This window comes from Sulfitobacter profundi (assembly GCF_042661425.1).
Lineage (GTDB): Bacteria > Pseudomonadota > Alphaproteobacteria > Rhodobacterales > Rhodobacteraceae > Sulfitobacter > Sulfitobacter profundi.
Window position 1 is genome coordinate 352501 of record NZ_JBHSWA010000001.1, and the last position, 111884, is coordinate 464384.

The 111884-nt window shown below is 62.6% G+C and carries 99 protein-coding genes, 1 tRNA gene, 24 pseudogenes and 1 riboswitch (1 of these 125 running past the window's edge); of the genes and pseudogenes, 59 read left to right on the forward strand and 65 right to left on the reverse strand.

What is annotated here, in order from left to right:
• Nucleotides 1-112: 112 nt before the first annotated feature.
• On the forward strand, nt 113-271 hold the full coding sequence (locus ACFQAU_RS01860) for a YqaE/Pmp3 family membrane protein (RefSeq protein WP_120350618.1): 159 nt from the start codon (nt 113-115) through the stop codon (nt 269-271).
• 63 nt (nt 272-334) lie between these two features.
• Here the strand turns inward: ACFQAU_RS01860 and ACFQAU_RS01865 are convergent, their stop codons facing one another.
• From ACFQAU_RS01865 to ACFQAU_RS01895, 7 genes and pseudogenes are all read right to left on the reverse strand, one after another.
• Nucleotides 335-508 (reverse strand): CsbD family protein, encoded by a 174-nt coding sequence (locus ACFQAU_RS01865; protein WP_082849461.1) that lies wholly within the window; start codon nt 506-508, stop codon nt 335-337.
• 122 nt (nt 509-630) lie between these two features.
• Nucleotides 631-705 (reverse strand) — tRNA-Phe (locus tag ACFQAU_RS01870).
• 115 nt (nt 706-820) lie between these two features.
• The gene (locus ACFQAU_RS01875; protein WP_067625290.1) at nt 821-1012 is read right to left on the reverse strand and encodes a DNA gyrase inhibitor YacG; all 192 of its coding nucleotides are present in this window, start codon (nt 1010-1012) and stop codon (nt 821-823) included.
• Nucleotides 1009-2041: pseudogene (locus ACFQAU_RS01880) on the reverse strand (ribonuclease E/G). Before ACFQAU_RS01880 ends, ACFQAU_RS01875 begins: the two are co-directional and overlap by 4 nt.
• A pseudogene (locus ACFQAU_RS01885) lies at nt 2038-2615 on the reverse strand (Maf family protein). Before ACFQAU_RS01885 ends, ACFQAU_RS01880 begins: the two co-directional pseudogenes overlap by 4 nt.
• 89 nt (nt 2616-2704) lie before the next feature.
• Entirely contained in the window at nt 2705-2923 is a 219-nt protein-coding gene (gene infA, locus ACFQAU_RS01890; protein ID WP_005978431.1) for a translation initiation factor IF-1, read from the reverse strand.
• An 80-nt stretch (nt 2924-3003) separates the two neighbouring features.
• Nucleotides 3004-3878 (reverse strand): annotated as a pseudogene (locus ACFQAU_RS01895) (carbon-nitrogen hydrolase family protein).
• A gap of 191 nt (nt 3879-4069) precedes the next feature.
• On the opposite strand from ACFQAU_RS01895, the pseudogene ACFQAU_RS01900 reads away from it, so the two are divergent.
• Nucleotides 4070-5064, forward strand: a pseudogene (locus ACFQAU_RS01900) (LysR family transcriptional regulator).
• A gap of 6 nt (nt 5065-5070) precedes the next feature.
• Nucleotides 5071-5769, forward strand: a complete 699-nt coding sequence (locus ACFQAU_RS01905; protein ID WP_132445836.1) for an NAD-dependent deacylase — start codon at nt 5071-5073, stop codon at nt 5767-5769.
• Between the two features lie 21 nt (nt 5770-5790).
• Here ACFQAU_RS01905 and ACFQAU_RS01910 read toward each other — a convergent pair.
• Nucleotides 5791-7442, reverse strand: a pseudogene (locus ACFQAU_RS01910) (BCCT family transporter).
• A gap of 256 nt (nt 7443-7698) precedes the next feature.
• Nucleotides 7699-7998, reverse strand: a complete 300-nt coding sequence (gene rpmB / locus ACFQAU_RS01915) for a 50S ribosomal protein L28 (RefSeq protein WP_067625199.1) — start codon at nt 7996-7998, stop codon at nt 7699-7701.
• A gap of 267 nt (nt 7999-8265) precedes the next feature.
• On the opposite strand from rpmB, the gene ACFQAU_RS01920 reads away from it, so the two are divergent.
• Nucleotides 8266-8961: a CDP-alcohol phosphatidyltransferase family protein gene (locus ACFQAU_RS01920; RefSeq protein WP_120350612.1), complete on the forward strand. Its 696-nt coding sequence runs from the start codon at nt 8266-8268 to the stop codon at nt 8959-8961.
• A gap of 15 nt (nt 8962-8976) precedes the next feature.
• On the opposite strand, the gene ACFQAU_RS01925 is transcribed toward ACFQAU_RS01920, so the two are convergent.
• Entirely contained in the window at nt 8977-9456 is a 480-nt protein-coding gene (locus ACFQAU_RS01925; protein ID WP_386280139.1) for a methylated-DNA--[protein]-cysteine S-methyltransferase, read from the reverse strand.
• Nucleotides 9457-9677: 221 nt separating this feature from the next.
• Nucleotides 9678-12599: an isoleucine--tRNA ligase gene (gene ileS, locus ACFQAU_RS01930; protein ID WP_132445833.1), complete on the reverse strand. Its 2922-nt coding sequence runs from the start codon at nt 12597-12599 to the stop codon at nt 9678-9680.
• 370 nt (nt 12600-12969) lie between these two features.
• Between ileS and ACFQAU_RS01935 the strand changes: the two genes are divergently transcribed.
• The gene (locus ACFQAU_RS01935) at nt 12970-13719 is read left to right on the forward strand and encodes a Crp/Fnr family transcriptional regulator (RefSeq protein WP_132445830.1); all 750 of its coding nucleotides are present in this window, start codon (nt 12970-12972) and stop codon (nt 13717-13719) included.
• Here the strand turns inward: ACFQAU_RS01935 and ACFQAU_RS01940 are convergent.
• Genes ACFQAU_RS01940 through ACFQAU_RS01960 form a run of 5 tightly spaced genes read right to left on the reverse strand, consistent with a single transcriptional unit; the run spans nt 13716 to nt 18927 of the window.
• Nucleotides 13716-14873, reverse strand: coding sequence for a glycosyltransferase (locus ACFQAU_RS01940; protein WP_132445827.1), 1158 nt, complete (start codon nt 14871-14873; stop codon nt 13716-13718). The two genes, ACFQAU_RS01935 and ACFQAU_RS01940, sit on opposite strands and share 4 nt — an antisense overlap.
• Nucleotides 14870-15814 carry a glycosyltransferase family 2 protein gene (locus ACFQAU_RS01945; RefSeq protein WP_132445824.1) on the reverse strand — a complete coding sequence of 315 codons (945 nt, stop codon included), beginning with the start codon at nt 15812-15814 and terminating at the stop codon, nt 14870-14872. The genes ACFQAU_RS01940 and ACFQAU_RS01945 overlap by 4 nt, the downstream gene beginning before the upstream one ends.
• A complete protein-coding gene (locus ACFQAU_RS01950) occupies nt 15786-16943 on the reverse strand; it encodes a glycosyltransferase (protein ID WP_132445821.1) in 1158 nt (385 codons plus the stop codon). The genes ACFQAU_RS01945 and ACFQAU_RS01950 overlap by 29 nt, the downstream gene beginning before the upstream one ends.
• The gene (locus ACFQAU_RS01955; protein WP_386280148.1) at nt 16940-17848 is read right to left on the reverse strand and encodes an HAD-IIB family hydrolase; all 909 of its coding nucleotides are present in this window, start codon (nt 17846-17848) and stop codon (nt 16940-16942) included. The genes ACFQAU_RS01950 and ACFQAU_RS01955 overlap by 4 nt, the downstream gene beginning before the upstream one ends.
• Nucleotides 17849-17859: 11 nt before the next feature.
• On the reverse strand, nt 17860-18927 hold the full coding sequence (locus ACFQAU_RS01960; RefSeq protein WP_386280151.1) for a glycosyltransferase: 1068 nt from the start codon (nt 18925-18927) through the stop codon (nt 17860-17862).
• A 205-nt stretch (nt 18928-19132) separates the two neighbouring features.
• On the opposite strand from ACFQAU_RS01960, the gene ACFQAU_RS01965 reads away from it, so the two are divergent.
• Together ACFQAU_RS01965 and ACFQAU_RS01970 are read left to right on the forward strand one after the other, a co-directional pair.
• Nucleotides 19133-19789 (forward strand): sulfotransferase, encoded by a 657-nt coding sequence (locus tag ACFQAU_RS01965; protein ID WP_386280154.1) that lies wholly within the window; start codon nt 19133-19135, stop codon nt 19787-19789.
• A complete protein-coding gene (locus ACFQAU_RS01970) occupies nt 19786-19911 on the forward strand; it encodes a hypothetical protein (protein WP_386280157.1) in 126 nt (41 codons plus the stop codon). Before ACFQAU_RS01965 ends, ACFQAU_RS01970 begins: the two co-directional genes overlap by 4 nt.
• 4 nt (nt 19912-19915) lie before the next feature.
• On the opposite strand, the pseudogene ACFQAU_RS01975 reads toward ACFQAU_RS01970, so the two are convergent.
• From ACFQAU_RS01975 to ACFQAU_RS01985, 3 genes and pseudogenes are all read right to left on the reverse strand, one after another.
• Nucleotides 19916-20919: pseudogene (locus tag ACFQAU_RS01975) on the reverse strand (YcjF family protein).
• On the reverse strand, nt 20919-21383 hold the full coding sequence (locus tag ACFQAU_RS01980) for a GNAT family N-acetyltransferase (protein ID WP_132445809.1): 465 nt from the start codon (nt 21381-21383) through the stop codon (nt 20919-20921). The pseudogene ACFQAU_RS01975 and the gene ACFQAU_RS01980 overlap by 1 nt, the downstream one beginning before the upstream one ends.
• Nucleotides 21380-22807 (reverse strand): YcjX family GTP-binding protein, encoded by a 1428-nt coding sequence (locus tag ACFQAU_RS01985; protein ID WP_132445806.1) that lies wholly within the window; start codon nt 22805-22807, stop codon nt 21380-21382. Before ACFQAU_RS01985 ends, ACFQAU_RS01980 begins: the two co-directional genes overlap by 4 nt.
• An 89-nt stretch (nt 22808-22896) precedes the next feature.
• Here ACFQAU_RS01985 and truA point away from each other — a divergent pair, with 89 nt between their 5' ends.
• Entirely contained in the window at nt 22897-23670 is a 774-nt protein-coding gene (gene truA / locus ACFQAU_RS01990) for a tRNA pseudouridine(38-40) synthase TruA (protein ID WP_132445803.1), read from the forward strand.
• A gap of 175 nt (nt 23671-23845) precedes the next feature.
• Here truA and gndA read toward each other — a convergent pair.
• Nucleotides 23846-25215: pseudogene (gene gndA / locus ACFQAU_RS01995) on the reverse strand (NADP-dependent phosphogluconate dehydrogenase).
• A 246-nt stretch (nt 25216-25461) separates the two neighbouring features.
• Here gndA and ACFQAU_RS02000 point away from each other — a divergent pair.
• Nucleotides 25462-25890 carry an NUDIX hydrolase gene (locus ACFQAU_RS02000; protein ID WP_348408396.1) on the forward strand — a complete coding sequence of 143 codons (429 nt, stop codon included), beginning with the start codon at nt 25462-25464 and terminating at the stop codon, nt 25888-25890.
• Nucleotides 25891-26054: 164 nt separating this feature from the next.
• Nucleotides 26055-27535 (forward strand): annotated as a pseudogene (locus tag ACFQAU_RS02005) (inorganic phosphate transporter).
• Nucleotides 27536-27646: 111 nt separating this feature from the next.
• Here the strand turns inward: ACFQAU_RS02005 and ACFQAU_RS02010 are convergent.
• The 3 genes and pseudogenes from ACFQAU_RS02010 to ACFQAU_RS02020 form a co-directional block, all read right to left on the reverse strand.
• Nucleotides 27647-28588 (reverse strand): annotated as a pseudogene (locus ACFQAU_RS02010) (2-dehydropantoate 2-reductase); the annotation flags it as partial.
• Nucleotides 28585-29490 carry an ornithine carbamoyltransferase gene (gene argF / locus ACFQAU_RS02015; protein ID WP_132445797.1) on the reverse strand — a complete coding sequence of 302 codons (906 nt, stop codon included), beginning with the start codon at nt 29488-29490 and terminating at the stop codon, nt 28585-28587. The gene argF and the pseudogene ACFQAU_RS02010, both read right to left, overlap by 4 nt.
• 71 nt (nt 29491-29561) lie before the next feature.
• Nucleotides 29562-30737, reverse strand: coding sequence for an aspartate aminotransferase family protein (locus tag ACFQAU_RS02020; protein ID WP_120350596.1), 1176 nt, complete (start codon nt 30735-30737; stop codon nt 29562-29564).
• 363 nt (nt 30738-31100) lie between these two features.
• Here ACFQAU_RS02020 and ACFQAU_RS02025 point away from each other — a divergent pair, with 363 nt between their 5' ends.
• The gene (locus ACFQAU_RS02025) at nt 31101-31715 is read left to right on the forward strand and encodes a GcrA family cell cycle regulator (protein WP_132445794.1); all 615 of its coding nucleotides are present in this window, start codon (nt 31101-31103) and stop codon (nt 31713-31715) included.
• 74 nt (nt 31716-31789) lie between these two features.
• Here the strand turns inward: ACFQAU_RS02025 and ACFQAU_RS02030 are convergent, their stop codons facing one another.
• Both ACFQAU_RS02030 and ACFQAU_RS02035 read right to left on the reverse strand, forming a co-directional pair.
• Nucleotides 31790-32572 carry an SseB family protein gene (locus tag ACFQAU_RS02030; protein ID WP_132445859.1) on the reverse strand — a complete coding sequence of 261 codons (783 nt, stop codon included), beginning with the start codon at nt 32570-32572 and terminating at the stop codon, nt 31790-31792.
• Between the two features lie 28 nt (nt 32573-32600).
• Nucleotides 32601-33200: a uracil-DNA glycosylase family protein gene (locus ACFQAU_RS02035; RefSeq protein WP_132445791.1), complete on the reverse strand. Its 600-nt coding sequence runs from the start codon at nt 33198-33200 to the stop codon at nt 32601-32603.
• Between the two features lie 109 nt (nt 33201-33309).
• Here ACFQAU_RS02035 and ACFQAU_RS02040 point away from each other — a divergent pair, with 109 nt between their 5' ends.
• The 3 genes and pseudogenes from ACFQAU_RS02040 to ACFQAU_RS02050 all read left to right on the forward strand — a co-directional run bounded on the left by ACFQAU_RS02040 (nt 33310) and on the right by ACFQAU_RS02050 (nt 34814).
• Nucleotides 33310-33651: an ArsR/SmtB family transcription factor gene (locus ACFQAU_RS02040; RefSeq protein ID WP_120350593.1), complete on the forward strand. Its 342-nt coding sequence runs from the start codon at nt 33310-33312 to the stop codon at nt 33649-33651.
• Nucleotides 33644-34674 (forward strand): annotated as a pseudogene (locus tag ACFQAU_RS02045) (permease). The gene ACFQAU_RS02040 and the pseudogene ACFQAU_RS02045 overlap by 8 nt, the downstream one beginning before the upstream one ends.
• The gene (locus ACFQAU_RS02050) at nt 34674-34814 is read left to right on the forward strand and encodes a hypothetical protein (protein ID WP_165935589.1); all 141 of its coding nucleotides are present in this window, start codon (nt 34674-34676) and stop codon (nt 34812-34814) included. Before ACFQAU_RS02045 ends, ACFQAU_RS02050 begins: the two are co-directional and overlap by 1 nt.
• 23 nt (nt 34815-34837) lie before the next feature.
• On the opposite strand, the gene ACFQAU_RS02055 is transcribed toward ACFQAU_RS02050, so the two are convergent.
• Nucleotides 34838-36241, reverse strand: coding sequence for a sensor histidine kinase (locus ACFQAU_RS02055; protein ID WP_240791632.1), 1404 nt, complete (start codon nt 36239-36241; stop codon nt 34838-34840).
• 495 nt (nt 36242-36736) lie between these two features.
• Here ACFQAU_RS02055 and ACFQAU_RS02060 point away from each other — a divergent pair, with 495 nt between their 5' ends.
• The 5 genes from ACFQAU_RS02060 (at nt 36737) to ACFQAU_RS02080 (ending at nt 42302) form a co-directional block, all read left to right on the forward strand.
• Complete coding sequence (locus ACFQAU_RS02060; RefSeq protein ID WP_317391119.1) at nt 36737-37330, forward strand: acyl-homoserine-lactone synthase; 594 nt, start codon at nt 36737-36739, stop codon at nt 37328-37330.
• A gap of 244 nt (nt 37331-37574) precedes the next feature.
• Nucleotides 37575-38234 (forward strand): ABC transporter ATP-binding protein, encoded by a 660-nt coding sequence (locus ACFQAU_RS02065; RefSeq protein ID WP_067628983.1) that lies wholly within the window; start codon nt 37575-37577, stop codon nt 38232-38234.
• On the forward strand, nt 38212-39948 hold the full coding sequence (locus tag ACFQAU_RS02070) for a KpsE/RkpR family capsule polysaccharide export protein (RefSeq protein ID WP_132445782.1): 1737 nt from the start codon (nt 38212-38214) through the stop codon (nt 39946-39948). Before ACFQAU_RS02065 ends, ACFQAU_RS02070 begins: the two co-directional genes overlap by 23 nt.
• A complete protein-coding gene (kdsA, locus tag ACFQAU_RS02075) occupies nt 39945-40778 on the forward strand; it encodes a 3-deoxy-8-phosphooctulonate synthase (protein WP_067942157.1) in 834 nt (277 codons plus the stop codon). Before ACFQAU_RS02070 ends, kdsA begins: the two co-directional genes overlap by 4 nt.
• A gap of 27 nt (nt 40779-40805) precedes the next feature.
• Nucleotides 40806-42302: a phosphomannomutase/phosphoglucomutase gene (locus ACFQAU_RS02080; RefSeq protein WP_132445779.1), complete on the forward strand. Its 1497-nt coding sequence runs from the start codon at nt 40806-40808 to the stop codon at nt 42300-42302.
• 76 nt (nt 42303-42378) lie between these two features.
• Here the strand turns inward: ACFQAU_RS02080 and ACFQAU_RS02085 are convergent, their stop codons facing one another.
• From ACFQAU_RS02085 to ACFQAU_RS02105, 5 genes are all read right to left on the reverse strand, one after another.
• Entirely contained in the window at nt 42379-43026 is a 648-nt protein-coding gene (locus ACFQAU_RS02085; protein ID WP_120350586.1) for a phosphoribosylanthranilate isomerase, read from the reverse strand.
• A 9-nt stretch (nt 43027-43035) separates the two neighbouring features.
• A complete protein-coding gene (locus ACFQAU_RS02090) occupies nt 43036-43386 on the reverse strand; it encodes a lipopolysaccharide assembly protein LapA domain-containing protein (protein WP_067626059.1) in 351 nt (116 codons plus the stop codon).
• On the reverse strand, nt 43386-43670 hold the full coding sequence (gene ihfB, locus ACFQAU_RS02095; protein WP_067626061.1) for an integration host factor subunit beta: 285 nt from the start codon (nt 43668-43670) through the stop codon (nt 43386-43388). The genes ACFQAU_RS02090 and ihfB overlap by 1 nt, the downstream gene beginning before the upstream one ends.
• Before the next feature lie 283 nt (nt 43671-43953).
• Nucleotides 43954-45897, reverse strand: coding sequence for a 30S ribosomal protein S1 (gene rpsA, locus ACFQAU_RS02100; RefSeq protein WP_260012292.1), 1944 nt, complete (start codon nt 45895-45897; stop codon nt 43954-43956).
• Between the two features lie 180 nt (nt 45898-46077).
• Nucleotides 46078-46839, reverse strand: a complete 762-nt coding sequence (locus ACFQAU_RS02105; protein WP_132445776.1) for a response regulator — start codon at nt 46837-46839, stop codon at nt 46078-46080.
• A 130-nt stretch (nt 46840-46969) separates the two neighbouring features.
• On the opposite strand from ACFQAU_RS02105, the gene trmB reads away from it, so the two are divergent.
• The 4 genes and pseudogenes from trmB (at nt 46970) to ACFQAU_RS02125 (ending at nt 50261) form a co-directional block, all read left to right on the forward strand.
• Nucleotides 46970-47671: a tRNA (guanine(46)-N(7))-methyltransferase TrmB gene (trmB, locus tag ACFQAU_RS02110; RefSeq protein ID WP_132445773.1), complete on the forward strand. Its 702-nt coding sequence runs from the start codon at nt 46970-46972 to the stop codon at nt 47669-47671.
• A gap of 106 nt (nt 47672-47777) precedes the next feature.
• Nucleotides 47778-49129, forward strand: a pseudogene (gene aroA / locus ACFQAU_RS02115) (3-phosphoshikimate 1-carboxyvinyltransferase).
• Nucleotides 49126-49629 (forward strand): hypothetical protein, encoded by a 504-nt coding sequence (locus ACFQAU_RS02120; protein WP_132445767.1) that lies wholly within the window; start codon nt 49126-49128, stop codon nt 49627-49629. Before aroA ends, ACFQAU_RS02120 begins: the two are co-directional and overlap by 4 nt.
• Entirely contained in the window at nt 49626-50261 is a 636-nt protein-coding gene (locus ACFQAU_RS02125; RefSeq protein ID WP_132445764.1) for a (d)CMP kinase, read from the forward strand. The genes ACFQAU_RS02120 and ACFQAU_RS02125 overlap by 4 nt, the downstream gene beginning before the upstream one ends.
• 46 nt (nt 50262-50307) lie before the next feature.
• Here ACFQAU_RS02125 and metK read toward each other — a convergent pair whose 3' ends face one another.
• The 7 genes and pseudogenes from metK to ACFQAU_RS02160 all read right to left on the reverse strand — a co-directional run bounded on the left by metK (nt 50308) and on the right by ACFQAU_RS02160 (nt 56535).
• The gene (metK, locus tag ACFQAU_RS02130; protein ID WP_132445761.1) at nt 50308-51489 is read right to left on the reverse strand and encodes a methionine adenosyltransferase; all 1182 of its coding nucleotides are present in this window, start codon (nt 51487-51489) and stop codon (nt 50308-50310) included.
• A 4-nt stretch (nt 51490-51493) separates the two neighbouring features.
• Nucleotides 51494-51542, reverse strand: a riboswitch (SAM-SAH riboswitch).
• A 31-nt stretch (nt 51543-51573) separates the two neighbouring features.
• Nucleotides 51574-53073: an apolipoprotein N-acyltransferase gene (gene lnt, locus ACFQAU_RS02135; protein WP_132445758.1), complete on the reverse strand. Its 1500-nt coding sequence runs from the start codon at nt 53071-53073 to the stop codon at nt 51574-51576.
• Complete coding sequence (locus tag ACFQAU_RS02140) at nt 53070-53972, reverse strand: hemolysin family protein (RefSeq protein ID WP_007120802.1); 903 nt, start codon at nt 53970-53972, stop codon at nt 53070-53072. Before ACFQAU_RS02140 ends, lnt begins: the two co-directional genes overlap by 4 nt.
• A 27-nt stretch (nt 53973-53999) precedes the next feature.
• Nucleotides 54000-54545, reverse strand: a complete 546-nt coding sequence (gene ybeY / locus ACFQAU_RS02145) for an rRNA maturation RNase YbeY (RefSeq protein WP_132445756.1) — start codon at nt 54543-54545, stop codon at nt 54000-54002.
• Nucleotides 54520-55508: pseudogene (locus ACFQAU_RS02150) on the reverse strand (PhoH family protein). Before ACFQAU_RS02150 ends, ybeY begins: the two are co-directional and overlap by 26 nt.
• A gap of 147 nt (nt 55509-55655) precedes the next feature.
• Nucleotides 55656-55958, reverse strand: coding sequence for a hypothetical protein (locus ACFQAU_RS02155; RefSeq protein WP_386283760.1), 303 nt, complete (start codon nt 55956-55958; stop codon nt 55656-55658).
• 34 nt (nt 55959-55992) lie between these two features.
• A complete protein-coding gene (locus tag ACFQAU_RS02160) occupies nt 55993-56535 on the reverse strand; it encodes an OmpA family protein (RefSeq protein ID WP_386283763.1) in 543 nt (180 codons plus the stop codon).
• Nucleotides 56536-57057: 522 nt separating this feature from the next.
• On the opposite strand from ACFQAU_RS02160, the gene ACFQAU_RS02165 reads away from it, so the two are divergent.
• Nucleotides 57058-57336: a hypothetical protein gene (locus tag ACFQAU_RS02165; protein WP_386280185.1), complete on the forward strand. Its 279-nt coding sequence runs from the start codon at nt 57058-57060 to the stop codon at nt 57334-57336.
• A gap of 53 nt (nt 57337-57389) precedes the next feature.
• On the opposite strand, the pseudogene miaB reads toward ACFQAU_RS02165, so the two are convergent.
• A pseudogene (gene miaB / locus ACFQAU_RS02170) lies at nt 57390-58693 on the reverse strand (tRNA (N6-isopentenyl adenosine(37)-C2)-methylthiotransferase MiaB).
• Nucleotides 58694-58815: 122 nt separating this feature from the next.
• Between miaB and ACFQAU_RS02175 the strand changes: the two are divergent.
• The 4 genes and pseudogenes from ACFQAU_RS02175 (at nt 58816) to ACFQAU_RS02190 (ending at nt 62057) form a co-directional block, all read left to right on the forward strand.
• Nucleotides 58816-59684, forward strand: a pseudogene (locus ACFQAU_RS02175) (hypothetical protein).
• A gap of 272 nt (nt 59685-59956) precedes the next feature.
• Nucleotides 59957-60649: a phosphatidylserine decarboxylase gene (locus ACFQAU_RS02180; protein WP_120350577.1), complete on the forward strand. Its 693-nt coding sequence runs from the start codon at nt 59957-59959 to the stop codon at nt 60647-60649.
• Between the two features lie 9 nt (nt 60650-60658).
• Nucleotides 60659-61438 carry a CDP-alcohol phosphatidyltransferase family protein gene (locus ACFQAU_RS02185; protein WP_386280189.1) on the forward strand — a complete coding sequence of 260 codons (780 nt, stop codon included), beginning with the start codon at nt 60659-60661 and terminating at the stop codon, nt 61436-61438.
• Between the two features lies 1 nt (nt 61439).
• Complete coding sequence (locus ACFQAU_RS02190; protein ID WP_132445747.1) at nt 61440-62057, forward strand: class I SAM-dependent methyltransferase; 618 nt, start codon at nt 61440-61442, stop codon at nt 62055-62057.
• A 31-nt stretch (nt 62058-62088) separates the two neighbouring features.
• On the opposite strand, the gene irrA is transcribed toward ACFQAU_RS02190, so the two are convergent.
• A complete protein-coding gene (irrA, locus tag ACFQAU_RS02195) occupies nt 62089-62508 on the reverse strand; it encodes an iron response transcriptional regulator IrrA (protein ID WP_120350574.1) in 420 nt (139 codons plus the stop codon).
• 163 nt (nt 62509-62671) lie between these two features.
• Here irrA and fabA point away from each other — a divergent pair, with 163 nt between their 5' ends.
• Complete coding sequence (gene fabA / locus ACFQAU_RS02200) at nt 62672-63181, forward strand: bifunctional 3-hydroxydecanoyl-ACP dehydratase/trans-2-decenoyl-ACP isomerase (protein WP_120350573.1); 510 nt, start codon at nt 62672-62674, stop codon at nt 63179-63181.
• Between the two features lie 67 nt (nt 63182-63248).
• Here the strand turns inward: fabA and ACFQAU_RS02205 are convergent, their stop codons facing one another.
• Together ACFQAU_RS02205 and ACFQAU_RS02210 are read right to left on the reverse strand one after the other, a co-directional pair.
• The gene (locus tag ACFQAU_RS02205; protein ID WP_386280195.1) at nt 63249-63851 is read right to left on the reverse strand and encodes an SDR family oxidoreductase; all 603 of its coding nucleotides are present in this window, start codon (nt 63849-63851) and stop codon (nt 63249-63251) included.
• Between the two features lie 67 nt (nt 63852-63918).
• Complete coding sequence (locus tag ACFQAU_RS02210; protein ID WP_132445744.1) at nt 63919-65298, reverse strand: NAD-dependent succinate-semialdehyde dehydrogenase; 1380 nt, start codon at nt 65296-65298, stop codon at nt 63919-63921.
• A gap of 163 nt (nt 65299-65461) precedes the next feature.
• Here ACFQAU_RS02210 and fabB point away from each other — a divergent pair, with 163 nt between their 5' ends.
• Nucleotides 65462-66691, forward strand: a complete 1230-nt coding sequence (gene fabB, locus ACFQAU_RS02215; protein ID WP_132445741.1) for a beta-ketoacyl-ACP synthase I — start codon at nt 65462-65464, stop codon at nt 66689-66691.
• Between the two features lie 9 nt (nt 66692-66700).
• Nucleotides 66701-67492, forward strand: a complete 792-nt coding sequence (locus ACFQAU_RS02220) for an enoyl-ACP reductase FabI (protein ID WP_132445738.1) — start codon at nt 66701-66703, stop codon at nt 67490-67492.
• Between the two features lie 186 nt (nt 67493-67678).
• Here the strand turns inward: ACFQAU_RS02220 and ACFQAU_RS02225 are convergent, their stop codons facing one another.
• Nucleotides 67679-68794 carry a THUMP domain-containing class I SAM-dependent RNA methyltransferase gene (locus ACFQAU_RS02225; protein WP_132445735.1) on the reverse strand — a complete coding sequence of 372 codons (1116 nt, stop codon included), beginning with the start codon at nt 68792-68794 and terminating at the stop codon, nt 67679-67681.
• 107 nt (nt 68795-68901) lie between these two features.
• Complete coding sequence (locus tag ACFQAU_RS02230) at nt 68902-69330, reverse strand: FKBP-type peptidyl-prolyl cis-trans isomerase (protein WP_132445732.1); 429 nt, start codon at nt 69328-69330, stop codon at nt 68902-68904.
• 193 nt (nt 69331-69523) lie between these two features.
• Between ACFQAU_RS02230 and ACFQAU_RS02235 the strand changes: the two genes are divergently transcribed.
• From ACFQAU_RS02235 to ACFQAU_RS02265, 7 genes and pseudogenes are all read left to right on the forward strand, one after another.
• Nucleotides 69524-70210 (forward strand): haloacid dehalogenase type II, encoded by a 687-nt coding sequence (locus ACFQAU_RS02235; RefSeq protein WP_132445729.1) that lies wholly within the window; start codon nt 69524-69526, stop codon nt 70208-70210.
• A pseudogene (locus ACFQAU_RS02240) lies at nt 70210-71030 on the forward strand (alpha/beta fold hydrolase). The gene ACFQAU_RS02235 and the pseudogene ACFQAU_RS02240 overlap by 1 nt, the downstream one beginning before the upstream one ends.
• The gene (locus tag ACFQAU_RS02245; RefSeq protein ID WP_132445726.1) at nt 71027-71998 is read left to right on the forward strand and encodes a threonine ammonia-lyase; all 972 of its coding nucleotides are present in this window, start codon (nt 71027-71029) and stop codon (nt 71996-71998) included. Before ACFQAU_RS02240 ends, ACFQAU_RS02245 begins: the two are co-directional and overlap by 4 nt.
• A gap of 110 nt (nt 71999-72108) precedes the next feature.
• A complete protein-coding gene (gene pcaD / locus ACFQAU_RS02250) occupies nt 72109-72912 on the forward strand; it encodes a 3-oxoadipate enol-lactonase (RefSeq protein ID WP_132445723.1) in 804 nt (267 codons plus the stop codon).
• A gap of 2 nt (nt 72913-72914) precedes the next feature.
• On the forward strand, nt 72915-73067 hold the full coding sequence (locus tag ACFQAU_RS02255; RefSeq protein ID WP_260012257.1) for a hypothetical protein: 153 nt from the start codon (nt 72915-72917) through the stop codon (nt 73065-73067).
• 4 nt (nt 73068-73071) lie between these two features.
• Nucleotides 73072-74291, forward strand: a pseudogene (locus ACFQAU_RS02260) (TCR/Tet family MFS transporter).
• Between the two features lie 72 nt (nt 74292-74363).
• On the forward strand, nt 74364-75452 hold the full coding sequence (locus ACFQAU_RS02265; protein ID WP_132445720.1) for a Zn-dependent alcohol dehydrogenase: 1089 nt from the start codon (nt 74364-74366) through the stop codon (nt 75450-75452).
• A gap of 17 nt (nt 75453-75469) precedes the next feature.
• Here the strand turns inward: ACFQAU_RS02265 and ACFQAU_RS02270 are convergent.
• From ACFQAU_RS02270 to ACFQAU_RS02290, 5 genes and pseudogenes are all read right to left on the reverse strand, one after another.
• Nucleotides 75470-76745: pseudogene (locus tag ACFQAU_RS02270) on the reverse strand (glycerate kinase type-2 family protein).
• Nucleotides 76746-76792: 47 nt separating this feature from the next.
• A complete protein-coding gene (locus tag ACFQAU_RS02275; protein ID WP_386280208.1) occupies nt 76793-77062 on the reverse strand; it encodes a glucokinase in 270 nt (89 codons plus the stop codon).
• Nucleotides 77053-77781, reverse strand: coding sequence for a glucokinase (locus tag ACFQAU_RS02280; protein WP_386280211.1), 729 nt, complete (start codon nt 77779-77781; stop codon nt 77053-77055). The genes ACFQAU_RS02275 and ACFQAU_RS02280 overlap by 10 nt, the downstream gene beginning before the upstream one ends.
• A gap of 122 nt (nt 77782-77903) precedes the next feature.
• Nucleotides 77904-78122, reverse strand: coding sequence for a hypothetical protein (locus ACFQAU_RS02285; RefSeq protein WP_067935872.1), 219 nt, complete (start codon nt 78120-78122; stop codon nt 77904-77906).
• 115 nt (nt 78123-78237) lie between these two features.
• A pseudogene (locus ACFQAU_RS02290) lies at nt 78238-79594 on the reverse strand (formimidoylglutamate deiminase).
• Between the two features lie 86 nt (nt 79595-79680).
• Here ACFQAU_RS02290 and hutI point away from each other — a divergent pair.
• Genes hutI through hutU form a run of 4 tightly spaced genes read left to right on the forward strand, consistent with a single transcriptional unit; the run spans nt 79681 to nt 84885 of the window.
• On the forward strand, nt 79681-80889 hold the full coding sequence (gene hutI, locus ACFQAU_RS02295) for an imidazolonepropionase (RefSeq protein WP_132445711.1): 1209 nt from the start codon (nt 79681-79683) through the stop codon (nt 80887-80889).
• Nucleotides 80886-82424 (forward strand): histidine ammonia-lyase, encoded by a 1539-nt coding sequence (hutH, locus tag ACFQAU_RS02300; RefSeq protein ID WP_132445708.1) that lies wholly within the window; start codon nt 80886-80888, stop codon nt 82422-82424. Before hutI ends, hutH begins: the two co-directional genes overlap by 4 nt.
• Nucleotides 82421-83221, forward strand: a complete 801-nt coding sequence (hutG, locus tag ACFQAU_RS02305) for an N-formylglutamate deformylase (RefSeq protein ID WP_120350555.1) — start codon at nt 82421-82423, stop codon at nt 83219-83221. The genes hutH and hutG overlap by 4 nt, the downstream gene beginning before the upstream one ends.
• Nucleotides 83218-84885, forward strand: coding sequence for a urocanate hydratase (gene hutU / locus ACFQAU_RS02310; RefSeq protein WP_132445705.1), 1668 nt, complete (start codon nt 83218-83220; stop codon nt 84883-84885). The genes hutG and hutU overlap by 4 nt, the downstream gene beginning before the upstream one ends.
• Nucleotides 84886-84919: 34 nt before the next feature.
• Here hutU and ACFQAU_RS02315 read toward each other — a convergent pair whose 3' ends face one another.
• Entirely contained in the window at nt 84920-85609 is a 690-nt protein-coding gene (locus ACFQAU_RS02315) for a UTRA domain-containing protein (protein WP_132445702.1), read from the reverse strand.
• 184 nt (nt 85610-85793) lie between these two features.
• Between ACFQAU_RS02315 and ACFQAU_RS02320 the strand changes: the two genes are divergently transcribed.
• Complete coding sequence (locus ACFQAU_RS02320) at nt 85794-86315, forward strand: cell wall hydrolase (protein WP_240791631.1); 522 nt, start codon at nt 85794-85796, stop codon at nt 86313-86315.
• 3 nt (nt 86316-86318) lie between these two features.
• Here the strand turns inward: ACFQAU_RS02320 and ACFQAU_RS02325 are convergent, their stop codons facing one another.
• The 6 genes and pseudogenes from ACFQAU_RS02325 to ACFQAU_RS02350 form a co-directional block, all read right to left on the reverse strand.
• Nucleotides 86319-86822: a YqaA family protein gene (locus tag ACFQAU_RS02325; RefSeq protein WP_430981518.1), complete on the reverse strand. Its 504-nt coding sequence runs from the start codon at nt 86820-86822 to the stop codon at nt 86319-86321.
• A 51-nt stretch (nt 86823-86873) separates the two neighbouring features.
• Nucleotides 86874-87038, reverse strand: a complete 165-nt coding sequence (locus tag ACFQAU_RS02330) for a hemin uptake protein HemP (protein WP_082849466.1) — start codon at nt 87036-87038, stop codon at nt 86874-86876.
• 5 nt (nt 87039-87043) lie between these two features.
• Nucleotides 87044-87220, reverse strand: coding sequence for a hypothetical protein (locus ACFQAU_RS02335; protein ID WP_161487453.1), 177 nt, complete (start codon nt 87218-87220; stop codon nt 87044-87046).
• A 162-nt stretch (nt 87221-87382) separates the two neighbouring features.
• Nucleotides 87383-87700: a heme-degrading protein HmuQ gene (hmuQ, locus tag ACFQAU_RS02340; protein WP_120350552.1), complete on the reverse strand. Its 318-nt coding sequence runs from the start codon at nt 87698-87700 to the stop codon at nt 87383-87385.
• An 11-nt stretch (nt 87701-87711) separates the two neighbouring features.
• Nucleotides 87712-88472: pseudogene (locus ACFQAU_RS02345) on the reverse strand (ChaN family lipoprotein).
• Nucleotides 88469-88723 carry a hypothetical protein gene (locus tag ACFQAU_RS02350; RefSeq protein ID WP_067935896.1) on the reverse strand — a complete coding sequence of 85 codons (255 nt, stop codon included), beginning with the start codon at nt 88721-88723 and terminating at the stop codon, nt 88469-88471. Before ACFQAU_RS02350 ends, ACFQAU_RS02345 begins: the two are co-directional and overlap by 4 nt.
• 433 nt (nt 88724-89156) lie before the next feature.
• Between ACFQAU_RS02350 and phnC the strand changes: the two genes are divergently transcribed.
• From phnC to phnE (ACFQAU_RS02370), 4 genes and pseudogenes are all read left to right on the forward strand, one after another.
• On the forward strand, nt 89157-89951 hold the full coding sequence (gene phnC / locus ACFQAU_RS02355; protein ID WP_132445696.1) for a phosphonate ABC transporter ATP-binding protein: 795 nt from the start codon (nt 89157-89159) through the stop codon (nt 89949-89951).
• 45 nt (nt 89952-89996) lie between these two features.
• Entirely contained in the window at nt 89997-90905 is a 909-nt protein-coding gene (gene phnD / locus ACFQAU_RS02360) for a phosphonate ABC transporter substrate-binding protein (RefSeq protein WP_132445693.1), read from the forward strand.
• A gap of 73 nt (nt 90906-90978) precedes the next feature.
• Nucleotides 90979-91857, forward strand: a complete 879-nt coding sequence (gene phnE / locus ACFQAU_RS02365) for a phosphonate ABC transporter, permease protein PhnE (protein ID WP_132445690.1) — start codon at nt 90979-90981, stop codon at nt 91855-91857.
• Nucleotides 91858-91922: 65 nt separating this feature from the next.
• Nucleotides 91923-93157 (forward strand): annotated as a pseudogene (gene phnE, locus ACFQAU_RS02370) (phosphonate ABC transporter, permease protein PhnE).
• Between the two features lie 9 nt (nt 93158-93166).
• Here phnE (ACFQAU_RS02370) and phnF read toward each other — a convergent pair.
• Nucleotides 93167-93879: pseudogene (gene phnF / locus ACFQAU_RS02375) on the reverse strand (phosphonate metabolism transcriptional regulator PhnF).
• A 101-nt stretch (nt 93880-93980) separates the two neighbouring features.
• On the opposite strand from phnF, the gene phnG reads away from it, so the two are divergent.
• The 7 genes and pseudogenes from phnG to phnN all read left to right on the forward strand — a co-directional run bounded on the left by phnG (nt 93981) and on the right by phnN (nt 99081).
• On the forward strand, nt 93981-94439 hold the full coding sequence (gene phnG / locus ACFQAU_RS02380) for a phosphonate C-P lyase system protein PhnG (protein ID WP_132445681.1): 459 nt from the start codon (nt 93981-93983) through the stop codon (nt 94437-94439).
• Nucleotides 94439-94998 (forward strand): annotated as a pseudogene (gene phnH / locus ACFQAU_RS02385) (phosphonate C-P lyase system protein PhnH). The gene phnG and the pseudogene phnH overlap by 1 nt, the downstream one beginning before the upstream one ends.
• On the forward strand, nt 94998-96098 hold the full coding sequence (locus tag ACFQAU_RS02390; protein WP_132445675.1) for a carbon-phosphorus lyase complex subunit: 1101 nt from the start codon (nt 94998-95000) through the stop codon (nt 96096-96098). The pseudogene phnH and the gene ACFQAU_RS02390 overlap by 1 nt, the downstream one beginning before the upstream one ends.
• 47 nt (nt 96099-96145) lie before the next feature.
• Entirely contained in the window at nt 96146-97015 is an 870-nt protein-coding gene (locus ACFQAU_RS02395) for an alpha-D-ribose 1-methylphosphonate 5-phosphate C-P-lyase PhnJ (protein WP_132445850.1), read from the forward strand.
• Complete coding sequence (gene phnK, locus ACFQAU_RS02400) at nt 97012-97782, forward strand: phosphonate C-P lyase system protein PhnK (protein WP_007117460.1); 771 nt, start codon at nt 97012-97014, stop codon at nt 97780-97782. Before ACFQAU_RS02395 ends, phnK begins: the two co-directional genes overlap by 4 nt.
• A gap of 71 nt (nt 97783-97853) precedes the next feature.
• Nucleotides 97854-98522 (forward strand): annotated as a pseudogene (gene phnL / locus ACFQAU_RS02405) (phosphonate C-P lyase system protein PhnL); the annotation flags it as partial.
• 10 nt (nt 98523-98532) lie between these two features.
• Nucleotides 98533-99081, forward strand: coding sequence for a phosphonate metabolism protein/1,5-bisphosphokinase (PRPP-forming) PhnN (gene phnN, locus ACFQAU_RS02410; protein WP_132445669.1), 549 nt, complete (start codon nt 98533-98535; stop codon nt 99079-99081).
• Here the strand turns inward: phnN and ACFQAU_RS02415 are convergent.
• Nucleotides 99057-99733: pseudogene (locus ACFQAU_RS02415) on the reverse strand (DUF1045 domain-containing protein). The gene phnN and the pseudogene ACFQAU_RS02415 sit on opposite strands and share 25 nt — an antisense overlap.
• Nucleotides 99734-99780: 47 nt before the next feature.
• On the opposite strand from ACFQAU_RS02415, the gene ACFQAU_RS02420 reads away from it, so the two are divergent.
• The 5 genes from ACFQAU_RS02420 to ACFQAU_RS02440 all read left to right on the forward strand — a co-directional run bounded on the left by ACFQAU_RS02420 (nt 99781) and on the right by ACFQAU_RS02440 (nt 105635).
• Nucleotides 99781-100929 carry an alpha-D-ribose 1-methylphosphonate 5-triphosphate diphosphatase gene (locus ACFQAU_RS02420; protein WP_132445663.1) on the forward strand — a complete coding sequence of 383 codons (1149 nt, stop codon included), beginning with the start codon at nt 99781-99783 and terminating at the stop codon, nt 100927-100929.
• A gap of 209 nt (nt 100930-101138) precedes the next feature.
• On the forward strand, nt 101139-103538 hold the full coding sequence (locus ACFQAU_RS02425; RefSeq protein ID WP_240791630.1) for a PAS domain S-box protein: 2400 nt from the start codon (nt 101139-101141) through the stop codon (nt 103536-103538).
• Nucleotides 103539-103599: 61 nt separating this feature from the next.
• On the forward strand, nt 103600-103887 hold the full coding sequence (locus tag ACFQAU_RS02430; protein WP_120350536.1) for an SH3 domain-containing protein: 288 nt from the start codon (nt 103600-103602) through the stop codon (nt 103885-103887).
• Nucleotides 103888-104127: 240 nt separating this feature from the next.
• Nucleotides 104128-104958, forward strand: a complete 831-nt coding sequence (locus ACFQAU_RS02435; RefSeq protein ID WP_386280253.1) for a class II glutamine amidotransferase — start codon at nt 104128-104130, stop codon at nt 104956-104958.
• A gap of 146 nt (nt 104959-105104) precedes the next feature.
• Complete coding sequence (locus tag ACFQAU_RS02440) at nt 105105-105635, forward strand: poly-gamma-glutamate hydrolase family protein (RefSeq protein ID WP_386280256.1); 531 nt, start codon at nt 105105-105107, stop codon at nt 105633-105635.
• Between the two features lie 72 nt (nt 105636-105707).
• On the opposite strand, the gene ACFQAU_RS02445 is transcribed toward ACFQAU_RS02440, so the two are convergent.
• The 7 genes from ACFQAU_RS02445 to ACFQAU_RS02475 all read right to left on the reverse strand — a co-directional run.
• Nucleotides 105708-106559: an ABC transporter permease gene (locus tag ACFQAU_RS02445; protein WP_132445651.1), complete on the reverse strand. Its 852-nt coding sequence runs from the start codon at nt 106557-106559 to the stop codon at nt 105708-105710.
• Between the two features lie 4 nt (nt 106560-106563).
• Nucleotides 106564-107421 (reverse strand): ABC transporter permease, encoded by an 858-nt coding sequence (locus ACFQAU_RS02450; RefSeq protein ID WP_132445648.1) that lies wholly within the window; start codon nt 107419-107421, stop codon nt 106564-106566.
• Complete coding sequence (locus ACFQAU_RS02455) at nt 107421-108506, reverse strand: ABC transporter ATP-binding protein (protein ID WP_132445645.1); 1086 nt, start codon at nt 108504-108506, stop codon at nt 107421-107423. The genes ACFQAU_RS02450 and ACFQAU_RS02455 overlap by 1 nt, the downstream gene beginning before the upstream one ends.
• A 59-nt stretch (nt 108507-108565) precedes the next feature.
• Nucleotides 108566-109627: an extracellular solute-binding protein gene (locus ACFQAU_RS02460; protein WP_132445642.1), complete on the reverse strand. Its 1062-nt coding sequence runs from the start codon at nt 109625-109627 to the stop codon at nt 108566-108568.
• Nucleotides 109628-110032: 405 nt separating this feature from the next.
• Nucleotides 110033-111313, reverse strand: a complete 1281-nt coding sequence (locus ACFQAU_RS02465; protein WP_132445639.1) for a TRAP transporter large permease — start codon at nt 111311-111313, stop codon at nt 110033-110035.
• On the reverse strand, nt 111310-111873 hold the full coding sequence (locus tag ACFQAU_RS02470) for a TRAP transporter small permease (protein WP_120350529.1): 564 nt from the start codon (nt 111871-111873) through the stop codon (nt 111310-111312). The genes ACFQAU_RS02465 and ACFQAU_RS02470 overlap by 4 nt, the downstream gene beginning before the upstream one ends.
• Nucleotides 111863-111884, reverse strand: the end of a protein-coding gene (locus tag ACFQAU_RS02475; RefSeq protein ID WP_386280277.1) for a TRAP transporter substrate-binding protein. The gene runs 1028 nt beyond the window's last position; the window shows 22 of its 1050 coding nt (coding positions 1029-1050); its start codon lies beyond the right edge, outside the window; the stop codon is at nt 111863-111865. The genes ACFQAU_RS02470 and ACFQAU_RS02475 overlap by 11 nt, the downstream gene beginning before the upstream one ends.

The following is a 111884-nucleotide window of genomic DNA, read 5'->3' on the forward strand; positions in this document are numbered from 1 at the left end:
TGTAAATTGCCCGCGCCTGTCACGGCATCCCTGGCCGCTTGGCTGATGAGGGCTAGCTTAGACCAGCCACTAACCCACCTAGAAAGGAGCCCGGCGGCCCCGGCGTGACACTATGGACATCATTCGCATTATCATCGCTATTCTATTGCCCCCTCTGGGGGTGTTCTTGCAGGAAGGTCTAGGAAAGCACTTCTGGATTAATATCATCCTAACGCTACTGGGCTACATCCCCGGGATCGTCCATGCGATCTATATCATTATCAAGAAGTGAGCGCGCCTAGCCTTGCGGCTCAGACAGAAAAGCGCGCCTCCGGTCAGAGGCGCGCTTTTGCGATTAGTCTGATAGCTTATCTTTGGCGTCGCCGACGCCCTTTTGCACCTTGCCTTCAGCCTGATCGGCCTGACCTTCGTGCTTGAGGTCGTCGTTGCCTGTGGCATCGCCAGCTTCTTCTTTCAGCTTGCCACCGATGTCTTTCGCCTTGCCTTTAGCTTGGTCGTCATTCGCCATGGTTGCTCTCCTCTATATGGGTAGAGGGACAACGTCAGAAAGCTGGCGGAGGTTCCGGGCCGGGTGCGGAAGTCGCGCGCGCGGCAGGGGCGGAGGGTGCGATTTGTTTGGTTTGGTACAAATGGTGCCCGGGGGCGGAATCGAACCACCGACACGAGGATTTTCAATCCACTGCTCTACCCCTGAGCTACCCGGGCACGGGTCACCTCTTTCGAGGTCGGGTGAGCGGGTTCTAGGACCTGTAGCGCGGGGTGTCCAGCCCCATTTTGCCCCGAAACCCACTTCTTTTCACGAAACGCAAATTATCCTGTCTTAATGGGGCTTTGCGGGGCGGTCTTGTGCTGCTTCGGCGGCTTCGATGGCTGCTTCAACGTCTTCAGGATCGCGCGAGGGGACGGCGTAGCTTCCGCTGAACCAGCGGCCCAGATCGATGTCGGCGCAGCGGCGCGAGCAGAAGGGGCGGTGTGCCTTGATGGTTTCGGCTTTGCAGATCGGGCAGCTCATTGCCCTGCCCCCGCAAGCACCTCCGCCAGCACCGGACGGGCGCGTTTACGCTGCAATTCGTAGTGACCCAAAGGCGTCCAACCGACCAGCGTCGTGTCCACGTCATCGGCGCGGAAGGCCGCTCGCAGCGCGCTTTCGAAGGTGCGGCGGTCTTTCTTGGGCATGGGGGCCAGATCGAGCGTGATCTGCCCGCCCAGCCCGCGCAGACGCAACGCGCGGGGCAGCGCCTTGGCGCAGGCCATATTGGCTTTCACCCCAGCCGCGAGCGAGGCGTCACTGCCCGTGTTCACATCCACGGCCACCAACGCGCGGGTCGGCTCGACAAAGATCGACGCCCCGCCACCAAGCGACACTTGGGAGGAGGACACGCGGTCAAGCTCTTCCAATACCCCATGATCGGCAAAGCCCCCGGCTTCGGTCACCACCTCGGCGGGCGCGGTCCAATCGCGCCATGCGAGCAGATGCGGCCCATCGCCTTCGCTCAGCACCTCCATCTCCTGCGCGTCGTCATTGGCCACAGTATCCGCAAGCGCCAACATATTCGCGATATCCTCGGCAATATCCTCGCCATCGGCCCCGGCGCAGGAGGACCGCAGAATCAGACCCAGATCAGCACCGCCTGCGGCCTCATGAGCGATTTCAAGCAGCCGGTCACGTTCTTCTTCGTCCTTGATAGAGCGCGAGATGTTCAGCCCCGGCGCATCTGGCGTCACGATGGCGAAGCGCGATTTGAACAGAAGCTTATTGGTCACCGGAATCGCCTTGCCCGGCTCAGCATGGCCCGAGACCTGCACAAGGATCGTCTGGCCGGGAGCCAACCCTTTGATCTGACGCAGAAACGCTGCCCCATCGGGGGTCTTTAGGAACATCCCCCTGCCCCTTTACCGGGCGGTCGGCAATCGCGCGATATACTGTGCCAACGCGCGGCGCGTCGCTGTCGACCAGAAAATCGTCCAGCTTGCCATCCACCATGAGTGCTGCAGCTTCAACATCGCCAAGATGGTCAAGAATGATCGTACGGCCCTTCATGCGGCACCTCCGTCAAATGGGTAGCCTGCCGCTTGCAGCAGGTTCGCAGCCTCGGCCAATGGCAGGCCGACGATTGCGGTGAATGAGCCGCTGATCCATGGGATCAGCGCGCCGGCGGGGCCTTGGATGCCATATCCACCCGCCTTGCCGCGCCAATCGCCGGTGGCAAGGTAGCGGCGATCTCAGGCTCGGATAAAGATTTCATCTTCACGTTGCTTTGCACATCGCGCTGCCAAAGCTTGTCGCCCCGCTTCACGGCAACGGCAGTGACCACCCTATGCCGACGGCCCGACATCAACCGCAGGAAAGCTTCGGCTTCAGCCTCATCCTCGGGCTTGCCGAGGATGCGCCGCCCGAGCGCCACAGTGGTGTCCGCGCAGAGCACGATGTCATCCGCCCCAGCGGGCACAGCCGCCACCTTTTCACGCGCCATGCGGGCGCAATAGGGGCGCGGTAGTTCGACCTTATGGGGTGTCTCGTCAATGTCGGGGTCGCGGATGGCATCGGGGACCACGCCGATCTGGGCCAAAAGCTCCAACCGGCGCGGTGATCCTGATCCGAGAATGAACTGCATCTTATGGGCCTCTTTGCCTGAGGCCGGCAGCCCGGTCGGGGCCGCGCACGGCCCCGCCTGCGCCGCGCAACGCGCGAACGCGGTGCCGCTTACTTGAAGCGATAGTTGATCCGACCTTTGGTCAAATCATAGGGTGTCATTTCCACCTGAACTTTGTCGCCAGCCAGAACACGGATGCGGTTTTTCCGCATCTTGCCTGCCGTATGCGCGATGATCTCATGGCCGTTTTCCAGCTCGACCCGAAACGTCGCGTTAGGCAGGAGTTCCTTCACGACACCGGGAAATTCGAGCGTATCTTCCTTGGCCATGGTCTCTCCTTGAGCACAAAACCCTCCAATTTGAGGGCGCAGGCTTAAATGGGCGCATTTTTGCGCTTTTTCAAGGGGATTCAGCGCAAAGCGACGTTTATCGCCTTTCCGTCACGGCCAATCTGATCTTGCCAGTCTCTTCGGTTGAGTACGATGCCATCTGCGCGCACCTCTCCGACCTGCGCCAAATCGGCTTCGGCCACGGTCCAGCCGGGGGCATTAACCTCTCGCACCCCCAAAATGCCCGTCGGCGGGAAGCCGCGATCCGGCGGGCAGAAAATCCCCCCGCGCCAAAAGACTGCCCCAAAGCCTCGGACCAATCCGCCGCGCCCACCACCGAAGACATCGCCGTGATGCACTGATTCTCCAACGCGCGGGCCATGGATCCGATGCGCACCCGCCAATAGCCCGCCAGCGTTTCGGTGACACTGGGCACGCAGATCACATCGCAATCGCTCAGCGCCCGGCCCAGCAGGGGAAACTCACTGTCATAACAGATCAAAATCCCGATCTTGCCAATCGCGGTCTCGAAAACCTGAAGCGCATTGCCTCCGATCACGCCCCACTCTTCACGCTCGAAACGGGTCATGATCTGCTTGTCCTGCACCCCCACCTGCCCCGTAGGCGTGATCAGCCGCGCGCGGTTGACCGGACGGCTCTCGGTCGCCGCGGGGCCAGAGCCTGCTACGATATGCACATTGTGCTCGGTGGCGAGCTTCACGTGCAGCCGGTCGGCTTCCTCAAGCTTGTCCGAGACCGAGAAAAGCGAGCGCTCCAGATCGGCGGCCACTTCGGCCCCATCCAGCGTGGCCAATTCCATCGCGGCATATTCGGGAAAAACCAGCAGTTCCGCCCCCTGCACCGCGGCCTCGGCGACCCAATGGGCCAGTTTGTCTTCGTACTGCGCCCATGAGGTCAAAACATCGAGCGGATAGGCAGCTGTGGCGATTTTCATTCGGAGAGGCTCCTGAGGGCTGTTTGCCCGCAGTCTGCGCAGCTTTGGCGGCGGCTTCAAGGGGGCGGCCCGTGGGCCCGAAGCGCCTCCCGTCGCTTTCCCGAAATCAACAGATATGCTGCCACTTCGATGGGCAAATGCTTGACCTGAGCCGCCCATGGTTTCACAAGATCCGAAAGAGTTGGGACCACATGCTGAACAAAGGCATCACCCTTCGGGGCATCGAAGTGTTTGAGGCGCTCGCGCGCAGCGGATCGGTGGCGCAGGCAGCAGAGGCCACGGGGCTCAGCCAGCCCGCCGTCAGCCAGCAGATGCGCAACCTCGAAGCCGCCATCGGGGCGGAACTGGTCGATCACACCCGCCGCCCCATGCGATTGACCCAAGCCGGGCAGATGTTTCTGCGCCGGGCCGAACAGGCGCTCAGCGAATTGCGCCAAGCGCAGAGCGAAGTCACGGTGATGGATCTGGCCCATCTGGAGGCGCTGAACCTCGGTGTGATTGATGATTTCGACGATGACCTGACCCCGCGCCTTGCCACAATCCTTGGCGACAGCCTGACCGGGTGCCGCTTTCGCATGATCACCGCAGGCAGCAACGAACTGGCCCAGGCGCTCCGCGATCAAAGCCTGCATATGGCGCTTTCGGCGCAGATCGACGGACCGATTGACGGGGTTTTGGAATACCCGCTGGCCCGCGACCCCTTCATCCTCGTTACCCCTGCGGGCGCGCCCTATGCCCCCGAGGCCCTGCTGCGCGGCAGCACCGACCTACCCTTTTTGCGCTACGCCGCCGACCAGTTGATCGCGCGACAGATCGAGGCACATCTTACCGCTCAGGGCCACAACCTGCGCGCACGGTTCGAGATCGGCAGCCATCTGGCACTAATGGCCATGGTGGCACGGGGCATTGGCTGGGCGATAACGACGCCCTTGGGCTACATGCGCGCCGCCCGTTTCCACGACCGGCTGGCCGCGCATCCCCTGCCCGCCCCCTGAACACCCCGCTGCCCGCCCGGACGATTTCGCTCTTCGCCGGGGCCGAATGGTCTGGCCCGGTGCCGCGCGACATTGCCCAGACCATGCGGCAGTTGATGCAGACGCATATGATCGCCCCTGCCATCGCGCAGCTGCCGTGGTTGGCGGATGGGTTTCACCTGCTTGAAGCCGAAAACCCGATCGGAGAATAATAGCCCATGACCAAGATCGTGATCCTTACTGGCGCGGGCATTTCTGCCGAAAGCGGGCTTGAAACCTTCCGCGCCTCCGATGGCCTTTGGGCGCAGCACCGCGTCGAAGACGTGGCCACCCCCGAAGGCTTCGCCCGTAATCCAAAACTGGTGGTCGATTTCTACAACGCCCGCCGCGCACAGGCGGCCGAGGTGTCGCCCAACGCCGCACATCGCGCCCTCGCCCGGCTAGAGGCCGAGCTTGACGGCGAGGTGGTCGTCATCACCCAGAATGTCGATGATCTGCACGAACAGGGCGGCTCGCGACAGGTGATGCACATGCATGGCGCCCTCAAAGGCGCGCTCTGCGCCGCCTGCGATTACCGCTGGCCTGCGCCCATGGTCATGGCACCGGGGGATCCCTGCCCCGCCTGCAACGCCCCCGCCGCGCGGCCCGATATCGTCTGGTTTGGCGAGATGCCCTATGAGATGGACGCACTTTTTGATCATCTGGCCGAGGCGGATGTCTTTGCCGCGATTGGCACCTCCGGCAACGTCTACCCCGCCGCCGGCTTCGTCGCCGAGGCCCGCCGCGCCGGGGCGCATACGATTGAATTCAATCTCGAACGCTCTGCCGTGGGCAATCAGTTCGCGGAGCATCGCATCGGGCCAGCCAGCCAGACGGTCCCCGAATGGGTGGCAGAGGTTTTGGCGGCGCGCCGCTAAGTTACGGCGCGCCAGATAGTCTCAGCGCGGTTCGCTGCGCAGACCCTTGTAGACCGTATAGCACATCACCAGCATCAAGATTGCAAAGGGCACACCCGTCGCCGTGACCCCGGCCTGCAGGGCCGAGAGCCCGCCGCCGATCAACAGCACGATGGCGATCAACCCTTCGACGATGCACCAAAAGATACGCTGCGGGACCGGCGCGTCGATTTTGCCCCCGCGGTGATCGTATCGACAACCAGCGACCCCGAATCCGACGAGGTAACAAAGAACACCAGCGCCAAGAGAATCGCGATGGTCGAGGCAACCTTGGTGAAAGGCAGTTCATTCAACATCCCGAAAAGCGACAGTTCCGGCGAATAGCTGTCGATCACATTGGCCTTCACCAACGATGTTTCGGGGCTGGTCAGGATTTGATCAATCGCAATACCGCCAAAGACGCCCATCCAGATAAAGATGATGAGGGAGGGGATCAGCAGCACGCAGATGATAAACTCCCGCACCGTGCGCCCGCGTGAGACCCGGGCGATGAACATGCCCACGAAAGGGGCCCAAGATACCCACCACGCCCAATAGAACGCCGTCCACCCTTCGCGGTAGCCGTCGTCATCGCGGCCAAAGGGGTTGGAAAGCGGAATGATCTCTTGCGTATAGGCCACCAAGCCGGTCCAAAAGCCATCAAGCCCCACCAACGTTGGGCCCACGAACAGCACAAAGAGGAAGAACAGGACCGCCACGATCATGTTCACCTCCGACAGGATCTTTACCCCGCCGTCCAACCCGCGCCAGACCGACACCAGTGCCACGGCAGTGACCAAAAGGATGATGACCACCTGCACGTTGGTCGAAATTTCAAGCCCGAAGGCAAAGTTGAACCCCGCGTTGGCCTGCTGCGCGCCCAAGCCAAGCGATGTGGCAAGACCAAAAAGCGTCGCGAAAACCGCCAAGATATCAATGATATGCCCCGGCCAGCCCCAGACACGATCACCCAGAAGCGGATAGAAACAGGACCGGATCGAGAATGGCAGCCCCTTGTTATAGGTAAACAGGGCCAAGGCCAGCGCCATGATCGCATAGACCGCCCAGCCATGCAGCCCCCAGTGGTAAAAGGTCGCCGCGAGCCCCATGGCGCGGGCGGCCTCGACATTCTCAGGTATGATCGACCCATCTTCGGCAATCGGCAGGGGCACCCCCAAGGGGCCAGAGACGTTCATATGATACACCGGCTCAAGCACGCCAAAGAACAAAAGCCCGATGCCCATGCCCGCGGCGAAAAGCATGGCGAACCAAGCAAGGTAGGAATACTCTGGCACGGCCTCTTTCCCGCCAAGCCTGACTTTGGAGATGGGCAAGAAAATCAGCACGATACAAAAGATAACGAAGATGTTCACGATGATCATGAACAGCCAGTCCAGCTTGGTGGTGGCGAAATCCCGAACAGCAAGGAAGACCACCCCGGCTTGATCCGGGAAAAGCATCGTCAGCAGCACAAAGGCCACTGCCGTCAGGCCGGACACCATGAAGACCGGGTTGTGGATGTCAAAGCCCAGCGGGCCCAATGTCCCGTCGATGTTGTCTTGGCCAACCTCGAAATCAGTCTCGATCTCATTCGTGTCGGCGGGCGTGCCCGAGGGCGGGCTAGAGTTTGGCGTGCCGGGGGTGGGGTCAGTCATGAAATCTCCGATCTTGATGCACGGTCTGAGCCCCGCTTGGCAGGTAGCATGGCCAGAACAACAAATGTCAGAGGATCAATTAGGGCGCATTTCCAAGGTTTCCCGAATAAAAACATACCCCTGCGCAACAAAACCGCCAATGGCAGCGCGGGGTGCCATCCTGATAGCCGGGAAACCCTTAAGAAAGACCTAAGCCCAAAACGAAAAAGGCCCCGATCCTTTCGGATCGAGGCCCCAATCTGGTCTGTGGTAAGCCTTAGCTCAGCACATCGGCGGTCGCGCTGGTTTTCGCGATGGCCTTTTTGATTTTCAACGCATTGTCGGACAGTTCAACGTCCTTGGCTTTCGCCAGGAACTTGTCCAGACCACCGCGGTGGTCGACGCTGCGCAGGGCTGCGGCAGAGATGCGCAGCTTGAACGCGCGGCCCAGTGCTTCGGACTGCAACGACACGTCGTTGAGGTTCGGCAAGAACCGACGGCGTGTACGGTTGTTAGCGTGGCTTACGTTGTTGCCCGTCATCGGGCCTTTTCCGGTCAATTCGCAACGGCGCGACATGGGTTCATCCTTTTGCTGTTGTGTCCTTCCAGCGATCCGGAAAAACACATAACGTGGGGGCCGCGCAGAGCCGACCCTGAATTGGTTCGCTGGCTTTAAGGGGAATCGCGGTAGCCGTCAACCCGAAGCGCGGGACTTGGGCATATTTCCTGCGCAACGCCCGGCCCCGTCAACTGCGCCCCCGCTGACCCGCCTTTGCTACGCTGGTTTTTGCCGCCCACGCCAGAGTTTCCTTTGCATCCCCCGGCGGATTTGCGATGCAGACACATGACCATACAGATGCGCGCTCTTTTCGTTCACCTTTTCACTGCCACCGGTGCGGTGCTGGCAATGCTTGCCATGCTCGCCGCCGTGGAAGAGAAATGGGACCTGATGTTCCTTTGGCTGGTGATCGCCTTCTTCGTCGATGGTATCGACGGCCCGCTGGCGCGCAAATACGATGTGAAGACCAACGCCCCCGAATTCGATGGTGTCTTGATGGACCTCATCATCGACTATCTCACTTATGTCTTCATCCCGGCCTTCGCGCTGTTCACCTCGGGCCTGATGGATGGCTGGAGCGGTTGGGCGATGATCATTATAATCACCTTTGCCAGTGTCATGTATTTTTCCGACACCCGAATGAAAACAAAGGACAATTCCTTTAAAGGTTTTCCCGGCTGCTGGAACATGTTGGTGCTGGTGCTCTTTGCGTTGCAGCCCGAATGGTGGATCAGCCTGATTGTTGTAACGATCCTTGCCGCAGCGATGTTTCTGCCGATCAAATTCGTGCACCCCGTCCGGACCGAGCGTTGGCGCCCCGTGACGCTGCCCATGGCGCTGGCATGGACCTTCTTCGCGGGCTGGTCGGCTTGGGTGAACTTTCACCCCGAAAGCTGGGCCCATTGGGGTCTGGTGATCACCTCGATCTACCTGATCTGTGCTGGTGCTGCGCAGCAGTTGATCCCCCTCGCCGAAGACTGAGCCTGCCTCGCGGGGTTAAATCAGCAGCCCCGCCGCGCCCTCATGGCGCAGCAATGCGACCTTGGTTTCAACCCCGCCCGCCCCGCTAAAGCCGGTCAGACCCTTCGCCCCCATCACTCGGTGGCATGGGATAATGACCGGGATCGGATTGCCGCCACAGGCCCCGCCGACCGCTTGCGCAGGCACGCCGAGGTCGCGGGCAATCTCTCCGTAGGTGCGGGTGTGGCCAAAGGGAATCGCAAGAATCGCGGTGCAGACCGCACGCTGGAAATCGCTCCCCATAACGCGCAACGGTAGGTCAAAGCTTTGACGCTCGCCTGTCGCGTATTCCTTGAGTTGGCGCAGCGCGGCATCAAGCAGATCCGAGCGATCCTGCCGCGCTGCCTGCCCCCACCCAAGCGCCGTGATCGCTCCGTCCTCTTCGGTCAGGGTCAGATCGCCGAAGGGCGTGGAGAGGAGGCTTGTTTCATCGCGCCACTCTGCGCCAGAAATCACATGTGCGAAAGAGCGCTAAGGGCATCGCCCTCCCTAGGGGACGTTGCTACCTTTCCGGCGGGCATGGGCGTCCAAGAGGCGCTGAAGGTGCGATCTGTGGAAACGCTGCAAAATTGCCCTCCAGCGGGTGTGCCACCGGGCAGGACATATGATCAGGGTCGCGCAAAGAAAAACGGGCGACAGATAAACCGCCGCCCGCCATTTTCAGTTCTAATGCTGGCTCAGGCGTCCGCCAAAGCCTCACGCACCGCCTCATCACAGCGCCCGCAAACGCCGGGATACTCATGGGTGCCGACATCCGGCAGCACCTTCCAGCAACGCTCGCATTTCTCGCCTTCGGCCTTTTCGAACACCACGGCGACGCCCTGCGCCTCGGGCATGCGGAAAGCCTCAGCCGGGGCCTCGTCGCCGGTTACGGTGATGTCCGAGGTAATCGCCACATCTTCGAAAGACACGCTCTCCAATGCGTCGCGCTGCGCCTCATCGGCCACATGCACCACGGGGGCTGCTTCGAGCGAGGCACCGATCACCTTCTCGGTCCGCTGCACCTCCAGCGCCGCCGTCACCACACGGCGCGCGGCACGGACCTTGGCCCATTTCGCGGCCAGTTCCGGGTTCAGCCATGCCTCGGGCGTTTCGGGCATATCCACCAGATGCACCGAAGATGCGTCACCGGGGAAGCGCTCGAGCCAGACTTCTTCCATGGTGAAGACCAATACCGGCGCCAGCCATGTCGTCAAACGGTGGAACAGGATATCCAGCACCGAGCGCGCGGCGCGGCGGCGCAGGGTATCGCCATCGCAATAAAGCGCGTCCTTGCGGATATCGAAATAGAAGGCCGAGAGATCGACCGTGGCAAAGGTAAACACCGCCTGGAACACACCTTGGAAGTCAAAGCGCGCAAAGCCGTCGCGCACCACCTTGTCGAGTTCCGCCACCCGGTGCAGCACCCACCGCTCTAGCTCCGGCATATCTGCCGGATCAACCCGGTCCGCCTCGCTGAAATCATTCAACGCGCCGAGCATATAGCGCATGGTGTTGCGCAAGCGGCGATAGCTGTCGGCCACGCCTTTGAGGATCTCATCCCCGATCCGCTGGTCGGCGGTGTAATCGGTCTGCGCCACCCAAAGCCGCAGAATATCGGCGCCATATTGCTGGACGATCTTCTCGGGCACGATGGTGTTGCCGATGGATTTGGACATCTTCATGCCCTTCGCGTCCAGCGTGAAACCGTGCGTCACCACGTTGCGGTAAGGCGCGCGGCCCGTGGTGCCCACAGACTGCAACAGCGAGGAGTGGAACCACCCGCGGTGCTGGTCGGTGCCTTCCATATAAACGTCAGCGATGCCGTCCTCGGTCCCGTCTTCACGGTCGCGCAGGGTGAAGGCATGGGTCGAGCCGCTGTCAAACCAAACGTCGAGGATGTCGGTCACCTGATCGAACTCTGCCGGATCGACGATGTTCTCAAGGAAGCGTTCTTTCGCGCCTTCCGCATACCACGCATCCGCGCCTTCGGCCTCGAAGGCCTCAACGATACGCTGATTGACCTCAGGATTGCGCAGCAGGAAATTTTCATCCGTTGGGGCGACACCCTTGCGCACGAAACAGGTTAGCGGCACGCCCCAAGCACGTTGGCGGCTCAGCACCCAGTCAGGCCGCGCCTCCATCATCGAATGCAGGCGGTTACGGCCCGATTTCGGCGTCCAGTTGACGTTGTCGATCTCGGTCAGCGCGCGCTCACGGATGGTTTTGCCATGCGTATCCAGCCCGTCGCCGACAACCTTGTCGATCGCGGCAAACCACTGCGGCGTGTTGCGGTAGATCACCGGCGCCTTGGAGCGCCAGCTGTGCGGGTAGCTGTGCTTGATCTTGCCACGCGCCAGCAGCCCGCCGACCTCAACCAGCTTGTCGATGATCGCGCTGTTGGCGTTGCCCTCTTTGCCGTTCGGCTTGAGGATTGCCTTGCCGCCAAAGAACGGCAGATCATCGCGGAAACGCCCGTCTTCCATGACGTTATAAGTGATGACCTGCGGCAGCATGCCCAGATCGCGGTAAAGCTCGTATTCCTCAAGACCGTGCGACGGCGCGCAGTGCACGAAGCCAGTCCCCTCGTCCGAAGTCACAAAATCGGCGGCACGGAAATCTCGCGGATCATCCCACTCGCCCTCCGCCCCTTCGGCGCCGGCCAGCGGGTGCAAAAGCGAAATCTTGGCCAATTCGTCATTCTCGACACCGCGCACACGGTTCCACATACCGTCTTCCAGACGGGCGCGGGCAAATACATCCGCCGCCAGATCATCGGCCAGCAGGAAACGCTCGCCCACATTGGCCCAGCATTCGTCCGGTGTGCTGGTCACTTCGTAAAGGCCATAGGAAATGCCCTCGCCGTACACCACGGCCTTGTTCGAGGGCATGGTCCAAGGCGTCGTGGTCCAGATCACCACCTGCGCGCCGTCCAGATCGCCTTCTGTGCCGACGACCTTGAACTTCACCCAAACAGTGTGGCTTTCCTTGTCGTGATACTCGACCTCAGCTTCGGCCAGCGCGGTCTTTTCGACCGGCGACCACATCACGGGCTTCGAGCCTTGATAAAGCGTGCCGTTCATCAGGAACTTCATGAATTCCTCGGCGATGACACGCTCGGCATGGAAATCCATGGTCAGATAGGGGTTTTCCCAATTGCCGGTGATGCCCAGACGCTTGAATTCCTCGCGCTGCACGTCGACCCAACCGCGGGCGAACTCGCGACATTCGGCGCGGAATTCATTAATCGGCACCTGATCCTTGTCGCGGCCCTTCTTGCGGTACTGCTCTTCGATCTTCCATTCGATCGGCAGGCCGTGGCAGTCCCAGCCAGGGATGTAGCGCGCGTCATAGCCCATCATCTGATGGCTGCGCACAATCATGTCCTTGATCGTCTTGTTCAACGCGTGACCGATGTGCAAATGCCCGTTGGCATAGGGAGGGCCGTCATGCAGCGTGAAGGGCTGACGCCCCTCTTTCTCGCGCAGGCGGTCATAGACGCCGATCTTTTCCCACCGCTCCAACCAGCCGGGCTCGCGCTTGGGCAATCCGGCGCGCATGGGGAAATCGGTCTTGGGCAGGTTCAGCGTGGCTTTGTAGTCGGGGGTCTCGGCGCACATGGGGAGCGTCCTTTAGGCATATGGGGGTTATTCAATCTCGGTCGGTGCGAATGGCTCAAGCACCTCGGCCCGGCGTCTCAATTGCTCAGAGCGCCGGGGATATAATTCGAATAATGATCGCGGTGAGGCGTGTCATAGGGGCGCTTATAAACAGCCCCCCTGCCCCGACAAGCCCCGGAAGAAGCGCAACAATCCGTGCTGAAAATCCTGCCACATGCGCCGCCCGCCAAACTTAACATTTTTTATGATCCCCGGCCTTCCCTTGAATTTTTCGGCAAAAACAGCATCATAAGCCTTTCGATAAAAGATATAGCCCGCGGACCCTGCATTTAAGGACCCGCGTCATTTTCATTGGGCGAAAGACTTACGTGTGACGATCAAAGACTCCTTTTACAACGATATGTCGGTCAAGCCCTGTGGCATGGTGGACCATCTAGACGGTGCGCAATGGGCTAGGCTTGCGCCGCTGTTGACCCAGCACAAGCAATTTACGCCGGGCGCCGTGATCAGCCGCAGGGGTGATTTCTTAGATTATAGCCTGCTGCTGCTGGATGGGCTCATCGCCCGCAGCGTGCCCCGCGGGCAGCGCGCGCGGAGCACGTTCGTCGCCCTGCAGTTCCCCGGAGAGTTTGTCGATCTGCATGCCTTCCCGCTCAAACGGCTAGACCATGACGTCATTTCGCTGACCGATACGCGGGTCGCCATGATCGCGCATGAGCCGCTGCGCGAATTGCTGAATGGCGATGTCGAAATGGCCCGGAACCTCTGGCTCATGACTTTGGTCGATGCCTCCATCCACCGCCATTGGGTGATGCGCAACAGCGCCATGCGCGCGCTCGCCCGGGTCGCGAATTTCCTGAGCGAGTTTGATGCCCGCATGTCCGCCGCCTACGGTATGGAGCGTCAAAGCCTGCCCTTCGACCTGCGCCAGACCGACATCGCCGATGCTACCGGCCTCACCTCGGTGCATGTCAGCCGGACATTGCGCGAATTGCGCGAACACGGCTGCTGTGCCGTAACGGGCGGCAAACTGCTGATCCATGACCGCGCGGGGCTGCATAAGGTCGGCCAGTTCGAGCCTGCCTACCTCTATATGCCGCAGTCCGAAGCGGCCCTTTAACCTGCCTCTGCCAGAGGCCGATCCGCACCCTCCACATGCAGGGCGATCGCCGGATATGTTCTGTGCGGCACGGCCACGTCGCCCTGCGCTAGGGCCGCGTGATAAAGCCGCTCGAACTTTGTCACCATCGCCTGCGCATCAAACAGCCGCGCCACACGGGCGCGCGGCACCTCGGCGGGGATCGCGAGCGCCTGTCGCAGTGCCTCAGCCAAGGCCACGGGGCTGTCATCCACAGCAATAACGCCCGCCTCGCCCAACACTTCTTCAACCGCCCCATGCGGCGTCGCGGCCACTGGCAGGCCCGTCGCCATCGCCTCTACCGCCGCGAGGCCAAAGGGTTCCTCCCACTGCGGGGTAAACAGCGCCACCGACGCCCTGCCATAGGCCTGCCCAAGGGCTTGTGTATTCAAATGCCCAACATAGGCCACATCGTCATAAAGATGCGGTCTTACCATATCGTTAAAGTAGTCCTGATGCTCCACCACGCCGTAGATGCGCAGCGGCACCCCGGCGATCTGCGCCGCCTCTGCCGCCAGATGGGTGCCCTTGGTCGGGGTAATGCGCCCGGCCCAGACAGCGCTTCCGTCGCCCGGCCCGCCTTGGGGCCATTCGGATAGGTCGATCCCGTTGTGCACCACATGCGCCGTTTTCGGCGCGCCCTCGGGCCACCAGATGCCGCGCTGCCGAGCCGACACGACAGAGGACAGATGCCATGGCGCCGCCCCATCCATCAGCGCGCCGCGCAGCACTTTGAAGGGCGGAATATGCAATGAAGTGACCATCGGCAGACGTTCTGCCCGCGAGAGCCGCGGCAGGTAGCGGTGCAGTGCGTTGTTGTGCACCACGTCAAAGCGCCCCTCCAGCAGCAGTCGCGCGGCGCGGGCGTAGCAGGCATCGAGGTGGTCGTTCAGCGCATCGGTGCCGTGAAACTCATGCCACGGATAGCGCGCGTCGTAATGCGCCTCGCAAATCGGCAGCAGTTTGACACCCGGCGGCAAACCCGTTGCACTATCGCCACTGGCCAACAGGGTCACGTCATGGCCCCGCTCGGCAAGCATACGGGCGAGGCTATGGGTAAAAGCCTCCATCCCGCCCTTGAACGGCGGGGCGATGGGGTGCCGAATATGGCCGACGATGGCGATGCGCAGGGTCATTCCGCCGCGATCCGCTCTTCGCCCCGCAGATAGCGGAGCACACGCGCGGTATTGGCATAGGGCTGGTCTGACTGCTGCTCACAAAGCGCAAAGTCATCTGCATCCGGTTCGCGCAGCTGCACCAGCGCATCGCCATCAGCCCCCACCAAACCCATCAGGCGAAAAGCGGTGAGCCAGTGGTTCATGGTACGGTGGCCCCATTTGTCGGCAAAGATCTCGGTATTGCGCAGGATCGATGGGATGTGGTGGATCGGCGGCATGCAATGCGGGTGATGCTGGTGAAAGACCTTCGCCCCCTTTGCCCAGTGAATCGGCACGCCGCGTTCGTCCAATTCGCGGCCAAAATCGGTATCCTCGCCCCCGTAGCCGGTGAAACGTTCGTCAAACCCGCCGGAGCGGTCCCAATCCGCGCGGTGAATGGCAAAGTTCAGCGACCAGAAGCAGCGGTAATCGTTGCAGCGCTTCAGCCCTTCTGCGGGCGGTCCTTGGCGGTCGGAATGGCGCACGGCCACGGCTTTGAGCGTGTCATAGCTCCATCCCTCGGTCGCCGTGCCCGCGGGGAGGTAATTGACCTCGCCCATGATCAGCCCGTTGCCCGGCACCGCATAGCCCATATAGTCGGCGATCAACTCTGGGGCCGGAATGCAATCCACGTCGAGAAAGACAAGGCAATCGCCCATGGCCTCTGCCGCGACGGTATTGCGCGCGCGTGACAGCGGCAGTTCGCGGCCCGTGACCTGCACCTGCCGGATCGGGAAATCGGTCTGTGGCAGATCGTCATAAAGCCTGTCTTGCATGACCCCGATCACCAGTTCATCCGGCTGCCGGGTCTGACGGGTCAGGCCAAGGATCACATTGCGCAGATGCGCCGCCCGCCCCCGCGCAAGCGTCAGCGCGCTGACTGTGGTGTTTTCAGGCACGGATGGGGTGAACGATGTCATGTAAATCTCCGGTTTCATTGGATGTTTCGGATAGCAACTGATCGGTCAGGCCGGTCAGCCAACGGGTGGTCTTAGCCGCGGCATCTTCGTCGACCAAAGCGCGTTGCAGGGCCGGGTCATGGGTATGGAACGTGCGTTGGATCGCCGCGCGCCATGCCCCGGCAGAGGACGGGAAATGCGGCAGATGATGCGCCGCCCCCGCGCGGTGCAGCGCCGCAGCCTTTTCGATCTGTTCATCGAAATAGCGCCACTCCGGCACGGCCAGCCACGGCGTCTCGGCGGCGAGGATCTGATGACAGGTGGTATTGCCTGTCGAGGCCACGACCATATCCGCCGCTGCCAGATAATCCGCCGCGTTATCGACCCAACCGTGATGGTGCAGGTTCGCAGGTTCGGTCGCATGCCAATCCTGCGCCATCCGACCGATGGTGACAAATGCCGTCTCAGGCAGCGCCCGCGCCGCGATGCCAAAGGGCGCCGAGGCAAATCCGGTGCCGCCCCCGCCTGACATGACAACCACCATGCGCTGATCCGGCGCGATGCCAAGCTGGTCGCGCAACATCGCGCGCCGCGCCGGATCGGGTCGTTTTACGTCGACCCCCAAACCCCCGGCAAAATGCGTCTTTCCCATATGCCGCGCGGGCCAATCAGGCTGCGCCAGCGCCTTTGCAGCGGGGCAAAGTAAGCCAACCGCCCCGTCATAGGCCGCCTGATGCCCCGGATCGCTGCGCTGGCCGTGTTGCAACACTTTCACATGCGGCACCGAACAAATCCGTGCCAGTTGGGCCACCTCCGCCGAGACATCGCTGATCATCAGCACCGGGTTGGCGCTGGCAAACCAAGAGGCCAGTTGCGCCATGGCCTGCCGAATGCCCGGCCAGCCGAGCGGCGCGCAATGCACCGTGTCCGGCGCGCTGGTGGTATCGTTGATGTCTTCGTATCCTGTGGGCTCAAAGAGCGACGGCAGGGCAATAAGCTCAACCTGCCGGGTGAAGGCGGGAAAGATATCGGGCTTGGCACAAAAGACAGTCACCGGCTGGCTTTTCGGCAGCGCGTTGACCACCGCGGCGCAGCGTTCCGCATGGCCCCGGCCCTGATGGTGGACGAAGTAACCGATGGGCCGCGTCATTGCGCCACCATCTTGACTGGCGGCTCCATCGCGTTGAGGGCGAAACCAAAGGTCTCAAGCCCTTCCAAGACCCCCGCCGCATGGGCCGCGCGGGCATGGTAGAGCCGCCTGCCGCTCAGACGTTCGCGCAGCCCGTCCATCGCATTGCCGACCAAAATGCCCCGGCCCGGCCCATCCTCCACGGCCTGCAACATATCGAAATCATTGCCACTGTCCCCGGCCACCACGACCCGGTCCATCGGCATGCCCAACCGCCGCGCCGCGGCACAGACCGCAGGGCCCTTGCCCGCGGCCAAGGGCAGAACATCAATCAATCGCCCATGGGAGGCTACGATCTGCGCCGCCGCCCCGCGCCGCGCCAGATGCCGCTCCAACCGGCGTGCGATGCGCATGTCGCCAAACCCGCTGAGCTTCCAGCGCCGCTGCTCAACCCGCGCTTGCCAGTTGAAGCCAAATTCCTTCAGCGCCCGTTCCACCCAGGCACGGTCCCAGCCCGCATCAAGCTTCTGAGCAAAACGCTCGTCCAGACAGAGCCGCCCTTCTGCATCGGGCAGATAAACTTCGGTCCCCACGGAGGTGATGAACACACCCGGGCTGGGCAGGTTCCACTCGCGCAGCACCCGGCGGGCTTCTGGCAGGCTGCGGCCCGTGGCCACCGCAAATACAGGGCGGTCGCGGGCGATCCATGCTTTGAACAAAGCGGCGGAAGGCGCGCAGCCGGTTAGCGTGTTGTCGATATCGCTGGCCAACATGACCGGCGCCTCTGTGAGCGGTGTAGGGTGGCAGATATCCTCACAGATAAACTGCACCTCCTCGGCCCATTTCGACCAGTCGTAGCGCCCGACATTGGCGCGCCCAGCTTCCGATGCTTCCGCCCAAAACGCAGGCTCGTCCAAAAGCTTCAACAGCGCCGCCTCTATCGCCTCCACATCGCGGGGGGCACACAGATGCCATGGCCAAGGTCCGCCACGATATCGGCAGGCCCGCCCTCTTGCGTCGCCACCACCGGCAACCCATGAGAGGCCGCCTCCAACATGGTCAGGCCAAAGGGTTCATGCAGCGCGAGGTTCACGAAAACCCCGCCCGTTTGCGCCGCGCGGTCATAAAGTGCGGCCACATCGCCCTGCGTATGACTGGGCGGCAATGCCACCTTGCCCCGCAACGCTGGCACCTCCAGCGTCTCGCGCAGGCGGGTCAGTTCCGCGCGGGCCTCTGCATTCGCCTGCAGCGCATCGCCGTGCTGCCCTGCGAGGATCACAAGGTTCGCCCGCGCCTGTAGCGCAGGGCTGTCCGCATAGACCCGCGCCAAGGTTGCAAGGTTCTTGCGGGCCACGGGGCGCGCCACGGCCAGCAGCGTAGGGCGGTCGGGATCGCTCAGCCTATCCGCCAGCAAGGCGCGGCCCGCCCCGGCCTCTGCCGGGCGGCGCAGCGACACACCCGGAGAGACACGGTGCACCCGCGCCTGCGCATCCGCCCCATAGGCGGCGACCTGCACCTCTGCCTCATCGCGCGAAGACAGCACCACCGCATCCGCCTCTAGCAGCGCGCGCCGTTCCGCCGCGACCCGGTCGGTATCTACTGCAGGCCCCGATTTGCTCAGCGCCAGCGAATGCGGGGTATAGATCACCGGGATGCCGAACCGCGCGCGCGCCTCCAGTGCCAATTGCGCCGCATCGGCAAAATGCGCGTGGATCACATCCGGCAACCGCTGCGTCTGCGCCAAATCCTCTAGAAAAGCATCCACCAGTGCGGGAATTTCCGCGGCAAGGTTTTCTTTGCTCAGATACCCCCGCTGCGCGGTCCAAAGCCGCCGGATCGACAGGCTGCGGCTGACCTGTTGTTCGGTCTGCGCGTGAACCGCCCCGAGCGTCGGCTCATCGAAAGCACGGGTCACGATCTGCACCAAATCCACATCACCCCGTGCCGCCTGCGCGCGGGCGGCCCCCAAGATATAGGCGATGTGACCGCCGGTATCTTCGGTCACGCCATAGTTGACAGACGGCGCCGTGAGGCACCCCCGAGGGCAATGTGGCAAATGAACATGAATGGGTCTCCTTATGGAGAGGTGACCCCCCTCGCGCCCTCTCCGTTCCGATAACAAATGTTAATGCATACATTTCTCGACGGCGGGCATGGCGGTCCTAGCTTCTAGCCACTGTACCCTGCCCAGCCCCAATCAGAGCCCGCCAATGCCTTCCCAGATCCCTCCGCGCTATCTGTTCATCGGCGGGCTGCACCGCTCTGGCACGTCGTTGGTCAATCGGCTGGCCAATGCCCTGCCCGGCGCGGGCGGCATCACCGGATCGGCAGCGCCCGAGAATGAAGGCGTCTATCTGCAAGGGGCCATCCCCCATACGGCGCAATCCGGGCGGCCCATGCATTTCGCCACCAATCCACAGGAACATCTGACCGAGGCCCACCCGCTCAACACTTTGGGGACAAAGACCCGGCTGACGCAGGACTGGGCGCCGTGGTTCGCCCCCGACCTGCGCTGGCGGGTTGAGAAATCGCCGGTGAACCTGACCCGCATGCGGTTGATGCAGCACCTCTTTCCGATGTCGCAATTCATCGTGGTCCTGCGCCACCCCGAAGCGGTCGCGGCCTCCGTCGCCGCATGGGTCGATGCCCCGCCACAGGCGTTGATCGATCACTGGATCGCGGCTCAAGCGCAGATGTTGGGCGACCTGCCCTATCTTCATGCGGTGATGGTGCTGCGCTACGAGGACATCGTCGCCGACGCCCCCGCGCCCTGCGCCGGATCGCGCGTTTCATCGACCTTTCCGAAGCGGCGCTGCCCGAAGGCATCGCGGATGGCAACCAAAGCTATACCGGGGTCCCGCAGATGACGGCGGAACAGGCGGAGGAAGCCGCGCGGTGGGGCTATGCCCCCGGGTTGCAGGTCTCACCTTGGCCCGGCCTGATCCAACACCCGCTGCGCGCCGTGCGGGAGGCGGTCGCAGCGGCCTGATCCGTTAGCCGTTGCCAAACACCCCGGTCAGCGCGCGTTTGACGATGCCCCGCACGCCGGGGCGTTTTTCGCGGGCAAAGGGCAGTGGGCGGCAGACCTCGATCGCGGCCACGCCCACGCGCGCGGTCAGCGCGCCGTTCACCAGCCCTTCGCCAAAACGTCGGCTCAGCTTGGCCACGATGGAGCCCCCAAAAGCGGCTCAATCAGGTCGTCGCCCACCGCCACGGCCCCGGTGGCGACCAGATGCGACAGCACTGCGCGGGTCAGCCGCCACGAGCCGAAAAAGCCCGAACGCCCGCCATAGATCTCGGCAATGCGGCGGATCATCCGCAGGTTGCTGCTGAGCGCCGCGGCCACATCAGCCAGCGCCAAGGGGACCAGCGCGGTGACGGCGGCGACCTGCCGGGCGGCGGCCTCGACCTCGCGGGTGGCGGCGCGGTCCAGTGGGGCTAGAACCTCGCTCTCGGCCAGCCCTAGCAGCGCCTCGGCATCGAATTGATCGCCGCGCAGTTCGGTCAGCCGGTCGCGGCCCCAGCGGGTGTCTTCACGGTGTTTGTAAAGCGTTTCCAGCCGATCCGTCACGCTGCGTGCGGCGGCCAAATCCCCCTGTGCCAGCGCCTCGCCCGCGTCATGGCGCAGCCCGTCCAGCCGCGCCAGCCGTCCAAAGGCCGCCATTTCACGCAGGGACAGCAGCAGTAGCACCAGCAAGAACGCCCCAATCAGCAGCGTCATCGCCCAGCCCAGCAGCGGGTAGCGCGCCATCAGGTCGATCACGAAGGTCCAAGCCGCGATCGACACCAGCGCCGTCACCAGCGCCCCGGCCAGCGCCCAGAACATCCGCACCAGCCGCGAGGGTTTGCGCGCGGCGAGCCGTGCGGCGATCTGCATCGCTTGGCCCTTGGGCGGCGGCGCTTCCACGTCCAACTCTGGCACAGCAGGCGCGTCGGCGACCGAGGGCTGGGGCTTGGCGTCTTCTTCTAGGTCGAACAGGATCGGTCCCCGGGCCATCAAGCGGCCTCCCTTTGCCAGTGCAATGTTAGATCGGGCAGCCCTTCGTCATTGGCGCTGCCATCGCCGCGTGCGGTTTCGGCAAACCCGTGGTGGCGGTAAAAAGCGATGGCCTCTGCATTGGCCTGAAATGTCCAGCAAGTCAGTGCCTTATGGCGCGTCTTTAACCTTTTCAACAAGGCCGAGCCAATGCCCCGTCCCCGCGCCGCCTGCGACACATAAAGCGCATCCAACTCGCCGCCCTCACAGGCCGCGAAACCGGCGATCCGGCCTGACTGCTCGGCCACCGTGACCCAGCCGCGGGCGATCATTGCGTCAGCGTGGGCAATATCCTCAGCCGCCGTATGAATGCGCGGCAACCATTTGGTATCACGGGCAAAATCGCTCATGATGCCGCCCACCGCGCCAGCGTCGAGGGGTTGCGCGAGGCGCAGGGTGGCGGGGCGGGTCAGCACCGCGGTCATAGCCGGTCCCCGATCAGAAATTCAGCCGCGCGGTCGAGCCGAATATGGGGCGGGCCGTCGCCGGGGCGCAGGTCCAACACCGCCGGCGCAAAACGCATGATCTGGTAATCCGCGCCCAGCCATTCCTGCGCGCCCTGCCGGGCGGGGGTCAGCAAATGCGCCGGGTCTTCGGGCAACTCTCCGGGGTAGAATGCCGCCTGCCGCCCGCGTGTTTCATCGTCGTTCAAAAGCGTGCCGCGCACCACGTCGAGCGGCTCTCCACCATGGGTCATCACGTCTTCGGTCGTGGCGCGCAGGCTGGCGATGGCCATCGCCCGCGTGCCCGCGCCTGCGTATTGCGCCCGGTCCCGCGCGTCACGGATCAGCGCCTGCATGATGCCGCTCAACCGTGGGTGCTGGCTGTGGTGCAGGTGGTCGGCCTTGGTGGCCGCAAACAGGATTTTCTCAACCCGCTTGCCGCGCAGCAGGCTGGTCAGGAAGTTGTTTGTCCCCGGACGGAAGGCGCCCAGAATATCGGCCATCGCGCCGCGCAGGTCTTCGACCGCCCGCGGCCCTTGGTGGATCGCGCCAAGCGCGTCGACCAGCACCACCTGCCTGTCGATCCTAGAAAAATGATCCCGGAAGAAGGGCTGCACCACCTGTTTCTTATAGGCCTCGAACCGCCGCGCCATTTCGCGGATCAGCGACTTACGCGGTGCCCCGTCTGAGCCCGGCAGCGGCGCGAAGGTCAACACCGGTGAGCCTGCAAGGTCACCGGGCAGCAGAAACCGCCCCGGCGTACAGTCGGAATAGCCATTGGCGCGGGCGGTTTGTAGATAATCGGCAAAGCTGTCGGCAAGCCTGCGGGCGGTGGTTTCTTCCAACTCGGCATGGGGGTCGTTCTGCTCGGACAACGCGCGGTAGCCCGCCGCCTCCTCACGCGAGGCGATACGCTCAATCACCTGTGCCGACCATTCAGCGTAGGAGACATCCATCAGCGCCAGATCAAGCAGCCATTCGCCGGGGTAATCCACGATATCCAGATGCAGCGTGCGCGGCCCTTGCAGCCCCGCCAGCAGCCCATTGGGCCGCACCTTAAGCGACAGCCGCAGTTCCGAAATCGCCCGCGTGCTTTCCGGCCAATGCGGCGTCTTGCCGGTCAGCGCGGCGAGGTGGTTCTCATAGTCAAAACGCGGCACGGTATCGTCGGGCTGTGGCTGCAAAAACGCCGCCTCTATCCGCCCTTCGGAGGCCGCCAACAGCCCCGGCATCCGCCCCCGGTCCAGCAGGTTCGCCACCAGCGAGGTGATGAAAACCGTCTTGCCCGAGCGCGCAAGACCCGTGACCCCAAGCCGGATTACCGGCTCGAAAAACGTCTCTCCCACCGTGTCGGTGACATTCTCAAACTGCCGCCAAATGCCGTCGGCAATGCCTGTGATACCCAAAGCTGCGCCCGTCCCCTTGCCTTTGCCGTTAACATAGGGTCGGCAGCCGGGGATTGCCAGAAGCGCCCGCCCGCGCTAAGGCCCCGTCCATGCCCAGATATGCCTTGAAAATCGAATACCACGGTGCGCCCTTCAATGGGTGGCAACGTCAGGTTGACCAACCCACGGTACAAGGCGCGATCGAGGCCGCCTTGGCCAAGTTGGAGCCGGGCGCGCATACCATCGCCGCCGCCGGGCGCACCGATACCGGCGTGCATGGGCTGGCGCAGGTCGCCCATTGCGACATGGCCCGCGACTGGCGGCCCTTTCGTCTGGGCGAAGCGCTGAATTATCATCTGAAACCGCAGCCCATTGCGATCACCGATTGCGTGCTGGCCCCCGAAAATTTTCACGCCCGTTTCTCGGCGCTTGAGCGACGCTATCATTTCCGCATCCTCAGTCGGCGTGCCCCGGCGGTGCATCAGGCGGGGCTGGTTTGGCAGATCAAACATGGCTTGGATGTAGAGGCGATGCAGGCGGCGGCGGATCTTTTGGTGGGTAAACATGATTTCACCACCTTCCGCTCAACCGTCTGTCAGGCGGAAAGCCCGGTGAAAACACTAGACCGCTTGCAGGTCTCTCAGGTCGAGACCATGGCCGGGACGGAATATCATTTCGACGTGCGCGCGCGGTCTTTCCTGCACAATCAGGTGCGCAGCTTCGTCGGCTCGCTGGAGCGTGTCGGCGCGGGCTCTTGGAGCGTGGCGGATATGGGGACGGCGCTTGCGGCAAAGGACCGTGCGGCCTGTGGGCCGGTCTGCCCGCCGCAGGGGCTTTATCTGGCGCATGTGAGCTATCCGGTGGACCCGTTTGCCAAAGCCTAACGAGGTCCATCGCCTCCCCGCGGGGTGGCGATGCTACGCTAATTTCACGCCACTTTATGGCGCAACCATGGGTGGGCTTTTCGTCGTGTTCCGCCCGTTGCTAAATCGCCTCCCCGACCGGGCGGGCAGGCGATGGTCCGGCGCCTTCGGCTTGTTTCCGGACCCGTAAGCACCCTTACGGCAAAGGCGTCCACGTCCCGTGGAACTTGCCCTCTTCGCTTATCCGCTCGAACCCATGCGCGCCGAAGAAATCGCGCTGAGCTTGGATCATATTGGCCGTGCCGCGCGCCCGGCGCATGCTATCATACCACGCGAGCGCCGCCGACAGCGCAGGCAGCGCCACGCCGAGCAGCGCGCCCGCCGCCACCACACGCCGCAACGCGGGAACGCTCTCTTCCAGCCGTTTGCGCATGGCGGGGGCAAGGATCAGATGCCCGCCCGGCAACTCACCCCGGAAGGCGTCGGCAAACTCGTCCAACAGCGCCGAGCGGATGATGCAGCCCGCCCGCCAAATCTCGGAAATCCGCGCCATGTCGAGGGACCAGTCGAACTCCTCCGAGGCCGCAGAAAGAATGCGAAAGCCCTGCGCGTGGCCGATGATCCGCCCCGCCAAAAGCGCCATTTCCAGATCGTCCACCTCAGGCAGTGGCGCGTCTTGCACGCCTTCGGCCAGCAACGGTTCGGCCATCTCGCGCACGGCCTTTTCGCTCGACCAGCCACGCGCGCCGACGGCGGCTTCGATGGTATTGGCCGATTGCCCCATCTTGAGCGCTTCGATCAAGGTCCAGCGCCCGGTGCCCTTCTGCCCCGCCTGATCGCGGATCACGTCGACCATCGGCGTGCCGCTTTGGGCATCGACCGACAAAAGCGCGGCTGCCGACACTTCGATCAGATAGGAATTCAGCGGCCCCTTGCGCCAGTCGGCGAAAAGGTTGCCGATCTCCACCGCGCCCTGCCCGCCTGCATCCCGCAGCAGGCCGTAGACTTCGGCGATCATCTGCATGTCGGCATATTCGATACCGTTATGCACCGTCTTGACGAAATGCCCCGCCCCGTCGGGGCCCAAATGCGCCACGCAGGGGAGCCTTCGAAATGGGCGGCAATCGTCTCGGCCATCGGTTTGAACTGGGTCCACGAATGTTCGCTGCCGCCCACCATCATCGACGGGCCATTGCGCGCCCCGGCCTCTCCGCCCGACACGCCCATGCCGACGAAATGCAGACCGGTGCCGTCCAATGCGGCACTGCGGCGGCGGGTGTCGTGGAAATCGGCGTTGCCGCCGTCGATCAAGGTGTCGCCCTCATCCAGCAACGGTTTGATCGTCTCGATCATCGCATCGACCGGTGCGCCAGAGGGGATCATGAACAAGATGCTGCGCGGGCGGGCGATGGCGGCGACGAAATCTTCCAGTCGCTGGGTCCCGATCAGGCGCTCGGCCAGCGGGCCGGCTTCGTCAAGGAAAGGCGCGATCCACTCTGCCTCACGATTGCTCACCGCCACGGTAAAGCCGTTGTCGGCCAAGTTCAGCGCCAGAGCAGAGCCCATGGTGCCCAGCCCGTATACCCCGATATCGGCGCCTGCCCCCGTGCCGCGCCCCCGTCCGCCTGCGTGCCAGTTGCCATAACGATCATGCCTCATTTCTAGCCGGTCATACTGCCAAGCCCGCCGATCCGGCGCGCCGCAGTTTGATTTGCGTTCGGGAACACTATATAATGCGGGGATAACAAGAAAAACACCCGACCGAGGCATAGTTCTGTAATGACACAAGTATTTAGACGCGCTTGGGAGGATATGGTCCTTCCTATTTTCAAACGTCCCCGCCGCGTGCAGGTGGCGGCCCTTTGCTACCGCGAGTCCGAGGCAGGCAAAAAGGTGCTGCTGATCACCAGCCGTGACACGGGCCGCTGGATTTTGCCCAAGGGCTGGCCGATCGACGGGTTGGACGGTGCCGGAGCCGCCTTGCAAGAAGCATGGGAAGAGGCCGGGGTGACAAAAGCCGACATCGAATCCGATCCGATGGGCATTTTCGACTATGACAAGGGTCTCGGCGAAGGCTTGACCGTGCCCGTGACCACACAGGTCTATCTCACTCGCGTGCGCGATCTGAGCGAGGAATACCCCGAAGCGGGCATGCGCAAGCGCGCGTGGTTCACGCCCCAAGAGGCGGCGGAACTGGTGGATGAGCCTGATCTTAAAGCAATCTTATCTGCCTTTCACTAAAGCCTAATGGCATCGGGTCTCGGCCCGGTGCCCCATTGCCCTTCCCCAACAGCCAATGCCGCCCTCCGCCGAATGTTACAATTTTGTGACAGGGTGACTTGCGCCCTCGATAGCCTTATGTCACCCCCCGCTTAACGTTAGGATCGTTGGGAGATCATACAGGAATGGCAACGGAACCGCAGGGCAGCCAGTGGAAGACGCTGGACAAGGACCTCAACCGCATTTCGCAAGTCGAACTGGCCGCGACCTATGTCGCCCGCCCCTCGTGGCGCCGGGCATTGCGCTGGCCTTTATCGTGGTGGCAGGTGCCGTTGCGGCGGTCTTCTTCGGGCATCAGCCCTCTAGCTTTGTCGTGATCGCGGCCGCGATCTTCGGCGCCTATATGGCGGTGAATATCGGCGCGAACGACGTGGCCAACAACATGGGCCCCGCCGTGGGCGCCAATGCGCTGACCATGGGCGGGGCGATCGTGATTGCGGCCTTGTGCGAATCCGCCGGTGCCTTGCTGGCGGGGGGCGATGTCGTCTCGACCATTTCCAAGGGCATCATCGACCCGGCCAGCGTGGCCGACACGCGCATCTTTGTCTGGGCGATGATGGCAGCGCTGGTGTCTTCCGCGCTTTGGGTAAACCTTGCCACATGGGTCGGCGCGCCGGTGTCGACGACCCATTCGGTCGTGGGCGGTGTCATGGGCGCGGGCATCGCAGCTGCGGGCCTTGGCGCGGTCAACTGGAGCTCGATGAGCATGATCGCCGCAAGCTGGGTGATCTCTCCCGTGTTGGGCGGTGCCGTGGCGGCGATGTTCCTTGCGTTCATCAAGGCACGGATCCTGTACCAAGACGACAAAATCGCCGCCGCGCGCACATGGGTGCCGGTGCTTGTGGGTCTGATGGCCGGGGTCTTTGCGGCCTATTTGGCGCTGAAGGGCCTCAAGAAAATCATCAGTATCGACATGCCCATGGCCTTGATCATCGGGCTGGTGACGGGGCTGGTGGTCTATGCCATCTCCGCCCCGTTGATCCGCCGCGCGTCCGAGGGGATGGAGAACCGCAACCGCTCGGTCAAAACGCTTTTTGGCCTGCCGCTGGTGCTGTCTGCCGCCCTTCTCAGCTTTGCGCATGGGGCCAATGACGTGGCCAATGCGGTGGGGCCGCTGGCGGCGATCGTACATGCGACAGAGTTCGGCGGCTTTGAGGATAAGGTCAGCATTCCCACATGGGTCATGATCATCGGCGCCTTCGGCATCTCCTTTGGTCTGTTCCTTTTTGGGCCGAAACTGATCCGCATGGTCGGCAGCCAGATCACCAAGCTGAACCCGATGCGCGCCTATTGCGTGGCCCTGTCGGCGGCGATCACCGTGATCGTGGCAAGCTGGCTGGGCCTGCCCGTGTCCTCCACCCATATCGCTGTGGGCGGGGTATTTGGCGTGGGCTTTTACCGCGAATGGCATATGGAGCGGCGCCTGCGCCGGATCGGCGGCCAAACCAGCGAAGTGAAACGCATCGCCAAGGAAGAACGCCGCCGCCGCAAGCTGGTGCGCCGGTCGCATTTCATGACCATCGTCGCGGCTTGGGTAATTACCGTGCCCGCCGCGGCCCTGCTCTCTGCCATGGTCTTTTGGGTGCTCAACACCCTCGTGAACTGAGGTCAGGCGCGTCCGCGCCTTACCCTCTTGCTGGTCCTGCCCTGCTGCCATCTCGGCCCGCAGGGCGGTGACCGGCAAATGCGGCAGCCCCTCGCCTGCAAGCTCTGCCCAGCCCATCACCCGCAAGACCATATCCGTTACCGGTGTCGCCCGGCCAAGCGCCTGCCCGCGGCGCTGCACCTCGCCTTGCAACGCGTCGATCTCGGTCGGGCGGAGGGCGGCAAGGTCTTGCGCCATGGAGGTCCGCGCCTGCGGATCAATCTGCAACATGGCAGAGGCGATGCGTGTGAACAGCGGTGTCGGCAGGCGCAACAGAGCCGGGACCAGCCGCGCCGGGATTGGCGTGGTCATAGCAGGGCGGATCTTCTCTGCCCGCAGAATGGCAAGCGCCTCGGCCCATTGATCGGCCATCAGCCGCCGCCACGCCCGATCCTGCAACTGCGCTTGCAACGGCAGACCGCTTAGCGCGTTCAGCGCGTTGTTGAGGTTCATCAGGAACTTACCCCATTGCAGGGCCGTGATATCCGCGTGTTCCACCACCTTCAGATCCGGCAACGACAGCCGCGCCGCCAGATCCGCCGGTCCGCCCTCGATCACCAGATCGCCCGAGCTTGCCCGGTGGTAGCACCCCTGTCCCATGGCCACGACGTTGAAGGGCACCAGCCCGGCGCGCAGATCATGCTGCGGCAAGTGCTGGGCCAAGGCCGCGCGGTTGCCCATGCCGTTTTGCAGGCTGATAACCTGCACGCCCTGCGCGCTGTGGCGGGCGATCTGCCGGGCGATGTTTTCGGTGTCGCGCGATTTGACCGTGACCAACACGATATCGGCATCGCGCAGACAGGTCTCATCACCCGCAAGGGTCAGATCATCCGCCGAGAGGTAGCGGGCCATGCCGCCAAAATCGGTCAACGTCAGCCCGTGGGTGCGGATCTCGGCCTGAATACGAGGCCGGGCCAGCAGGGTTACGGAATGCCCCGCCCCGGCCAGCAATCCGCCGATGAAACAACCGATCGCCCCCGCGCCCGCGACAACGATGCGGGGGCCGTCGCTCATGCCCCCAGACACCAGCGCATGACGGCTTTTTGGGCGTGCAGACGGTTTTCGGCCTCATCAAAGATCACCGAATGCGGGCCATCCATGACCGAGCTTGTCGCCTCATCATCGCGGTGCGCGGGCAGGCAATGCATGAAGAGCGCGTCAGGTTTCGCCAGCGCCATCAGCGCGTCGTTCACCTGATAGCCACGCAGCTGGTTGTGCCGCCGTTCGCGGGCCGATTGCGGATCATGCATGCTGACCCATGTGTCGGTCACCACCAGATCGGCGCCTTCGACAGCCTTTTGCGGATTGCGTTCGACGGTATAAAGCCCGTCGAGCGCCGCTTCAGGGTCCAGCGGCTCGGGGCCGGTAAAGACGAGATCAAAGTCGAACTGTTTCGCCGCATGGGCAAAGCTGGCAAAGACATTGTTGCCGTCGCCCGACCAGACCACCTTGCGCCCCTTGATCGGGCCGCGGTGTTCCTCAAACGTCTGGATGTCGGCCATGATCTGGCAGGGGTGCGTGCGGTTGGTCAGCCCGTTGATCACTGGCACGGTGGCATGTTCGGCCATATCAAGCAGGGTCTGCTCTTCGAAGGTGCGGATCATGATCATGTCGACATAGCGTGACAGCACGCGGGCGGTGTCGGCGATGGTCTCTCCATGGCCAAGCTGCATGTCCGCCCCCGAGAGGACCATCGTCTGCCCGCCCATCTGACGCACGCCCACATCGAAAGACACGCGCGTCCGGGTCGAAGGTTTTTCAAAGATCAGCGCGACCATGTGGTCTTTCAGCGGCTGATCTTCATCCGCCGCGCCGCGCGGGCGGCCTTGGCGCGCGGCCTTCATGGCGGCGGCGTTGTCGATGATCTGCCGCAAATCGGCGGGGTCGGTTTGGTGGATATCAAGAAAATGGTTCATCTGTCGTCTCTGTCTTGCGGGTCTAAGGCCACGGCCTCCGGTGCCCGAGGAATATTTTAGGTGAATGGCGTTCAGGCCGGGGTCAGCGCGCGCGCGATGGCGTCAAGGCGGGTCACGGCCTCGGCGATCTCATCGTCGGAAATGGTCAGCGGCGGCAGAAGGCGGATCACATTGTCCGCGGCGGGTACGGTGATCAGGTCATGGTCATAGCCCGAGGCGACCACATCCGCATTCGCCACTTTGCATTTCAGCCCCAGCATCAGCCCCGCGCCACGGACCTCTTCAAAGACACCCGGATGCTCTGCCACCAGCCCCTCAAGGCGCTGACGCATCAGCCCCGCTTTGCGGTTCACCTCTGCCAGAAAGCCCGCGTCGGCGACCACATCCAGCACGGCGCAGCCCACGGCACAGCCCAGCGGGTTGCCGCCATAGGTCGACCCATGGGTGCCAGCAGTCATGCCCGACGCGGCCTTTTCATTGGCCAGCACCGCGCCCAACGGAAAACCCCCGCCGATGCCCTTGGCGACCATCATGATATCGGGTGTCACCCCGGCCCATTCATGGGCAAAGAGCCGTCCGGTCCGGCCAACGCCGCATTGCACCTCGTCCATAATCAGCAACAGCCCATGTTGGTCACAAAGCGCGCGCATCTGCTGCAACTCGGCATCCGGCACGGCGCGGATGCCGCCTTCGCCCTGAACCGGCTCCACCATGATGGCGGCGGTTTTATCGGTGATGGCGGCCTCCAGCGCGTCACTGTCGCCAAGATCGAGATGTACGAAACCCGGCAGCAGCGGGCCGAAACCTTTGGTCATTTTCTCAGACCCCGCCGCGGCAATCCCGGCAGATGAACGGCCGTGGAACGACCCGCTGAAAGTGATGATCTCAACCCGCTCGGGCTGGCCTGCTTCATAGAAATACTTGCGCGCCATCTTCACGGCCAACTCGCAAGCCTCGGTCCCTGAATTGCAGAAAAATGCCGTGTCGGCAAAAGTCTCGGCCACCAGCCGGTCAGCCAGCGCCTCTTGCTGCGGGATGTGGTAAAGGTTTGACGTGTGCCACAGCGCTTGAGCCTGATCCGTCAGCGCCTTCACCAGCGCTGGATGCGCATGACCAAGCGCGTTCACTGCGATCCCCGCGCCAAGGTCGAGAAAACGTCGCCCATCCGCCTCGATCAGCCATGTGCCTTCGCCTTTGACAAAGGTCAAAGGGGCGCGATTGTAGGTTGGCAGAACGGAAGGGATCATCTGTTTGTCCTTGAAAGAGGGCCGCGTCACGCCGGTAAAAGGGCATGGGGCTGGCGCAGGGTCAATGGGATTTGGTTGTTTTTGAAAGGGTGCAGCATGTCTGCTGCGAGATCAGGCCATCACGCCGCCCCCTAAAGGGCGCTATGTTTATCGAACGAAGCGTCGTCGGATGGAATATGTGGCACATTTGATCATGGGCCTTGCATAGCCGCCCTTCATCCCCCACGTAAAGCCCCAATCGCAGCGCGCCGCCCTCAAGGGGCATCGGCGCTTGCACCTGCGGCCCCAGAAGATAAAATGGAGGCCGATACACTGACAAAGCGGTCCGGGCTATGGGGCCGCTTTTTAACTGGGGAACCCCGTATGTCCTGGACTGATGAGCGCGTAGAGACACTTAAAAAGATGTGGGGCGAAGGCCAGTCCGCCAGCCAGATCGCAAAAGAACTGGGCGGGGTGACGCGCAATGCCGTGATTGGCAAGGTGCACCGTCTGGGCCTGTCGAACCGCACCGCCGGGGCACCCGCCGCCGCAGCGGCTGCCAAGCCAGAGCCCAAGGCCAAGCCCGCAGCGTCCAAGGCCGAGGCCAAGCCAAAGCCCGCCGCCAAGCCAGCAGCGGAACCCGAGGCCGAAGCCGCCCCTGCGCCCGAATCCGAAGAGCCCGCCGCAGCCCCGGCGCCCAAGCCCAACCTGCCCGCGCGCAAACAGATCATCCCCGCAGGCCAACCGCTGCCGCCGCAGCCTTCGGCCAATGAGATCAGCCCAGAGGCGCTCGCCAAGGTCAGCGAAATCGAGAAGAAGGCCAAGAAGATCGGCCTGATGGAACTGACCGAGCGGACCTGCAAATGGCCCGTCGGCGACCCCGCGACCGATGACTTCTGGTTCTGCGGCCTGCCCGTACAACAGGGCAAACCCTATTGCGAGGCCCACGTCGGCGTCGCTTTCCAACCCATGAGCGCCCGGCGCGACCGCCGCCGCTAAGACTGGCAAGATGCAATGAAAAAGGCGGGTGGGCGTGATTGCCCTGCCCGCTTTTTCTTTGCCTCAAGGCACAATCAGCGCAGTTTCGGCGGTTTCGCCGGATCACTGCCCGGGGCCATCCGGGGCGTGTTCTGCAAAGGCTCCATCTGCGGCAGGTCAAAGCGCAGGCCAACGCGGGCCAGTTTTTCGACCACCGCATCGTTGGGACCAAAGAAGCCCACATCCATCGCCCCTGCCTCGATCCCCGAAAAGGTCAGCGCCTCTGAGGCTGCCCGCACCAGCGCGTCCTGCGCGCGGGGGATCGCGCCGACGAAGGCCAAAAGATGCCCGCGCCCGCCGCCGGTATATTCGACCCCCACAAGGAACGCGCCAGCCGCCATGCCGGTCGCTGTCGCCAGCTTGGCGTCGATCGCGGCGATTAGCGTCTCTGGCAGCCCCTGCGGCGGGAACACCTGATCGATACCCGCCTCCACTTCGCCCGGGGCATGGGCCAAGGTGCTGCGCAGCCAATCCATCGCCTCGGCAGGCAACAGGATTTCCGACGGGGCCACGCCGATGTTCACCGCCATGCCAAGCGGCTGGCCCTCCAACATCGCGGAAATCGCCCGGCCCGAGAGCGCCACATAGGGAGACGCCTCCCCCACATGGGCCGACAGCCGTGCGGCGCGGTCGAAAACCATGACATAGCTGTCCTCAAGCAGCACCGGGCTGATCTGATCGCCCTGCGGCTCATCCTCTAACAACATGAATAGCTCAACATCCGCGATACGCTCGTAAAAGCGCAGGCGGGCGGCGTCATCCTCGGGGGCGGTCATCATCGCGGCATGGGCTTGGTCCAGCGGGGTCGGCTCAATCAGCCGGGCTGTCTTAAGGTCAGCTTGGGGGTCAGCTTGGCGGTCGGTCATTCATCACCTCGGACACGGCGGCGCGCAGACGGGGCAAGACCTCTTCCGCGAACCAGGGATTCTTGTTCAACCATCCGGTATTGCGCCAAGACGGATGAGGCAAGGCAAAGACCCCCGGCGGATGATCCCGCCACCCCGCGACGGCCTCGGTCACATTGCGGAATCCGGGCAGGTGATACTTAATCGCATAGGCCCCGATCAGCACCGTCAGACGCAGGTCGGGCAGCATCTCAAGTACGGGCTTGCGCCAAGTTTGGGCACAGATACGCGGCGGCGGCAGGTCACTGCCCTTGGCGTCATAGCCCGGAAAGCAAAAGCCCATCGGCACGATGGCAACACGGTTGCGGTCATAGAATGTCGCCTCGTCCAAGCCCAACCAGTCGCGCAGACGGGTGCCGGACATGTCCCAAAACGGCTTGCCCGCCTCATGCACCCGTTTGCCGGGCGCTTGGCTGGCAATCAGCAGCCGCGCGCCGGGTTTGAACCAGACGATGGGCCGTGGGCGATGCTGGGTCGCCGTCACGGCAAAACGCTCGGCACAAAGGCGGCAGGCCGCCAGATCATCTCGGATATCCTTCATGAGGAGGAGATAAGCGGTAGGGCCGAAAGATAAAGGGCCGCAACTGATCACTTCGACAAATATCGAAATAAAGCTTGCGTAGGGCTGACATTTCGATATTTCTAGAATCATGAAACAAGAATCCGCAACCCCCGCCCTCACCCTCGCCGCCAGCAGCTTTGCAGCACTTGGATCGGAACAGCGCCTCTTGGTGCTGCGCACCTTGGTGCGCGCCGGATCGGCGGGGCTGAGCATCGGCACGCTGGGCGAACGCACCGGGGTGACCGGCTCGACCCTGACGCATCACCTGAAACTCTTGGCCTCCGCCGGATTGGTGAAACAGGAAAAGCAAGGCCGCAGCACAATCTGCGCCGCCGTCGCCTATGAAGAAGTGCAGGCGCTGGCGAATTTCCTGCTCACCGAATGCTGCGCAGACGCAATCAACGAATGTACGGAGCATGATCATGGCTGAAACCACGCAATCCCCTCCCGTGCTCCATCGACTGGCGTTCTTGAAAGGCGCTTGGGGCATCACCTTGGCTCTTCTTGCCCTCATCGCCCTGCTGGATCCCCCGCAAATCGTGCCGACCGTTACCTTCACCGCCGAGGCGCTTTTGGGCACCGCCCCGTTCATCGCCTTCGCCGTGCTGGCCGTGGCCTATCTCAAAGCCAGCGGCGCTGAGAGCCTGCTCGCCCGCGCTTTTGAGGGCAATCCGGCCCGGATGGTGGTCATGGCCGCCGCCCTTGGCGGGCTGTCGCCCTTTTGCAGCTGCGAGGTGATCCCCTTTATCGCTGCCCTGCTCGCCGTTGGCGCCCCGCTGGGTGCGGTTATGGCCTTCTGGCTTGCCTCCCCTTGATGGATCCGGCCATGTTCGCGATCACCTCCGGCACGCTGGGGTTCGATTTCGCCGTGGCGAAAACCATCGCAGCACTCGGCGTTGGCATGGTCGGCGGCTTCACCGTCTTGGCCCTATCGCGGACCCCGCTCTTTAATGATCCGCTGCGCGCCCAGCCCGCGAAAAGCAGCTGCTGTTCTTCGGCCAAACCCTTCTCCGGCGCGCCGGTTTGGAAGTTCTGGCAAGAGGCCGAGCGCCGCGCGAGCTTTAGCGACACGGCGCTGACCAACGCGGTTTTCCTCGTGAAATGGCTTACGCTCGCCTATGTGGTCGAAGCCTTGATGCTGACCTACGTGCCCGCAGAATGGATCGCCAATATCTTGGGCGGCACCGGGATCATGCCCATCATACTCGGCGCTTTGGTGGGGGCACCGGCCTATCTCAACGGCTATGCCGCGGTCCCCTTGATCGACGCGCTGTTGGCCCAAGGCATGACCCAAGGCGCGGCCATGTCCTTTGTCATCGCAGGCGGGGTCAGCTGCATCCCGGCGGCCATTGCTGTCTGGGCGCTGGTCAAACCGCATGTCTTTGCCGCCTATCTTGCCTTTGCCTTTGTCGGAGCCATCTTCGCGGGCATGGCTTGGCAATTGGTGGCCTAATGGGGCACGGGCATCCCCCTGCGCATATCCGCGATCAGGTCAAAGCGGTGTTGGCAGACCGCTTTGACCCGCACCACGGCACGCAGGCCACGAAAGACGCACAACAAAGCTGCGCCGAGACGAAAGTGATTGGCCACTGACGACGGGCCGGGCCGCCGCGAACCTAGGCCGCGGCCCGATCCCCGGAGGGTTTCTGGGGCTCTTCATCGCCGATCGGCCCGTCCCCGTTGACCATATCTTTGACATGTATCCCATGCGCCAACTCGCGCCCGGACCCATTGCCCAACGGCATATCGATATAGAACGTCGTGCCGGGGCCCGCGTTTTTGAAGTAGTCGATCTGACCGCCCAAGGCTTCGATGATCCGCTTGGAGATGTTCATGCCCAGACCGGTGCCACCCACGGCGCGCTGGTCAGACGAGTCGATCTGCGAGAATTCGTCAAAGACCTTCTCCCGCTCGGATTCCGCAAGGCCGATCCCCTCATCAATCACGCTGATCCGCACCTTATCCTCGTGCTTGACGGAGGTGACCTTCACCGTCGACCCCGCGGGCGAGAATTTGGCCGCATTGGACAGAAGGTTGGACATCACCTGCTGCAGGCGTTTTTCATCGGTGGCAATTCCCGCCGCATCCGAAGGCTTGGCATAGCGCAGCGTCACGCCCAAGTTGCCTGCAAAGGCCTGATTAAGCTCAATCGCGTCTTCGATAATCGTTTGCACTTCAAGCGGTTCGATATCAAAGCTCACCTTGCCCGCCTCGAACTTTTGCAGGTCGAGAATCTCGTTAATGATCGACGTGAGCCGCGCCGAATTGCGCTGCGCGATCTTCAAGACCTTCTCCATCTGCGGGGTCATTTCACCCAGAACCCCGGCGCAGGCCATATCGAGCGACCCTTTGATCGACGTCATCGGCGTGCGCAGCTCGTGGCTGATGGTGGAGACGAATTCGGTTTTTACCTTAAACGCGATCTTGGTTTTCTCATGCTCTGCTTTCAACTCTTCCAACTGGCGCAGGTTGGTGCGGTACATTTTCATGAAGATACGCGAGCAATCGACGATGAAATAAAGCACGAAGACCACGGTGAACAACTGGGTCCAGAGCTCGGACTCTATGCTCGCCCCGGTGCGGACGATGTCCCAGATTGGAATGAACAGGAATGTCGCCCCATAGATCGCAAGCCGCAGCATCAACACTGGCAGGATATGATGGTTGTTCATCGACGCAAAAAGCGCTGCCGCGAATAGGAAGAACAGCGGCAGAAAATGGGTCGTCGCCCCCTGCTGAAGCGCAATCCCAAGCGCGAAATAGCTGATCACCCCGGCGCTTAGCACCGTCCCGAGGTAGATGCGGTTCATGAACAACCGCGCCAAACGGGGGCTGCGCCCGCGCCACCGGGTGATGCGCAAGAAGAGAAGGTAGTCAAAGGTCTCGGAAATCGCGATAAAGATCAACGTCGTGATCGACAGCCAAAGTTCGTAGTAGAAAGCGGACAGGCAAATGGCCGCCGCAAAAATCATTTGCCGCTGCCAGAACAGGTTAACGCCGACTTGGGAATAATCCCGCATCTGCTGCACCTTAGTCGCGTCAGCGAGATGCGGCGTATGAATCGGCCCGTATGTTACTTTTTCCTGCGACATCGCTCTCGTTTTCTTCGGTCGGCTGCTCGAATGTCAGCATTCTGCCGACAAACGCCCTTAACATGTTGCATTTCGGCATCGTCGCACATGTTAGACGCGATCTTCCCCACTTCTACACCCGGAAATGGGACATAAGTATGGCCATTTCATGCAACTAGAGGTTAGCCTCTTGATAAGAGTTATTTTTACAGCGAATTTTCGAGGTCAAACATGAGTCTGCAAGGACGGAGCTTCAGTGGGAAATCTTGGCAGGATGTTCTTCCCGAACTGACGCCACAAGACGCTAAAGCGTTGGAAGTCAAAAATAATCGTTTTCCCCGTAAACTCCTTGGCCCCAAAGCGGCTGAACCTGATCCCTACAGCCCAGAGGCCCTCGCCCGGGCCAATCCGTACATGCGCGCCACAACTTTGTCGTTTTTAAACATGCATCAGCACGGTGAATTATTCGTCAATTTCCTCCGGGCCCGACGCCGAATCTTTATCGATGACAAGCAATGGGATCTCCCTCAGGTTGATGGGATGGAGTTTGACCAGTACGACACGCCCCGCGCGCGCTGGATCGTTCTGCACGAGTATGGAGAGGTCATGGGCGGCGTGCGTCTGATGCCCACCACCTCGACCTGCGCGCAGTACAGCTACATGCTGCGCGATGCGCAGCTCGGGATGCTGCCGGACATTCCGCAGGACGTGCTGTTTTTCAAAGCGCCCGTCCGCGATGACATTTGGGAAGCGACCCGCCTTTTCCTGACCAGCGCGGTCCCCGCGCAGCGCCGCATTGCCGTGCAACGTATGCTCATGAACCAAATGGCCGGTGCCGCCTATGCCATGGGCGCAAGCCACGTTTTGGGCATTGTGCCTGCCACCTTTAGCCGGTGGATGACCCGGCTTGGCCTGATGAGCGCCGTGCCTGTGGGCCCTGTGCAAAACATCGACGGCGACCGCACGCAGGCAGCCTTGATGAACGTCAGCTACATCGGCGAGATGACCCCGACCGAAAGCACCCACACGCTGCACTGACCACCGCACCGACCGCTGCGCAGATAGGCAAGCCGACATCGCCCCGGCGGCTTGCCCAGCGACCGCGCTACAGGCGGCGGTTTGAGCCGCCGCAGCGCTGCTCGTGCCCTGCCCGCACGGCGACTTGCGGCGGCCATCGCCTGCATTTCGACATATTGTGGTCAAATTCGGCGCATAAACGGTTAAGGTACCTCTGATACAAGAGGCGCCGAGAGGCCGCGCTCAGCACCAACTGGAGCAGGGAATGCTGGAATTTGAAAATGTGTCCAAGTCCTTTTGGACGGGATCGCAGCACAAGGTCATCCTTGACCGGGTGTCTTTTCGCGTGGAACTTGGCAAGTCCTTGGGCATTCTGGCCCCCAACGGCACCGGCAAAACCACCCTGATCAACATGATGGCCGGGCTTGAGAAACCGGATGACGGTGAGATCAGGCGAAGCTGTAACATCTCGTTTCCATTGGGTTTTATGGGCGGCGTCGTCAACAAAGTCTCAGCCATGGAGAACGCCCGCTATATCGCGCGGCTCTATGGGCTCGACCCGGATTACGTCGAGAGTTTTTGCCGCTGGCTGTGCGGCTTGGGCGAATATTTCGACCAACCGCTTGGCACCTATTCCGCAGGGATGCGGGCGCGGTTCTCTTTCGCGCTGATGTTGGCGCTGGATTTTGATATCTATCTGATTGACGAAGGCATGCCCGGCACGACAGACGTAGAGTTCAACCGCAAGGCGGGCGACATTCTGAAAGAACGGTTGCAAACCACGACGATCATCATCGTTTCGCATCAGGCCCATACGCTTGAAAAGTTCGCCCGCTCCGCCGCTGTCCTTTTGGATGGTAAATTACATATGTTCGACACCTTGGAAGAAGCGAAACAGCTCTATGACTACGAAACCCAAGGCTAGGAAATTCCGCATCCGCAAGGCACCGCCGCCCGCCGCCTCCGGCGCATCGCCGAGCAGTGCAGCGAAAGCGCAGGCACCGCAGACCGATGCCGAAAAGGCCGAGAGAACGGCCAAGCTGCGCGCCGTGCCCGATGCAACGCAGGTAGAACCGTCGTACAGCAAGGAAGCCTTGGAACATGCCGCGCGCAGCGGCAAAACCTCGGATCCTGAAAGCCCCCGCAGCGGAGAGGTGTCGTCGGCCAAGGAAGTGTCGGCCGAGCAGGATATCGACGCGATCCGCCGCGAAGGGTTGACGGGCCGCCAATTGCGCATGGCGCGCCGCGTGGCGCAGAAACACGGGCTGGCACCGACCTCGGATTTCGACGCCGTGCGCCTTTTGCGCGCCAAGGGGATCGACCCGTTTCAGCGGTCCAACATGCTGGAACTCGTAGTGCCGCAATCGGGAGATCAGGGCGGCAGCGATCTGCCCGCCACCCGTGGGCAGCCCGGCGACGCAAAGGTGCAGCTGCCGCAGACCACTCCGCGCGGCCCCCGCGGCCTGCCCTCGACCGATGTGAGCCCCGCAGAGCGCCGCCAGCGCGAGATTTCCGACATTCAGCGCGACATCACCCGCCGCCGTCGCCGTAAAGCGGCCATGCTGATGGTGCGGCTTGCCTTCTTTGTCATGCTGCCGACCTTCGCGGCGGGCTATTATTTCTACAAAATCGCCACGCCGATGTATGCCACTGAAAGCCAGTTTCTGATCATCCAGAACGAAGGCGGCGGCGGCACCAGCCCCTTTGGCGGGTTACTGCCCACGCAATTCGCCAATAGCGCAGACAGCATCGCCACGCAGGCCTATCTGCAATCGAAAGACGCAATGCTGCGCCTTGATGAGGACGCAGGCTTTCGCACGCATTTCGCAGACCCGCAGATCGACGCGATCCAGCGGCTTTCGGAAAGCCCCACCAATGAGGAATCCTACAAGACCTACAAAAAGAACGTCAAAATCGGCTATGACCCGACCGAAGGCGTGATCCGGATGGAGGTCATCGCCGCCGATCCAGAGGTGTCGGAAGAATTCTCGAAACGCCTGCTCACCTATGCCGAAGAGCGGGTCAACGACCTGAGCAAGCAAAAGCGCGAAGACGGCATGCGTGACGCGCTCGAAGGCTATGAGACCGCGCAGACAAACCGCCGCGCGGCGCAGGAAGCGCTGATCAAACTGCAGGTCGACAACAACGTCGATCCCGAAGCGATGATCGCCTCGATCCGGACCCAGATCACCAATTACGAAACCCTGTTGATTGAGAAAGAACTCGAACTCGCCGCTCTGCTCGACAACCAGCGCCCGAACCAAGCCAAGGTCGACGGCGCGCGCGGCGATGTGCGGCGGCTTCGCGAACAGCTGACCAAACTGCGCGAACGCATGACCGCCGCCAACGAAGGCGAAAACTCGCTGGCGCAACAGGCGGTCGCGGCGCAGCTTGCGCAGGCCGATCTGGCCGCCGCCGACATGGTGCTGCAAAGCGCGCAAACCGCAATGGAGCAAGCCCGAACCGAGGCCGGGCGGCAGGTACGCTACCTCACCGTGGCCGTAAACCCCGTGGCCCCGGACGAGGCGACCTACCCCCGCAAGTTCGAAAACACGATATTGGCTTTTCTTATCTTTGCAGGCATCTACCTGATGTTGTCCCTGACAGCGTCCATTCTAAGAGAACAGGTAACTTCATGACCCAGCTGCGCATTGGCAACCTGACCGTCGGCAACGACCGTCCCCTCACCGTGATCGCTGGCCCCTGCCAGTTGGAGAGCGAAGACCACGCGCAGATGATCGCAGGCATCCTGAAAGAAGCCTGTGACGCGGCTGGCGCGCAGTTCATCTTCAAGGCCAGCTATGACAAGGCCAACCGCACCTCCCTCTCGGGCAAACGTGGTTTGGGCATTGAAAAGGGTCTGCAAGTCCTGCAATCCGTGGCCCGCGCCAATGATGTGCCTGTGCTGACGGATGTGCATAACGAAGCGCAATGCGCCCAGGCTGGTGAAGTGGTCGACGTGCTGCAGATCCCTGCGTTTCTCTGCCGCCAGACCGATATCCTGCTGGCCGCTGGCGAAACGGGCAAGGCCGTGAACGTCAAGAAGGGCCAGTTCCTCGCCCCTTGGGAGATGCAGAACATCGTCGACAAGATCGAAAGCACCGGCAATAAGAACATCCTCTTGACCGAGCGCGGCACGACCTTTGGATACAACACGTTGGTTGCCGACATGCGCAGCCTGCCGCAGATGGCCCAAACCGGCTATCCGGTGGTGATGGACGCGACACATTCCGTCGCGCAGCCGGGTGGCAAGGGCGGCTCTTCGGGCGGTCAGCGCGAATTTGCGCCCGTCATGGCGCGCGCGGCCGCATCCATCGGCGTCGCCGCTATTTTTATGGAGACGCACGAAGACCCCGATCGCGCGCCGAGCGATGGGCCCAACATGATTTACCTCGACCAGATGCCGGGGCTGATCAATCTGCTGATGCAATTCGATGCGCTGGCAAAAAGCCATCCGCTGACTTTCTAAATTTATCCCAAAAAGCGAGTATTTGACGTGAGTAAACCGGCCTCCACCGTGACCCCGAACACTTGGGAATTTCTCCGCGATGCGATGATCACCCCGACAGGCTTTCGTGAATATGACGCGCGTTGGAAATATCCCGACGACATCAACCTGCCCGGCATCACCGCGCTTGGCCTTGGCCTTGGCACGCAAATGCACGCGCGCGGGATCGAGCCTGTCATCGCCGTGGGCAATGACTATCGCGACTATTCGCTGTCGATCAAAAATGCTCTGATGCTTGGGCTGATGCAGGCCGGGATCACGGTCAAGGATATCGGCCCCGCCCTTTCCCCCATGGCCTATTTCGCGCAGTTCCACCTTGATGCTCCGGCGGTCGCCATGGTCACCGCCAGCCACAACCCGAACGGCTGGACCGGCGTTAAAATGGGCTTCCAACGCCCCCTGACCCACGGCCCCGATGAGATGGGCGAGCTGCGCGACATCGTCCTGAATGGCCGGGGCGAGCGGCGTCCGGGCGGTGCCTATGAATTTGTCGACGGTGTGCGCGAAGCCTACCTCGACGACCTTGTGGGAGACTTCAAAATGACCCGCAAGCTCAAGGTCGTCTGCGCCACTGGCAACGGCACCGCCTCGGCCTTCGCGCCTGAGCTGTTCCGCCGGCTGGGGGTCGAGGTTGTCGATAGCCACAACACGCTGGACTACACTTTCCCCCATTACAACCCGAACCCCGAAGCCATGGAAATGCTGCACGACATGGCCGACAGCGTGCGCGCCTCCGGCGCCGATCTGGCGCTTGGTTTTGATGGTGACGGCGACCGCTGCGGCGTGGTGGACAACGAGGGCGAAGAAATCTTCGCCGACAAGATGGGCGTCATCATGGCCCGCGATCTGGTGAAACTTTACCCCAACAGCACCTTTGTCGCGGATGTGAAATCCACCGGGCTCTTTGCCTCTGACCCTGAGTTGCAAAAACACGGGGCCAAGGCCGACTACTGGAAAACCGGCCACAGCCACATGAAGCGCCGCGTCAAAGAACTGGGCGCGCTGGCGGGCTTTGAGAAATCCGGCCACTATTTCTTGGCCGAGCCGATTGGCCGTGGCTATGACTGCGGCATGCGCGTCGCGGTGGAAATCTGCAAGCTGATGGACCGCAACCCGGACATGTCCATGTCTGACCTACGCCGCGCCCTGCCCCAGACTTGGGCCACGCCGACCATGTCGCCCTACGCCGCGGACACCGAGAAATACGACATCCTCGACCGTCTGGTTGAAAAGCTGGTCGCCAAAGCAGAGGCCGGAGACAAGATTGGCGGGCGCGCTATTGCCGAGGTGATCACCGTGAACGGCGCGCGCGTCATGCTCGACAACGGCGGCTGGGGCCTCGTGCGGGCGTCGTCCAACACGCCGAACCTTGTCGTGGTTTGCGAAAGCCCCGAATCCGAAGCCGAAATGCGCGCCATCTTTGCCGATATCGACGCAGTGATCCGGACCGAGCCGGGCGTCGGCGACTACGATCAATCGATCTGATCCGGCCCTTCGGCGACTTGAATAAGAAAGGCCCGGGGCATTGCCACCGGGCCTTTTTTCTTTGATCTGAAAGGGCTTACTTCAGTGCCGCTTCGCAAAAGGCGCGAATACGCTCCGCATCCTTCACACCCGGCGCACTTTCAACGCCAGAGGACACATCGACCTGCCGCGACCCGGTAAGGGCAATCGCCTCTCCGACGTTGTCTGCATTCAAACCACCGGCGAGCATCCAAGGCTTCGGCCAGCGCCGCCCTGCAATCAGCCGCCAGTCAAATGCCAAACCGTTCCCACCGGGCAGGACCGCGTCCTTCGGCGGTTTGGCATCAACCAAAAGCTGATCCGCGACCGTCACATAGTCGTTCAGCACCGCCAGATCAGCGCGGTCCGCCACGCCGATGGCCTTCATCACCGGCAGCCCATAGCGGGCCTTGACCTCGGCCACCCGCGCGGGGCTTTCGCTGCCGTGAAGCTGTAGCATGTCGAGAAACGGCACCGCCGCGAGCAGCGCATCAAGCGCTGCATCATCCGCGTTGACGGTCAGTGCGACTTTGCAAATGCCATCTGGCACCGCTTCCGTCATATGGGCTGCGGCCTCAAGCGACAGATGGCGCGGGGATTTTTCGAAAAAGACAAAGCCCAGCGTCCGAGCGCCCGCCAAAAGGGCGGCGGGCACATCCGCGGGGTCGGTCAAACCGCAAATTTTTACGTTAACATTCTCGGGCATGGGAGGGGTTTAGCCTGCTTCGTCCAGCAGCGCCAGCACCTCATCCTTGCCCTGATGCTTCTCTTCCTTAAGGCGGATCACTTCGCGCTCTAGGCGACGCCGCTCGCGGGCCTGTCGCGCCAGTTCTGCCCGGTGGCCGTGCTCTCGGATCCATTCCCAGACAAAACCAACCAAGAGACCCACGATAATCCCGCCAAGGATTACAATAAAGAGCGGCAGTTCCACGGATGGGTTCACCGCAAACCAACCTGAAATCTCGGTTGGAAGCACCTGAAGTGTCACGATATTTCGGTTCGCCAAGGCAACGGAAACCAGCGCCACCGCGAACAGCGCGATGCAGGCATAACGAATGTAACGCATCAGCTTTTCCCGTTCAGCCGGTCGCGCAGTAACTTGCCGGTCTTGAAGAAGGGCACGTGCTTTTCTTCGACATTCACTGTCTCACCGGTGCGCGGGTTGCGCCCCACGCGGGCATCGCGCTTTTTGACCGAAAAAGCGCCAAAGCCGCGCAGTTCAACCCGGTCTCCACGCGACATGGCACCCGTGATCTCGTCAAAGACCGTGTTTACGATCCGCTCAACATCACGTTGATAAAGATGCGGATTGTCGTCAGCGATCTTCTGGATCAGTTCCGACCGGATCATGGCACGTCCCCCGAGAATTTATTGATGTCTTAACCGACTATAGGAAATAACGCCCCACACGGGAAGGTGTTCCACCAGCGCTGCGATAGATTTTTCGCAGCGAAACCTCTGTTATTTCGGCTTTTTTCCGCCGCATACTGCCCGCAATGGCTCCGATGCACAGGGATTGGGCGCACATCCCTAATCCCGCTTTGCGATCGACTGCGGGGCGCGAAGGCAAAAAGGCCCCGCATGTTGCCATGCGGGGCCTTCGCTAACTACACACATTCAACGTGGAATGTGTTTACTCGTCGTCGCCTTTCAGCGCCGCACCAAGGATGTCGCCCAAGCTCGCGCCGGAGTCGGAGGAACCGTACTGCTGTACCGCCTCTTTCTCTTCTGCGATCTCGCGCGCCTTGATGGAGACGCCCAGACGGTGTGCCTTGGCATCAACGTTGGTGATACGCACGTCAACCTTGTCACCGACCGAGAAACGCTCAGGGCGCTGTTCGGCACGGTCACGGCTGAGGTCGGAACGACGGATGAAGCTCTTCATGCCTTCGTATTCGACTTCGATGCCACCTTCTTCGATGGAAGTCACGGTAACGGTCACGATCGAGCCGCGCTTCACGCCGCCAACGGCTTCGGCGAACTTGTCACCGCCAACGTTCTTGATTGAGAGCGAGATGCGCTCTTTCTCAACGTCGACTTCGGAGACGACGGCCTGAACCACGTCACCTTTACGGTAGTCTTGGATCGCTTCTTCGCCGCGCTGGTCCCAGCTGAGGTCGGAGAGGTGAACCATGCCGTCGATGTCGCCGGGCAGGCCAACGAACAGACCGAATTCGGTGATGTTCTTGACTTCGCCTTCGACTTCGGTGCCCTCGGGGTGTGTTTCAGCGAACACTTCCCATGGGTTGCGCATGGTCTGCTTGAGACCAAGGGAAACACGACGCTTGGCGCTGTCGATTTCCAGAACCATGACTTCGACTTCTTGCGAAGTGGACACGATCTTGCCGGGGTGCACGTTCTTCTTGGTCCAAGACATCTCGGACACGTGAACCAGACCTTCAACGCCCGGCTCCAGCTCAACAAATGCGCCGTAATCGGTGATGTTGGTCACACGACCGCTGTGCACGGAGGACAGCGGGTATTTCGCGCCAACCAGATCCCACGGGTCTTCTTGCAGCTGCTTCATGCCAAGGCTGATGCGGTGCGTCTCTTTGTTGATCTTGATGACCTGGACCTTGATGGTCTCGCCGATCGACAGGATCTCAGAGGGGTGGTTCACGCGGCGCCATGCCATGTCGGTGACGTGCAGCAGACCATCAACGCCGCCAAGGTCAACAAACGCGCCGTATTCGGTGATGTTCTTGACCACACCATCGACGGTCTGACCTTCGGTCAGGTTGCCAATGACTTCGGCACGCTGTTCGGCGCGGGACTCTTCGAGGATCGCACGGCGCGATACAACGATGTTGCCACGACGGCGGTCCATCTTGAGGATTTGGAACGGCTGCTTGAGACCCATGAGCGGGCCCGCGTCGCGCACGGGGCGGACATCGACCTGCGAACCGGGCAGGAACGCAACTGCGCCGCCGAGGTCGACGGTGAAGCCACCTTTGACACGGCCAAAGATCGCGCCTTCGACACGCTCTTCTGCAGCATAGGCTTTTTCCAGACGATCCCAGGCTTCCTCACGGCGGGCCATTTCGCGGCTGATGACAGCTTCGCCACGCGCGTTTTCGACTTGGCGAAGGAAAACTTCGACTTCGTCGCCAACTTCGATTTTGGGGGATTCGCCGGGATCAGCAAATTCTTTGAGCTCAACGCGGCCTTCCATTTTGTAGCCGACGTCGATGATGGCTTGCCCCGCTTCGACAGCGATCACCTTGCCTTTGACGACTGTGCCCTCTTGGGGCGTGTCCATTTCGAAGCTTTCGTTCAGAAGCGCTTCGAATTCGTCCATTGCTTTAGTCATGTAGCTTTTCGTATCCTTATCAAATGTTTCTGGCCGCGCGGTTGTCTCCGCCGGTCTGGAGTTGCAATTGGTCGTTGTGGTGGCACCGTGCAGATCACGCCGGAGAAGCTCCGAAGCAAAGGCACAGCGGTAAACCCGCAGCCGAACGCAAACAAAAGAGGGCCGGTTGGTACCGACCCTGCCCGTTATATCGCGCCCGAAGCTGTAACCGCCCCTTAGACAGGGCGCGTATAGGCCAATTTTGCCGCTCCTGCAAGGGCTATGCATACGTTTGGCGGGTGATATGCGGGGGTCTGCCGGGTGGAGGCGCTGTGGGCTCTGGCAAAAATCAGGGATGCTCGACACGATCCACGCGAGTTGAAAAGGCAGGCGGGGCCCGCGACGCCAACGCGCCACCAAGCGCGCCCTACGACGCCTGCGCGAACAGCCTCACCGTGGACAGCCCCGTCACCCGACTGCCCCGCCCCATCCGGCACCCAGACCCGGTGTCGGTTTTGGCGGATCGGCAAGATCGCCTTCGGCAAGCTCGCTGCCTTGAAAGCTGGCCAGATCCTCTACAAACTCCCACAGGCGTAGGAAGGTATAATCGACCTTTGCCAGCTCTTCCTCCACCAGCGCCGGGTTCGACCGGTCGAGCGCGCGCAGGTCGCGCATCACGTCGCCGACCATCGGCTTTATCTCCTGCGCACATTCCCCGGCAAAGCGCCGCAGAACACTCTGAACCTCAGAGCGCTTCTGCTCCTGCGTGGTGATGCCCAGTTGCAGTGCTGTCTTTTGCAGGGCGTTGAAAGCCGAGCGCCGCAAAGTGCTTTGCGAAAGCTCATCCTTGGCGATGTAATCGCTACACCCGCCGCGCAGCGCCTCAATCGCCACCTCGGTTTGATCCGTCCCGGTGACCATCACGGTTGCCGCGGCACCGTTCTGCGGATGGGCCCGGATCATCTGCAGCCCGCGCAACCCGTCCCCATCGGGCAGGTTGTAATCCAGTAAGATCAGGTCAAACTCCCCCTCATCCAACTGCTGGGCTAGGGCGGCGATACTCTCCGCCTCGGACATTCGGATGGGAAAGTCGAGCCCACCGCAAAGCCGTTTGATCCGCATGCGATCAAACCGCTGATCATCCACGATCAGGATACGCGCCACAGTGCCCGGCGTAGTCGTACCGCCTGCCGTATCGCCCGCGCCGGCCTCATGCCTTGCCACGCTCATCAGCTGTCCCCCTGCATTGCCCCGACATCTAGGCGCAGGGAGCCTAACAAATGATTAACCCCCACCTATTCGCCACCGCCCCTGCAGAGGAATGTTGCGGTGACGCGGCGGGGCGGCTACATGAGCCGCCATGAGTGAAACAGAACGCCCCCGCCGCAACTTCTATGGCCGCCTCAAAGGCAAATCCCTGAAGAAGTCGCAAAAGACCTATATCGACGAGGATCTCGACGCATTGTCGCCGGGGGCCGTCGATTGGGAGAGCAATCCCGACCGCACACCGCTGGACCTCGACACGCTCTTTGACGGGCGCAAGGTCTGGCTGGAAATCGGCTTTGGTGGCGGAGAGCATCTGGTGCATCAGGCGGGGCAAAACCCGGACGTCGGCATCATCGGCTGCGAGCCTTACATCAACGGTGTTGCGATGCTGCTGGGCAAAATCCGGCGGGCGGGCGTCGATAACCTTGCCATTCATCCCGGTGACGTGCGCGATATGTTCGACGTGCTGCCCGAAGCCTCCATCGACCGGGCGTTTTTGCTCTATCCCGACCCTTGGCCAAAAACCCGCCACCACCGCCGCCGCTTCGTCACGCCCGAGCATCTGCAGCCTCTGGCCCGCGTGTTGAAACCCGGTGCGATTTTCCGCGTGGCGACGGATATCGAAGACTACGTGCGCCAGACCCTTGAACAGGTGCCGCAGCACGGGTTTGACTGGCTGGCCGAAGGGCCGGAGGACTGGCGTGCGCCTTGGGATGATTGGATCTCGACCCGCTACGAGCAAAAAGCGCTGCGCGAAGGGCGCACCCCGCATTACCTGACCTTCCGCAAACGCTAAGCCCGAGCGCCTGATACCACCCTGATTACAATCCATTGCACGCGCGGCGATGGACGCTGCCGCCCGCCTGCGATAATAGGGGCCTCAAGCAGATTAGAGGTACCTCATGTCCAGTCACGGCAGCCCCATTCCCATGTCATCGCGCGCCTGCGGGCCGCTTAGCGGCACCGCCGAGGTGCCCGGCGACAAGTCGATCTCGCACCGCAGCCTGATCCTTGGTGCCATGGCCGTGGGCGAGACCACGATCACCGGGCTTTTGGAGGGGCAAGACGTGCTCGACACCGCCAAAGCCATGCGCGCTTTCGGGGCCGAGGTGGTTGACCACGGCGGCGGCTCCTACTCCGTCCATGGCGTTGGCGTTGGCGGCTTTGCCGAACCTGACAATGTAATCGACTGCGGCAACTCCGGCACCGGCGTGCGGCTTTTGATGGGGGCGATGGCGACCTCTGCGATCAGCGTGACATTCACCGGCGATGCCAGCCTCAACAGCCGCCCGATGGCCCGGGTGACCGATCCGCTGGCCCTGTTCGGCACGCAATCCGTGGGCCGCGCCGGGGGCCGCTTGCCCATGACATTGGTGGGCGCGGCTGAACCTATGCCGGTGCGCTATACTGTCCCGGTCCCTTCGGCGCAGGTCAAATCCGCCGTGCTGCTGGCCGGGTTGAATGCCCCCGGCAAAACCGTCGTGATTGAGGCGGAAGCCACGCGCGACCATACCGAGCGGATGCTGGCAGGCTTCGGCGCCGAGATCACGGTTGAGGACACGGACGAGGGCCGCATCATCACCCTGACTGGCCAGCCCGAGTTGAAGCCGCAACATATCGACGTGCCGCGCGACCCCTCCTCCGCCGCCTTCCCCGTTTGCGCCGCACTGATCGTACCCGGATCGGATGTGCTGGTGCCGGGCATTGGGCTGAACCCCACGCGAGCGGGCCTGTTCACCACCCTGCGCGAGATGGGCGCGGATCTGACCTATGAAAACGAACGGACCGAGGGCGGCGAGCCTGTCGCTGACCTGCGCGCGAAATTCTCCCCCAATCTCCATGGCATCGAAGTCCCCCCGCGCGGGCGGCGAGCATGATCGACGAATACCCCGTGCTCTCGGTCGTGGCGGCCTGTGCAACCGGCGAAACGGTGATGCGCGGCGTCAAGGAACTGCGCGTCAAAGAAAGCGACCGGATTGAGGCCATGGCCAGCGGGCTGCGCGCGAATGGGGTTGAGGTCGAAGACGGGCCGGATTGGTGGATCGTCAAAGGGCTGGGCCACGGCAATATTCCCGGAGGCGCGACCTGCCAAAGCCATCTCGACCACCGCATCGCCATGTCGTTCCTGATCCTCGGCATGGTCGCGCAAAACCCGGTGCAGGTGGATGACGGCGGCCCCATCGCCACGTCCTTCCCGATTTTCGAGCCGCTGATGGCGTCCTTGGGGGCACAGGTCGAACGGCTGCCTGCGTGATAGGCGACCGGCTCATCTGGCTCAGCCTCTGCGCCGCATTGGCCTTTGCAGCCCTTGCGGGCTTTGCCGAAACCTACCTGCGCGCGGGGGGCATGGGGGTCTTGGATGGGCGACTTTGGGGCTATGATCTGGCCGAGGCACGCGCCTATCTCGCCGCCCTCAGTCCGAGGCAGACCGCACTTTACCTCGGCCAGTTCCGGCTGGCTGACACCGCCTTCCCCGCGCTTTTGGCGCTGGCGCTGTTACTGTGGTTTCGGCGTTGGTCGGCGGGCGGGCTTCGGCTGGCGCTGACGCTGGCCGTCGCGCTCTACCTCGGGGCGGATTACACCGAGAACATGCTGATCGGGCGGCTCATTGAACTGGGGCCAGAACGCCTGACGGGACAAGCGGTCGCGACCGCCAGCCTGTTTACGCAGGCGAAATGGATGATACTGGCGGCCTGTTTCGGAGCAGCCCTGCTGCTTGGTCTACGGGCGCGCAACGAAAGGAACCTGCAATGACGAAGAACACCAGCGGCGGCATGACCGTCGCCATCGACGGCCCCGCAGCGGCGGGCAAAGGCACGGTCGCCAAGGCTGTCGCGGCGCATTTCGGCTTTGCGCATCTCGACACCGGGCTCTTGTACCGGGCGGTGGCCGCGAAAACCCTTACCGGGATGAACGCCGAAGAGGCCGCGCAAACCCTCGCCCCTGTCGATCTCGAAGACCCCAGCCTGCGCAACCCGGATGTCGCGCAGGAGGCCAGCAAAGTGGCGGTGATCCCCGCGGTACGGGCTGCCCTCGTGCGGTTCCAACGCAGCTTTGCCACCCGCGCGGGCGGTGCGGTGCTGGACGGGCGCGACATCGGAACGGTGATCTGCCCCGATGCGCCGGTGAAACTCTTTATCACCGCCAGCCCCGAAGTGCGCGCGCAGCGCCGCTTTGCAGAGCTTGCGGGCAAGGGGATTGAGATCACCTATGAAACCGTGTTGGAAGACGTCAAACAGCGCGACCTTCGCGACATGAGCCGCGACCAAGCGCCGCTGAAACCGGCCGACGATGCCAAGCAGATCGACACGACTGAGATGGCGATTGAAGATGCGGTGGCCGCTGCGGTCGCTCTCATTGAGGCCAAACAGGCCGAGCGGGGCTAAACGCCGCGAAGCCTAGGGGTGGGCGCGACCGCCCACCCCGATATCGTTATACTGCCGCCTTAAGCTGCTCGACCAGATCGCGGCGCTCCCAGCTGAAACCGCCATCCGCATCAGGCGCGCGGCCAAAGTGGCCATAGGCCGCCGTGCGCTGGTAAATCGGCTTGTTCAACTGCAGATGCTCGCGAATGCCGCGCGGGGTGAGGTCGATGATCTGACGGATCGCCTTTTCAATCGCCGCGTCATGCACATCGCCGGTGCCATGGGTGTCGCAATAGATCGACAGCGGCTCGCTCACGCCAATCGCATAGCTAAGCTGAATGGTGCATTTCTTGGCCATCCCCGCTGCCACGACGTTTTTGGCCAAATAGCGCGCCACATAGGCGGCGGAGCGGTCAACCTTGGTCGGGTCCTTGCCTGAGAACGCACCGCCGCCATGGGGCGCGGCTCCGCCATAGGTGTCGACGATGATCTTACGACCCGTGAGGCCCGCGTCGCCATCCGGCCCGCCGATGACGAAAACGCCCGTGGGGTTCACGTGCCAGACGGTGTCATCGTCGATCCAGCCCTCGGGCAGCACTTCGCGGATGTAAGGCTCAACGATATCGCGGATATCGGCGCTGGTCTGGCGTTCGCTCTCATGCTGGGTCGAGAGCACGATGGAGCTGACCCCCACTGGTTTGCCGTTTTCATAGCGCACCGAAAGCTGGCTTTTGGCGTCGGGCCGCAGGGTGGGCTCGGTGCCGTCCTTGCGCACTTCGGCCAGACGCCGCAGCACCGCATGGGCGTAGTGGATCGGAGCGGGCATCAGCTCGGGCGTCTCGTCGGTGGCGAAACCGAACATGATGCCTTGATCGCCTGCGCCCTCTTCCTTTTCACCCGACGCATCAACGCCTTGGGCGATATGGGCGGATTGGGGGTGCAGCAGGTTGGTGATCTCACATGTCGCGTGGTGGAACTCATCCTGCTCATAGCCGATGTCTTTGATGCAGGCGCGGGCGATGTCTTCGACACCGGCCAGATATTCGTCAAGCTTGGCCTTGTTGGCCAGACCGACCTCACCGCCAATCACGACGCGGTTGGTGGTGGCAAAGGTCTCGGCGGCGACCCGCGCTTCGGGTTCCTCGCTGATGAAAGCGTCGAGGATCGCATCGGAAATCCGGTCGCAGACCTTATCCGGGTGCCCCTCGGAAACGGATTCCGAAGTGAAAGTGTAGTTCTGACGGGACATGTAGTGCTCCAATAAAAATTACGCACCACGTCAGGAAGCCGTTGTGGTGCTCTGCCAATGGCTTAGACAACCGCTGGTGGATGGTCAATCGGCATTCCCGGGGCTGCGGCGGCGGGCCACGGCAAGCCCCGCAAGGCACAGCGCCAAGAGCACAGAAAGCGGCAAATCTCCGCTCCGGCTATAGAGTGTGGGCGGCAAGGGCGCGGGCAGTGGCGCGTCGATTAACCCTTCGGTGTTCAGCGCCAGCGACGCGGTCACACGCCCCTGCGGGTCGATCATCGCCGAGATGCCAGTGTTGGCCGCACGGGCCATCGGCAGCCCCTGCTCAATTGCCCGCATCCGCGCTTGGGCAAGGTGCTGGCGCGGGCCTGCGGCCTTGCCGAACCACGCATCGTTGGTGACCTGCATCAAAAACGCGGGCCGCGCCGGTGCGGCGTTCACGTCATGGGCAAAGACGGCCTCATAGCAGATCAGCGGCAATGCCGCGCCGAGCGGTCCGATATCCAAAAGCTGCGCACCCGGCCCGCTGGAAAAGCCGTTGCCCTCCTGCGCGGCGAGCCCGTGTATCCCGAAACGCGCCATTAGATCGCCCAGCGGCATATATTCGCCAAAGGGCACGAGATGGTGTTTGTCATAGACCTGTCCGACCGCTCCATCGGCATCCAGCACCACCAGCGAATTGTAATAGCGCATGTTCGACCGGCGCTGCACGCCCAGAACCACCGGCACGTCAGAGGCGGCTCCAATCTCGGCCAGCGCACTGCCCGCCATATCCAGCGCCCATGGGATCGCGGTTTCGGGCCAGATTACCAGATCAGGCGCTTGGCCCCCGTCTTGCGGCGCGGCGGCGGTATAGTCGAGTTGCCGTGTGAAAAAGAATTCGAATTTGTCGGCGTTCCACTTCTCTCGCTGGGTCGCATTGGGCTGCACCAGCCGCACCACATGATCAGTCAGAACCGCTGGCGGCGCTTGCGGTGGCAGCAGCAAGAGCAGAACGGTCGACAGCGCCAGCGTCCCCTGCCCCAATCGCAGCGCCAAAGGGCCGCGCAGCAGCAAGATCGCGGCGATGGCAAAGAGCCAGAGGTTCAGCGCATAGGGGCCGACCCAAGCCAACCCCTGCCCGGCCATCACGCCGACCAGCGCCTGCGCGGGCATGGCCCATGGAAAACCCGTGAAAATATAGGCGCGCAGCAGTTCCACCGCCGCCCAAGCCAGCGCCAAGGCCAGCCCGCGCCGTGGCGCAACCCAGCGGGCCAGACCAAAGGCCAGCCCCCAAAACAGCGCCATGCCCGCCGCCAGCAGGATCAGCGCAAAGGGCGCCATCCAGCCGTGGCGGGCCACATCGACCAAGAAGGGCGACACGATCCATTGCAGCGCGTGCAGGAAATAGCCAAAGCCAAAGCCCCAACCCAACAGCGCCGCGCGAAACGGGCCGCCAGATCGCGCACGGTACAGCCAAAACGCCGCCACCAGCCCGGCAAAGAGCATAAGCGGCAGTTCATAGGGTGCTTGCCCGAAGGCTGCGACGGCGCCGGCGATCGGAGCCAGCAACATCCGGCCCCGCATCGCCAGCCGTTGCCTCATCCCCCGGCCCCTTGGGTGCGGACCCGCAACCTTTTGATGCGGCGTGGATCGGCGTCGATCACTTCGAACTCAGGGCCATCGGGGTGCAAAACCACTTCGCCGCGCGCCGGAACCCGGCCCGACAGCATAAAGACCAAACCACCAAGGGTGTCGATCTCCTCCTCGTCGACGGTCTCATGATCGGTCAGCGAATGGCCAATCTCAGCCTCGAAATCACCCAATGGTGTCTTGGCGAGCGCCAGATAGGTACCGGGTTTCTCGACCGTCCAATAGGTGCCCTCGTCGACATCATGTTCGTCTTCGATTTCGCCTATGACCTGTTCGATCAGGTCTTCGATGGTGACAAGCCCGTCAACGCCGCCATATTCATCAATCACCAAGGCCATATGGCGCCGCTCCGCCTGCATCTTGGTCAGCAGCACGCCGATGGTCATCGACGGCGGCACATAGACCAAGGGGCGCAGCATGGCGCGCAGATCAAATTTGGTGTTTTTGCCGTTAAAACCGTGGTTCAGCGCAAGGTCTTTCAGGTGGACCATGCCCACGGGCGTGTCCAGCGTGCCGTCATAGACGGGCAGCCGTGTCATACCGCTTTCCTTGAAGACGGCTACCAGCTCATCCAACGTGGCGCTGACCGGCACAGCGGTGATATCAGCCTTAGGCACCGCCACATCATCGACCCGCATCCGGCGCAGATTGATCATGCCGTGACCCGTGGGCCGCTCGGCCTCTGCCGATGCCTCTGGGGTGTCATCTTCGCTGTCCGATGGGCTTAGCGCCTCGAACACCCGAGAAAAGAAATTACCGGTGCGCATTGCGCTATCGTCCGGCAGCTCATGTCTATCTTCATCCGCAAGCGCGCTCTGCGCCGCCTCAGATGATCCGTCTGTATCGCCCATTGGGTCCCGTCTGTGTTGCAAAGCCCCTTAAGGCCCATTTTCCTTATATGGGTCATCATAACCCATTTTGCCAAGTATTTCGCGCTCTAACCCCTCCATCAACATGGCGTCGGGGTCATTTTCGTGGTCATAGCCCAGAAGATGCAACAGCCCATGTACGATGAGATGGGTCACATGCGCATTCAAAGGCTTGGCCGCCGCATTGGCCTCGGCGGCACATGTCTCATAAGCCATGGCGATGTCGCCCAGTTCAAGCATTCCGTCAATGCCGGGGGCGACGGGCAGCGGATCGCCGCCCGGTATGGCCGCGCCGCGTTCCTCCGCAGGCCAGCTGAGCACATTTGTGGCACGCGCCTTGCCACGAAAATCTTCGTTCAGCACAGCAATGCGCGCATCATCGCAGGCCAGTAGGGTCATCTCTGTCGCCTCGGCGTCGAGGCCGAGATGCCCCAGAGTGGCGCGTGCTGCGGCATGGGCGAGCGGTTCAAGGTCGACCGCGTTCCAGCGGTCGTCCTCAATCACGATATCGAAATCTTCAAGCATTACGTCAAGCGGCACCGCTATCCGCCTCATAAGCCTCGATAATCGCCGCCACGAGCGGGTGGCGCACCACGTCCTTCGAGGTGAAGTAGTTGAAGCTAATACTTGGGATCGTTTTCAGCAAACGTTCGGCATCCTGAAGCCCCGACTGCACCCCGCGCGGCAGGTCGATCTGTGTGCGGTCGCCAGTAATTACCATGCGGGAATTTTGCCCCAGACGTGTCAGGAACATCTTCATTTGCATCGACGTGGCGTTCTGCGCCTCATCCAACACGACAAAAGCATTCGACAGCGTCCGCCCCCGCATAAAGGCCAGCGGTGCGATCTCGATGCGCTTTTCCTCTAGCAGTTTCGCCAGTTGCTTGCCCGGCAGGAAGTCATTCAGCGCGTCATAGAGCGGCTGCATGTAGGGATCGACTTTGTCCTTCATGTCACCCGGCAGATAGCCCAGCTTCTCCCCGCTTCGACCGCAGGGCGGGAAAGGATGATCCGGTCCACATGGCCACCGATGAACATCGACACGCCCACCGCCACCGCCAGATAGGTTTTGCCGGTGCCCGCAGGGCCGATGCCAAAGGCCAGTTCATTGTCGAACAGCGACTGCACATAGGCTTTTTGCGCATCGGTGCGCGGCTCGACCCGTTTCTTGCGGGTCTGGATCTCAATCGCGTCGCCCATCGGCATTTCCAACTGATCGCCCTGACGCACGCCAGTGCCCGCGCTGGAATTGCCCATGCGCAACATGCCGTCCACATCTGCAGGCTCAACCGAGCGCCCGCTTTCCAGCCGCACATAAAGCGCGTTGAGCAGGCTTTCTGCTTTCTCGACGGCCTCGCCCTCACCCAAGATCTGCAGGTGATTGCCGCGCCGGATGATCTGCACCTCGAGCGATTTCTCGATGGCAGCCAGATGCGCGTCATAGGCGCCGCAGAGGTCGATCAAAAGGCGGTTATCGGGAAACTCCACCACCCGTTCGGCCGCGGTTTCCGGTGTCATCAGATCAGTTGAAGGCAATGCGCGTATCCTTTGTGAAGCACTAAATGGTGAGATAGTCAGGCGGGCAGGATTTACCAACCCGTAGCGACAAAAAGGGCCGAAGCGCAACGCGCTCCGGCCCGGTGTGTTTGATATGGCCCGCCAAGGTCAGTTCGGGTCTTTGATCTTGGAGCCACCTTTGAAGTGGCCCGCGGTATGTGTCGGCGGCGCCACGCCCGAGCAGACCGGCTTGCCGAATTTATCAAGCCGCGCCGAGAGATAGCCCTCGACCCCGTCATCGATGATCCAGTGGTCGCAGCCGTTTGGATCAACCCAGATGCCCGCTTGAAGGGTGCTGAGGTGCTTTGTGTCGATGCCGCGGTCAACGGTCTTGTCCGAAGGATACCCCCGGCCCAGACCGCCTTCGTAATCGGTACAGGCCGACAGGCCGACGGCACAGGCGGTGACCATGAGAAGTTTCGTCTTAATCACTTTTACGGTCCCTTCAGCGAATGCAGATAATTTCGACACGGCGGTTTTTGGCCATGTTCGCAGCGGAATTGTTCGGCACGGCAGGCATCCGTTCACCATAGCCACGCACATCAGCGATCTTGGCCCCGACTTGGTTGGCGACACGCGCCACCGAGTTTGCGCGGTTGTAGGACAGACGCATGTTATAGGCATCCGAGGCACGGCTGTCGGTATGGCCGGTGATGATGTAGGACACCGCGCCGGTCGACTGGAAGAAATTCGCCAGACGCGCGCGACCCTGGGCCGAGATGTTGTATTTGTCGGTGGCAAAGAACTGGTCCGCTTCCATCACACCGCAGACATCGCCACGGCGGCATACCGGGATGCCCTGACGGGTCGTATGCGGGGTCATATAACCCTCGGCCCCGTCATCCATGACCCAATGTTCACAGCCATCGGGATCGACCCAGATGGTCGGCGTGTAGACGCCCTTGTCACGGCCCTGTTGCGAGGGTGTCTGCGCATCGGCCGACGTGCTGGCCACAGTCAGCGCCGCCGCCATCGTCAGGCTGGCCATGGCGCGCAGTGCTTTGGAAATAGTGGGTCCCACAGCTTTTGTCCTATTCTAAATATTGATTCTTATTTTTGGCAAATGCGACCCCTCCCCGGACCCGCGCCTTGTTAGTATAGGGTTAGGTTAGGTAAAAACTGCCCTGCTGTGAAGCTGTGAAATCAACATTTTGTGGCCGAGCCTTGACCGATTACAACGAATCCTTCGCGCAATAACGGTGAAACCGATGACTGCGGCGGCCGTTTTCTGTTCACCGGAAAGACTGAAATTACCCTATTGCCTATGCCTTGGCGACAATCCCCGGCAAGCCCTTGAGATTGTTCTCAACCCCCTGACAGTGCCTTCGAATCCTCTTGAAACACGCACCTTTAGACCTAAACCTCTATCCATCGGATCGCGAGGGTGGGACTTCGCGCGGCTTTGCCGATCTTGATTGCTGCAATGATAACTGGGGGACCAACTCATGATGAAAATGCTACTCGCCACCGCCGTCACCGGCCTGCTTGCCATGCCTGCTTTTGCCGGGGTGTGAAATACGCCTACCACAACCAGGGCAAGGCGCATCCAACGGGCAATGTGATCCACGTCAGCTGCTACCGCGGCCCGTGGAATGATGTGATCTGGGACCGGCCAAACTCGGTCTTCGTGGATAGCCTCGTGGCCGTCGGCTATGACTTCTCCACCGCCCATGCCGTGGCCGAGCGTGTCTGCCGGGATCACACGCTGGTGGGCAACCCTGAGGGGCTGAAAGCGACGATGAAACGGATCTTTGCGGATGCCGCTTCGCATCGCAAGCACAACTACTGACAAGCTTAGGGTGCGCGGCAACGCGCACCCGCAACGGCCCTAGTGGCGGCCCGTTAGACCAAGACAGCCGCCAAAGAGTTTGTCTTGGCTTCGGTCACCCTTACGCGCTGAATGTCACCGATCTGCGCCGTGCAGTTCTCGATATGAACCGCGTGCAGATACTCTGACTTGCCAAGCATCTGACCGGGCAAACGGCCCTTCTTCTCAACCAGAACCGACACCTCGCGGCCCACCATCGACTGCTGGATCTCTTGTTGGTGCTGGGTGATTAACCCTTGCAGGCGCTGCAAGCGATCGTCGGCCACGGCTGCATCGACCAGCGGGCGTTCGGCCGCCGGGGTGCCGGGGCGGGTGGAATATTTGAACGAATAGGCATAGCCGTAGCGCACCTGCCGGACGAGCTCCATCGTGGCCTCAAAGTCGGCATCGCTTTCCTCGGGGAAGCCGACGATGAAATCGCCTGACAGCACAATATCAGGCCGCGCCTCGCGGATGCGTTCGAGCAGCTTCAGATAGCTCTCGGCGGTGTGGCTGCGGTTCATCCGTTTCAAGATGTGATCACTGCCCGACTGCACCGGCAGGTGCAGGTAAGGCATCAACTCGGGCACCTCACCATGGGCCGCAATCAGATCGTCGCCCATGTCGTTGGGGTGGCTGGTGGTGTAGCGGATACGCTCCAACCCGTCGACCTTGGCCAGCGCGCGGATCAGACCGGCCAGCGTCATGCCGCCGTGGTAAGCGTTTACGTTCTGGCCCAGCAGAGTGACTTCGCGCACGCCGCGCTCGACCAGATCGCGGGCTTCTTCCAGCACCTTCTCGGCGGGGCGAGAGACTTCGGCCCCCGCGTATAGGGCACCACGCAGAAGGCGCAGAACTTGTCGCAGCCCTCTTGCACGGTGAGGAAGGCCGCGGGCGCGCGTTTCATCTTGGGGCGGCCCTTGAGGTGGTCGAATTTGTCTTCGGCCGGGAAATCAGTGTCGAGCGCGCTCTGCCCGCTCTGCACCTTCGCCTCCATCTCTGGCAAACGGTGGTAGCTTTGCGGGCCGACCACCAGATCGACAGCCGGCTGGCGGCGCATGATCTCTTCGCCTTCGGCCTGTGCCACGCAGCCCGCCACACCGATCTTCAGATCAGGGCGTGCGTCTTTCAGCGGCTTCAGGCGGCCCAGCTCGGAATAAACCTTCTCAGCCGCCTTTTCGCGAATGTGGCAGGTATTGAGCAGGATCATATCCGCATCATCGGCCCGGTCGGTCGTGACATAGCCCTGACCGCCAAGGCTTTCGGCCATGCGTTCGCTGTCATAGACGTTCATCTGGCAACCATAGGTCTTGATGAACAGCTTTTTCGGTTGTGTCATGGCGGGCATCCAAGGGTTTTGACGGATTTCGGGCAGATGGCGTCGTCTAACAGCGGTGGCCGCGTCTTGCAATGGACCCGGAATTGACCGACCTTGCGGCACGGAAATACCAGCGGGGGCCTATGCGGTATCGCGATCTAGATCATCTTATCAAAGAGGCCCGCCCGGCGCTGGAGGCAGGCCCCATCGCCATGATCTTGGTCGAGGATGAGGTCGAGGTCGACACCACCCTGCGCCACCACCAGCAAGCGGGCTTTGACAGTGTGGTGGCGCTGATGCCCCCGCTTTTGACCTGCCCCGCGACTTGCAGCAAAGCGTGCTGCGGGTGGACTATGACACCACCGCCGAAGCCGCGCTGGAAGGGGCCGTGAACCGCATGATCGCCGCGGTGCCGGGGCAATGGCTTTATTATTGCTACAACGCCGAATATCTGTTCCACCCCTTCAGCGAGACGCGCAACGTCAAGGAATTGCTGGCCTTTCACGGAGAAGAGCGGCGCGATGCCATGCTGGCCTACGTGGTCGACCTCTATGCGCTGGACCTCCAAATGCATCCCGATGCCGTCTCACTCGATCAGGCGCATCTGGACCGGTCGGGCTATTACGCGCTGGCGCGCAAGGATCCATCGCGGCAGGGGCATCCCAAGGAACGGCAGCTTGATTTCTTTGGCGGGCTGCGTTGGCGGTTTGAGGAACATGTGCCACCGCAGAGCCGCAAGATCGACCGCATCCCGCTGTTTCGCGCCAAACCGGGGCTGCTGCTGCGCGGCGATCACACGTTCAACGACGAGGAATACAATACCTACGCCTGCGCGTGGCACCATAATGTCACCGCGGCGGTCTGCTCTTTCCGCACGGCCAAGGCGCTGAAAAGCAATCCCGGCAGCCGCTATGATATCCCGACATTCCAGTGGCATAATTCCGAGCCGTTCGAGTGGCATTCCCGGCAGTTGATGGATTTGGGTCTGATGGAGCCGGGGCAGTGGTTTTGAAAAGCTTCCTTCGCCACCACACCGCCCGGTGGCACACCGGGCATCGCCGTCCCTCCCCCGGAGGGCGATTTCGCAACGCTTCACCAACGAGACACGCTAGGTCCAAGAACACCCGCCCCGCGCCACGTGACCATCGATCGCCCACCAGGGAGGGCGATGCCCTCAGCATTCCCCCTTGCACCGACCCGCCGATGCCGTCCCCAAGATCAAAACCTCCTTGCACTCACCCGCCATGCACCTATGACGGAAGACAGCCTGAACGGGAGGGTCCGATGTCCGTCAACTTGCTCGACACATTCATCAAACCGATGCACCGCGAGGGCATCAAATTCGTGGCGATCTTCGCCGCCGTCACACTGGTGCTCTTCGCCATCGAAGAGGTGCTGGGCTGGATCGGCGTCGGTCTCACCATCTGGTGCTACTACTTTTTCCGCGACCCAGAGCGTGTCACGCCGGATAGGCCCGACCTGATCGTCAGCCCTGCCGACGGCATCGTTTCGCTCATTGAACCTGCCGTGCCGCCCGCCGAACTGGGCATGCCGGATGTGCCGCTGACCCGCGTCAGCGTCTTCATGAGCGTGTTCAACTGCCACATCAACCGCGCCCCCGTTGCGGGCAAGGTGCAGGCCGTGGCCTACCGCCCGGGCAAATTCTTCAACGCCTCGCTCGACAAGGCCAGCGCCGATAATGAGCGTAACAGCCTGTGTATCCGTATGGACGACGGGCGCGATCTGGCCGTGGTGCAAATCGCGGGCCTCGTGGCGCGGCGCATCGTTTGTTTCGTCAAATCCGGCGACGGGCTGGAAACCGGCGAACGCTTTGGCTTGATCCGCTTTGGTTCGCGGCTAGATGTCTACTTGCCCGAAGGCGTCGACCCGATGGTGCGCATTGGGCAGACCATGGTCGCCGGGGAAACCGTGCTGGCCGAGTTGAAACCGCCGGTGGCCCAGTCCACCCCCGTCTAGGATTGCTGCATGCGCCCCTCTTCTGAAAAGTCCGGCGCAGACCTTGCGCTGATCCAATTGCTGCCAAACGCCCTGACCATCACCGCGATCTGCGCGGGCCTTTCGGCGATCCGCTTTGGCGTGAATGGCAACTATGTGCTGGCGGTGCAACTGATCCTGCTGGCCTGCGTGCTGGATGGGTTGGACGGGCGTCTGGCGCGGCTCTTGCGGTCGTCCAGCCCGATGGGCGCGGAACTGGATCTGCTGGCCGATTTCCTGAACTTTGGCGTGGTGCCGCCGCTGATCCTCTACTTTTGGGCCTTGCAAGACATGGGCGGCGCGGCTTGGATTGCGGTGCTGATCTACGCAGTTTGCTGTGTGGTGAGGCTGGCCCGGTTCAATGTGAACGACAAGGCCGAAGCCGAGAAAGCCAAGAATGGCGACGCGGTCGGGGAATCCGGCTCCTACTTTACCGGCATCCCCTCGCCCGCAGGGGCCCTGCTGGTGTTGTTGCCGATGACGCTGTCCTTTGCTTTCCACAACCGGCCCATTCTGCCGGACTGGATCATTGCGCTGCATATGGTGCTGATCGGGTTTCTGATGATCAGCCGCATCCCCACATGGTCTTTCAAAACCACCAAGATTTCGCGCCGCCATGTGAAATACCTGCTCGTCGGTGTGGCAATTTTTGCCGCAGCGCTGGCGACCTACGCTTGGACCACACTGGTAGTCCTCTGCCTGGCCTATATCGGCATGGTGATCTGGGGCCTACTGCGGGGCAAGAGACTGAATAAACCCAAAAGGAATTAAAATGGATATCAAGGCGGTCGAGACTTCTTATGCCCGCTGGGCGCCGATCTACGACAAGACCTTTGGCGCGCTGACCAGCGGTGGCCGTCGCCATGTGGTTACCCATATCAACAAGGGCGGCGGCACAGTGCTCGAAGTCGGCGTCGGCACCGGATTGTCGCTGCCGCATTACGCGTCACATCTTTCAGTCACAGGTATGGATTTCAGCGATGAGATGCTTGCCAAAGCCCGCGAGCGCGTCGCGCGCGAAGGGCTGACGCATGTAGCCGACCTGCGCCAGATGGATGCGCGCGACCTTGATTTCCCCGACGCCAGCTTCGACACCATCGCCGCCATGCATGTGCTGTCGGTCGTGCCCGAACCTGAGCGCGTCATGGAAGAGATCGCCCGCGTGCTCAAACCCGGCGGTCAGGTGGTCATCGCCAACCACTTCATGCGGACCACCGGCGTGCTGGGCTTTCTTGAAAAGGTCTCGGCCCCCTTCGCCAATACGCTTGGCTGGCATTCAGATTTCGAGATGGAGACCGTGTTGCAACAAGACGCGCTGCAGGTCGAACACGAACGCGCCTTGCCGCCAATGGGCATGATGACGTTTCTGGTGCTGCGCAAACGCGGCTGATCGCTCACGCGGCGGGGCGCGCCCCGCCCGTTCAGGATTTCCGGCGCAGGCGGATCACCACATCGACCGAGGCAATCTCGGCCCCATCGGGCGCATCGGGAAGCTGCGCGATCACCAATTGCTCAGAAGGCGCGTCGGTCAGCTTGCTGTCGTCTTCCCAAAAGAAATGCGGGTGGTCGTGGGTGTTGGTGTCGAAATAGCTTTTCGAGCCATCCACGGTCACTTCCTGCAACAGCCCCGCATCACAAAAAGCGCGCAGCGTGTTGTAGACCGTGGCCAGCGACACGGCCTCGCCCTGCCCCTTTGCGGCCTCAAACAGGCTTTCAGCGGTGACGTGGCGATCTTGGCCATCGCCCACCAGAAGGCTCGCCAGCGTGACACGTTGGCGCGTAGGGCGCAGCCCGGCCTGAGCCAGCCAGCGCGTTCCGACCTCTTGTTCCTGTTCGGACATCAGTTCCCTGCCTTTCAGGGTCATATAAAGGAGGAAATCCCCGGTTTTCAATTGAAAACCTCAAGCCAATCGTCGCAGCCCCTCGCGCGCGGGCCTTGCAGCGTGCCGGAACGCGATGTTAAACGGGGCCGATGTTATAACAGAGCAGCAGGAGAGCCGCAGGATGGCCGACTACCCCACGAGTTTCGACAAGGAAGATCTGCTGAAATGCGCCCGCGGCGAGCTTTTCGGCCCCGGGAACGCACAGCTTCCCGCCCCGCCGATGCTCATGATGGACCGGATCACCGATGTCTCGGCCGATGGCGGCGCCCATGGCAAGGGCCATATCATCGCCGAGTTCGACATCACGCCCGACCTGTGGTTTTTCGAATGTCACTTCCCCGGCAACCCGATCATGCCCGGCTGTCTGGGCCTTGACGGTCTGTGGCAATTGACCGGTTTCAACCTCGGCTGGCGCGGCTGGCAGGGGCGCGGCTATGCGCTTGGCGTGGGCGAAGTAAAGCTGACCGGCATGGTGCGCCCTGAGCGAAAAATGCTGACCTATAAGATTGATTTCACCAAGGCGATCCAGACCCGCCGCCTGACCATGGGCGTGGCCGATGGCATCGTCGAAGCCGATGGCGAGGTGATCTATCAGGTGAAAGACATGAAAGTCGCGCTGAGCGAAAGCTGAGCCAAAGCGACATTCCGACAAGAAAAAGGGGGCCCGCGTGGCCCCCTTTTGCGTTTGCATCACCCGTTCAAAGCGTCTGCATCTCTTGCACCTTGCCATCGTGGCGCCCGGTCACTGCAGCCTCGGCCAAAACGGCGGCGACATCAGCGCGATGTGCCTTGCCTTTCTGATCGACACCTTCGCCGAGATTGATCGCATTGGTCTTGGGGTCATCGGTCAGCGCCACAGGCCGCAGGATCGAATGGGTCAACCCAGAGGCTTGCAGGTGCGCGTCTGCTGCCTGCTTCGCCTTCAGGTAATGGGTCATCTCATTGTCCTCCGGCGGATTGTCGGCACCGACAGAGCTCAGCATGACGAAACGCTCAACATCGGCCTCGCGCGCCAGATCGACCAGATGTTGCGCGCCCTCGCGGTCGACCTTCTCGGTCATCTCTGGCCCTGTGCTACCGCCAGACCCGGCAGCAAAAACCACCGCATCGACGCCGTCACAGACACCCGCCTGCAGATTGGTCAAATCACCCTTCCGCTGCTCGGTGCCCTCCGGCAAAACCGACGTGTCTGAACCGTCGCGCACCAGCGCGATGGGCTCGGCTCCTCGGTCTTTCAATTCACTGACGAGCAAACGCCCGGTTTTGCCGGTCGCACCGGCGACAAGTACTTTCATAGTCATCTAGAACCTCTTGCAATCTATCGTTCAAATCGGCGAGCGGCATGCAGCACCGCCCGCCCTTTGCCATTTAGGACGGCAGAAAAATCGCCTTGGCGTTGACGAATTCGCTCATGCCAAAACCGCCATGTTCACGTCCATAACCGGAGTTCTTGACCCCGCCGAAGGGCATATTCGGATCCGCCAACCCAAAACCGTTGATCCGGATCATCCCGGTGTCAAACTCGGCCCGAGCCAGCTCAAGTGCGCGGTCTTCGTCTTTCGAGAAGATACCGCCGCCAAGACCATAGCGGCTGTCATTGGCAATGCGCATCGCATCTTCATCGTCCTTCGCGCGGATCACCGAGGCGACAGGGCCGAAGATTTCATCGTCATAGGCGGGCGAGCCGGGCTTTACATTGCCCAACACGGTCGAGGGATAGTAGGCACCGGTACGGTCAGGCACTTTGCCACCGCAGAGCAGTTCGCAGCCTTTCTCGACGCTTTCTTTGACCTGATCGCGCACCGTCTCAAACTGCTCCTGGCTCGACAGCGGGCCAAGGCCGGTGCTTTTGTCCATCGGGTCGCCCATCTCGATCGATTTCATCTGCTCGACAAAAGCTTTCACGAAGGCATCGTAGTTTTTGTCGGTCACGATAAAGCGCTTCGCCGAGATGCAGGTCTGGCCGTTGTTGTAAATCCGACCAGCAGCAGAGAATTTCACCGCCGTGTCGATATCCGCGTCATCCAACACGATGAAGGCATCGTTCGAGCCCAGCTCCAGCACCGATTTCTTGAGATGCTTTGCCGCCAGCGACCCAATGTGGCTGCCCGCCTTGTCAGAGCCTGTCATGGTCACGCCGCGCACCAGATCATGGGCGATCAGCTTGTCGCTGGTGTCATGGTCGATGATGACGACGTTAAACAGGTCTTTCGGCAGGCCCGCCTCTTCGCAAATTTCCTTAAGACGCAGCGCGCTGCCGGTACAAATCTGGGCATGTTTCAGGACGTTACCATTGCCTGCCATCAGGTTTGCCGCCAAAACGCGGACCGGCTGGTAAAAGGGGAAGTTCCAAGGCTGGACCGAATAGATCACGCCTATCGGCTGATAGGTCACCACGCCGTTTTTCTTGCCATCCATCAACTCGCGGGTCTCGTCCTTGAGCCTTTCCGGGCCCGCATCGGCGGTCCAGTCGAAGATCGCGGCGCAGAGGTCAACTTCGTCAAGGCTGTCTTGATAGAGCTTACCCACCTCGCGGGTCATCAACTCAGCCAGTTCCTCTTTATTATCGCGCAGCTTTTCAGCAATCTTTTTCAAATAGGGCGCGCGCTCAGTATGGGAGAGCTTGCGCCAATCCTTAAAGGCCTCATGCGTGGCTTCGACCGCGCGGAGCGCCTCGGCTTCGGACATGACGTTGTAGGTGTTCAGTACCTCTTCGGTGGCGGGGTTTACCGTCTTGATCTCGGGCATTCTGTTCTCCTTTATGTCTCGCTGTGCAAACACCGCCCGTCCAGCGCGCGTTCCATCACAGAACCTTGACCGCGAACTTCGCGCCCGCAGGACCGGCAAACCGCTTGCGCCGTATGGGCGTGCTGGCATACACCGGGGCTGCCAAAACAAAGGAGTGCTGCGCATGCGCCGCGTCGTCGTCACAGGGTTGGGGATTGTCTCATCCATCGGAAATAACGCCGAAGAAGTGCTCGAAGCACTCAAGAACGGCACATCCGGGATCGAAGCCAGCCCGGAGATGGCCGAACACGGGTTCCGCAGCCGCGTCGCCGGCACGCTCAAGATCAATCTGGCCGATCATATCGACAAGCGCACCCTGCGCTTCATGGGGCCGGGCGCGGGTTATGCCTATGTGGCGATGGATCAGGCGATCAAGGATGCCGGGCTGAGTGAAGATCAGATCAGCAACCCGCGCACCGGTCTGGTGGCAGGCTCCGGCGGGCCGTCGACCAGCGCCATGTTCGCAGCGCATAACATCGTCAAAGACACCGGGGCGACCAAGCGCATCGGGCCTTTTGCCGTGCCGAAATGCATGTCTTCGACTGTCAGCGCGAACCTTTCGACCGCGTTCAAGATTAAGGGAATTAACTATTCCATCACCTCCGCCTGTTCCACCTCGCTGCATTGCATCGGCAACGCGGCCGAGCAGATCATGCTGGGCAAGCAAGACGTGATGTTTGCCGGTGGCGGCGAAGAGTTGGACTGGACGCTGTCGTGCCTCTTCGACGCGATGGGCGCGATGTCGTCCAAGTACAATGACGCGCCCGAAACGGCGAGCCGCGCCTTTGACGCGGACCGCGATGGTTTCGTGATCTCCGGCGGCGGCGGCATGCTGGTACTCGAAGACCTCGACCACGCGCTGGCGCGCGGTGCGAAAATCTATGCCGAAGTGACCGGCTATGCCGCCACCAGCGACGGCCACGACATGGTTGCGCCCAGCGGTGAAGGCGGCGAGCGCGCGATGCGTCTGGCGCTCGACACCCTGCCCGAAGGCCGCAAGGTCGGCTATATCAACGCGCACGGCACCTCGACGCCCGTCGGCGACGTGGGCGAAATCGAAGCCGTCCGCCGGGTCTTTGGCCAAGGCAGCACGCCGCCAGTAAGCTCGACCAAGTCGATGACCGGCCACGCGCAGGGCGCTGCGGGCGCACTGGAGGCGATCTTCAGCCTGCTGATGCTCGACAACGATTTCATCGCCCGGTCGATCAATGTGCAAAACCTCGACCCCGCGCTCGATCCTTCGGAGATTGCGCTGGAGCGCGTCGACAACGCGGGCCTCGATTCCGTGATGACCAACTCCTTCGGGTTTGGTGGCACCAATGGGTCGATGATCCTGTCAAAGTATAAGGGCTGAGGGCGCGATATGTCAGGAATGCTTGAAGGAAAACGCGGCCTTATCATGGGCGTGGCCAACGAACGGTCTATCGCTTGGGGCATCGCGAAAGCGATGTCCGAGGCCGGGGCCGAACTGGCCTTTACCTATCAGGGCGAAGCCTTTGGCAAACGCCTTGAGCCGCTGGCGCAGAGCGTCGGATCGGACTTCATGGTCGATGTCGATGTGACCGATGACGCCTCGCTCGACCGTGCTTTTGATGAGCTGGGCGCGCGCTGGCCGACGATTGACTTCGTCGTGCATGCCATTGCTTTCTCAGATAAATCCGAGCTGACGGGCCGGTTTCTGAACACCAGTCGGGCGAACTTCAAGAACTCGATGGATATCTCGGCCTATTCCTTCATTGACGTTGCACGCCGCGCGCATCCGCTCATGGTTGAGAACGGCGGCACGCTGCTGACGCTGACCTACATGGGGTCGAACCGCGTGACGCCGAATTACAACGTGATGGGTGTGGCCAAGGCGGCGTTGGAAAGTGCCACGCGCTATCTGGCGAATGATCTGGGGCCGGAAGGCATCCGCGTAAACGCGATTTCACCGGGGCCGATGAAGACACTGGCGGGGGCTGCCATCGGTGGCGCGCGCAAGACCTATAAGCACACGGATCAAAACGCGCCGCTGCGGTCGAATGCGACGTTGGAGGCTGTTGGTGGCACGGCGGTTTATCTGGCATCGGATGCGGGGGCCTGCACCACGGGCGAGATTGTCCGGGTCGATGGGGGCTTTCATGTGCTGGGGATGCCGCAGGCGGAGCATCTGTAAAGGGTTTTGACATCCTAGGCCCGGAAACAAGCCGCAGGCGCCGGGCCATCGCCTGCCCGTCCCCACGGGGAGGCGATTTGGCAAGACTGGGCGCGCCTTCGCGAGGGCGCGTTACCGCTGCACCATAAAGTGGCACGGATCACCGCTGCAATCGCCACCCCACGGGCAGGCGCTGGCCCTTAGTCTCTACCGCAACACATCCGTCTGCCAGAGCCAGATTTTCATCCCGCCATGCGCAATCGCTGGCCCCTGCGGTTTCCATGGCAACCCAGTCGCCCGCGCCAAGGGCGGCTCTGACGTTACCAGCCCCACACGCCAACCGCGGAACCGCGTCTTCAGCGTCTCGCCCAGCGTCCCATACAAAGGATAAAGCAGCTTCTTATTCCCGATCCGCCCTCCGTAAGGCGGGTTCACGATCACCAGTCCCGGCGGTCCCTCGGGCGGCTGCACCTCCCCTGCCCCGTGGCAGGCGAAATGACACCACGCGCCCACGCCCGCACGCTCGGCATTGGCCGTGCTCATGCGGATTGCACCTGCGTCCCGATCCGAGCCGTAGAACCGCGCGGCAGGCGCGGCCACCGCCCCACCGCTGCGCATCTCTTCCCAAACTCCAGCATCAAAACTCGCCAAATCCTCAAAGGCAAAGCTTCGGCTGCGCCCCGGTTTCACCCCCGCCGCAATCTCCGCTGCTTCGATCAGAAACGTCCCCGAGCCGCACATCGGGTCCACCACTGGCTCGCCCGGCGTGTACCCACAGGACCGCAGCATTAGCGCCGCCATATTCTCGCGCATCGGCGCCTTGCCCACGGCCTCTTTATGCCCGCGTTTGTGCAGCGCCTCGCCAGAGGTATCGAGGCTGAATTGCACCGCATTGTCGTGGATGCGCACCTTGAGCACCAATGCTGCCTCGGCATCCACCGTGATGCCATGGCTTTCATGCAGCGCCGTCTCAACCCGCTGCTGCGCGGCCCCGGCATGGTAAATCTTCGACGCTTTGCACGTCACCTGCACCTTCACCGGCACATCGGCACGCAGCACGTCACCAAAGGGAAACTTGCGGCAGCGCTTGTCCAACTGCGCCAGATGGAAGGCCATAAACCCGCCGATCCGCGCCAGCACCCGGCCCGCGCCGCGCAGCTCTAGGTTCGCGCGCCAAACCTCGGGCCAGCCGCCCTGCACAGTCACCCCGCCGGGCTGCGCCTGCGCTTCGGCAAAACCTTTTTCCTGCACCTCGGCGCAAAGCAAATCCTCAAGCCCGGGCGGGCAGACAAGGAAAATCTCGAATGTATCTGGGGTATCCATGGCCCCTGCATAAGCGCCTGCGCGGCGCGGTGCGAGGGGAAAAAGACGCGCATCGCGCCTTGTAGGCCCACCGGAGAGACATCCCCCGGCAGGCAGTGTCAGATCGCTTAGGCGATTTTGACCAGTTCGATGTCGAACTGCAGGTCTTTGCCCGCCAGCGGGTGGTTGGCGTCGAGGGTCACGGTGGTCTCGTCCACGTCCACCACGGTCACGGGCAGCGCCTGACCTTCGGGGGTCTGCATCTGCAACTGCGTGCCGGGATCAAGCGGGATATCAGCCGGGATACCTTCGCGCGGCACCGACTGGCGCATCTCGGGGTTCACCGGGCCATAAGCTTCTTCGCTGGGCACCTGAACGACCTTCTTGTCGCCTTCGGTCATGCCGGGCAGCGCGCTGTCGAGGCCGGGAATGATCTGACCCGAACCCACAACGAACTCCAACGGGTCACGACCCTCAGAGCTATCAAATGTGGTGCCGTCCTGCAGCGTGCCGGTATAGTGAATCTGTACTGTGTCGCCGGATTTGACCTCAGCCATTGTTGTCTCCAATTTGTCAGGGGAAAAAGGGAAGGAGGCCGCGTATCTGCACGGGTGCTCCAAATTCCGCGACAGCATGAAGATTGTGGCCCCGAGAGTAAACCCCCAGTCCCGGCCGATGGAGGAATTCGCCCCTTTTCGCCGCTTCGCCCGCATGCCACTCTGCCGCGAAATATGAGAGAGAGCCAGCCAGATGCCCATTACCACCTGTGTTTTCGACGCCTATGGAACCCTGTTCGACGTGGCCGCCGCCGCCCGCGAGGCCGCGCGGGAGCCCGCCTTTGCCGCCATCGCCGAGACTTGGCCGCAGCTGGCAGAACACTGGCGCCTCAAGCAGTTGCAGTATTCATGGCTGCGCGCCGTGACCGGGGCGCATGACGATTTCTGGCAGGTCACCCAAGAGGGTCTGGACTGGTCGTTGGAGAAGATGGGCGTCGCTGACGAACCTGCCCTACGCGAGCGCCTCTTAGCGCTTTATTGGGAGCTTCAGGCTTTTGCGGAGGTTCCCGCCATGCTGCGCGCGCTGAAAGACGGCGGCCTGAACACCGCGATCTTATCCAACGGCTCGCCCGCGATGCTGGACGGAGCGGTGCAATCTGCGGGAATCAGTGACCTATTGGATGTGTCGCTCTCGGTCGAAAGTGTTGGGGTCTTCAAACCCCATGCATCGGTCTATGATCTTGTGGGGGCGCACTACAGCTGCGCCAAAGGCGAGGTGCTGTTCGTCTCCTCCAACGGCTGGGACGCGGCGGCGGCGACGGGCTATGGTTTCACGACCGCATGGGTGAACCGGGGCGGCGATCCGGTGGACCGGCTGCCATGGAAACCGGCGCATCAGTTGCGAGACCTCAGCGGCATCCCTGCATTGGCGGGCCTTTGATGGCCCGGTTCACCACCTCCGACGGGCTGTCACTGCACTATACGGACGACGGCTCCGGCCTGCCGATCCTCTGCCTTGCTGGCCTCACCCGCACCGGGGCGGATTTCGACTATCTGGCCCCGCATCTGGCGGATCATCGCCTGATCCGCATGGATTACCGGGGCCGAGGGCGTTCGGATTTTGACCAGAATTGGCAGAACTACACGCTGCCGGTGGAATGCCGTGATGTGCTGGAACTGCTGGCGCATCTGGGGTTGGACAAGGTCGCCATCATCGGCACCTCGCGCGGCGGGCTCAATGCGATGGGACTAGCGATGATCGCCCATGATCACCTGCTGGGCGTGGCGCTGAATGATGTCGGGCCAGAGCTGGACGCCAAGGGGATCGAGTTCATCATGGGATATCTGGGCCGCAACCCCGCCGCCAAGACCTATGAAGAGGCCGCCGCCGCCATGGCCCGGGCCTTTCCCGAATTTCGCGGCGTGCCGGAAGGCCGTTGGCTGGAAGAGGTGCAGCGCCATTACACAGCCACCGACGACGGGCTGAAAATCACCTATGACCCGCATCTGCGCGATGCCATCGCCACAGCGGGGCAGCCGACGCCTGACCTCTGGCCGTTTTTCGACGCGCTTCAGGGCATGCCGCTCGCGGCGATCCGGGGGCCAATTCGACCCTGCTCAGCCGCGAAACGCTGATGCAGATGCAGGCGCGGCGGCCGGATATGATCGTGGCCGAGGTGCCGGATCGCGGCCATGTGCCGTTTCTCGACGAACCCGAGGCGCTGGCCGCGTTGCACGAATGGATAGGACAATTGCAATGAACATCGACATGATCCGCGCCGCCGCCGCCCGGGCAGAGGGCCATGTGCGGCGCACGCCCCTGTTGAACTCGCCCTTTCTGGACGAGATCGCGGGCCGTCGCATTTGGGTCAAGCCAGAGTGCTTGCAACACACCGGCAGTTTCAAGTTTCGCGGTGCGTGGTCGGCGCTGTCATCGCTGGATCCTGACGCGCGGGCGAAGGGTGTCATCGCCTATTCCAGCGGCAACCACGCGCAGGGCGTGGCGCTGGCGTCGAAAATGCACGGCGCACCCGCCGTGATCATCATGCCAAAAGACAGCCCACGCCTGAAAATCGCCAACACCCGCGCCTTTGGGGCCGAGGTCGTGCTCTATCACCGCGCGAATGAGAGCCGCGAGGAGATCGGCGCGCGACTGGCCGAAGAACGCGGCCTCACGCTGATCAAACCCTATGACAATCCGCAGGTCATCGCGGGCCAAGGCACCACGGGGCTGGAGATCGCGCAGCAGGCAGCCGAGGCGGGGATCAACTCTGCCGAAGTCATCGTCTGCTGCGGCGGCGGTGGCCTAACCTCTGGCATCGCCTTGGCGTTGGAGGCCGAGGCCCCCGCCCTCCGCGTGCGCCCGGCAGAGCCGGAAGGCTTTGACGATGCGGCCCGGTCACTGGCCTCTGGCAAGATCGAGCAGAACCCGAGCGCTTTGGGATCAATCTGCGACGCCATCGTCACACCCGCGCCGGGCGAGCTGACTTTTCCGATCATGCAACGGCTTGTCGGGCCGGGGCTGGTGGTGAGCGACGACGAGGCGCTGAAGGCGATGGGCCATGCCTTTAACCGGCTGAAGGTTGTGGCCGAGCCGGGCGGTGCCGTGGCGCTGGCGGCGGCACTGTTCCGTGGGGCAGAGATTGAGGGCGACGATGTGATCGTCACCATCTCTGGCGGGAATGTGGATGCGGATATGTTCGCGCGCGCATTGCAGACGTTGGGGTAAAGACAAGGGCAGCCCCGCCCTAGGGCGGGGCATTTCTGATCTGTCCCGCCTTTGACCTGCGCCGCGCGCGCTATATGCTGGCCACCACCGCCGCTCACAGGAGACCCCCCATGCAGATATTCGATACCGGTGACGTCCAACTTCACTACCGCGTCGAGGGCCCCGAAGACGGCGCGCCTGTGGTCTTTGCCAATTCGCTCGGCACCGATATGCGCCTGTGGGATCCGATCCTACCGCTCCTCGCCCCCGGTCTGCGCATCATCCGTTTTGATAAACGCGGCCATGGCCTCTCATCCTGCCCGCCCGCGCCCTATTCGATGGGGTCGCTCATTACCGATACCGAACGGCTGCTCGATCACCTGCAGGTGCGCAACTGCGTCTTCGTCGGGCTCTCGATCGGCGGCATGATCGCGCAGGGGCTGGCCGTCAAACGCCTCGATATGATCCGCGCGGTGGTGCTCAGCAACACCGCCACCAAGATCGGCAACCGCGACATTTGGGCCGAGCGCATTGCTGCCGTGGAACAGGGCGGCATCGAGAGCCTCGCTGATGCCGTGATGGAACGCTGGTTCTCTGCCCAGTTCCGCGCCACGCCAGAACTGGCGCTTTGGCGCAACATGCTCACCCGCCAGCCAGACGCGGGCTATGCGGGCTGTTCGGCGGCGATCTCGCACAGTGATTTCATGACTCCCACCTCCGGCCTGCGCCTGCCTGCGCTTGGTATCGCAGGGTCCGAGGACGGCTCCACCCCGCCCGATCTGGTGCGCGAGTTGATGGACCTGATCCCCGCCTCGAAATTCAAACTGATCCGCCGCGCGGGGCACCTGCCTTGTGTCGAGCAGCCGCAAGAATACGCCGAAGTGCTGAACGAATTCCTCGCCAACGTCGGGCATATTCCCAAGGCGCAGAGCTGAGCATGGCACCTTGCGATCACGACGCCCCGGCTTTCCGCGACGGGCAGGCCAATCGCGCGCAGCCGAGTAGCCCCGACCGCACCCGGACCGATGCGCAGCCGCGTCACCTTGCACCGGGCGCCCTTGCCTTTGCCCCTCACGCGGACCACATCTGACCGGATGCCGCTGCCGCTGATCTTTATTCTTGTGACGGTGATGATTGATGCCATGGGCGTCGGTCTGATCCTGCCCGTGATGCCGGACCTAATCCGCGAAGTGCGCGGCGGGGGGCTGAGTGATGCGGCCCTTTGGGGCGGCGTGCTGGCCACGGGGTTTGCCGCGATGCAATTCCTCTTCGGCCCGGTTCTGGGCGGGCTGTCCGACCGTTTTGGCCGCCGTCCGGTCTTGCTGCTGGCGCTCGTCGTGATGACGGTGGATTACGGCGTCATGGCACTGGCGGGCAGTGTCTGGCTGCTGCTGATCGGGCGGCTGGTGGGCGGTGTGACGGCGGCAACCCATGCCACGGCCTCGGCCTATATGGCCGACATCTCTCCGGCGCAGGACCGCGCGGCGCGTTTCGGGCTGATCGGCGCAGCCTTTGGCGCGGGCTTTGTTCTGGGGCCGCTGATGGGCGGCATCTTGGGTGAATATGGCACCCGCGCGCCGTTTTGGGCGGCGGCGGTGCTGGCGGCGGGCAATGCGGCCCTCGGCTGGGCTGTGCTGCGCGAAACCCTGCCCCAGACGAAACGCCGCGCCTTTGATTGGCGGCGGGCCAATCCGCTGGGTGCGTTGCGTGCCCTTGGCCGCCTGCCCGAGATCGGCAGGCTTCTGGCGGTCTATTTCATCTACCACGTGGGCTTTGCCGCCTATCCGGCGGTCTGGGCCTATTTCGGGGTTGAGCGGTTTGGCTGGTCCCCTACGATGATCGGCCTGTCACTGGGTCTTTTTGGCGTGCAGATGGCCCTTGTCCAAGGCGCGCTGATCGGCCCCGTGATCCGCCGCTTGGGCGCCCGTGCCACGGTGATCTTGGGCCATGTCTTTGCCCTTGCCGCCTTTGCCGCGCTGACCGTGCTGACCTCAGGCACTTGGGCGCTGATCATGACCCCGCTTGCCGCCCTTGCCGGGGTCATCCCCCGGCGCTTCAAGGCATCATGTCGGCCCGCGTCAGCGCTGATGCCCAAGGCGAGCTGCACGGCGCGCTCAGTTCCTCCACCGCGCTAGCGATGATCATCTCTCCCTTGGCGATGACCGCGGTCTTTGCGTATTTCACAGCCCCCGATACCGCGCTCTACCTGCCCGGCGCGCCCTTCCTGCTGGCGCTGTTTCTGACCCTCGGCGGGCTGGTGATCTTTGCCAGCCGCCCTCCCCTCACGTCACAAACCGGCACTTCGCCGCATTAGGCCCATTCCCCGCCTTGCGCCACCGGCCCTTCCGCGTCAGGCTGGCGAAAACCAAGTGAAAGGGACAGGCCATTGCAAACCATCAAAGCCGCCGTCTGCCATGCCTTTGACAGCCCGCTGAGCGTCGAAGACATCCGCCTGCAGGCACCACAATCCGGCGAGGTCGAAGTGACCTTGGATGCCGTGGCGATCTGCCACTCCGACATCCTGTTTGCCGAAGGCGGCTGGGGCGGCACCCTGCCTGCCGTCTATGGCCATGAGGCCGCAGGCCGGGTCAGCGCCGTAGGGCCGAATGTACAGGGGCTGGCCGAGGGCGACAGCGTGGTGGTCACCCTGATCCGCGCCTGCGGCAGCTGCCCCAACTGTGCCTCGGGTCAGCCGACGATCTGCGAAACACCGCAAGCGCCCGAAGGGCCGCTTCAGACCGCAGAGGGGGCGCCGCTTTTTCAAGCCATGAACACCGGCGGTTTCGCCGAAAAAGTGGTGGTCGACCGCTCGCAGGCCGTGAAAATCTCACACGACATCCCCAAAGACGCCGCCTGTCTGATCGCCTGCGGCGTGATCACCGGCGTGGGTGCCGTGGTCAATGCAGCGGGCCTGCGCGCAGGCCAAGATGTGGTGGTGATCGGCGCGGGCGGGGTCGGCCTTAATGCCATCCAAGGGGCGCGCATCGCGGGCGCACGGCGGATCGTGGCGGTGGACATGACCGAAGAAAAACTCGCCATCGCCCGCGAATTCGGCGCGACCGACACCGTGCTCGCGACCGAGGCGAAACCGTGGCGCGCGGCCTTCAAGGCCATGGGGCGCGGGGCGGATGCCGTGATCGTCACCGTCGGCGCGATCCCCGCCTATGAAACCGCGCCGCGCTACCTTGCGGCCGGGGGCCGGGTGATCATGGTTGGCATGCCCCACAGCGGGGCCGAGGCCAGCTATGAGCCGGTGGTCCTTGCCGCCTTGGGGCAAGGTATGGTCGGCTCCAAAATGGGCGACGTGGTGATCCAGCGCGATATCCCGTGGATGGTCGACCTTTACCTTCAGGGCCGCTTGCAACTCGACAACCTGATCTCCGGGCGCTGGCGGCTGGATCAGATCAACGAGGCGATTGCCGACACCAAGACCGGCGCTGCGAAGCGCAACGTGATTATCTTCGACCGCACCTAGGCGGACCCAGAACCGGCTCAGCTTTCGGGTAGATCGCCGATCAGCAGGGCGCGGAAATCATTCACATTGGTCCCGGTGGGGCCGGTGTGAAACAGGGCGTCTACCGCCGCAAACGCGCCGTAGGCATCGTTGTGTTGCAAGGCGCGGCGCGGGTCCACCCCTGCCGCGCGCATCGCGCCCGCCGTGCCCGGCGTGACGAATGCGCCCGCGTTGTCCTCGGACCCGTCGATGCCGTCGGTGTCCGCCGCCAAGGCGGTGATGCCTTCCTGCCCGTCGAGTGCCAGCGCCAAGGACAGCGCGAATTCACTGTTGCGCCCGCCGCGCCCCTTGTGGCGCAGGGTGACCGTCGTCTCTCCGCCTGAGAGCAGCACCAGCGGCGCGGGATGCGGGAAACCGCTTTGTTGCGCCTGCCGGGCAAGTGCGGCATGCACCAGCGCCACCTCGCGCGCCTCGCCTTCGATCGCGTCCGACAGTATCCATGCGGTCACCCCCGCGCCTGTGCCGCCTTGGCCGCCGCGGTGAGGGACAGACCCGCAGAGGCAATAACATGCGTGACCGTCTTGCTGGGCGCGTCTTGCGCAGGCTGCTGCGCGGCCTCTTGCAGAAAAGCCATGCAACGAGGCGGCAGTTCCAGCCCCCGCGCGGCCACCTCCTCCAACACCTTCGCCGCGGCCCGTCGCCCCGGCACCGTAGGGCCAGAGGCCACGGCCCCCGGATCATCCCCCGGCACATCCGAGACGACAAGGCTCACCACCTGCGCGGGATAGGCCAGTTCCGCCAGACGCCCGCCGTTCACCGTGCTGAACTGTTTGCGGATGTCATTCATCACCGAGATTGGCGCGCCTGAGGCCAGAAGCGCCGAGTTCAACGCCTGCAAATCCTCTAGCGTCAGCCCCTCGGGTGGGGCGGGCAAAAGCGACGACCCGCCGCCGCAGATCAGCGCGATCACCTGATCCTCCGGCCCCAGCCCGCGCAGCGCATCCTGCAAGGCGCGGGCGGCCTCGATCCCGGCCTGATCGGGCACCGGATGGGCGGCCTCCAACACCTTGATGCGCTGGCAGGGCGCGCCATAGCCATAGCGGGTGACCACGACACCGTCATAGGGATGCGGCCAGAGCGCCTCGAACGCCTGCGCCAATTGCGCCGCCCCTTTGCCCGCGCCGATCACCACCGTGCGGCCCTTGGGGGCGGCGGCAGCCTGTCCTTCAAGATCAGCCGCGGATCGGCGGCGGCGACGGCGGTGTCGAACAGGTTGGCCAAGAACTGGCGTTTTGGATCATTGAGGTTGGACATAGGGCACTCCGGCTGCTGTGGCGATCATGGCGGCCCGCTGCCTGCTGTCAATCCGGCAGGGGGCGTTCGTGCTGCACAAACAGACAGTTGCGCGCACCCATGAGGCCAAAGTCGGGGTCATTGCACAGACCCAAGGGCAGCGCCGCGCGCCATTTGCTGTGCCGCCCGCCCGCGTTGAAGGCAGCGAGGAAGGCCTCATCCAACATCCAAGGGTTCTGCTGCGCCACGCCCCCCGTGATGAAAACCCCACCGCGCGCACCCAAGACCAGCCCCAAGTCCCCCGCAACCCCGCCAAGATATCGCGCCATCAAGGCCACCGCCCGGCAGGCACTCGTGTCCTCCCCAACCTTGGCCGCGGCAAAGATCGCCGCCGCCCCTCCAGATGCGCCGCCTCGCCGCGGGCGGTTGCGATGGCGCGGTACCAATAGGGGATGCCGGTGCCCGACAGGATCGCCTCGGCCTCGACCGCCAGCGCGTCGCCCATCTGGACCTCGGGCCAAAGCGCGATCAGGGCTTCGAAATAGGCCACTTCCTCGGCGCTATGAGGGGTCAGCCGCAGATGCCCGCCTTCGCCCGGCACCGCCGTGGGCCGCGCCCCTTGCCAGACCAAAGACCCCACGCCCAAGCCCGTTCCCGGCCCGACAATCACCCGCGCGCCCGGTTGCGGCGCAGGGCCGCCCTGAAGAAAGCTCACCTTTGCCGCGTCCAGCGTGGCCAAGGACCAGGCCGCCGCCTCGAAATCATTGAGCAGCAGTACCTTGCCGGGCGCCACATCGCAGGCCCGCGCCAGATCATCGCGCGAGATGCTGCGCGCGGCGTTGGTCATGCGCACCTGCCCGTCGACAACCACCCCGGCCACCGCCATCGCGACCCCCTCGGGCGCGCCGCCCATCTCGCTACAAAGCGCCGCACAGGCGTCTGGCAATGTGGTCAGCCCATCGGTGCGATGCGTGCAGCGCCGCACCACCGCGCCTGCCGGGTCCACCGCCGCAAGCCGCAGGTTGGTGCCGCCAATGTCCCCTACAAGATACCACATATGTCTGCCCCAATTCCCTTGTTACCGGTGCAAGATGGCCCGCCCGCGCGACCAAGGCAAACAACAAAAAACCCGGAAGCAAAGGCTTCCGGGTCTTGGCGGTCAACGCCGTTGGCTGGGGGTCAATCGGGTGCGACAGGCACGGTTGCCGTATCATCGCCCTCAATCGCGGTGCCATCGTCAACGATCACCTCGTCTTCGGTGCCGGGGGCGGTGGCGACTTCCTCGCCCGTCCAGAAGACAATGATGCCGATGCCAAAGATCACGACAATCGCCATGCCGATCAGCGGCCACTTGTGACGGCTTTCCTGCTTTTTCAGATTTGTGTCTGGTGGACTCATGATCCGCTCCCTTTCGCTGGCTTCGGGCTATGCCGCGCAACACCACGCCGCGCGCGGCCCTTGTTAGGGGGCAAACCCGGCAGGCCGCGGCAAAGTTCCCGGAAGCTGGAAGGTTTCACAAAAGCGCCGTCAACTCTGCCATGGCGCGCCGGTAGCCCGCCACGATCCGGTCACGCTGCCGGTGCCGCCCGCCCGTCACCGCATGGCGCCCCGCCGACCACAGGTCCGTCACCACCCGATCCTTCGCCGCAAAGACCAGACCGTCGAGCAGTTGCGCGGGCCGCAGCGCACAAAGCGCCGGGTCTTGGCTGTCGATCGCCATCAGGTCGGCCCATGTGCCCACCGCAATCTCGCCCCGGCCCCGGCCAAGCGCCTGCGCACCGCCGCGCGCGGCCCCGGTATAAAGCGCCTCCCCGACCGAGCCTTCGCCCGGCACCATCACGTTGCGCGCCAGATCGCGCAGGCGTTGGGAATACTCCAAGGTGCGCAACTCTTCGGTCAATGAGATCAGCACGTTGGAATCCGACCCAATGCCAAACCGCCCCCGGCAGCGAGGTAGCCCGGCCCGTTGAACGGCCCATCGCCCAAATTCGCCTCTGTCACCGGGCAGAGCCCCGCCACCGCGCCGGTCCGGGCCAAGGCTGCCGTCTCTGCTTCGGTCATGTGGGTCGCATGGATCAGGCACCAGTTCTCCGTCACCTCAGCGTTCGCCAGCAACCAGTCTACCGGCCGTGCGCCGAGCCAATCCGAGATGTCTGCGACCTCCTTGGGCTGTTCGGCGATGTGGATATGGGTCGACACCTCGGGATGCGCGGCCAGCACCTCGGCCAGTTCCGCCGGTGCTGTGGCGCGCAGCGAATGCGGCGCGATGCCGACGCGGCAGTCTGGGGGAGATCAACTACCGCCCGTTTCGCCCGCTCCACCAGCGCATTGAACTGCGCCACCCCATTGCCAAAACGCGCCTGACCCGGCTGCAAGGGCACCTGCCCCGCGCCACCGTAGGTATAGAGCACCGGCAGATGGGTTAGCCCGATCCCCGTCTCCGCCGCCGCCGCCGCGATCCGGGCCGAAAGCTCACCCAGATCATCATAGGGCGTGCCGTCGGGCTGGTGATGCAGGTAATGAAACTCGCCCACGCTGGCAAAACCCGCCTCTTGCATCTCAAGGAAAACAAAGGCGGCGATGGCCTCAATATGCGCGGGCGTGAGATGGGCGGTAAAGCGGTACATCAGGTCACGCCACGTCCAAAAGCTGTCTTTCCCCGCCATCCGCACCTCGGTCATCCCGGCCATGGCGCGTTGAAAGCTGTGGCTGTGTAGGTTGGCCAGCGCAGGCAGCAGGGTATCGACGCGGCTGTCGTCAAGATGGGGCGTTTGTCCGGTCTGCACCGCCGTGATGCGGCCCTCGGCAACCGTAATCCGAACGTCCCGCGCCCAGCCCTGCGGCAGTCTTGCGTGTTTTGCGAAAATCATTTGACGGCCTTTCGGTTTTTTATGTATAGACATATAACAATTAAAACCGCGTTAGAAAAGTAAAACCTCAGGAGGGGGCGATAGAGATGGCAGAGCACGACCGAGTTTTGATCGACCTCACCGCCGCGACCTTAGACGGCGCAGAACCCTATGGAATGATTGAGAATGCAGCGATTGCGATTGCCGGGAGCCAGATCGCATGGGTCGGCCCGCGCCTTGACCTGCCACGGGCCTACCGCCACCAGCCGACAGAATCACTGGGCCACCGCCTCGTCACCCCCGGTCTGATCGACTGCCACACCCATATCGTCCACGGAGGCGACCGCGCGCGCGAGTTCGAAATGCGCCTTGAAGGAGCCAGCTACGAAGACGTCGCCCGCGCCGGGGGCGGCATTGTCTCAACCGTCACCGCCACCCGCGCCGCCAGTGAGGCCGATCTGCTGGCAGAAGCCCTGCGCCGCGTCGATGTGCTGATCGCCGAAGGCGTCACGGGGATCGAGATCAAATCCGGTTACGGTCTGGATATCGAGACCGAGCTGCGCATGCTCCGCACCGCACGCGCCGTGGGCCAGCAGCGCCCGATCCGAGTGCGCACCACCTTCCTCGGCGCCCATGCCACGCCTACCGAATACGCAGGCCGCGCTGACGCCTATATCGACGAAGTCTGCCTCCCCGCCCTGCGCGCCGCCCATGCCGAGGGGCTGGTCGATGCGGTCGACGGGTTCTGCGAGGGCATCGCCTTTCAGCCCGCCCAAATCGCGCGGGTCTTTGACGTAGCGCGGGAATTGGGGCTGCCGGTGAAACTCCATGCCGAGCAACTGTCGAACCTTGGCGGCGCGAAACTCGCGGCCTCCTATGGCGCGCTGTCGGCGGATCATATTGAGTACCTTGACGCGGACGGCGTGAAAGCGATGGCCAAGGCGGGCACCGTCGCCGTAATCCTCCCCGGCGCGTTTTATACCCTGCGCGAAACCCAAGCGCCCCCGATTGATCTGCTGCGCAAACACGGCGTGCCGATGGCGCTGGCGACGGATATCAACCCCGGGTCGTCGCCGCTGAGCTCCCTGCTGCTGACGCTCAACATGGGCTGCACCCTGTTCCGCATGACGCCCGAAGAGGCGCTGCGCGGTGCCACGCAACATGCCGCCCGCGCGCTTGGGCTGGACGGCTGCGGCATGATCCGCCCCGGCCTGCGCGCCGACCTCGCCGTTTGGGATATCAAACACCCTGCCGAGCTTGCCTATCGCATCGGCTTCAACCCGCTTCACTCTCGCATTTTCGGAGGCCAATCGTGACCACCCTGACCCTCACCCCCGGCGCGGCCACCTTGGACGATCTGGCCCGCATCTACCGCGAAGAGGCATCGGTGAGGCTCGACCCCGCCTGCCGCCCAGCGATTGAACTGGCCCACGCGCGCATTGCCAAAGCGGTGGCGGGCGAGGATGCCGTCTACGGCGTGAACACCGGTTTCGGCAAGCTCGCCTCGGTCAAGATCGCCTCAGATGACACGGCCACCCTGCAACGCAACCTGATCCTGTCGCATTGCTGCGGCGTCGGCCCGGCGATCCCGCGCGGCCATGCGCGGCTCTTGATGGCGCTCAAACTGCTGAGCCTTGGGCGCGGCGCCTCAGGCGTGCGGCTTGAGGTCGTCGATCTGATCGAAGCCATGCTGGAGCGTGGCGTGACCCCGGTGATCCCGGCGCAAGGATCGGTCGGTGCCTCAGGCGATCTGGCCCCCTTGGCCCATATGGCCGCTGCGATGATGGGCCACGGCGAGGCGGAAATTGAGGGCCGCGTCATGCCCGGCGGAGAGGCGCTGACCGCCGCGGGTCTCACCCCGCTGGAGTTCGGCCCGAAAGAAGGGCTGGCGCTGATCAACGGCACGCAGTTTTCGACCGCCTTCGCGCTGGCGGGGCTGTTTGACGCATGGCGGGCGGCAAACTCGGCGTTGGTGATCTCGGCCCTGTCGACGGACGCGATCATGGGCTCCACCGCGCCGCTGCAACCCGAAATCCACGCCCTGCGCGGCCATCGAGGCCAGATCGAAGCGGGCGAGACGATGCGTGCCCTGCTCAACGGCTCGGAAATCCGCGAGAGCCACGTGGCGAATGACGCCCGCGTGCAAGACCCCTACTGCATCCGCTGCCAGCCTCAGGTGACCGGGGCCGCGATGGATGTGCTGCGCATGGCCGCCCGCACGCTTGAGGTCGAAGCCAACGCCGCCACCGACAACCCGCTGGTGCTGGTCGGCGCGGACCTGATCGTTTCAGGCGGGAATTTCCATGCCGAACCGGTGGGTTTTGCCGCCGATATGATCGCACTGACCGTGGCCGAAATCGGAGCCATCGCGCAGCGCCGCGTGGCGTTGATCGTGGACCCGGTGCTCAGCTTCAACCTGCCGCCCTTCCTCACGCCAAACCCCGGCCTCAACAGCGGCTATATGATCGCCGAAGTCACCACCGCCGCCCTTATGAGCGAGAACAAGCACCTCGCCAATCCGTGCGTCACCGACAGCACGCCGACCTCGGCCAACCAAGAGGATCACGTCAGCATGGCCGCCCATGGCGCGCGGCGGCTGGGGCAGATGATCGACAACCTAAACCGCATCTTGGGGGTCGAGTTGCTCTGCGCGGCACAAGGCATCGACTTTCGCGCGCCGTTGGCGACCAGCGAGACATTGCAGCATGTGGTGAAACGGGTCCGCAAGGATGTCGCGACGCTGGATGAGGACCGTTACCTCGCCCCCGATCTGGAACGCGCGGCACAGATGGTGGCCGAAGGCGAGATTAGCCGCGCCGCCGCCATCGAGATGCCGGAGCTTTCCACATGACCCCGGTAGAGATCACCCGCGGCGACAGCCCCATCGTGCTTGGCCTGCCGCATACCGGCACCGATCTGCCCGACACAGTGCGCCGCGATCTGAACCCGCGCGGGCTCGAACTGGCGGACACCGACTGGCATATTCACCGACTTTACCAAGGGTTACTGCCCGGCGCGACCACCGTGCGCGCGACCTTCCACCGCTATGTGATCGACGCCAACCGCGACCCTTCGGGCGCATCGCTCTACCCCGGCCAAAACACCACCGGGCTGGTGCCGCTGACCGATTTCGACGGGCAGGACATTTGGACAACCCCGCCCGAAGAAGCCGAGATCGAGGCCCGCCGCCTGGCATTCCACGCCCCCTATCACGCGGCGCTTGAGGCGGAATTGGCCCGCGTCCGCGCGTTGCATGGCGTGGCGATCCTCTATGACTGCCACTCAATTCGCTCGCTGATCCCCTTCCTCTTTGACGGCCCCTTGCCCGATTTCAACATCGGCACGAACCTCGGCACCACCTGCGCGCCTGAGATCGAAGCCGCCGTCGCGGATATCTGCGCCGCCGCCCCCGGCTATACCTCTGTCATCAATGGCCGTTTCAAAGGCGGCTGGACCACGCGCCACTATGGCCGCCCCGCCGAGGGGTTTCACGCAATCCAGATGGAACTGGCGCAGAGCAGCTACCTCAGCGCCGAAGCCCCGCCCTGGCCCTGTGATCCCGAAAAGTCTGCGCGCCTGCGCAGGCACCTGACCGACATTCTGACAACTCTGGCCGCGATGGCCCCGACCCTGAAAGGCACAGCATGAGCGATCCGCGCAAGAACACCCGTGACGTCTATCCCGCCACCGGCACCGAGCTTTCGGCGAAAAGCTGGCTCACCGAAGCGCCACTGCGGATGCTGATGAACAACCTGCACCCAGACGTGGCCGAGAACCCGCATGAGCTGGTCGTCTATGGTGGCATCGGCCGTGCGGCGCGGACGTGGAAAGATTACGACCAGATCGTCGCCTCGCTCCGCGCGCTCGAAGACGACCAAACGCTGCTGGTGCAATCGGGCAAGCCTGTCGGTGTATTCAAGACCCACAAAGACGCCCCGCGCGTGCTGATCGCGAACTCCAACCTCGTGCCGCATTGGGCGAATTGGGACCACTTCAACGAGCTCGATAAAAAGGGTCTGGCGATGTATGGCCAGATGACCGCAGGCTCGTGGATCTACATCGGCTCCCAAGGCATCGTGCAGGGCACCTATGAGACATTTGTCGAGGCAGGCCGCCAGCATTATGGCGGCGATCTGACCGGCAAATGGATCCTCACCGGCGGGCTTGGCGGCATGGGCGGCGCGCAGCCCTTGGCGGCGGTGATGGCCGGGGCTTGTTGCCTCGCGGTCGAGTGCAATCCCGACAGCATCGATTTCCGTCTGCGCACAAAATACGTCGATGAAAAAGCCGAAACGCTCGACGAAGCGCTGGAGATGATCGAGCGTTGGACCGCTGCCGGAGAAGCGAAATCCGTGGCCCTCTTGGGCAATGCCGCCGATGTCTTTCCCGAACTGGTGAAACGCGGTATGCGCCCCGATATCGTCACCGATCAGACCAGCGCCCATGACCCGGTGAACGGCTATCTGCCGCAGGGTTGGAGCATGGCCGACTGGCGCAAGAAACGCGAGAGTGCCCCCAAGGCGGTCGAACGCGCCGCCCGCGCCTCAATGAAGGTACAAGTCAAAGCGATGGTCGATTTTCACGCGGCGGGCATCCCCACGGTCGACTATGGCAACAACATCCGCCAGATGGCGCTGGAGGAAGGGTTAGACAACGCCTTTGATTTCCCCGGCTTTGTCCCCGCCTACATTCGTCCGCTGTTCTGCCGGGGCGTGGGGCCGTTCCGCTGGGCGGCGCTGTCAGGCGATCCGGAGGATATTTACAAGACCGATGCCAAGGTAAAAGAAATCCTCTCCGAAGATACGCACCTGCACAACTGGCTCGATATGGCCCGCGAGCGTATTTCCTTCCAAGGTCTGCCCGCACGGATCTGCTGGGTGGGTCTGGGTGTGCGCCACCGCCTCGGACTCGCCTTCAACGAAATGGTCCGCACTGGCGAGCTAAGCGCGCCCATTGTGATCGGGCGCGACCACCTCGACAGCGGTTCCGTCGCCTCGCCCAACCGCGAGACAGAGGCGATGAAAGACGGCTCGGATGCCGTGTCGGATTGGCCGCTGCTAAACGCGCTTTTGAACACCGCCTCGGGCGCCACTTGGGTGTCGCTGCACCACGGTGGCGGGGTTGGCATGGGCTTTTCGCAGCACTCCGGCATGGTGATCTGCTGTGACGGGTCCGAAGACGCTGACCGTCGCATCGAACGGGTTCTGTGGAACGATCCGGCGACGGGCGTGATGCGCCATGCGGATGCGGGCTATGACGAAGCGCTTGATTGCGCCCGCGCGCATGGGCTGGACCTGCCGGGTATCCTTTGAGCACCACGCGCCGCCGCCCTCACGTGGCGGCGCATCAATAGCGGGTCGTCAGACGGTGACCGGGGCGATGCGACAGGCGCACATAGGTCACCGCCTGCCCCTCCCACCATGTCGAACGCTCGACCGTGAAAACCGGATCACCCAAGGCGCAGGCGAGATACTCACTCAGCCGCTGATCGGCCAGTCCGGCGGAGAGGCTGATCTCAACATCCGAAAAAGGTATTGCCGAGATCAGCCATTCGTTCGGCCCCACCTCTGCAAAATCCTCCTCCCGCGCCTGCGGCAGGGTCGCAAGGTTGATCCAGCGGTCTTCATATTGATAGGGATCGCCATCGGCGTAATGCATACAGACCAGATGCAGCGCCTCGCTGCCTGCGGTCAGTTTCAGCCGCGCGCGCAACCAGTCCGGCGCAGGCTCAACCGCGTGGCTCACCAGCGAATAGCGATAATCAGCGCCCTTCTCTTCGATCTCGGCCCGGACCAGCGGAATGTCGAAGCGCGCCTGCCGCACCGGGGCCATGCGCACCCGCGTCCCGGCTTTGCGGCGGCGCTCGATAAACCCTTCGTCGGCCAATTCGCGCATGGCACGGTTGACCGTCGCGCGGGCGCAGCCATAGGTCTCGGCCAGATCGACTTCATTGGGCACAAGACTGCCCAGAGGCCACTCAGCCTTGGTGATCTTTGACAGGATGTCGGTTTTCACATCCCGGTAGGTGACTTTCATAAGAACGGCCCTGCTGGGTTCATGACTGTTTTATCAAGTATTACACTAGATCAATCGTCAGCCCAAGCGCCCCCGCGCGCCCCACCCGGAGAGAAACCGCCTGAGCCGGGGCGCGGGTCTTGCCTCGCCCCGCGTTTGCTGGAAAATTACGCGCCACCTGCCCCCTCACCCAGAAAGGCCGCCCATGCGCGTTCAGCCCCCGAAAATCCGCACCGCCGCTTTGATGCTGGGCCTTGGCCTGCTCGCCGCTTGTGGCGGTAAGCAGACCGAAGTGGTCGCGGTCCCGGTGGGTGAGGTGGAGTGTATGGCGCGGGCGATGTATTTCGAATCCAACCGCTCCAGCCGCGACGGGATGGTCGCCGTGGGCACGGTGGTGTTGAACCGCGTCCATTCCGAAGCCTTCCCCGATACGGTCTGCGGGGTGGTCGGCCAGCGCAATCAGTTCGCACCGGGCGTGATGACGAAACCGATGAGCGATCGCGGGGCCCCATTGGCCCGCGCCACGGCGCTGGCGGTGCTTCAGGGTGAGCGTCACCCCAAGGTCACCCGCGCGAAATTCTTCCACGCCGCGTGGTACAATGCCAATTACAACAACATGCATTACGTGGTGACCGCAGGCGGCAATGCCTTTTACGAAAAGCGCCGTCCGGCCCTCGTGACCACGCCCAACCCGCTGCCGCCGCTCGAAGGGATCACCCCGCTCTGAGCGTCACAGAACCCCGCGCGCGAGCAGGATCAGCACCAGATAGCGCCCGCCTTTGGCAAGGGTGACAATCAGCAAGAAGCGCCAAAGCGGTTCGCGCATCATGCCCGCGGCCAAGGTCAGCGGATCGCCGATGATCGGCACCCAACTGGCCAGCAGGCTCCAATACCCCCAGCGTTGATACCAGCCAGAGGCCCGCCCCATCTGCCGCGCCGAGAAAGGAAACCAGCGGTGATCGGCAAAATGGCTGAGGTAGCGCCCGAGCAGCCAATTCAGCAGCGAGCCCAGCACATTCCCCAGCGTCGCCACCAGCCACAACAACGCCGTGGCATGGGCACCCGACCACATCAGCCCCAAAAGCACCGCTTCGGATTGCGCGGGGATCAGCGTCGCCGCCAGCAGGGCCGCGAAGAACAGGCTCAGCAGGGCCAGCATGTCAGCGGCGAAGGACGGAAAAGGCGAAAAGGCCGGGCATGGCGCGTCAGTAAAGACGCCGTGGCGTGAGGGCAAGCCGCAGCCGCGCCTTAGGCGTTCCGCGCCACACTTGGGCAGCCGCGCGGCCTATTTCGTCAGGATCAATTTCCCTGCCCGCGTGATGCGCAGCGTATAGGTTTGGCCGTCCAGCACGATATTGGCCGTCGAGCCATTGGGCACCAAGGCACGCGCATCATGCACGGCGTCTTCGACCGGTTGGCCTGCGGGCGAGGGATCGGGCAGCTTTTGCATCAGGCTCATCCTGCGTCCCCCATCTGGCGGGCGCGTTGCAGATCGATGAGGTGCTCAAGGCCAAAGCCATCGCAGGGCGCGGTATCGTTGCTGCCAAGCGCGATATCGCGCCAGCTGTTGTTGGATTGCGTCTGTAGCCGGGCATGGGCCATTGGCTCGGGCGTGGTCACGGGTGTCCTCACGGGGGCGGGCTCCTTTCCATTGACATCCGGGCTTCCGACGCGCGGTGGCTTGGACGGTTTCGGCGTAAAGTCGTTCATACCCCGGCCAAAATACCGGGCTCTTATAACGGCTACTTAATCCGATTATTTTAGTCAAGTATAGAAAGTCCCGCCTGCCCCGCGTCAGACTGCTTCGATTTGCTGAATAGTCTGAAAGCCCTCGAACCGCGGCGCGCCTTCGTGCAGCTTGCGGGTTTGCCCCGCCCGCGCATGCGCCGCGCGAAAGGCGTCGCTGGTGGTCCATGCCCGAAAATGCGCTTCGCTTTCCCAAATGGTGTGCGAGGCATAGAGGATCGTCCCCTCCTCCTCTGGCCCTTTGAGCATGTGGAAGGACACGAACCCCTCCGTCTCTTTCAGATGGCTTTCGCGGTTCAGCCAAAGCTCTTCGAATGCGGCGGCATTCTCGGGCAGTACGGTGAAACGGTTCATGGCAAGGTACATGGGCGGGTCCTTTAATTCTTGGTCAGGGCGTTACAGGGGTCTTCGCGCTTGGTGGGCGGGATCAGGCGGGTCTCGTCAAATGGCATCTCTGTCTGTTTTTCGACAAAGCCGATGGCATGGGTCGTGACCTCGGGGGCCGCTTGCGCGATCAGCGCGGGAATGCCCCAATCGGTGCGGGCATGGCCGTTGCCGGTGATCACGGCCACGGGCGGGCCATAGGTCTCAAGCGCTTCGAGCGCCGCGCGCGCGAATGTGGCGTCGCGGTAGCGTTGCACGGCGACCATGCCCCCCATCATGTCGCGCGGCATGGCCCGGCAATGGGCGGCGAACTGCACCTCGATCCGGGCCGCCAGCTGATCGTCGGGCAGCGGTTGATCAAGGCCAAAGCGCGCCGCTTCCGGCCCGAAAAGAGCGGCTGCGCCCTCAAGATACACACTGCGCACCGCCTCGCGGGGGCGGCGGCACCGATGATCCGGGCTTCGCCCAAAGCATCGAAGATCGGCGCGTAGATGTCGAAATCCTGCCAACCACTTGCCGCCCAAGCCTGCGCGATCTGGCTGCGATCGGCATCGGCTTTTGCCCCCTGCGCGGCGGTGAGCATCTCGAACACCACAGCAGTGGGGCGCAGCGTCTCCAGCGCGGCGGCCTGTTCGAGATGGGCATGGGGGTTGTCATGTACCTCCCCCAAAATCACGATCTCGGCGAGGGGGTCGGCGCCCGCGGGCAGCGCGAGCCAGAGCAGCAAGGCGGCGCAGCGGATCTTACCGCTCACGATTTGCGCTCATCCGTGTCGGTTTTCACTTCGGGATCGTTATAGTCGTTGGGGTCAAAATCGTCGGGGTCGAAGGGGTCTTCGTCTTCGGCGATGCCGCTGACATGGGTGGTGCCGCTTTCCTCATCGAAAACCAGCCCATAGTTCGCCTTGCCCTCGCTTTTGTAGCGCCGGAATTCGTGGATGCCTGCGTAGACAAAAACCAATGTGATCGGCAACAGAATCAAAAATGCGATAATCTGGGCGTCCATAAACGCGCTCCTTTAGATGCTTGTCGGGGGCCTGTATCACCGAAGGGGGCGCGGCGGGGTGGCACTGCGCGACCGGTGATCCGGCCAAAGATATTACGGTCCGCCGCGCGGGGCTGCGCGGTCTGACCCGATGCGGCCCTATCCGAACCGCCCTGTAAGAGAAAGCATTAATCCGGGGGCTTTGTTCCGCAAGCTCTATTTAACTGGCCCTTGTTTTATTGAGGTTGGCTGGCTCTTGCGCCGCACATTCCCCAGCCTGCGTACTGCCCCGCGCGGGGCAGCCGCGCCGCCCAACCGCCTATAAAACAAGCACAAACGCCTGCCCCCAGACAGCCGTTCCCGAAAAAACCGCACGTTACAAAAGCTTCGTCAAACTTAAACATTCGTGACATTCACCGCTGCGATAGCTCGCCCCGCAAACCCCGGGGGACTTATGCTCGTCATTTCTGAACTGACCAAAACATTCGGCGCGAACACAGCGGTGGCCCGCGCCAATCTGCAGGTCGACAAGCCGCAGATGATCGGGATCATCGGCCGCTCTGGCGCGGGGAAGTCCACGCTGCTGCGGATGTTAAATCGACTGACCGATGCCTCCTCTGGGCAGATCCTGTTTCAAGGGCGCGATGTGACCGCCCTGCGCGGCGCGGCCCGGCGCGGCTGGCAGGCGGAATGTGCGATGATCTTTCAGCAGTTCAACCTCGTCCCGCGGATGGATGTGGTGTCGAACGTGCTGCACGGCACACTCAACTGCCGCTCGACGCTCAGCAGCATCTTCAACCTCTACCCCGATGCTGACATCACCCGCGCGATTGAAATCCTCGACCGTCTGGGCATCGCGCAACATGCGCCCAAACGGGCCGAGGCGCTGTCGGGTGGCCAGCAGCAGCGCGTCGCCATCGCCCGCGCCCTGATGCAAGACCCGCAGATCATTCTGGCGGATGAGCCGATCGCCAGCCTCGACCCGATGAACGCGCAGGTGGTGATGCAATCGCTGCGTCGCATTCACGAGGAAGACGGCCGTATGGTCATCGCCAACCTTCACACGCTGGATACCGCGCGCCGCTATTGCGACCGCGTGGTGGGGATGCGCGACGGGAAAATCGTCTTTGACGGCACGCCCGCGCAACTGACCACCAGCATGGCCCGCGAAATCTACGGTGCAGACAGCAGCTTCTCCGAAGCCGCCACCTCAACCGAGATCGAAACGCTGGACAAGGTGCCAGCCTGACACGACCCGCCCCAATGGGCATATTTTCAAACTGGAGACGACAAAATGAAGAAGCTCATCGCCGCCGCATTGGCAACCACGGCCCTGACCGGCGCTGCACTGGCCCAAAGCGCCGATGTCACCGAATTCCGCATCGGCATCCTTGGCGGGGAAAACGCGCAGGACCGGATGAACTCCTACGAATGTCTGCGCGGCTACACCGAAGAGCGCCTTGGCGTTCCGGCCAAACTCTTCGCCCCTGCCGACTATAACGGCGTGATCCAAGGTCTGCTGGGCAGCACGCTCGACATGGCGTGGCTCGGTGCCTCGGCCTATGCCGCCGTTCACCTGCAAGACCCCGAAGCGGTTGAGCCGGTGCTGGTCAAGATCAACCTTGATGGCTCCTACGGCTACCACTCCATCGGCTTCGCGCGCAAAGATGCGGGCATCAACACGCTTGAAGACATGCAGGGAAAAGTCTTTGGCTTTGGCGATCCGAACTCCACCTCTGGCTACCTGATCCCCTCCATCGAAATCCCCCAGACAACCGGTGCCACCATGGAATCCGGCGACTACTTCGGCGAAGTGAAATTCACCGGCGGGCATGAGCAGACCATCGTCGCGGTCAACAACGGTGATGTCGCGGGCGGCGTGACATGGGCCGACGGTCAGGGCAATTGGGAAGACGGCTACAACTCCGGCGCGCTGCGCAAAGCCGTGGATGCGGGCCTGATCGACATGAACGATCTGGTGGAAATCTGGCGTTCCAAGCCGATCCCCGAAGGCCCGGTCGTGCTGCGCAAAGACCTGCCCGAAGAGGTCAAAACGACCATGACCGCACTGGTGGATGAGCTCCACGAGATGGACGCCGACTGCGCCTATGGTGTGGCCGCGGGCGAAAGCCTCGGCTTCGATCCGATTGCCCATGACGCCTATGTCTCGATCGTCGAAGCGCGCAAGGCGAAATCTAACTGATCCTAAGGGACAAAAGACATCTGGCAGGTCCCGGCAACGATTGTCGGGGCCTGTCGTCATAGGGGGACGACAGATGCAACAGACCACCACCGCGCCTGATATCACGGCGGATTACCTTGCCCATACCCGACAAAAGCGGGTGATGAATATGATCTTGCTGGTCGTTTTCGTGGCCCTGCTGATCGGCGGTTTCGGCACCGCCAATGCCCGCAACGCTGGCGGGTTCTGGAACGGGCTGCCCAATGTCTTTGATTTCCCCGCCGATGTGCTGAGCGAGGCATGGGAGCGCATTCATCTGCTGCCCGGCTATTTCGTGAAATACCTCCCCTCTCTCATCGAAACGGTGAACATCGCCGGGGCCGCGACGCTGATCGGTGCGCTTTTCGCGTTTTTCGCCGCCCTTCTGGCCACACGCGGCCTTGCCCCCGCGCCATGGCTCCTCGGCCCCCTGCGCCGCCTGCTAGACGTGCTGCGCGCCGTGCCTGAAATTGTCGTCGCCCTCGTGCTGATCTTTTTGCTCGGTGGTGGCCCGGTGCCTGCGATGATCGCCATCGCGCTGCATACCGTGGGCGCGCTTGGCAAGCTCTTCTCTGAGGTGAACGAGAACGCGTCGCTCAAGCCCGTCGACGGGCTTGCCTCTGTCGGGGCGGGCTGGCTGCAACGGATGGTCTTGGGCGTCGTGCCACAGGTCGCGCCCAACTATCTCTCCTACGCGCTGCTGCGGTTTGAGATCAACATTCGCGCCTCGGCCATTCTTGGTTTCGTCGGCGCAGGCGGCATCGGCTATGACCTGCGCAACACGATGTCTTGGGGCCAAGGCAAATTCGACGAAGCAGCGGCGATCTTTCTGCTGCTCTTCGGCGCTATCATCATCGTTGACCAAGTCTCGAGCCATTTCCGCGACCGGCTGACCCATGGCCGCGCCTATAAGGACAAGGGAGCCATCCTGTGACCGACCTTACCGCTTCCACCCTCCCTGCCCAGCAGGTCGCCAGCCGCAGCTTCCGCCGCAAGCGCATGGCGAGCCTTGCCGCGCCGGTGCTGATCCTTGCCTACCTCGCTTACGTCTTCTTCGCCTTTGACGTGGCCGGGCTGGGCGATCGTATCAACGTGTCGAACATGAAGACGCTGGTCGCCGACAGCTATAGCTACAAAACCCATGTCGCCCGCGACAACCGCAACGGCGAGATGGAGATCGCCATCGAAGGTGAGCGCAAGGGCCGCTATGCGCCGGGCACCGCCCCCGATTGGGTCACCTTGGGCGAGACGACGCTTGTCGAGCTTGGCAACGGCCATACCGTCGAACTGGGGCCGGAGGTGCGCTATGACGTGCCGGGCTACGGCCTGATCACCGCCACGCCGGGGCGCAGCGGCGTCAATGCCACCCTGCCCGACGGCCCCCTGCCCGAGTGGATCAACGCCTCCAAAAACCGCCTTGCGATCACCACGGACGCGGGCCGCCTGACGATCACCCGCAACCGTGCCGAGGTCTTTCGCTATTTCAACGGCTGGGAGCTGTTCTTCTTCACGCTCGACAGCCCCTACCATGGCATGTCCCCGCTAGAGCTGCTGCGCAGCGGTGAATACGGCGCGATCTGGCAGGATTTCTGGACCAACAAAATGTGGCGTCACGGCGATGTCGCTTGGGCGCTGGTTGAGACCATTCTCATGGCCTTTCTCGGCACCTTTGGCGCGGCGATGATTGCCCTGCCGCTGGGGTTCCTCGCGGCCAAGAACTTCTCCCCTTAGGCGGTCTGCGCTTTGCCGCGCGGCGGTTGTTCGACTTCCTGCGCGGGGTCGACGGGCTGATCTGGACCATCGTTCTCTCCCGCGCCTTTGGCCCCGGCCCGCTGACCGGATCACTGGCGATCCTGCTGACGGATACCGGCACCTTCGGCAAAATCTTCTCCGAAGCGCTGGAGAATGTGGACGATAAACAGATCGAGGGCATCGCCTCCACCGGGGCAGCACCTGTGCAACGCTACCGCTTTGGCGTCATCCCGCAGATCACCCCGGTGCTGCTGAGCCAAGTCCTCTACTATCTGGAATCGAACACCCGTTCGGCCACCATCATCGGCGCGATCACCGGCGGCGGCATTGGCCTGCTGCTAACCCAAGCGATCATCACCCAGAAAGATTGGGAGGAAGTCAGCTATTACATCGTGCTGATCATCCTGATGGTCGTGGCGATGGACAGCTTCTCAGGCTGGCTGCGCCGCAAGCTGATCGCAGGCACCGAGGCGGGTCACTAAGGCCGCGCATCAATCGCCGGGGTTCAGCGTCAGCGTCACGCGGTCCCCGGCGAACCATGTCACCCCATATTCCACCGGCACACCCTCCGGGTCCACGTTGATCCCGGCAGACCGCAAGATCGGCGCGCCTTCGGTCAGCCGCAAATGCAGCGCCTGCGTGGCATTGGCCAGTTTCGCCGTCAGCCGGGTCGAGGCGCGGGTGTAATCTGCCACCCCGCCCTGCGCCAAGGCCGAGGTGACCGAGCGGCTGGTCTCAAGCGCTTTTAACAGATCAGGGAACCGCGCGGCAGGAAACAGGCTGCGGAAAATCGCGATGGGCTGGTCATCGGCCAGCGACAGCCCCTCATAGACATGCACGAGCGCCTCTCCCTCTAGCCCAAGCTGCTCGGCCTCATGGGCCGAAGCCGCGCGGGTCTCCAGCATCAAAATCTGCTTGGCCGGCACCCGCCCCGCCGCAGCAAGGTTCTGGTGAAACCGCACCCTCTTGCCGATGGGGTAATCCGTGGGCCGCTGCGCCACGAAGACCCCGCTCCGCGACGGCTGTAGGTCAGCCCGCTCTCGTTCATGTCGCTGATCGCCCGGCGCACCGTGTGACGGTTGACCCCAAACCGCGCCGCCAATTGCGCCTCGGTCGGGAGCCGATCGCCGGGGGCGTATTTCCCCGTGGCGATGTCATGGGTCAGCGTGGCGGTGATGGTTTTCCAGATCGCAGTTCGGGCCATGTCGCAGAAGTTTCACATATCCATGCTTGCGCCAGCGGGAGGCCAGCGGCTAATACTTGTCTAGTTGTATAGTAAATTAGACAAATGCACAAGGTGTCTAGATGACGGTTGAAATAAAAGAAAAGACCCGCGATCGGCAGGCTTGGATGGGGCTGCTCGCGCGGGCCGAGGCCGCTGATCTGGCCCGGCTCTGGGCCCGCTACGGCGCGGTTCCAGCCCATGACCTGCTCCGCGCGCCCGAGATCGGCGGCGTCATGCTGCGGGGCCGGATGGGCGCCGTGGGCGATGCCTTTAACATGGGCGAAATGTCGGTCACGCGCTGTTCGGTGCGGCTTGCGGATGGGCCTGACGGCCACGCCTATGTCCAAGGCCGCAGCCGCGACAAGGCGCTGCAAGCGGCCCTCGTTGATGCCTTGATGCAGAGCGATGCCGCCAATGAGGTCCGCAGCAAACTGCTCGCCCCACTGGCCGAGATCGAGGGCCAACGCCGCGCCCGCCGCGCCGCCAAAGCCGCCGCCACAAAGGTCGATTTTTTCACCATGGTCAGAGGAGAAGACTGATGCAGACCCTATCGCTGACAGGCGGGTTTCGCGACGCGCCGAAAGACGCCGCTTTCGCCTTTCGCGCGGTGATGAACGCCATGGCCAAACCGGGTGAGATCAACAGCGTGACCGGGGCCGAACCGCCTGCGGGCCTGTCCACCGCCGCCGGGGTCGTCTTGCTGACACTCTGCGACCCCGAAACGCCGCTCTACCTCGCGCCCGGCTTTGACCGGCCCGAAGTGCGCGACTGGATTACCTTCCACACCGGCGCGCCCTTCGCCCCGGCCAATGCGGCGCACTTCGCCTTAGGCGCTTGGGACGACCTGCCGCGCGGCGACTTCCCCTCGGGACCGCCGCCTACCCCGACCGTTCCGCAACGCTGATCGTCGAGGTGGATGATCTACAGGCCAACGGCGCAACCCTCACCGGCCCCGGCATCAGAGACCGCACCGCGCTGTCGCTGCCCGACCGCGCGGCCTTCCAACAAAACGCGACGCTCTTCCCGCGCGGTTTGGATTTCATTTTCACCTGCGGCGACCGTCTGGCGGCGCTGCCCCGAAGCACAAAGGTGTCCTGATGTATGTAGCGGTAAAAGGCGGCGAGCGGGCGATCGACAACGCCCACGCATGGCTTGCCGAGGAGCGGCGCGGTGACGCAAGCGTGCCGGAACTCAGCGTTGCGCAAATTCGCGAACAGATGACGCTGGCGGTGAACCGGGTGATGGCCGAAGGCTCGCTCTATGACCCTGACCTCGCCGCGCTGGCGATCAAACAGGCGCGGGGCGATCTGATCGAAGCGGTATTTTTGATCCGCGCCTATCGCACCACCCTGCCGCGTTTCGGGGCCTCGCGCCCGATGGACACCGGCACCATGGCCTGCGACCGCCGCGTCTCGGCCACCTTCAAGGATGCGCCGGGCGGGCAGGTCTTGGGGCCGACCTTCGACTACACGCACCGGCTGCTTGATTTCAAACTGGCCGCCGATGGTGAGGTGCCGTCCGCGCCCGAAGTGGCCGATGCCGAGCCTTCTAAAGACACGCCGCACATCATGGAATTCCTCGACCGCGAAGGGCTGATGCAGCGCGACACGGATACCAGCACCCCGCCGCGCGATCTGACCCGCGAGCCGCTGGAACTGCCCGCCACCCGCGACCTGCGCCTGCAAGCGCTGACCCGCGGCGACGAAGGTTTCGTGCTTGGCATGGCCTACTCCACCCAGCGCGGCTATGCGCGCAACCACGCTTTCGTCGCGGAACTGCGCATCGGCAAAGTGGCGGTGGAAATGGACATTCCCGAGCTGGGTTTCGCCATCGAGATCGGCGAGGTTGAGCTGACCGAATGCGAAACGGTGAACCAATTCACGGGCTCCAAGTCCGAGCCGCCGCAGTTCACCCGTGGCTATGGGCTGGTCTTCGGCATGTCCGAGCGCAAGGCGATCTCCATGGCGCTGGTGGACCGGGCATTGCGTTGGGAGGAACTGGGCGAAGACAACCTCGGCGCGCCTGCGCAGGATGCGGAATTCGTGCTTTATCATGCCGACAACATCCAAGCGACGGGATTCTTGGAGCATATCAAACTGCCCCATTATGTCGATTTCCAATCCGAGCTTGAACTGATCCGCAAGCTGCGCCGCGAGGCGACGGCGGCCCAAGACGCGCCGCGGGAGGCCGCAGAATGAGCCCCGCCATGACACCGAGCGAACAATACACGAATGAGGACCGGGGCATGAACGACTACAACTTTGCCTATCTGGATGAGCAGACCAAACGGATGATCCGCCGCGCGATCCTGAAAGGGCTGGCGATCCCGGGCTATCAGGTGCCCTTTGCCAGCCGCGAAATGCCGATGCCTTACGGCTGGGGCACGGGCGGGGTGCAGGTGTCCGCCGCCGTGCTGACGCCCGAGGATACCTTCAAGGTGATCGACCAAGGCGCGGATGACACGACCAACGCCGTCTCGATCCGCCGCTTTTTTCAAAAGACCGCCGGTGTCGCGGTGACCGAAGCCACGACCGAGGCCAGCGTCATCCAAACCCGCCACCGCATTCCCGAAGCCGCGCTGCGCGTAGATCAGGTTCTGGTCTATCAGGTGCCGATCCCCGAACCGCTGCGCTTTCTTGAACCTTCGGAAGTCGAGACCCGCAAAATGCACGAGCTGGAGGAATACGGGCTGATGCATGTAAAACTTTACGAAGACATCGCCCAACACGGCGCGATTGCCACGGCCTATGCCTATCCGGTCAAGGTCGAAGGGCGCTATGTGATGGATCCTTCGCCGATCCCGAAATTCGACAATCCGAAACTGGAAATGGCCGCGATCCAGCTCTTCGGCGCGGGGCGCGAACAGCGTATCTATGCGCTGCCGCCCTATACGCAGGTCGTGTCGCTAGATTTTGAGGACTACCCCTTTGAGGCCAGCAAGGCAGACCACCCCTGCGGGCTTTGCGGGGCCGAGGACAGCTATCTGGATGAGTTGATCGTCGATGACGCAGGCGGGCGCTTGTTCATGTGCTCCGACACCGATTATTGCGCGGCCCGTCAGGCCGCCGGACATCGCGGCGCGGATGCGGCCCCTGTGTTGGAGGGCATGGCATGACCCCTTTATTGCAAGTTGAAAACATCGCGAAATTCTATGGCGCGCGGATTGGCTGCACCGATGTCAGCTTTGATCTCTACCCCGGTGAGGTGATGGGCATCGTCGGCGAAAGCGGCTCGGGCAAATCCACGCTGCTGAACACACTGGCGGGGCATCTGACACCGGATCGCGGGGCGGTGCGTTTCGACACCCGCGCCGATGGCCTGCGCGACACGGTGACGATGAGCGAGCCGGAGCGCCGCATGTTGTCGCGCACCGATTGGGCCTTTGTCCACCAGCACGCCCGCGACGGGCTGCGCATGAATGTGAGCGCGGGCGGCAATGTGGGCGAGCGGCTGATGGCCGTGGGCGCACGGCATTACGGCGACATCCGCGCCAGCGCCACCGATTGGCTGGGCCGAGTGGAGATCAACGAAGATCGGATCGATGACCGGCCTTCCGCCTTCTCGGGCGGGATGCAGCAGCGTTTGCAGATTGCCCGCAACCTCGTGACCGGGCCGCGGCTGGTCTTCATGGACGAACCCACCGGCGGGCTGGATGTGAGCGTGCAAGCACGGCTGCTCGACCTCCTGCGCGGCTTGGTGCGCGAGATGGGGCTGAGCGCCATTATCGTGACCCATGATCTGGCGGTGGTGCGTCTGCTGGCGGACCGGCTGATGGTGATGAAGGACGGCCATGTGGTGGAAACCGGGCTAACCGATCAGGTGTTGGACGACCCGCAGCATGGCTATACGCAGCTTTTGGTCTCTAGCGTGCTACAGGTTTGACGGTGCAGGGAAATGTTTCGCATGCGAAACAAATTACAAAAGTTAACAATAGGTTAAACAAGGCTGAACCCATGATACGCGTGGAAAATGTGAGCAAATCCTTTACCCTGCACAATCAAGGTGCTGCGGTGATCCCGGTGATGCGCGGCGGTGAATTGACCGTGGCGCGCGGCGAATGCGTGGCGTTAACCGGGGCCTCGGGTGCCGGAAAATCGACGTTGATGCGGATGATCTATGGCAATTACCTGACCGCTTCGGGCCGGATCATGGTGGGCGATCTGGATGTCGCCCGCGCCGCCCCGCGTGAGATATTGGACCTGCGCCGCAACGTGCTGGGCTATGTCAGCCAGTTTTTGCGCGTCGTGCCGCGGGTGGCGACGCTTGATGTGGTGGCCGAACCGCTTCGCGCGGTGGGCAGCAACGAAGCCGAGGCACGGGCGCGGGCCGGAGAACTGCTGGCGCAGCTCAACATCCCGCAGCGGCTTTGGCAGCTCAGCCCCACGACCTTTTCGGGCGGCGAGCAGCAGCGGGTGAACATCGCGCGCGGCTTTGCACACCCCTACCCCGTCTTGCTGCTGGATGAGCCGACGGCGAGCCTTGACGCCACCAACCGCGCCACGGTGCTGGCATTGATCGAAGAAGCCAAAGCCCGCGGCACGGCGATCTTGGGCATCTTCCATGATGAGGCCGCCCGCGACCAGATCTGTGACCGCGAAGTGGACGTGACCCGTTTCACCCCGGACTGGCCGCATGAGCGGGCGTTTTATCGCGGTGGTCGGCCCGTCGGGTGTGGGCAAGGACAGCGTGATGGAAGGACTGGCCGAAACCCTGCCCGACCTCTTCCTCGCCCGCCGCGCCATCACCCGGCCCGGTGAGGCCGGGGGCGAGGATTTCGACGGGATCAGCGAGGCGGCGTTTCTGCGGCTCGAAGCGGAGGGCGCCTTTGCCTTGAGTTGGGCCGCGCATGGGCTGCATTATGGCATTCCCATAGCGGTTGAAATGGCGCTGGCTGAGGGGCGCGATGTGCTCGCCAACCTCTCACGCGGGGTGCTGACCGAGGCCAAACTGCGGTTTGCGCGGTTCGAGGTGCTGTCGCTGACCGCTTCGCCCGACGTATTGGCGGACCGGCTGCGGGGCCGTGGGCGCGAAACCGAAGCAGAAATCACCGCACGGCTGGCCCGGGCCGACAGCGCCCTGCCCGACCATATCGCGGCGATCGAGATTGATAACTCCGGCCCACTCAAGCAGACCGTGGCGCAGGCGTTGGCGGCGCTCTATCCCGAGAGGGCGGCGCGGTGAACCTCGTGGAACATACCGTCTTCGGCCTGCCCCACCAGCGTCAGACTGCCCAGCGTGAAGGGCTGCGGAAGGTGCGGCGCGATATAGGGGGCCAGCGCTGCGGTGACCTGCGGCAGATCGCCCTTGGGCAGCTTGCCGGTCAGGGTGATGTGAAAGCGGAACGCCTCCATCACGTAAGGATAGCCCCATTGGCTGAGGTTCGCTTCCTGCTTTGGGGTCAGATTGGCCTGACGCCTGCGGGCCAGATCGGCTTCGGAAGGGGGCGCGCGGAACGTGTCGAGGCCGCGCACCACCTCGGCGGCCATGGCGTTGAGCGCGGCGGTGTCCCCTCGGGCGTCAGCGCCAGAAAGCGGCCCAGCGGGGTCAGGGTCAGACCGTCCAGCGTGACGGGGGCAAGCTGCGCACAAACTGTCTCGAACGCGGATTGCAGGCCGTCAGCCGATGTGCCTTCGGCCAAAACAAAGGGCGGTTTGATCGTCGCATGCAGCCCGTATTTGCGCGGTGTTTCGGTCACGGCGGCCACGTCCAGCGCGGCCACTTCAGGATGCGCCACGGCCTGCCCGCGCGCCACATCCCAGCCCAGCCAAGCGGCTCCGGCTTCGGCCAAACTGCCCTGCGGCGTGTAATAGATCGCGTAGCGGTCGAACTTCATTCATCTTCTCCCTGCATCCATGGATGCGCAACAAGCGTGACGTTCACATGACAAAAGAAACCATTCTCGCCAATGCCAAAATCATCCTGCCCGATGCGGTGATCCCCGGCAGCGTGGTGCTGCGCGATGGGGTGATCGCCGATATCGCCGAAGGCACCGCCGTCACACAGGGGGCGGTCGATTGCGAAGGCCGCTACCTCGCCCCCGGTCTGGTGGAACTGCACACCGACAACCTTGAGCGCCATATGAAACCGCGCCCCAAGGTCGACTGGCCGCACCGCGCGGCGATCATCGCCCATGACCGCGAGTTGGCGGGCACCGGGATCACCACGGTTTTCGACGCGATCCGGGTGGGGTCGATCCTGTCGGACGCGGGACGCAAGCGCTATGGCAAATATGCCCGCGACATGGCCGATGAAATCCTGATGATGCGCGACAGCGGGGCGCTGGCGATCAGCCACCATATTCACCTGCGGGCCGAGATCTGTTCGGAAACGCTGGTGGAAGAACTGGCCGAGTTTGGCCCCGACGACAAAGTCGGCATTGTCAGCCTCATGGACCACACGCCGGGCCAACGCCAGTTCCGCGATGTGCAAAAATTCGAGGATTACGTCTGCGGCAAAAACGGTCTGCCGCGTGAGGATTTCGGCGATTACGTCACCTTCCTACATGGGCTGCAAGAACGGCTGGGCGCGAAACATGAGGCGGCAGCGGTGGCAGCCGCCGCGCATTATGGCGCCGCACTGGCGAGCCACGATGACACCACAGCCGAGCAGGTCGCGACCAGCCACGCCCACGGCGTGCGCTTGGCCGAATTCCCCACCACCCGCGCGGCGGCAGAGGCCTGTCACACCCAAAACATCGCCACGATCATGGGCGCGCCCAACCTCGTGCGCGGCGGGTCGCATTCGGGCAATGTGGCGGCAAAGGAATTGGCGGAACTGGATCTGCTCGATATTCTGTCGTCTGACTATGTCCCCGCGGCCCTGCTGTTGGGGGCGGTGCAACTGGGCAATCTTTGGGGCGATATGGCGCGGGGGCTGGCGACCGTCACCCGCACGCCCGCGCATCACGTAGGCCTGACCGACCGGGGCGAGATCGCTTTGGGTGCGCGGGCCGACCTGATCCAGTTCGAGGTGATGAAAGATGCGCCGATCCTGCGGTCGGTCTATGCCATGGGCCACCGCGTCGCGTAGCCTCTCATCCTCTCCGGCATCCGCCAATCTTGGCGGGTGCTGGCCCGCGTTTTTCTGCGCAAAAACCCGCCCCTTGAAAGAATGTGCTTCTTGCGCTCGTCTTGCCGCTTCATAAGACTAGGTTACATATACCCTGCAACTTGCAGGTTGAATTTAGCCGGGTCCAACGACCGACAAGCTTGAGGAAAATGGTGCAAGAAGCATTGAGATTGGCGAGCGATCGCCTTGGGCAGATCGTCGAAGACGCGGCAAGCGAAGTTTACCTGTTTTCAGTCGAAGACTTTACCTTCACCCTCGCCAATCGCGGCGCGCGGGAGAACCTTGGCTATTCGATGGAAGAGCTGCGCGGCATGGCGGCGTGGGACATCAAGCCCGAACTGACGCGCGAGGCGTTTCTGGACCTCGTCGAGCCGCTGATCAACGGCAAGACGACAACGATTGAATATGAGACGGTCCACCAGCGCAAGGACGGCTCGCGGTATTGCGTTCTGACCCATTTGCAGCTGATCTCAACCGAAGGCGAAAAGGTCCTTTATGCGGCCATTCAGGACATCACCAAACAGAAAGAGACCAACGCGGCGCTGACCAAAGTCTCGGCCCGGCTGGACGCGATCCTGAGCAACACCACGATGGCCATCTTCATGATGGACGACAAACAGCAATGCGTCTTTATGAACCGCGCAGCCGAAGAGTTGACCGGCTATAAATTCGAGGAAACCATCAACAGACCGCTGCATGACGTGATCCACCACACCCACCCCAACGGGCGGCATTTCCCGATCGAAGACTGCGCCATCGACCGCGCTTTTCCGGAAAACCACCAGACGCAGGGTGAGGAAACCTTTGTCCATAAGGACGGCAGTTTCTATCCCGTGGGCTTCACCGCCTCGCCGATGAAGGATGAGACCGGCAAAACCGTGGGCACCGTGATCGAGGTCCGCGACCTGCGCGAGGAACTGCGCGCGCGCAATGCGGAGCTTGAGTTCAGCAATGCGCTGAAAACCAAGGTCGAAGAGGCCATGGCCGAACGGGACCGGCTTGAGGCGCAGTTGGTACAGGCGCAAAAGATGGAAGCCGTGGGCCAACTCACTGGCGGCATCGCGCATGATTTCAACAACCTGCTTCAGGTGGTGGGCAGCAACCTTCAGCTTTTGTCAAAGGAACTGGCCGAGGTCGACGCCAAGCGGCGGTTTGTCGACAACGCCATGGCGGGGGTGTCGCGCGGCGCAAAGCTGACCGCGCAACTGCTCGCCTTTGGGCGGCAGCAACCCTTGGAGCCGAAGCCGCAAAACCTTGGCCGATTGGTGCGGGGCATGGACGACATGTTGCGCCGCACCCTTGGCGAAGGGATCGAGGTCGAAACGGTGATCTCGGGCGGGCTGTGGAACTGTCTTGTCGATCCGGCGCAGTTGGAAAACGTGATCCTGAACCTTGCGATCAACGCGCGCGACGCGATGGCCCACCATGGCAAGCTGACAATCGAAGTGGGCAACGCCGCCCTTGACGACGCCTATGCCCAAAGTCACCCGAATGTGGCCCCCGGCCAATATGTCATGCTGGCGATCACCGATACCGGCGCAGGCATCGCACCGGAGATCATGGAAAAGGTCTTTGATCCCTTCTTCACCACCAAAGACACGGGCGAAGGCACGGGGCTTGGCCTCAGCATGGTTTACGGCTTCATCAAACAGTCCGGCGGGCATATCAAACTCTACAGCGAAGAGAACCAAGGCACGACCGTGCGGGTCTATCTGCCGCGCACGCAGCGCCAGGAAGAAAGCGCCCCGTTGCCTGCCACCACCGAAACGCCCACGGGCAGCGGTGAGGTGATCCTCGTGGTCGAAGACGACGCCGCCGTGCGCGAGACCGCCGTCGATCAGCTGCGCGATCTTGGCTATGGCGTGCTCACCGCCGAGAATGCCGATAGCGCGTTGGCAATCGTCAAAAGCGGGGTGAAGATCAATCTGCTCTTTACCGATGTGGTCATGCCTGGCAAAATCCGCAGCCCCGAGCTTGCCCGCGAGACCAAGGCGCATCTGCCGAATGTCGGCGTGCTCTTTACCTCGGGCTATACCCAGAATGCGATTGTCCACGCCGGGCGGCTGGACGAAGGGGTCGATCTGCTGAGCAAACCCTACACCCGCGAGCGGCTGGCCCTGAAAATTCATGAGATTCTCTCTCGCCAATCCGGCAGCGATGCCGCCCACGGGGCGCAGGAAGACGCGCACAGCGCCCCCGATGACGCACCTAGAATTTTGCTGGTCGAAGACGATGCGCTGATCAGCATGGCGACCGCGGATATGCTTGCCGATCTGGGCTATGCCGTGACCGAAGCCGACAGCGTCGCCGCCGCCGAACGCAGCCTTGAGGCCGAGCGGTTCGACATCATGTTCACAGATCTCGGCCTGCCCGACGGCTCTGGCATGGATCTGGTGCAGCACGTCACGCAACTACGCCCCGAGATCGCGGTTATCATCGCCTCTGGGGCCGATCCGCGAGAATATGCCGAAGGCGAGACCGAGCCCTCGCGCTATGTCAGCTTGATGAAACCCTATGACGAGCATTCTTTGAAACGCGCCTTGGAGCAGTGCAAAGAGCCCACGGGATAAGGTGGCTAGGATCAGCCCCGTTTTCGATCTATGACGTGAGAAAACCAGAGAGAGGCAGATCATGCGCAGGATCACATTCGCAGCCGTTTCCACCCTTATTTTCGCCGCAGGTTGTGCGGGCATCGCCGCCGATCAGGTGATGGTCCACCGCACCGGACCGGATGAGCTTTTGAAGCTGCGGTCTGGGCCCGGGCTTGATTTCGGGGTCATCATGGGGCTGCCCGATGGCACCATCTTGAACCGCCGCGATTGCGTGACCGAGATTGGCCAGCTTTGGTGTCGGGTGTCCTTGGCCGATGCGCCAGAGGTGCAGGGCTATGTCTCGGCGGACTATATCTCTGACGTTTGATCATAGGTCAGACTGCGGGTGGCGCGCATCTGATGCCGCCCGCGGCGCTCTTTGGTCAAGCCACCGCGCCCCAGCCCAGTTGGCGGCGCCTGTCGTCGACAGGGTGGGGCATTCGCCCCCTGCAAGCCCCCTGTCGCCCCCCCTGTTCGGCCCACCTGTCGATTTCCGCGTGCACCGCTCTATCTCAGCCCTTCACACCCTTCGTGAAACCGCTGAAATATCTCAAGAGTAAGGAAAACCATGTGCCGCTTCCTCGCCTATATCGGACCTGAACTGCCAATCGAGTCGCTGCTCCTTGCGCCTGAGAACAGCCTGCTGAATCAGAGCCTTGATCCGGAACTTCACCCCAGCCTGCAACTGGCCGGTTGGGGCTTTGCCGCTTGGAGCGCGCATCTGCTGAAACCCGACGCGCCGCTGCTTTATCACCGGCCCAAAGCGGCCTTTCACGACGACAATGCCAAGACCCTGATCCCCAGCCTGCAGGCCCATACGATGCTGTCGCATATCCGCGCGGCCTCTTATGACGCCAGCGTCGTGCAGGCCGATGAAAACTGCCACCCGTTTTCCTTTGACCATACCCCGTGGATCATCGCCCAGAACGGTGCCCTGCCCCATTGGCGGCAGTTGCAACGTGAGCTCCTGCCCCATTGCAAAGATCAATACCTCACCCAGATGCGCGGCACGACGGATACGGAATTTCTCTATGTGCTGCTGCTGTCCTTGCTGGAAGGCGACAGCGATGACGATGTGCAGCGCGGGTTTGAAAAACTACTGAAGGTGATCTGCAAAGCCGCGCGCGACCTCGATCTTGCGGCGCTGACCAAACTCAAGATTGCGCTTGTCAGTTCGGATCGGATCATCGGCGTGAACTTTGGCTGCGGCCATGAGGGCGAAACCGATGTGACGGGCGATTGGGAAAAGCTGCGAGAGGAGGACCTGCCCCTTTCGATGCTGCTTGAGCCGATCTACCTCCTTACCGGCGCGAATTTTGACGACCATGCGAATTCTTACGACATCGACCCCTGCCCCGAGGGGAGGCCACCTCGGCCATACTCGCGTCAGAGCCGCTGACCGAAGACGGGGACGAGTGGCTGAAAATCGAATTCGGTGAGATTGTCCTTCTGGAGCGGAAAGACGGGCGGATCAGCAAGACGGTCCGCAAGCTCGACGTTTAACCGCCGCCCCCGCCCCTGCCCCCAACTGATAGGAGCCAGTCCATGACAGATCGTTTCGACAATTTCGCCGACCTCTCTGCCGAGATGGCAGCGGACCTCGACTACCGCATCCGCGCCGAGGATCGGGGCAGCGCGGTGATCATTCTGGCGCCCCACGGCGGCACGATTGAGCCTGAGACCAGCCTGATCGCCGAGGCCATCGCGGGAAGCGACTATTCCTACTATCTGTTCGAGGCGCTGAAGGCCGGGGCGCATGGGGATTTCCACATCACCTCGCACCGCTTTGACGAGCCGCAGGCGTTGGAGCTTGTGGCGAGGGCGACGGTGGCCGTGGCGATCCATGGGCGCAAGGATGATGGCACAGAAACAGTCTGGCTTGGTGGGCGTGCCGAGGCGCTGCGCGATGCCATCGGCGCGGCCCTGCGCGACGCGGGGTTTGACGCGGCGCCCAACACTACCCTGCCCGGCGTGCATGAGACGAACATCTGCAACCGCACCCGCTCTGGCGAGGGGTGCAGCTTGAACTGCCCCGGTCGCTGCGGCGCACCCTCGCCGAGGATGCGGATATGTTAGAAAGGTTTTGTCTGGCGGTGCACGGGGCGCTTTAGCCAAAGGCGGCAGGCCCAGCACGGGCCTGCCGAGGTCTTAGCTTCGTTTTTGAAACAAGATCACCATCAGCGCCAGAAGCGACGAGCCCAGCATCAACAGCAGCGACACGGCGTTCAACAGTGGGGTCGAGCCCTCTTTTAACCGATCGAACATGGCGATGGTCAGCGGCGCATCAGAACCCACCAGCATCAGCGTCGTGTTGAAGTTCTCAAAGCTCATGAGAAACGCCACCACGACCGCTCCGACCATTGCAGGCGCAAGGAACGGCAGGGTGATCGTGCGCACGGCGGTCAAACGATCCGCGCCAAGGTTCAGCGCCGCCTCTTCCAACGTGCGGTCAAACTTTTGCAACCGGGCCGAGATGACGAGCGTGGCGATGGTAGTGATAAAGCTGAACTGCCCCAAGATCACCAACAATAGACCGGGGCGCAGCGCTTGAATGTCGATCTGCGCCATGTCCCAGACGCCGTTGGCCAGCGTGGAGGAAAACACCAGCACCGAGATGCCCAGCACGATGCCGGGGATCACCAGCGGCAGCAGCATCAGCACATAGAGAAACCCCTTGCCGCGAAACTCATAGCGGTTGAACAAAAAGGCGTTCGTCGTGCCCACGCAGACCGACATGATCGCCACGCAAAGCGCCACGAATGCCGATGTGCCCACCGACCGCAGAATGCCGCGTTCATGAAAGACGCCGATCTGCGGGCGCTCCTCGCCAAAGAACCAGTTCCACGTAAACCCCTCCCACGGGAGGGAGGGGAACTGACTGTCGTTAAAGGCAAAGACCGCGACCACGGTCAGCGGCAGGGCCAGATAGAGAAAGAACAGCGCCACATAGCCGCCATAGAGGATGCGAAAGCTGCGCGATTGCGGGATTGTCGGGATCATTGGATCACCCCATCGTTTCCTTGAGGGTTCGGCCCGTAAGCCAGAGCATCCCCCAGACGATCACCGAAGACAGCACCAAAAGCATAAAGCCAAAGGCGGCGCCCAGCTCCCAATTGGAGCGCACGATGAACTGGTTATAGATCATTTCGGTGAACCACAGGCTGTCCTTGCCGCCCAGCATTGTCGGCGTCAGGTAGTTGCCCAAGCTCAGCATAAAGACCACGATACAGCCCGACACGATACCGGGCATGGCATGGGGGATGATGATCTCACGCAGGACGGAAAGCCCGCTGCCGCCCAGATCATAACCCGCTTCGATCACACTGTCGTCGAGGCTTTCCAGCGTAGTGACAAGCGGCACCACCATAAATAGCATCGAGGTATAGACCAGCCCCACCATCATCGTGGCATCGGTATAAAGCATCTCAACCGGGCGATCCGCCAGACCCACCCATTGCAGCAGGTTCGAGACGAGACCGGTCTCGCGCAGCAGGATCATCCAGCCGAAAGTACGCACCAATTCAGAGACATAGAACGGGATCAGACAGAGCAGGAACAACACCTGTTGCAAGCGCCCCTTCGCCATCTTGGCGATGTAATAAGACACCGGAAAAGCGATCAGCAGCGTCAGCGCGGTTGCCAGCACCGACATCACCGCCGTGCGCCAGAAGGTCCGCAGATACAGCGGTTCGGTCAGCGCTTTTTCGTATTGCGCTAAGCTGGCTTCATAGACGCCAAAGCTGATCCGCTCGCGCAGCGAAATCAGCAGCATGTCGATATGCGGGATGATGATCAGCAGACCCAGCCAGAGCACCAAAGGCGTCAGCAGCAGGTAGAATGTAATGCGGGATTGGCTGCGCATCAGGCGGCCCCAAAGCAGGTCGCCTGCCCCGCACCCCAGCCGATATGCACCGCATCGCCGCGTTTCAGGTTTGAGAATTCCCCCGATTGCGGCAGGGTCACGTCGAGCGTTTCGCCAACATCGTCCTGCACCAACACGCGCGAAGCCGCGCCGTTGAACAGTAGGCCGGTCACCGTGCCCGTCAGTTGATTGTCAAAGCCTGCAAGCGCATCGGCGCTGGCGGCAAGACGAATGGATTCAGGCCGCACGAAAATCTCGGCCCGTGCGCCTTGGGCAAGGCCCGCGCCCGTCGCCCGCATCGCCAGTCCGCTGTCGGTGCGCAGTTGCAGCGCGTCGCCCTCAACCCGCTCAATCTTGCCCTTCCAGCGGTTTGATTCCCCGATGAAGCCTGCCACAAATGGCGTCTCGGGCCGGTAGTAGAGGTCTTGCCCCTTGCCGACCTGCTCAAACTGGCCGTTGCTCATCACGGCGATCTGATCCGACATCACCAGCGCTTCGGATTGGTCATGGGTAATATAGATGAATGTCGTGTCAAAGGCAGCTTGCAGGGCCTTCAACTCAACCTTCATATGTTCGCGCAGTTTCAGATCCAGTGCGCCCAGCGGCTCATCCAGCAGCAGCACGTCAGGCTCCAACACCATGCAGCGCGCGATGGCGACCCGTTGTTTCTGACCGCCCGAAAGCTCATCCACCTTGCGCGCGCCGATCCCCGGCAGGCCGATCCGGTCGAGCGCCTCATCGACTTTGCGCGCGATCTCTCCCTTGGCCATGCCGCGGCGGCGCAGGCCATAGCCGATATTCTCGGCAATCGTCATCATCGGGAAAAGCGCCAGATGTTGGAACACCATGTTCACAGGGCGCTTGTTCGGCGGCGTGTCGAGCACCGATCCGCCCTTGATCCGAATGTCACCGGAGGTCGGGTCAAGAAACCCCGCGATCATCCGCATGATCGTCGTTTTGCCGCAGCCCGAAGGCCCGAGGATGGAGAAGAAACTGCCCGGCGGCACCGTGAAGGAGACGTTGTTAACAGCGGTGGTATCGCCGAACCGCTTAACGAGGTCGACGCATTCCAGATCTGGGGTCATGTGAATTCCGTGTAATGGAGCGACACCCTCAATCGAGGGTGCCGCCCGATGGTCAGTTATCAGTTGGCAGCTTGGACGCGGTCCAGCACTTCGCCTTCGATCGTTTCCAGACCGGCGGGCACCGGCGGATACCATTTGATGTTGTCGATGGCTTCCTGCGGGAAGCTGGCCTGATACTTGGCTTTCAGGCTGTCTTCGGCAAACTCATCCGCGCCGGCAGAGGCCGTGAAGTTGCCCGCCGCTGCGGTGATCATCGCCGCGACTTCGGGCTGCATGACAAAGTTGATCCACTCATAGGCCACATCATCGGCCTGGCCTTTGGCGGGCAGAACGAAGGTGTCGATCCAGCCCAACGCACCCGAGGTCGGGGCCACGAAGGTCAGGTCAGCGTTGTCGTCGTTCAGCTTCCAGCCGCCGGTGTCCCATGCCATCGACGCGGTCACTTCGCCCGAGCGCAGCAGGTTCATCAGCTCATCACCGCCACCCCAGTAGGTTTTGACGTTCTCTTTGCATTCGATCAGCTTGGCTTCGACCTTGCCCATGATCTCGGCGTATTTGGCTTCGTCGCCATAGGCGGCAAAGGGGTCTTCGCCCATGGCGAAGGCGAAACCGATCAGCGTCGGACGTTTCAGACGGTAGGAGACCTTACCCGCCACTTCCGGCGCGCAGAGGTCGGTGTAATCCTTGACCGTCTCGCCCGCTTCGGCGGTGTTCATCACCAGACCGGAGGTGCCCCAGACATGCGGCACGCCATAAACGTCGCCGTTCACGGTGGTGTTGCCCATCGTCGCATCAAGCATGGAGGGAATGAAAAGCTCTTTGTTCAGCTTGGAGACGTCAATCGGCTTGTAGATGCCAAATTCCATCTGCGGGCCCATGATGCGGTCTTGCGATGGCTGGGCGAGGTCGAAACCACCGCCACCCGTGGCGCGCAGCTTGGCGATCATCTCTTCATTGTTGGATTTCGTGACTTCGACGGTATGGCCGGTCTCTTCTTCGAATTTCGCGACCACGTCCTCAGGTGCGTAGCCGCCCCATGTCAAAAGACGCAGCGTGTCGGCTTGAGCCACGGAGGCGAGACCCGCCAGCATGGTGCCGGCCAGCAGAATAGTTCGTGTCATGGGAAATCCTCTTTCTAGTGTACTAATTGTCGGCAGAATGCGCGCGTTAGACCATTTGGTCAATTTATACTTAGACGCATTGCGGCCCCTTGTGGCCCGACAATGCAAAACATTTGTGACAGAGGGGGAAAATGCCGTTTGTTTTGGCAGGGTTGCTGCGGGCCTAGGCGCGCCGTGGGCCCAAAGCTACGGCGGCCTTGTTTACACAAACGCCACAGCGGCCAGATCGCAAAACAGCCTTGCTGGGGGTCGAAGCCGGGTGCTGCAACTGGGCAAAACCCTTTCCCATACGTGGGCAATCACCGCGGGGATAATGGCCGCGCCGGGAGGCGAAACCGTCGTAGTCTCAGCAAAACGCATGCAGTCTCGGGCAGGATCACCCACCCGAGAATACATTGATCTGGCTCAATCAAGGTAGTGCGTCAGCGCGAGGGAGACTTCGGGCACATAGGTCACCAAGAGCAAAACAAACGCCAGCACGGCGATGAACGGCAAGTTGGTGCGCGAGGTTTCCCAGATGCCCGCGCGGGCGATGGAGCAGGAGGTGATAAGCACCGATGCCACAGGCGGGGTCTGCTGACCGATCGCAAGGTTCAGCGTTACCATGATACCGAAGTGGATCGGATCAATCCCCACCGCATTGACCAGCGGCATCACCACCGGCACGACCAAGATGATCGCGGCGGCCCCATGCAGGAACATCCCCAAGACCAGCAAGAGCAGGTTCAACAGCGCCAGAACGATCAGCGGGTTCGTGGTGACTTCGGTGATTTGGGCCGCCAAGGTTTGCGGCACCTGCGCTTGGGTCAGGAACAACCCCAAAGCGGCGGAGGTGGACACCAGCAGCATCACCACGCCGGTCTGGCTGACGCCTTCGAGCATGGTCTTGCGGAGCCGGGACACATCCAGATCACGGTAGATGAACAGCCCGATCACCAAGGCCGCCATGACCGCAAGCCCCGCGCCTTCGGTGGCGGTGACCAAACCAGAAAAGATACCGCCAAGGATGATGACCGGCATGGTCAAGGCCCAGAACGCCTCTTTGAAGGTCCGGCCCACATGGCCCAGATCAAAGCTCTCGGCACGCGGCAGGTCATAGCGAACGGCCAGCACATAGGTCACCGTCATCAACAGAAAGGCCCCCAAAAGGCCGGGCACGACCCCCGCGACAAAAAGCTTGATCACCGAGGTTTCGGCAATGGCCCCGTAGAGGATCATCGGGATCGAGGGCGGGATGATGATGGCAAGCGATGCCGAAGACGATGTGATCGCCGCCGCCAATGTCCGCGAATAGCCGCGCCGCTTCATCTCGGGGATCAAGACGGTGCCGGTCGCCGCCACATCGGCCACAGCCGAGCCAGAGATCTCGGCAAAAACCATCGAGACGCCGATGTTTACCATGCCAAGCCCGCCGCGGATAAAACCGATCAGCGCGGTGACAAAGTTGATCAGCCGCAGAGAGATACCGGAGGTGTTCATCAGATTGCCCGCCAGAATGAACAACGGAATGGCAATCAGCGGAAAGGAGGTCGAGCCGGAATAGAGCTTGATCACCATGTCATAGAAGGCGTCTGGCCCGGAAGTCAGCAGAAAGCCCGCCATAGAGGTCACCCCGATCGCGACGGCGATGGGCACGTTGATCAAGATCAGGGTGATCAGGGCAATGGTGGTATAAAGGAGGATCATTTGGCGGTGTCCTTTAGGTCGAGCGTGGCGGTTTCGGCCTCGGCCTCGGCAATGGCTTTGTCGATTTCTGCATGTTCGGGATCAATCCCTTGCGCGGCCAAGCGCAGGGCGCGCGGCAGGGTCAATAGGGTGCCGATGATCATCAGGACCGAAGCGATCGGGATCACCGATTGCACGATGTCCAAGGTCATCCAGCGCAAAGACAGCAGGGAATCCCATTTCGCCACCGCCAACACGGCATTGCCGTAATAAGCTGTGACGGAGAAATAAATGATGACGAGCAGTTCGGAAAATAATGTCAGCACGATGGCCGCAGATTTCGGCAAGGCGATGACGATGCCCGAAAAGCCCATGTGCTGGCGCATGAACACCGCATAGGCGGCGCCGAAATAGGTGAGCCAAGCCAGCAGGACGCTGGCAATCTCATCGTACCATGCGGGCGATGCACCGAGGTAACGCATGGTGGTCGAATAAACGACCGCTCCCGCCAGTGTCACCAACAGCGCGAGGCAAACCGTTTCGATTGCCCAAAGAAGTAAACGCTCGATCTTAGCGACCATGCCTGTCTCCT

Excerpts from the sequence above, each read along its gene's own strand:
- ACFQAU_RS02225 (WP_132445735.1), bottom strand. The coding sequence starts at position 68,794 with ATGGATACCCCAGATACATTCGAGATTTTCCTTGTCTGCCCGCCCGGG.
- ACFQAU_RS02040 (WP_120350593.1), top strand. The coding sequence starts at position 33,310 with ATGAAACAAGAATCCGCAACCCCCGCCCTCACCCTCGCCGCCAGCAGC.
- phnG (WP_132445681.1), top strand. The coding sequence starts at position 93,981 with ATGACGGTTGAAATAAAAGAAAAGACCCGCGATCGGCAGGCTTGGATG.
- hutI (WP_132445711.1), top strand. The coding sequence starts at position 79,681 with ATGGCAGAGCACGACCGAGTTTTGATCGACCTCACCGCCGCGACCTTA.
- ACFQAU_RS02185 (WP_386280189.1), top strand. The coding sequence starts at position 60,659 with ATGCGCCCCTCTTCTGAAAAGTCCGGCGCAGACCTTGCGCTGATCCAA.
- ACFQAU_RS02220 (WP_132445738.1), top strand. The coding sequence starts at position 66,701 with ATGTCAGGAATGCTTGAAGGAAAACGCGGCCTTATCATGGGCGTGGCC.
- ybeY (WP_132445756.1), bottom strand. The coding sequence starts at position 54,545 with ATGAGGCGGATAGCGGTGCCGCTTGACGTAATGCTTGAAGATTTCGAT.
- truA (WP_132445803.1), top strand. The coding sequence starts at position 22,897 with ATGCCCAGATATGCCTTGAAAATCGAATACCACGGTGCGCCCTTCAAT.
- ACFQAU_RS01940 (WP_132445827.1), bottom strand. The coding sequence starts at position 14,873 with ATGACCCTGCGCATCGCCATCGTCGGCCATATTCGGCACCCCATCGCC.
- ACFQAU_RS01945 (WP_132445824.1), bottom strand. The coding sequence starts at position 15,814 with ATGACATCGTTCACCCCATCCGTGCCTGAAAACACCACAGTCAGCGCG.
- ACFQAU_RS02255 (WP_260012257.1), top strand. The coding sequence starts at position 72,915 with ATGGCACCTTGCGATCACGACGCCCCGGCTTTCCGCGACGGGCAGGCC.
- ACFQAU_RS02000 (WP_348408396.1), top strand. The coding sequence starts at position 25,462 with ATGGTCCTTCCTATTTTCAAACGTCCCCGCCGCGTGCAGGTGGCGGCC.
- hutG (WP_120350555.1), top strand. The coding sequence starts at position 82,421 with ATGACCCCGGTAGAGATCACCCGCGGCGACAGCCCCATCGTGCTTGGC.
- kdsA (WP_067942157.1), top strand. The coding sequence starts at position 39,945 with ATGACCCAGCTGCGCATTGGCAACCTGACCGTCGGCAACGACCGTCCC.
- ACFQAU_RS02105 (WP_132445776.1), bottom strand. The coding sequence starts at position 46,839 with ATGAGCGTGGCAAGGCATGAGGCCGGCGCGGGCGATACGGCAGGCGGT.
- ACFQAU_RS02420 (WP_132445663.1), top strand. The coding sequence starts at position 99,781 with ATGACAAAAGAAACCATTCTCGCCAATGCCAAAATCATCCTGCCCGAT.
- ACFQAU_RS01920 (WP_120350612.1), top strand. The coding sequence starts at position 8,266 with ATGACCATACAGATGCGCGCTCTTTTCGTTCACCTTTTCACTGCCACC.
- ACFQAU_RS01980 (WP_132445809.1), bottom strand. The coding sequence starts at position 21,383 with ATGACCGCGGTGCTGACCCGCCCCGCCACCCTGCGCCTCGCGCAACCC.
- ACFQAU_RS02090 (WP_067626059.1), bottom strand. The coding sequence starts at position 43,386 with ATGCGTTACATTCGTTATGCCTGCATCGCGCTGTTCGCGGTGGCGCTG.
- ihfB (WP_067626061.1), bottom strand. The coding sequence starts at position 43,670 with ATGATCCGGTCGGAACTGATCCAGAAGATCGCTGACGACAATCCGCAT.
- infA (WP_005978431.1), bottom strand. The coding sequence starts at position 2,923 with ATGGCCAAGGAAGATACGCTCGAATTTCCCGGTGTCGTGAAGGAACTC.
- rpsA (WP_260012292.1), bottom strand. The coding sequence starts at position 45,897 with ATGCATAGCCCTTGCAGGAGCGGCAAAATTGGCCTATACGCGCCCTGT.
- ACFQAU_RS02055 (WP_240791632.1), bottom strand. The coding sequence starts at position 36,241 with ATGCGGGATTATTCCCAAGTCGGCGTTAACCTGTTCTGGCAGCGGCAA.
- ACFQAU_RS02470 (WP_120350529.1), bottom strand. The coding sequence starts at position 111,873 with ATGGTCGCTAAGATCGAGCGTTTACTTCTTTGGGCAATCGAAACGGTT.
- ACFQAU_RS02440 (WP_386280256.1), top strand. The coding sequence starts at position 105,105 with ATGACAGATCGTTTCGACAATTTCGCCGACCTCTCTGCCGAGATGGCA.
- ACFQAU_RS02330 (WP_082849466.1), bottom strand. The coding sequence starts at position 87,038 with ATGCAAAAGCTGCCCGATCCCTCGCCCGCAGGCCAACCGGTCGAAGAC.
- ACFQAU_RS02140 (WP_007120802.1), bottom strand. The coding sequence starts at position 53,972 with ATGGGCGATACAGACGGATCATCTGAGGCGGCGCAGAGCGCGCTTGCG.
- ACFQAU_RS02065 (WP_067628983.1), top strand. The coding sequence starts at position 37,575 with ATGCTGGAATTTGAAAATGTGTCCAAGTCCTTTTGGACGGGATCGCAG.
- ACFQAU_RS02210 (WP_132445744.1), bottom strand. The coding sequence starts at position 65,298 with ATGCCCGAGATCAAGACGGTAAACCCCGCCACCGAAGAGGTACTGAAC.
- ACFQAU_RS02235 (WP_132445729.1), top strand. The coding sequence starts at position 69,524 with ATGCCCATTACCACCTGTGTTTTCGACGCCTATGGAACCCTGTTCGAC.
- ACFQAU_RS02285 (WP_067935872.1), bottom strand. The coding sequence starts at position 78,122 with ATGAGTCCACCAGACACAAATCTGAAAAAGCAGGAAAGCCGTCACAAG.
- ACFQAU_RS02230 (WP_132445732.1), bottom strand. The coding sequence starts at position 69,330 with ATGGCTGAGGTCAAATCCGGCGACACAGTACAGATTCACTATACCGGC.
- ACFQAU_RS01865 (WP_082849461.1), bottom strand. The coding sequence starts at position 508 with ATGGCGAATGACGACCAAGCTAAAGGCAAGGCGAAAGACATCGGTGGC.
- ACFQAU_RS01970 (WP_386280157.1), top strand. The coding sequence starts at position 19,786 with ATGACGGCGGAACAGGCGGAGGAAGCCGCGCGGTGGGGCTATGCCCCC.
- ileS (WP_132445833.1), bottom strand. The coding sequence starts at position 12,599 with ATGTGCGCCGAGACCCCCGACTACAAAGCCACGCTGAACCTGCCCAAG.
- ACFQAU_RS02155 (WP_386283760.1), bottom strand. The coding sequence starts at position 55,958 with ATGGTCACCGCCTGTGCCGTCGGCCTGTCGGCCTGTACCGATTACGAA.
- ACFQAU_RS02445 (WP_132445651.1), bottom strand. The coding sequence starts at position 106,559 with ATGATCCCGACAATCCCGCAATCGCGCAGCTTTCGCATCCTCTATGGC.
- ACFQAU_RS02435 (WP_386280253.1), top strand. The coding sequence starts at position 104,128 with ATGTGCCGCTTCCTCGCCTATATCGGACCTGAACTGCCAATCGAGTCG.
- ACFQAU_RS02350 (WP_067935896.1), bottom strand. The coding sequence starts at position 88,723 with ATGGACGCCCAGATTATCGCATTTTTGATTCTGTTGCCGATCACATTG.
- ACFQAU_RS02430 (WP_120350536.1), top strand. The coding sequence starts at position 103,600 with ATGCGCAGGATCACATTCGCAGCCGTTTCCACCCTTATTTTCGCCGCA.
- fabA (WP_120350573.1), top strand. The coding sequence starts at position 62,672 with ATGGCCGACTACCCCACGAGTTTCGACAAGGAAGATCTGCTGAAATGC.
- trmB (WP_132445773.1), top strand. The coding sequence starts at position 46,970 with ATGAGTGAAACAGAACGCCCCCGCCGCAACTTCTATGGCCGCCTCAAA.
- phnC (WP_132445696.1), top strand. The coding sequence starts at position 89,157 with ATGCTCGTCATTTCTGAACTGACCAAAACATTCGGCGCGAACACAGCG.
- ACFQAU_RS02050 (WP_165935589.1), top strand. The coding sequence starts at position 34,674 with ATGGGGCACGGGCATCCCCCTGCGCATATCCGCGATCAGGTCAAAGCG.
- ACFQAU_RS02160 (WP_386283763.1), bottom strand. The coding sequence starts at position 56,535 with ATGGCCAGCCTGACGATGGCGGCGGCGCTGACTGTGGCCAGCACGTCG.
- phnK (WP_007117460.1), top strand. The coding sequence starts at position 97,012 with ATGACCCCTTTATTGCAAGTTGAAAACATCGCGAAATTCTATGGCGCG.
- irrA (WP_120350574.1), bottom strand. The coding sequence starts at position 62,508 with ATGTCCGAACAGGAACAAGAGGTCGGAACGCGCTGGCTGGCTCAGGCC.
- ACFQAU_RS02280 (WP_386280211.1), bottom strand. The coding sequence starts at position 77,781 with ATGTGGTATCTTGTAGGGGACATTGGCGGCACCAACCTGCGGCTTGCG.
- fabB (WP_132445741.1), top strand. The coding sequence starts at position 65,462 with ATGCGCCGCGTCGTCGTCACAGGGTTGGGGATTGTCTCATCCATCGGA.
- ACFQAU_RS02245 (WP_132445726.1), top strand. The coding sequence starts at position 71,027 with ATGAACATCGACATGATCCGCGCCGCCGCCGCCCGGGCAGAGGGCCAT.
- ACFQAU_RS02085 (WP_120350586.1), bottom strand. The coding sequence starts at position 43,026 with ATGCCCGAGAATGTTAACGTAAAAATTTGCGGTTTGACCGACCCCGCG.
- ACFQAU_RS02465 (WP_132445639.1), bottom strand. The coding sequence starts at position 111,313 with ATGATCCTCCTTTATACCACCATTGCCCTGATCACCCTGATCTTGATC.
- ACFQAU_RS02205 (WP_386280195.1), bottom strand. The coding sequence starts at position 63,851 with ATGACTATGAAAGTACTTGTCGCCGGTGCGACCGGCAAAACCGGGCGT.
- phnD (WP_132445693.1), top strand. The coding sequence starts at position 89,997 with ATGAAGAAGCTCATCGCCGCCGCATTGGCAACCACGGCCCTGACCGGC.
- ACFQAU_RS02020 (WP_120350596.1), bottom strand. The coding sequence starts at position 30,737 with ATGATCCCTTCCGTTCTGCCAACCTACAATCGCGCCCCTTTGACCTTT.
- rpmB (WP_067625199.1), bottom strand. The coding sequence starts at position 7,998 with ATGTCGCGCCGTTGCGAATTGACCGGAAAAGGCCCGATGACGGGCAAC.
- argF (WP_132445797.1), bottom strand. The coding sequence starts at position 29,490 with ATGAACCATTTTCTTGATATCCACCAAACCGACCCCGCCGATTTGCGG.
- metK (WP_132445761.1), bottom strand. The coding sequence starts at position 51,489 with ATGTCCCGTCAGAACTACACTTTCACTTCGGAATCCGTTTCCGAGGGG.
- hmuQ (WP_120350552.1), bottom strand. The coding sequence starts at position 87,700 with ATGTACCTTGCCATGAACCGTTTCACCGTACTGCCCGAGAATGCCGCC.
- ACFQAU_RS02390 (WP_132445675.1), top strand. The coding sequence starts at position 94,998 with ATGTATGTAGCGGTAAAAGGCGGCGAGCGGGCGATCGACAACGCCCAC.
- ACFQAU_RS02125 (WP_132445764.1), top strand. The coding sequence starts at position 49,626 with ATGACGAAGAACACCAGCGGCGGCATGACCGTCGCCATCGACGGCCCC.
- ACFQAU_RS01965 (WP_386280154.1), top strand. The coding sequence starts at position 19,133 with ATGCCTTCCCAGATCCCTCCGCGCTATCTGTTCATCGGCGGGCTGCAC.
- phnE (WP_132445690.1), top strand. The coding sequence starts at position 90,979 with ATGCAACAGACCACCACCGCGCCTGATATCACGGCGGATTACCTTGCC.
- ACFQAU_RS02190 (WP_132445747.1), top strand. The coding sequence starts at position 61,440 with ATGGATATCAAGGCGGTCGAGACTTCTTATGCCCGCTGGGCGCCGATC.
- ACFQAU_RS02315 (WP_132445702.1), bottom strand. The coding sequence starts at position 85,609 with ATGAAAGTCACCTACCGGGATGTGAAAACCGACATCCTGTCAAAGATC.
- ACFQAU_RS02035 (WP_132445791.1), bottom strand. The coding sequence starts at position 33,200 with ATGAAGGATATCCGAGATGATCTGGCGGCCTGCCGCCTTTGTGCCGAG.
- ACFQAU_RS01875 (WP_067625290.1), bottom strand. The coding sequence starts at position 1,012 with ATGAGCTGCCCGATCTGCAAAGCCGAAACCATCAAGGCACACCGCCCC.
- ACFQAU_RS02460 (WP_132445642.1), bottom strand. The coding sequence starts at position 109,627 with ATGACACGAACTATTCTGCTGGCCGGCACCATGCTGGCGGGTCTCGCC.
- hutU (WP_132445705.1), top strand. The coding sequence starts at position 83,218 with ATGAGCGATCCGCGCAAGAACACCCGTGACGTCTATCCCGCCACCGGC.
- ACFQAU_RS02455 (WP_132445645.1), bottom strand. The coding sequence starts at position 108,506 with ATGACCCCAGATCTGGAATGCGTCGACCTCGTTAAGCGGTTCGGCGAT.
- ACFQAU_RS02070 (WP_132445782.1), top strand. The coding sequence starts at position 38,212 with ATGACTACGAAACCCAAGGCTAGGAAATTCCGCATCCGCAAGGCACCG.
- ACFQAU_RS02025 (WP_132445794.1), top strand. The coding sequence starts at position 31,101 with ATGTCCTGGACTGATGAGCGCGTAGAGACACTTAAAAAGATGTGGGGC.
- ACFQAU_RS01860 (WP_120350618.1), top strand. The coding sequence starts at position 113 with ATGGACATCATTCGCATTATCATCGCTATTCTATTGCCCCCTCTGGGG.
- lnt (WP_132445758.1), bottom strand. The coding sequence starts at position 53,073 with ATGAGGCAACGGCTGGCGATGCGGGGCCGGATGTTGCTGGCTCCGATC.
- ACFQAU_RS02060 (WP_317391119.1), top strand. The coding sequence starts at position 36,737 with ATGCATCAGCACGGTGAATTATTCGTCAATTTCCTCCGGGCCCGACGC.
- ACFQAU_RS02450 (WP_132445648.1), bottom strand. The coding sequence starts at position 107,421 with ATGCGCAGCCAATCCCGCATTACATTCTACCTGCTGCTGACGCCTTTG.
- ACFQAU_RS02395 (WP_132445850.1), top strand. The coding sequence starts at position 96,146 with ATGAACGACTACAACTTTGCCTATCTGGATGAGCAGACCAAACGGATG.
- ACFQAU_RS02320 (WP_240791631.1), top strand. The coding sequence starts at position 85,794 with ATGCGCGTTCAGCCCCCGAAAATCCGCACCGCCGCTTTGATGCTGGGC.
- pcaD (WP_132445723.1), top strand. The coding sequence starts at position 72,109 with ATGCAGATATTCGATACCGGTGACGTCCAACTTCACTACCGCGTCGAG.
- phnN (WP_132445669.1), top strand. The coding sequence starts at position 98,533 with ATGAGCGGGCGTTTTATCGCGGTGGTCGGCCCGTCGGGTGTGGGCAAG.
- ACFQAU_RS01950 (WP_132445821.1), bottom strand. The coding sequence starts at position 16,943 with ATGACGCGGCCCATCGGTTACTTCGTCCACCATCAGGGCCGGGGCCAT.
- ACFQAU_RS01905 (WP_132445836.1), top strand. The coding sequence starts at position 5,071 with ATGACCAAGATCGTGATCCTTACTGGCGCGGGCATTTCTGCCGAAAGC.
- ACFQAU_RS02180 (WP_120350577.1), top strand. The coding sequence starts at position 59,957 with ATGTCCGTCAACTTGCTCGACACATTCATCAAACCGATGCACCGCGAG.